Consider the following 110839-nt stretch of genomic DNA (forward strand, 5'->3'; position numbering starts at 1 on the left):
TTCTTCTGGCGCAAGCGTTCCAGCTCAGCGGCATCGGCTTTCAGCCGGCGTTTCGCTTCCGACCAGCCGAACACCTCGATCTCTGGCCGCCAGGTGTTCAGCTGAGTGCTGATGACCCCCAGCTCTTTCGCAACGCTGCCCTGCGTCGCCCCCGGTTCGTAAAGCCGCGTGGATCCCGTTCGATGCGGTGCCTCAACCAATGGCGCACCTTGCATCTCACCCTTGAATTCGTCCGCATATTCCCGTCGATGCCGTCCCATCTCTTGCTCCCATCTCTGGGCAGGGATGAAGTACACCGCAGCCCGGAGACAGAGACGAAGATCGCCTTCTTCCAACCCAACTTAAGAATCGCACCTTCAAACCGTGGGACCGAACACCTTATGTGTCTCGTTCCTGACATAGTTGCCCCGTCGCCGCTCCCGGCCAGGACCGGCGACGGGGTTGATACAGCGCTAAGCACCTTGTGGCATGACCACGTCATCCAGCAGGCTGATCCTGCCTCTCTTCACCGCCTCGAACAGTTGACGGCTGCCCGTTTTGCGGGACCGCGAAGCATAAGGAAGAGAGAGTGACATGATATCTGAGATCACCATCTCTGGGATAGATGTATCGCGCGACTGGCTGGACGGGTTCTGTCTTCCCGGCTGAAAAAGGCGGTTCCGGCACCTTAACACGGCGGACGCCCACAATGCGCTGGTCGCGATGATCCGGCAGCTACCTGGCCCCGTGAAAGTGGGATTTGAGGCTACGGGTGGCCATGAATGGCTGCTCTGGACGGAACTTACCGATGGAGGGATTAACGCGGTCCAGCTGCCTCCCGCACACATCAAGGCGTTCGCGCTTTCCCGGGGCACGCTGGCAAAGACTGACCGGATCGATGCCGAACTCATCGCGCGGTTCATGGCATTCAGACCGGAGGCCGGGCGAGAATTACCAGATGAGAATCTACGCATTCTCCGAACTTTGACAACGCGCAGAGGGCAGCTTGTCGATATGCGCAAGCGGCTCAAAGCTCAGATCAGCGTGCGCAGCAAGCAGGGTGTTTCTGCCGACTTTGAGATCCTGAACAATGAACTCCAAGCGGTCCTCGATGCTCAGATCGATGACATCGAACGGCGCATTGAAGACGTCATCGCACAAGTAGAAACTCTTGCCGACAAGGCGGAGCTACTGCGATCAATCCCAGGCATTGGCCCGATCTCGGCCGCGATGCTGATTGCCGAATTGCCCGAATTGGGCCGGATGACGTCAGGCGAGGCCGCCGCTATGACCAGCCTCGCAACGGTCCCCCATGACATTGGAGCGATGCGAGGCAGGAGATCGATTGCGGGTGGGCGACGGTCTCTTCGGCATGTTCTGTTCCAGGCATCACCCGTTGCCACCTGCCACAACCCAGTTCTCAAACCACTCGCCAGGCGTCTCAAGAAGCGCGGCAAGCCACACAAACTCGTCATTATCGCTACCGCACGAAGGCTGGTCAAAATCGCAAACACGATCATCAAAACCAGATCAGATTGGCAGCTTCAGCCAGGCGAATGAACACAGTTGCTAGTTTGACAGAAAAGAGATTAAAAAAAGCCGCTCCCTTTTCAGGGGGCGGCCAGTCCATCAGGGAGAAAACGGACACTTCACATCGAATGTGACCGTTAACTCAACTCTAGGGGGAAGCGCGTCTTTTGTCATCTTAATTACAGGGAGGACCTTCCGGGAAATTGGGGTTTGGTCTGACAATGTTGCTATTCGGCACCAGTGAACGCCGGGCAAGACCGGCAAACTCAGGCCGAAGCAGTGCATAGAGGCGGGCTGTGCGCGGAGCGTCGGGGGCGAGTGCCCGACAGCAAACAAATTCTTCGACCAGCGCAGCCTGCTGTTCGTAACCGAAATCGGAAAAACGTGCTGATGAGTGCAGAGCGAAGAGATATGGGTCGTCCGTCTGCGCATGTTCGCCGGACGCCTTCCAAGGTGCATATCCCGTCCGCGCCCGGTTCTGCCATTGCCAGACATGGGTCAGTTCATGGGCCAGTAACATAGCGTCGGCCAACGGCAGAACTTTCGGATACTGCCCGAGAAATTCGTCGAGATAGAAGCGGCGTGCGAAGAATATTCTGTTACCGATCGTCGTCGCGGCGACGCGGGTTTCCACTGCTGCGGTCTCGGGCGGATGGATCCGTTCACGGCAGGTTTTGGCGGGGCGGGGATCGCGGGTGCTCCTGAAGGCATAGAGCGGATTGCGGCTGTGTATCGTAATCCGGTCGACGTCCATCTGTGAGGCGTAGAGGGTATTTGCGTACTGAATTTCTGCCGTCGTCAGAGTGCGCCCGCAGCTGCTTGTTGCAAACATCAGCAGGAGGACGACAACGCTTCGAAAGCTGCCGATAGCGCGGATGGAAAAGAGGCGGGGATGCGAATCTGAAAAGCGGGTCGTCATAAAGCGATGTCCAGCGAATGTTTCTCACAACCGATATCCCGCCACAGTTACGATATCCAAGAAACAATTCGGCCCGCACCATTGATGCGGGCCGAAAGAACGCTTTGCGTTGGAGCGGGATCAGTAAGCAGCGAGCCGCCGTTGACCTTCTTGCACGCAGACTTGGTTGGCCTCGTCATCAGTCATGCTGTCGGGGCGCAGGATCGCTTCGTCCCAGACGACCTGATTGTGGCCATAGAGCTGGCATGTCACAGGACCCTTGGCGGTCTGAACCGCGACCGGCTCCGACTCGTACTGAGCCTGAGTACAACCCGCAGCCGCTACAGCAAGAACAAGAACAGCGAACACTTTCATTTCGAACACTCCAAAATTTGTAAACAGCTTACGCTGGATGCCTGTATAACAACGTTCAATCTTGTGAAATGCAATAGTTCAAACGGATGGTCGGGCTTTCGCATTTTAGATCGCGGTAAAGTGTTGTTTGAAGGCAATGTCGGCAAAATTTTGCCAGCGATGCGCCGTCTCAAACGGGCTTTACATTACCGTGATGGGCCTCGAATCTTGTCAGATGTCCAGCTCTTCGACAAACTTGGCGTTGGTTGAGATAAATTCGAACCGCATTTCGGGCTTTTTCCCCATCAGCCGCTCCACGAGATCCGCTGTCTCTCCACCGACTTCGTCATCAATTCTGACCCGGATCAGTTTGCGCGTGGCGGGGTCCATGGTGGTTTCTTTTAGATCCTTGGCGTCCATCTCGCCGAGACCCTTGAACCGGCTGACGTCGATTTTTCCCTTTCCGCCTAGTCCTTTGGCCATGAGGGCGTTCTTCTCCTCCTCATCCAGCGCATAGACCCGACGCGGGCCCTGAGACAAACGGAACAGGGGCGGACAAGCGAGATAGAGGTGGCCTGCGTCGATCATCGGCCGCATCTGAGTAAAGAAGAATGTCATCAGCAAAGAGGCGATGTGGGCGCCGTCCACATCAGCGTCAGTCATGATGATGACCTTGTCATAGCGGAGATCATCCAGGTTGAATTTTGTCCCCATACCGACGCCGAGCGCCTGACACAGATCGTTGATTTCCTGATTCTGACCGAGCTTCGACGAGGCCGCGCCAAGCACGTTCAGGATTTTCCCGCGCAGGGGCAGGAGGGCTTGGGTCTCGCGTTTCCGGGCCATTTTTGCCGATCCACCCGCCGAATCACCCTCGACGATGAAGAGTTCAGTGCCGTCGCGCTGCTTTTTCGAGCAATCGACCAGCTTTCCGGGCAAACGCAGCTTCTTCGTTGCGGATTTCCGCGCGGTTTCCTTTTCCTGACGGCGGCGCAGGCGCTCTTCCGAGCGCAGAACGAGGAAATCAAGGATCGCCCCGGCAGCTTTGGTGTCCGCGGCCAGCCACGAGTCGAATCGGTCGCGGATCGCGGTTTCAACCAGCTTTTGAGCCGCATTGGTCGCGAGGCGGTCCTTGGTCTGGCCGACGAATTCGGGGTCGGCGATAAAGCACGAGACCAGCGCGCAGCCGCCGGTGATCAGGTCGTCGCGAGTGATGTTACCAGCTTTGCGGTTGCCAATCCGGTCGCCGTAGTCGCGGATACCCTTGAGGATGGCGGTCCAGAACCCGGCTTCGTGGGTGCCGCCCTCGGGCGTGGGCACGGTGTTACAGTAGGACTGGATGAAGCCGTCGCGAGAGGGCGTCCAGTTGATCGCCCATTCGACCTTGCCCGGCGCATCGCGGAAATCGACTGTCCCGGCAAAGGGGGTCTCGGAATAGGTGGAGGCGCCGTTCAGCGTTTCCTTGAGGTAGTCGGACAGCCCGCCGGGGAAGTGGAACGTGGCTTCCTGCGGGGTTTCACCGTCATCAATGGCCGACTTCCAGCGGATCTCGACGCCGGAGAACAGATAGGCCTTCGATCGCACCATCTTGAGCAGGCGGGCGGGTTTGAGCTGGAGTTTGCCAAAGATCTCGGCGTCAGGATGAAAGGTTACGGCGGTGCCGCGCCGGTTCGGCGCTGCGCCCACGTCGATCAGGCCACCTTGCGGCACGCCGCGGGAGAATTCCTGCGCTACGAGTTTGCGGTCCCGGGCGACCTCGACCCGGACATGATCGGAAAGCGCATTGACCACCGAAATGCCAACCCCGTGCAGACCGCCCGACGTCTGGTAGGCCTTCCCCGAGAACTTTCCGCCCGCGTGGAGGGTGCAAAGAATCACCTCCAGCGCGCTTTTGTCGGGGAATTTCGGGTGTGGATCGGTGGGGATGCCGCGCCCGTTGTCGCGGACCGTGACCGAACGGTCCTCGTGCATCTCGACTTCGATCCGATTGGCGTGACCGGCCACGGCCTCGTCCATGGAATTGTCAAGTACCTCGGCGACCAGATGATGCAGTGCGCGCTCATCTGTTCCGCCGATATACATGCCGGGGCGTTTGCGAACGGGCTCCAGCCCTTCGAGAACCTCGATGGAGGATGCGTCGTAGGTTTGCGCTTCAGTACCGCGCATCAGGTCGTCTGCCATGGAGTTCTGCCCTGCCCTTGTTGCCGCGCATTATGACGACGTGCCGGGTCCGGGGCAAGCGACAGCTCAGGGGCGCGCGAGGCTGGGGGCGAGGAGGACAATCAGAAGCGACAGCACCGCGACGTAGATCATCGCCGTGGCAAGGGAAGTGGCGGCGGCGATCCAGCCAATCACCGGTGGTCCGAGCAGGATCGCGCCGTATCCGAGTGTCGCGACACTGGCGATGCCGGTTCCGGGGGGAATGTGAGGATCGGCAGCGGCGCGGGAAAAGGCCAGCGGGAACAGTGCCGCGCAACCGATCCCCATCAGCGCCATGGCGATGAGAGCGACTGCGAATCCCGGCGAGAGCGCCAGCAGGCCCGCGCCTGCGACAGCGATGATCCCGCTGATCCGCGCCGCCTGAATCGGGCCGATACGGGCGACGATCCGGTCCGCGGTCAGTCGGGTGCCGACCATGAAGGCCGAAAACACGGCGAGCCCGATGCCGGACCGGGCTTCTGTCGTGCCTGTCTCCTCGATCAGATAGAGCGCGCTCCAGTCGATCATCGAGCCTTCGCCCACCGCCGACGCCATGGCGATGAGACCGGCGGCGATCAGCGGCCCGCGCGGCAGGGCAAAAGCCGGGCCATCCTCGACAATTTGCGACTGCCACGGGACGCGTTCCAGCCAGAGGGTCAGGGCGGTGGCTGGCAGCGCTACGGCGGCGAAATGCGCCCAGACCGGTAGTTCCAGTGCGATCGCGACAGGTGCTGTCGCCGCACTGATCGCCGTGCCCAGAGAAAAGGCTGCGTGGAAGGACGACATGATGGGCCTGTCCATGGCGCGCTCGACTTCGGTGCCCCAGCCGTTCATCGCCACATCCATGCCTCCGAAACAGGCGCCGAAGAGCGCCAGCACAATTCCCAGCACCAAAACGGACGGCGCAAGTGCCAGCGCGATGGCGCAGAGGGGCAGGGCAATGCTCAGAATGCGCGTCACCGTGGCCGCGCCGCGCTGGTCTGTCATCCGTCCTGCCACCGGGAAGGCCAGAAACGCCCCGGCGGCCACGCACAGCAGCAAGAGGCCAAGCGTATCAGCCCCGAGCGAGAACCGCTCGACAAAGGCCGGAATGCGCGAAGCCCAAAGACCCAGCATCCCCCCGTTCAGGGCAAAGGCCGCGACAATTGCGATGCGGGCGTCGCGTGTTTGGCTCATAGGGATCTCGCTGAAAACATGCCGAATCGCAGCGAACTTGCACCGTCCCCCAGACAAAGAAAAGGCCCGCGCTCGGACGAGCGACGGGCCTTCGAGTTCAGGGAGGGAAACTGGTTACAGGAAAGTCTGTCAGTCGATTTTCGCGTCGATGTTGACGCCGTTGCCGTCGATGCTGACATCCACATCGCCACCGTCAACGTCCAGGTCGACGTCATCGCGGTCGCAATCGGCGCCATTGCCAATGCCACGGCATTTGTCCTGCCCGTGATCGCGAGCTTCGGCGGCAACATCGTTACCGTGATTGTTACCATTCCCGTGGCCTTTGCCGTTCCCATTGCCGGCGACAGCGGCGGTGGACAGGAGGGCGGTGGCGGCTGCGACGATGGCGGCTTTGAAGAAGGTGGTCATATCTTGTGTTCCGTCGATCTGCTGTGTGTCTGTGTTGTGGCGAGAACCCACAGGGGGTGAAAAGGTTCCTGAGCGTTTGGAGTTTTGCGAAGTTCCGCCACGTCATCTGTTGCTGGACCGCTTTGTTGGGCCACGCTATCCCGGAGAGATCAGAGGGAGGGCGACATGCGGATTTTCTTTACGGGTGGCAGTGGCAAGGCCGGGCGGCACGTGGTGCCGTGGCTGATTGAACAAGGCCACCGGGTGACGAATTTCGACCTTGTGCCCCTCGACGCGCCCGATGTGCACAATCTTACTGGCGATCTGACCGATGCGGGGCAGGTCTGGGGTGCCATGAGCCAGCACGCGGATTTCGATGAGCTGGAGGATGGCAAGGGCGTAAAACCCTATGACGCGGTCGTGCATTTCGCCGCCGTACCCCGGGTGATGATCCGCACCGATGCCGAGACCTACAGGGTGAACGTGCTGAGTACCTATAATGTGCTGGAGGCGGCGCTGCGGCTGGGCATCCGCAAGGTGATCTTTGCCTCCTCCGAGACGACCTATGGCATCTGTTTCGCCGATGGCGAGGTGAAGCCGCTTTATGTTCCGGTGGACGAAGACCACCCGACCGTCCCCCATGACAGCTACGCAATGTCCAAGGTGGTGAACGAGGCAACGGCAAAGAGCTTTCAGGCACGAACCGGGGCGGATGTCTACGGGCTCCGGATCAACAACGTGATCGAGCCGCACGAATACGCGGAGCTGTTTCGCGCCTTTGCCGAGGATCCGGCGCTGCGGCGGCGCAATATCTTTGGCTATATCGATGCGCGCGATCTGGGACACATGGTGGAGTGCTGCCTGCAGACCGACGGGCTCGGCTACGAAGTATTCAACGTGGCTAACCGCGATACCTCTGTTGCCCCGCCCAGCACCGAGATTGCCGACCGTTTTTACGATGGCGTGGAGCGGCGCAGCGGGCTGGACGGTCGCGAGACGTTTTACTCGATTGCGAAGGCACAGAAGATGATCGGGTTCTCTCCCAAATATGCGTGGCGCGATGAGCTGGGGCTCACCTGACGGGACTCTTGCCGGGTGGCGGGTCTCCGCGTAGAGCGAGCTGATGTCCTGGCTGCAACATTATCAACGGATCCTCGCGTTGGGGGTGCCCCTGATCGGCTCGCTGATGGCTCAGATCGCGATCCAGTTCACGGATAGTATCATGCTCGGGCGCTACGATCTCGAAGCGCTTGCCGGGCAGGTGCTCGGCGGCGCTTTGTTCACTGTGCTTTTGCTCTTTGGTGCCGGGTTCGGCTTCGCCGTCACGCCCATTGTTGCCGAAGCAGAAGCGCGGGGACAATTCGCCGAGATCCGCCGGTCGATCCGTATGTCGCTCTGGCTCTCCACGGGCTTTGGAGCGCTGGCATTGCCGGTGTTTCTGGGTTCCGAGACCCTGTTCCTCGTTGCCGGGCAAGCCCCGGAAATCGCGGCGCTCGCCGGGCAGTATCTGCGGATCGCGGGGTTGGCGATTTTTCCGGCGCTGGGGTTGATGGCGCTGAGGTCCTATCTTTCGGGTCTCGGGCATACGCGCATCCAGTTCTGGGCCATGGTCGGTGCAGTGGTGGTGAATGCGCTGACCAATTACGCACTGATATTTGGCAACTGGGGCGCGCCGGAGATGGGGATTCGCGGGGCGGCGATCGCGTCAGTGATCTCGACGTTGGTTGCCTGCGCAGCGGTGGCGCTTTACGCCGCGCTGGCCACCCGCGATCACCGGATCTTTCAGCACCTCTGGCGCGCCGATCCCGAAGCGCTGGCCCATGTCTTCCGTCTGGGCCTGCCCATTGGCCTCGCCATGCTGGCCGAGGCAGGCCTGTTCTCCATCGCCTCCGTTTTTATGGGATGGCTCGGGACCAATGCGCTTGCCGCCCATGGCATCGCCATGCAGATCATCACGTTGATTTTCATGGGCCATCTTGGTCTCAGCCAGGCCGCCACCATCCGCGCGGGTAATGCCAAGGGTCGCGATGATGCGCCTGGCCTGATCCGCGGCGGCCTTGCGGTCATGAGCCTGTCAGGCGCCCTGTCCCTCATCGCGGCGGCGGCCTTCCTGCTGATCCCGGTTCCGCTGATCGATCTGTTCCTACGGGACGGCGATCCGGCGCGGGGCGAGGTGGTGGCCATTGGCGTCTCACTGCTCGCAGCGGCGGCTCTGTTCCAGACTGTGGACGCAGCGCAGGTCATGGCCATGGGGCTCTTGCGGGGGTTGCAGGACACCCGCGTCCCGATGATCTACGCGGCGATCAGCTACTGGGTTGTGGGCGCGCCGATGGCGCTGGTCCTTGGCTTCGGCCTCGGCATGGAGGGCGTCGGGATCTGGCTCGGTATGGCCTTGGGGTTGGCGTTGGCGGCGGTGCTTCTACAAACGCGGTTCTGGCGTCACGGTCCCGGCTGGGTCGCAAACGGATCCTCGGGGTAAGTGACCCTCGTCAGGTAGAGCCCTTCCGGCGGCGCAACCGGGCCACAGGCCGCCCGGTCCCGCGCCGCTAACGCCTCGGCCACGCGCTCCGGCTGCCATGCGCCCGCACCCACCCGCTCGAGCGTGCCCGCAAAGCTGCGCACCTGATTGTGCAGGAATGACCGTGCGGCCACGTGCAGCCGGATCTCCTGTCCGCCATCCTCGCGGGGCAGGGCTTCGACATCGAGCCGGTCCAGCGTCTTCACCGGCGACGCCGCCTGACATTGGGTCGCGCGAAAGGAGGTGAAGTCATGCCGCCCAATCAGGTGCCGCGCGGCCTCCTGCATCGCCGCAGCGTCGAGGGGTTGCTTCACCTGCCAGACCTTGCCTGCCTCATGGACCAGCGGCGCGCGGCGGGTGATGATACGGAACAGGTACTGCCGCCCCGTAGCCGAAAACCGGGCGTGCCAGTCTTCGGGGACGGGGGCACAGGCGGTTATGGCGACGGGCGCGGGCTTCAGATGGTAGTTCAGAGCCTCCGACAGACGGAACGGATCCCAGTCCCGCGCCATGTCGCACTGTGCCACCTGACCCGTCGCATGGACGCCCGCATCCGTCCGACCGGCGGCTGCAATGGACGGCACATCGGGTTCCAGCCGCGCCAAAGCCGCCTCAATCGCGCCCTGCACCGACGGGTGATCGGCCTGCCTCTGCCAGCCGGAAAAAGGCTGGCCGTCATATTCCACTCTGAGCGCGTATCTGGGCATGGCGCGGGCCTAGCCCGTGTCGTCCGACCCTTCAAGAGCCACTGCCTTCTGCCGCGCCCGCAGGAAGGTGAACAGCCCCGCTGAGACGACTATTGCCGTGCCCAGCGCTGTCAGCGGGTGCAACGGCTCGCCCAGCAAGAGCACCCCGATGGCCACGCTGAACACGAGCTGGAAATAGGCGAATGGTTGGATCGCGCTGGCCTCGGCCACGTCATAGGCGCGTATCAGCAGGTAATGGGACAGGCTTGAGGCGACGCAGAGGCCGAGCATCCAGCCCCAATCCTCGCGCGCCATCGGTTGCCACAAGAAGAGACCCGCCGGGGTCAGCAGCACCGCGCCCACGACCCCGGTCCAGAAGAACGACGTCTCTGGCGGGTCGTATCGTGCCGCGTATCGGGTCAGCAGCGAGTACAGCGCAAAGAGCGTTGCCGACAGGAGTGGGATCAGCGCGGCGGGGGTGAATACCCCGGTTCCCGGACGCAGGATCACGAGAATGCCTGCGAATCCGACCATGACAGCCGCCCAGCGCCGCCAGCCCGCTTTCTCGCCGAGGATCGGACCAGACAGCACCGTGACGATCAGGGGAAACGCAGCAAAGACCGCGTGCGCCTGAACCAGCCCCAGCAGAACGAAGGCCAGCACCATGACGCAGACTTCGGAGACCAGCAAAACGGCCCGGAGGATCTGCAATCCGGGCCGGGCCGTCCGGACGACGCTGCGAAGCCCGCCCCCGGCCCGCGCGGCAATCGCTGTGACGAAGGCGGCGAAGAACCAGTAGCGGATCATCACGACCATGATCGTGTTGTATTCGCTGGCCAAATGCCGCGAAAGTGCGTCCTGCACCGCAAAGATAAAGCTCACCGCGATCATTAACAGGATGCCCGCGCGGAGGTTTTGCTCTCTCATGAAAGGACGCCACAGCTCATGTGACGTTTTCGCCCGTATCCCGGGCTGCGTGTCACGGTGAACCCCGCATCAGCCAGCGCCCGCCGCACGGCGCCCGCCGCGGTATAGGTCGCAAAGCTCCCGCCCGGGACCGTATGTCGCGCGACCTCGGCCATCAGGTCCGGCGCCCAGAGTTCCGGATTCTTTGCAGGTGCGAAGCCGTCGAGGAACCAGGCATCGGCGTGCCCGTCCCAGCGTGGCAGGGTCTCACGCGCGTCGCCATGGATCACCCGCAGCTTCAAGCTGGGCAGATCGGCGTTTACCCCGTCGAAGGCGGCGAGGAACGGTTCCGCGAGCTCTGCGAGCGCAGGAAAGGCGTCGAGCGCGCTGGCGCGTTCGTCCTTTGACATCGGATAGGCCTCAAAAGTGGTGAACCGCAGGGTGCCTGTCGCATGTGTCCGAAAGCTTGCCCACGCGCAGAGCGCATTCAGCCCCGTGCCAAAGCCAAGCTCCGCGATGTGAAACCCGTCCCGGAAACGGGCGGGCAGGTCGTTTCCCGCGAGAAAGGTGTGCTCCGTCTCAGCGGGACCGTCTTCGAGCGAGAAATACGGGTCGTCGAACCTGCGCGATACCGGGACGTTTCCGCGCCAATCCAGATCTGCCCTATGGTCGTCGTTCTGCATCGCGCCTATCCCTGTCGTGGAGTCCGGTAAGCACGGGGGCCTGACCTTGGCAAGTGATGTTACGATTCGCGGGGCGGGGATTTTTGGCCTGTCGGTGGCTTGGGAAATACTGCGCCGGGGCGCGCGGGTGACAATAGTCGATCCGAACGGTCCCGGCGCGGGGGCCTCGGGCGGTGTTGTGGGGGCTTTGGCGCCCCATGTGCCGGGGGCGTGGACTGACGTGAAGCAGGTGCAACTCGACACCCTCCTTGCGGCGTCGGACTATTGGGCCGAGGTCGCCTCGGTCGGCGGGGGCGATCCCGGCTATGGGCGCACCGGGCGCTTGCAGCCGCTGGCCGTTGATGCCGCAGTTGAGCGCGCCCGCACGCGGGAGGCTGAGGCGGTGCGGTTCTGGGGCGACAGCGTGTTCTGGCAGGTCGTCCCGGCGCCCGAGGATTGGTCTCCCGCCAGCCCAACGGGACTCGTGGTCCACGACACTCTGACCGCGCGGCTCTCCCCGGCCGGAGCGATCGATGCGCTGGCTCGCGCCGTCACGGCGCGGGGCGGGCGGATCGTGACCGATGGGCCGGAGGAGGGGCCGCAGGTCTGGTGCAACGGCGCGGCGGGGCTGGAGGCCTTGTCCGGCTGGGTCGGGCGCGAGGTCGGGCGCGGGATCAAGGGGCAGGCCGCGGTGCTCGATTGCGATGCTCGCAATCGGCCCCAGATCTACGGGGAGAGCCTCCATATCGTGCCGCACGCGAATGGCACCGTTGCCGTGGGATCGACCACCGAGCGCGATTTCGACAGCCCGACGGAGACGGATGCCCAGCTTGACGATGTGATCGAACGGGCGCGGGCGATGATGCCGCAGCTCCAGGAGGCGCGGGTGCTGTGCCGTTGGGCGGGTCTGCGCCCGCGTACCCGCAGCCGCGCGCCGATCATCGGCCCGTGGCCCGACCGTCCGGGGCATTGGGTCGCCAATGGCGGGTTCAAGATCGGCTTTGGCGTCCACATCACGGTTGCTGAGCTGACCGCCGATCTGGTGCTGGAGGGGCGGGACCGGGTGCCGGACCCGCTGCGTCTGGGGCTTTAGCGCAGCGACCGGCCCTTGATGATCGCATCCTTGCCCCAGCGGTCGCGGATCGCATCCGCAGCCCGCTCAGCCTCAGCCCGGCGGGGGGCGTCAGGGTCGAGCAAATCGCCGTCTTCGCGGGCCTCGGTTGCCGGGCACAGTTCGCTCACACCGACGCCCAGCAGCCGGAACGGCCCCTGATCCAGCGCCCCGTCCAGCAACCCCCGTGCCGTACGGTAGATGCGGTCCGCCATCTGCGTCGGCGCGTCGAGGGTCATGCGGCGTGTAAGGCCGGAATGGTTGGCGCGCTTCAGCTTCAGGGTGACGATACGCCCGGCGATTTCCTTGGCCTTCAGCCGCGCCGAGACCTTCTCCGACATGCGCCAGAGATAACCGTCGAGCACCTCCGCCGCTCCGGTATCCTCGCGAAAAGTCGTTTCGTTCGAGACTCCTTTAACCGGGGCGTGGGCGGTGACGCGGCGGTGATCCTCGCCGCGCGCCAGATGCCAGAGCCGCAGGCCCATGCCGCCGAAGCGCTCGACCAGATCCTTTTGTTCCCAACGTCGCAGGTCGTTGAAGGTGCGGATCCCCGCGCGCTCCAGCGCCGCGCCGGAGACCGAGCCGATGCCCCAGATGAGTTTCACCGGGCGAGGGCCGAGGAAGTCCAGTGTCTCGGCCTTGCCGATCACCGAAAACCCGTGTGGCTTCTCCAGATCCGAGGCGATCTTTGCCAGAAACTTGTTGTGGCTCAGCCCGATGGAGCCGGTGATCCCCAGCTCGTCCCGCATCCGGGCCACCAGTCGGGCGAGCATTACCGCAGGGCGCGCGCCGTGGAGCCGGGCGGTGCCCGTGAGGTCGAGAAAGGCTTCGTCCAGTGACAAAGGCTCGATGGCGGGGGTCAGGTCGCGCATCATCTCGCGGATCTGGCGCGAGACCTCCGTATAGACCTCAAACCGGGGAGGCACCACGACGGCTTCGGGGCAGAGGCGGCGCGCCTCGAACATGGGCATCGCCGAGCGGACGCCCTTGATTCGCGCGAGATAACAGGCTGTGGTCACCACGCCCCGCGTACCGCCACCCACGATCACTGGCTGGTCGCGCAATTCGGGCGCGTCACGCTTTTCTACGCTGGCGTAGAAGGCGTCGCAATCCATATGGGCAATGGAGAGTGTGTCGAGTTCTGGATGGGCGATGACACGAGGCGATCGGCAGGCCGGACAACGGCCGCCATGGTCGAATCGGGTTAGGCAATCTCGGCAGAGCGCGGGCATAGGGTAGATATAGGGAGCGCTGGGCGATGGGGACAGAGAGCTTTATCGGTGCGAAGGTCGCTCTGCTCTGGGCTGGGCAGATCGTGACGCTCCTGCGCGATGACCGTGCGGATATCCCGTTCCCGGGTCTTTGGGATCTGCCCGGCGGCGGGCGCGAAGGGAATGAGACCCCGCTGGAGACGGCACTGCGGGAAACGCGGGAGGAAACCGGTCTGCGCGTTTCGCCTAATCTCGTCCGCTATCGTCGGGAGTACCGGTCCGCCAGCGGCCCGGCGGTGTTTTTCGGCGCAGATCTGTACGCTCCGCCGATGTTACGCAAAGGCAGCGAGGGACAGGCGCTGCGACTGATGCCGCTGGGCGCCTTCGTCAGTCATCCTGACGGCATTCCCCATTTTCAGGCCCTTGTGCGCGACTGGCGCGGCTAGGCGCTACTCGGCGGCCAGCACGGCACCACGCTCGCTGTCGCAGATCTGCCCGATGATCCGGTCCAGGCGCTCTTTGACCTCATCAAACCCCCGATGAGGTTGCAAGGTTGCCTCGTCCATATAAAGTGACCGGTCGATCTCGACCTGCACCACATGGCGCCCCAAAGCGGGTTTCCCATATTGTTGCGCGATGTAGGCACCCGCAAAGGGCACGTTGCGCGACACAGTGAATCCCTGTTCTGTGAACAGCTGGTCCAGAAGGTCCATCAGGGGCAGGGAGGCCGACGCCCCGAACCGGTTGCCCAAAACCACGTCGGGACGCCGTCCCTTGCGGCGTACATGGTCGAGAGCTTCGTGCGGCATGGAATGGCAGTCAATGAGCGTGGCGCGGCCAAACCGGCTCTGTGTTTCGCGCAGCAGAGCGTCGAGTCGCGCGTGGTAGGGACGCCAACCCAGTTGCAGACGTCGCTCGGCCTCGTCCCGGGTGAGCTTGCCTGACCGGATTGGTTTGCCGCCCGCGACGACCCGGGGGATCACCCCAAGTCCCGACGCCACGCGCGGATTATGTGCCTGACGACGGACCCCCAAGACCATCGCGGGGTCAATTTCGTCTTCGGCGCGGTTGACATCCACCCAGGCGCGCGGCCAGTGCGCGGCAAGAAGCGGCGCCCCGCAAGATGGGGCCGCTTCGAAAAGCCGATCCACATGCGCATCCTCGGAAGACCGCAGCTCAGCAGGTGTCAGGATCGATTCGGCGATGAACTCGGCACAATACCCGCGACCGGAATGCGGCGAGGCGAAAACAACGGACGAGGTCTGCACCTCAGGCAGATGCAGATCATAGGCTTTCGTGGGCTCATTCTCGTTACGCAACATTTCTCTTATGTAGAGTGCGATTTTGCATGAGGAAAGCTCTTGAACAGGTTTTCTCATCCTTCTATAGACCGCCCACCGACGCCAAACGGGGTCGGGCAGTGGTGGACGGGCGATTAGCTCAGCGGTAGAGCACTTCGTTGACATCGAAGGGGTCACTGGTTCGATCCCAGTATCGCCCACCACCGCCACGGAATTCGCCGCCTCGCGTAATCGGGGCAAACAGCAACTGGCGCGGGCCCCGCGCCGCGACAGATGGGAGACATGCGATGAAGGTTCGTAATTCGCTTCGTTCGCTGAAGACCCGCCACCGGGACTGCCGCGTGGTGCGCCGCAAGGGCCGCGTCTACGTCATTAACAAGACGCAGCGCCGGTTCAAGGCTCGTCAGGGCTGATTTGCTTCAGACCTGCGAAAATGGCCGCCTTCGGGCGGCCTTTTCTTTTTTAAGCGTAGCCAATGTGAGTCGAGCGAGGTGGCCCGGCTGGCGGCAAAGTTCGGATGGGTACCGGTTCCACCGGTTTGGGGCCAAGAGATTTGGGTAATCAGAACCGGTCCAGCAATCTGCGCAGGTAATCGCGCTCGTCTTCGGGACGGTCCTGCTCTCCGGTCCGGCGGCGGATCTCATCAAGCAGCTCTTCGGCGCGACGGCGCACAGCCTCGTCGCCCATCATGTTCTGATCCGAGCCGAACTGACCGTTCTGCCCCGATTCCCGGCCCAGCGGATCGCGTCCTTCGCCAGCGTTCTCGCCCTGCGCCTGTGACTGGCCCTGACCGCCCTGCTGCTCCTGCGCAAGTGCTTCTCCGAGATTGCGCAGCCCGTCGCGCAGGGCCTCCATTGCGTCGGCTTGCCGGTCCAGCGCGCCCGATGTGTCGCCCTGTTCCAGAGCGCCCTCGGCGTCGCGCATGGCCTGTTCGGCCTCGTCCAGCGCGCGGCGCGCGGCCTCGCCCTCTTCGGTGCCCGCCCCGGGCAGATTGCCACGCTGGCGGTTCAGCTCATTGCGAAGGTCTCCCTGCCGGTCTGCGAGGCTCTGGTCGTCACCGTCCTGACCCTCTTGGCCTTCTTGGCCCTGTTGCCCGGGCTGCCGCTGGCCCTCCTCGAACGTCTCATCGGCCAGTCCCTGCTGATCTCGTAACGTGTCCTGCAGACCCTCCATGGCCTGATTCCCCTGACCTTCGCCCTGCTGGCCCTGGGTCACTTGCAGGTTCTCCAGCATCCGGTTCAGCTGTTCCATGAGGCGCTGGGCTTCGGCCATGCGACCTTCTTCCATCAAACGCTGGATCTCGTCCATCATCTCCTGAATCTGGTCGCCGCTGATCTCCTGCCGCTCGCCCTGCGCCTGCTGCTCGTCGTCCGGCTCCGCGTTCTCGGCAAGCTGGCGGATGTAGTCATTCGTCGCTTCGCGCAACTCCTGCATCAGCTCCGCGATCTCGGACGGATCCGCACCGTTCTCCATCGCCTCGGCCAGTCGTTCCTGCGCCCGGCGCAACCGGTCCAGCGCGTCGTCGAGATCGCCGAACTCGATCTCCGTGGCGATGTCCCAGAGAGCCGCCGCGATCTCGTCCTGCTGCTCGGTGCTCAGGCCGCCCGCTCGGGTAAAAGCTTCGAGCCGCCGGATCGCCATGCGCAGGCGCAGATAGACTGTCGCGCTGTCGAAGATACCGTCGGGCTGCCACGAAACCGCGCGCAGGATCTGCGCCACGCGCGGCGCGTTGGAGCGGGTCCAGAGCAGATCACGACGCTGCTCGATGATCGCCTGAGCCAGCGGGTCAAAGAACCGTTGCCCGGCGAGAACGGCCTCTTCGGGGGCAGAACTTGCCGTCTGACCCGCGCCGTCTGTCACCTGATAGCTGAGCCGGACGGGCAGGTTTGCCCAGGGATGCTCGGAAAAACTCTCGATGACCGTGGCCTCAATATCCGCGCGGTCGCCGGTCGCGGGCAGCGGCAGATCGACCGCCAGGGGCTCTCGGGGCTCGGGGTCGGCGGTCAGACCGTGGCGGCGGTCGATGCGCGGCAGATCGAGGGTGATGCGTAGCTGCCCCCCCTCGATGCCGTAATCATCGGTTGCGACAAAGCCTTGCTGAAAGGTTCCGTCCCTTCCGCGCTCTGGCGGGGCCACGGTGGCGACCACCGGCGCCGCATCGGGTATCACGGCAATGTCCCACTCCCGGCCGCCGGGTCCCTCAATTCCGAGAGTCCCGTCCTGTGACAGTGTCAGATCGTAGACGGGCGCGGCCTCGGGCGAGGCGTTCGCACCGGAGATGGTCTCGGTCACCGACAGCGCACCCGGCTCGCCATAGAGGCGCAGGGTGATGCGGCTGCCCTCCGGGGCCTCGATGCCGGAGTTCGGCAGATCTGCGAGATAAAGCGACGGGCGTCCCGTGTAGGCGGGGGGCTCGATCCAGCCTTCCCAGAGGGGGCCACCTGCTTCGGCTCTGCCGCCGCCAGCCAGTGTTTCAGTGACCGAGCCCACGCGCCAGATCGACCCGAAGAGGAGCGCCACGGCGAAGGCCAGAAGCGCGGCATAGCGCAGCGCGTAGGGGTCGCGATGGGAGAGCCGCAGGTCAGGAGACGGCGCGCGAGCGCCCCGCAGGCGGTCGGTCATCCGCGCCTGATGGGCGTGCCAGAGCCGCTCCGAGGCCGGGTCTCCGGTGCCGATGGCCTGTCGGTCCGAGATCGCGGCAATTGGGCGACCGGGCAGAGTCTGGTCGAGCCGGGCTTCGGCATCAGCCCGGGAGGGCCAGCGGAGCCGCTGCAATCCCCGGATCAGCAACAAAATCTGGCCAACCAGAAGAATCGCCCCGAGCGTGAGAACTATCCGGTGCGACAGATGGTCCTGAAGGCCCAACATCAGCGCAGCAAGGGCCGCGAGACTTAGTGTCCAGAGCGGCCAGAAAGCGCGCATGACCTGTTCTGCCAGAAGGCCGGCGCGCGTCAACGCCAGCGGGCGTTTCAGCCGGGTTGCGACTTCCTGAGGCAGATCCGTGTCACGCCGCATGGGGCTCCTTTCCGGCGGGGCCCAAAGGCGCGGAATGCGTCAGAGCCACTCCGGTAGCGTATCGCGTCCCAGCATCTCGTCAATCGTTGGGCGCGGGCGGATGACGGCGCTGTGATCGCCTTTCACGAGCACTTCGGGCACGAGAGGGCGCGAATTATACTCGCTCGACATTACCGCACCATAGGCTCCGGCAGAGCGAAACGCGATCAGATCGCCCTCTTTGAGCGGCGGCAGGGGACGGGAACGGGCAAAGGTGTCGCCGCTCTCGCAGACCGGTCCGACGATGTCGGCTTCTTCGAGGGCGACGCCGGCCTCGGGTTCGATCAGCGTGACCACATCGTGATGGGCGCCATACATGGCCGGGCGGATCATGTCGTTCATCGCAGCGTCAACGATGATCCAGCGGCGGTCGGATTCTTCCTTGACGTAGATAACCTTAGCCACAAGGACACCCGCATTGCCGGAGATCAGGCGGCCGGGTTCGATCTCGATTTCGCAGCCAAGATCGCCGACGGTGCGCTTGATCAGCGCGCCGTAGTCCGAAGGCAGGGGGGGCGCTTCGTTGCTGCGGGCATAGGGGATGCCGAGGCCACCGCCCAGGTCCAGACGGCGAATGTCGTGACCATCGGCGCGGAGCTGGCGGGTCAGTTCGGCGATCTTCAGATAGGCCTGCTCGAAAGGGTCGAGCGAAGTGAGCTGAGAGCCGATATGGACGTCCACACCCACCACCTCGATCCCGGGCAGGGAAGCAGCCAGCGCGTAAATGTCGCGGGCGCGGTCGATGGGGACGCCGAATTTGTCCTGCTTGCGGCCGGTGGCGATCTTCTCGTGGGTCTTGGCATCCACGTCGGGATTGACCCGGAGCGTGATAGGCGCCGTCTTGCCCAGACCGCTGGCGACCTCGGAGAGCGCGCGCAGCTCCGGCTCGCTCTCCACATTGAACTGGCGGATGCCGCCGGTCAAAGCGAGGGCCATCTCTTCACGTGTTTTCCCGACGCCGGAGAACACGATGCGGTCGCCCGTCACTCCCGCTGCCTTCGCACGGGCATATTCGCCGCCCGAGACCACATCCATGCCGGCACCGAGATCGCCCAAAAGCTTGAGCACGGCGAGATTCGACAAGGATTTCATGGCGAAGCAGACCAGATGATCGAGCCCGGAGAGCGCTTCGTCGAAGAGTTGATAATGGCGGACAAGCGTGGCGGCGGAATAGCAGTAGAAAGGGGTGCCGATCTCGGAGGCGATCGCCGCGAGGTCCACATCCTCGGCCATCAGCCGTCCGTCGCGATAGAGAAAGTGATCCATGGTCCGACCTGTCCAGCGGGGCGGCTGCGCCGCATATGATTAACGCCCGCCTGACGGCGGGGGTGCCTCCGGCGGGGGTATTTTGTGACACGAAGAAAAACAAGGGTACGGCAAACGAAAAGCCCCCCGGACCGGGTGGCACGGGGGGCGAAAGATCTGGCTTCAGCCTTTGGGTCTCAGAGAAGACCTTCGCGCTGGGCCTTCTTGCGAGCGAGTTTCCGCTGGCGACGGATCGCCTCGGCCTTCTCGCGAGCTTTCTTCTCAGACGGCTTCTCGAAATGCTGCTTGAGCTTCATCTCACGAAAAACGCCCTCACGCTGGAGCTTTTTCTTGAGCGCGCGAAGCGCCTGATCGACATTGTTGTCGCGAACGCTGACCTGCATGTGGTTTTCACCACCTTTCTAATCTGGAGTTTCGGTCATTTGCAGGAGTGGCTCACCTAGTCGGTCTGCGATGATTTGTCCAGATGGTGCTGCCAATGCCGCTGAAACGGGTTACATGAAGGTCGTTGCGAAAGGAGAGACCATGCAGGATCCGAGGGACAAGCTACTGGATGCGGCGCTGATGCATGTGGCGTTCGACGGCTGGAGCGACGCAACTCTGGGACAAGCGGCCCGGGATGTGGGGATAAGCATGCCGGAGGCGAAGGCTCTGTTCCCGCGCGGCGGCGTCGACATGGCCAAGGCCTATCATCTGCGCTGTGACCGTGAACTCAGTACGAAGGTGAAAGCAGCGGATCTGGCGGATCTGCGCTACAGCGAGAAGGTGGCCGAGGTGATCTGGCTGCGGCTTGACGGCCTCGATCGCGAGGCCGTGCGACGGGGCATGGCTGTGTTTTCTCTGCCGTTCTACGCGGGTGAAGGCGCGAAGCTAGTCTGGAGTACGGCGGATGCCATCTGGAATGCGCTGGGCGACAGTTCCACTGACGGCAATTGGTACACGAAGCGCATGACGCTGTCGGGAGTTTACAGTTCGGTGGTGCTCTATTGGCTTGGGGACAGTTCGCCGGGATATTCAGCAACGCGGGATTTTATCGACCGACGAATCGGTGATGTGATGCGGTTCCAGAAGGTGAAATCGGCGGTGAATGGAAATCCGCTGGGGCGGTTGATGATGTCGGGGCCCAATTTTCTCATGTCGCGGGTCCAGGCGCCGGTGCGACCACCGCAGGGGTTCCCCGGGGCGATCTTTGGCGAGGGCGAAAATGGCTGATCAGATGCGTGTGATCGAGATCTCAGGGCCGGGCGGGCCAGAGGTGCTCGTGCCCGCCACCCGTGCAAGGCCTGAGCCCGGAGCGGGCGAGGTTGTGATTCGGGTGGCTTATGCCGGGGTGAACCGGCCCGACGCGTTGCAGCGGGCGGGGGCGTATGATCCGCCACCGGGAGCATCGGATTTGCCGGGACTCGAATGCTCGGGCGAGGTCGTCGCGGCGGGCGCGGGGGCAGAGGCTCTCGTCGGACAACAGGTCTGCGCACTTTTGCCTGGAGGGGGCTATGCTGAATACGTCCGTTGCCCCGCCGCCCATTGCCTGCCGGTTCCGGAGGGCTTGTCCCTGCGAGAAGCGGCGGCTCTGCCCGAAACCTGTTTTACCGTCTGGACGAATGTGTTCCGTCGGGGATCTTTGCGAGGGGGCGAGACGCTGCTGATCCACGGAGGGTCTTCGGGAATTGGAACGACGGCGATCCAGCTGGCCCATGCACGCGGCGCGCGGGTTGTAACCACCGCGGGCTCTGCGGAAAAATGCGCGGCCTGCGAGCGGCTTGGGGCGGAGCGAGCGATCAACTATCGTGAGGAGGATTTCGTCAGCGTGCTTAAGGACATGGGCGGCGCGGACGTGATCCTCGACATGGTGGGCGGCGACTATATCCCGCGCAACGTCCGGGCGCTGAAGCCTGACGGGCGGCTGGTGATGATCGCCTTCCTGGGTGGTCCGAAAGCCGAGCTGAACTTTGCGCAGGTGATGACGAAGCGGCTGACGCTCACCGGGTCTACCCTCCGTCCCCAGAGCGACGAGGCCAAGGCGCAGATCGCACGGGAACTGAAGGCGGAGGTCTGGCCGCTGATCGCTGATGGCCGGATCGGGCCGGTAATGGATCAGTTGTTTCCGCTGGAAGAGGCCGCGGCGGCTCATGCCCGAATGGAGAGCTCCGGGCACATCGGCAAGATCGTGCTGGAGGTGGCGGGCGGCTGACCCGTCCCCCTTAGCGGATCGGGTCGAAGATCGCAGATTTCGCCTGGCAATCCCTGATTACATCGGCGCCGCAGCGCCGGGGCGTGAGATCGTCGCGGTCGAGGCAGATCCGCACCTCCTGAATACGGTTGTCGCGGCAGGTCACGGTCAGGGCATCCGGAAAGAGGCCGGGGTTTTCGTTGAGGAAAGCCTCTTCGATCAGGCGGGCGGGCAAGGTCACGGGCGCCGTGAGTTTGCGCAGGGTGGCCGGGCGCGTTACGCCGTCATAGGCTTCGCGCGCCTGCTCGAAATAGGCTTCGGGCGAGAGGCCAGAGCAGCGCCCATGTTTCTTCCACTGATACCACGCGGAGCCGGAGCTGCCCATAATATCGACCATGGCAGCGGTTTGGCGTTTCGATGGATCGCGGGCGCTGGTGCGGCAATATTCCGGGTAGCCGCGCTCATACTGGGGCCAGAGCCCGTGCAGCACCCAACCCAGCGGCTTATCGCATTGAGGGCTGTCGCGGCCATCCCCTTCGAGGGCGCACCAGTTCGGGGACCATGACAACGCCATGACGTAGTAGTCGAACTCGCCGGCTTTGTCCTCGGCCAGAGCGCCGCCCGCCCAGACAAGGACCGCGATAAGGGTGCTCAGAATGTGACGCATTTGCTTCTTCCCTTTGGCACTTGGGATCTTTATATCGTTCGCGAGTTCCCCGACAATGCGAACTTGGTCCAGAACGCGGGCCGCCCCTCACGGGGCATGTCGCATCATGTCCAGAGGTTAAGGAGACATTCCATGGCTGACAAACCGATCATGGCAAAAGCCACCGCCGTCTGGCTGGTGGACAACACGACGCTGACCTTTAAGCAGGTCGCCGATTTCTGTGGGCTGCATGAGCTGGAGGTGCAGGGCATTGCCGATGGCGATGTGGCCGCCGGTGTGAAGGGCTTTGATCCGATCACCAATAACCAGCTCACCGCCGAGGAAATCGAGGTCGCCGAAAAGGACCCGCTCCACAAGCTGAAGTTGAAGTTCAACCCTGCCGCCGTGGGCGAGGAAAAGCGTCGTGGCCCCCGGTACACGCCCCTGTCCAAGCGTCAGGACCGCCCCGCCTCGATCCTGTGGATGGTAAAATTCCACCCCGAACTGGCCGACAGCCAGATTGCGAAACTCGTAGGCACCACGAAGCCGACCATTCAGGCGATCCGCGAGCGCACCCACTGGAATATCCAGAACCTTCAGCCGGTGGATCCGGTGGCGCTGGGCCTGTGTAAGCAGTCCGAGCTCGACCGCGAAGTGCAGAAAGCCGCCGCTAAGAAGGCCAAGGAAGGCACGGTGATGAGCGACGAGGAGCGTCGCAAGCTGGTGTCCACCGAGCAGAGCCTTGCTGCCGATCCCGAGCCGAAAATGCCGTCATCAATTTCGGGTCTGGAGACATTTACTCTGACCGGCAACGATTCTGACGAGACTGAGAACGATCCGTTTGGGGGATCCGACAGCCGCGATGTGAGCGACGCCGACAGCTTCTTCAACCTGCCCCATGGTGAAGGGGATGAGGACGAAGACGAACAGCCCTGATCGGTTCGGGACTCCGCGATGATCCTCGGGATTGGAACCGACCTTGCCAATATCGACCGCATTGCGGGAGTGCTGGACCGCTTTGGCGACCGCTTCCGCAATCGGGTCTTTACCGAGGCCGAGCAGCGCAAGGCCGAAGCGCGGGCCGATTCGGTCGGTACCTACGCCAAACGCTGGGCGGCCAAGGAAGCGTGCTCCAAGGCGCTGGGCACTGGCCTCAGGATGGGCATCGCGTGGAAGGATATGGCGGTGACCAACCTGCCCACGGGCCAGCCCGTGATGCACGTCACCGGCTGGGCGGCTGAGCGTCTGGCCTCCATGACCCCGCCGGGACATGAGTCCATCATCCACGTCACGCTGACCGACGACCACCCCTGGGCACAGGCCTTCGTGGTGATAGAGGCGCGGCCTGTTGAGGCGGCACTGCCTGCGTGAGCCATACGGGCGCAGGCTTGATACCGGGAAACGCGATGGCCCCGCCACTTGGACGGGGCCAATCAGTGTTCAGTGGACCACCGCGTCCTGCGGCGGTTGACGGTTGGAGCGGGAGACCCGGTCGCCGACGATAAGACCGTCTGTTCCCGCATCCACCGGCACGGTGTCACCGTCGGCCACATCCCCGGCGAGGATCATCTCGGCGAGTTGATCCTGCAAAGCGCGCTGGATAACGCGCTTGAGCGGACGGGCGCCAAAGACCGGATCATAGCCCTCATCGGCCAGCCAGGTGCGCGCGGCATCGGTGAGCTCCAGATGGATCTTGCGGCCCGCCAGACGTCTTTCCAGACGTCCGAGCTGGATGGTCACGATCCCGTCCATATCGGCGCGGCTGAGGCGGTCGAAGATCACCGTCTCATCGAGCCGGTTCAGGAACTCGGGCCGGAAGTGAGCCCGGACCGCATCCATCACATCGCGTCGCGCCTGCGCGCTGTCGCCGCCCTCGGGGATCTGGCTCAGCGCCTGCGATCCGAGGTTGGACGTCAGGATGATCAGCGTCTGCTTGAAGTCCACTTTGCGGCCCTGACCATCGGTCAGCACGCCGTCATCGAGCACCTGCAACAGCACGTTGAACACGTCCGGATGCGCCTTTTCAACCTCGTCAAACAGGACCACCTGATACGGGCGGCGACGGACGGCTTCGGTCAGGACCCCGCCCTCGTCATAGCCCACATAGCCGGGGGGGGCGCCGATCAGGCGGGCGACGGCGTGTTTCTCCATGAACTCGGACATGTCGACGCGCACCATGGCCTGATCGTCGTCGAAAAGGTAATTCGCGACGGCCTTGGTCAGCTCGGTTTTGCCCACGCCGGTCGGGCCGAGGAACAGGAAGGAGCCCAGCGGACGGTTCTCGTCATTGAGACCGGCCCGCGCACGGCGCACGGCGTTGGCCACGGCGCGGACGGCGTCGTCCTGACCGATGACGCGCTTGCGCAGCTCGTCCTCCATGCGCAGGAGTTTCTCCCGCTCGCCCTCAAGCATTTTCGAGGTCGGGATGCCGGTCCAGCGCTCGACCACCTGTGCGATCTGCTCCGGGCGGACGGTCTCTTCAACCATCAGCTCCTCATCCTGCGTCTCCGCCTCACCGAGTTTCCGCTCCAACTCGGGGATGATGCCGTAGGAGAGTTCCCCTGCACGCGCGAGGTCCCCGTTGCGCTTGGCTATCTCCAGCTCGGCGCGGGCGCGATCAAGCTGCTCCTGCACTTCGCGGCCCCGATCGAGCTTATCGCGCTCGGCCTGCCAGTTCGCGGTCATCGCGGCGGCCCGGTCCTGCAACTCGGCCAGCTCTTTCTCCAATGCCTCAAGCCGGTCCTTCGACGCGCGGTCGTCCTCTTTGCGCAGGGCCTCGGCCTCGATCTGCTTTTGCAGGATGTCGCGGTCGAGCGCATCGAGTTCCTCGGGCTTGCTGTCCACCTCCATGCGCAGACGGCTGGCGGCCTCGTCCATGAGGTCGATGGCCTTATCCGGCAGGAAGCGGTCGGTGATGTAGCGATGCGAGAGCGTCGCCGCCGTCACCAGCGCCGAGTCGGAGATGCGGACCCCGTGATGCAGCTCGTACTTCTCCTTGATGCCGCGCAGTATGGAGATCGTGTCTGGCACCGTGGGCTCTTCAACCACGACAGGCTGGAAGCGACGGGCCAGCGCCGCGTCTTTCTCCACGTGCTTGCGATATTCGTCGAGCGTGGTGGCACCGACGCAGTGCAGCTCGCCGCGCGCCAGAGCGGGCTTCAACAGGTTTGAGGCGTCCATGGCGCCATCGGCTTTGCCCGCGCCCACCAAGGTGTGCATCTCGTCGATGAACAGGACGATTTCGCCAGCGGCGGCTTCGACCTCCTTGAGGATCGACTTTAGCCGTTCTTCAAACTCGCCGCGATATTTGGCACCGGCGATCAGCGCGCCCATGTCGAGGGCCAGCAGGCGCTTGTTGCGCAGCGACTCCGGCACATCGCCATCGACGATACGCAGGGCGAGGCCCTCGGCAATCGCGGTTTTTCCCACGCCGGGTTCACCAATCAGAACCGGGTTGTTCTTCGTACGGCGGCTGAGAACCTGCATTGTGCGGCGGATCTCATCGTCCCGACCGATGATCGGGTCGATCTTGCCTTCGCGGGCGCGATCGGTGAGGTCGATGGAGAATTTCTTCAGCGACTCGTAGCCATCCTCGGCGGAGGCACTATCGGCGGTCCGGCCTTTGCGCAGATCGTTGATCGCGCTGTTTAGGGCCTGAGCGTTTACCGCGCCCGCATCCAGCGCCTCCTTGGCCTTCGATTTCACCATGGCCAGCGCGGTGAGGATCCGCTCGACCGGCACAAAGCTGTCACCCGCCTTCTGGGCCAGCTTTTCCGCCTCGCTCAGGACCTTGACCGTGGCCTTGTCCAGATAGACCTGTCCGGCATCGCCGGAAACCTGCGGCAGTTTTGCCATCGCCATCTCGATGGCCTGCACAACACGTTCCGGCGCGCCGCCAGAGCGGGCGATCAGGTTGGCCGCCAGCCCCTGCTCGTCATCGAGCAGCGCCTTCAGCAAGTGCTCCGGCGTAAGTTGCTGGTGGTTTTCGCGGGTGGCGATGGTCTGTGCCGCCTGAATGAAGCCGCGCGACCGCTCGGTGAACTTTTCAAAGTTCATGTCTCTCTCCTCTATCAAGCACCCCTGTTTGGCGGCCTGCTCTGGCAGCGCCGTCCCCCGGGGCCTCGCTTAAAATGTGGAGATGATTTGCGCGGGATCAAGGGTGCAATGTTGCAAAATTGCACCGCCGATTTGGTCCCTCTTGCCGGCTCGTCCGCCTCAGTCGCCGGCGCCCTCTGCGGTGTCCGCCTCTATGGTCACCTCGCCACGGGGGGACTGTACGACCAGAGTCCCCGCAAGGATCGCCGCCGCTGCGGTCGCGAGGACCGCGAAAGCGAGCCATTTGCCGCGTTTGTTTCCTCGTTCAATGCTCATGTCAGCCCCTTGCGCTCCGCCCATCCTTGGCCCACTGACCTGACGCAGACAGCGAGCGGTGCCTCTCCCGAAGATGTCGCCAGCGCGCGCCGATTTCAAGGAGGAACGACAATGTCCGATGATCGCCTGATTGTGGCTCTGGATGTCCCTGACGCGCTTTCGGCGCTCGCTCTGGCCGATATGCTCGGCGAGCATGTGGGGTTCTACAAAATCGGTTTGGGGATGCTGACCGGCGGGGGGCTCGCCGCCGCGCAGGAGCTGAAAGACGAGCGCGGCAAGCGCATTTTCCTCGACATGAAACTCTTTGACATCGGTGCGACGGTCGAGGCGGCGGTGCGCGGGCTGGCGCGGTTCGACCTAGATTTCCTGACCGTCCACGGTGATCCTCATGTGGTGCGTGCGGCGATGGAGGGGGCTGCGGGCAGCAACACAAAGATCCTCGCTGTCACGGTGCTGACCTCGCTGGACCGGGGCGATCTGGATGCCTGCCTGATCCGCGAGGGCGATGTGGCCGATCTGGTGCTGGAGCGCGCGGCGCGGGCCTTTGAGGCGGGCGCGGACGGGGTGATCGCCTCGCCCCACGAGGCCGCCGGCATTCGCGCGCTATCCGAGGCCGAAGGCCGTCTGATCGTCACGCCGGGAGTGCGACCGAGGGGAGCGGCCACAGGCGACCAGAAGCGGATCGCCACGCCGCGCGCTGCGCTTGACGCCGGGGCGGATCACATCGTGGTGGGGCGCCCCGTCTGGCAGGCGCAGAACCCCGTCCAGGCGGCGCGGGCCATTCTCGATGAGATCAAGGGCTGACCTCCCATGGCGATCTATGCCGTTGGCGATATTCATGGCCATCTCGACAAGCTCGACCGGGCGCTGGCGCTGATCGAAGCGGATGGCGGGCCGGAGGCGCAGATTGTGTTTCTCGGCGACTACGTAGACCGCGGCCCGGACAGCCGGGGGGTGTTGCAGCGCCTCATTGACGGGCGGGATGGGGGCAAACCCTGGCGCTTTGTCCGGGGCAACCATGACCGGATGTTCCTGAACTTCCTCAATGTAGCCGAGATCCACGATCCCCAGATCAAGTCGGGGATAAGCTGGCTCAATCCGCGTTTGGGTGGCGACGGCACGATCGCCTCATATGGGCTGTCCGGGGCAGCCCAGTTTCTCAGCCCCGGCACGGGTGGTCGGGAAACGTTGGTGTCCTATCACCTGAAAGGTTCGTCACGGCTGGGATTGCACGAGTTAGTCGAGCACGCGGGCGAGGTCGTGCCGCAGGAACACCGGGCATTTATCGCTCAGAGTGAGCTGTTTGTTGAGCTGGGTGCGTTCTTGTTCGTTCATGCGGGCATTCGACCCGGTGTGGCGCTGTCTGAGCAGAACGAAGAGGATCTGATTTGGATCCGCGATGGCTGGCTGGACTACACCGGGACGCTGCCGTGGCTCGTTGTCCACGGACATACGGCGATGGAGGCGCCGGTGCACCACGGCAATCGCGTCAATCTCGATGGGGGGGCAGCCTATGGCCGGCCCCTTGTTCCGGCGGTGTTCGACGAGGGCCGTGTCTGGACCCTCGACGAAGCTGGTCGCCAACCGTTGATATCGGCCGGCTGAACCCGGAGCGGCTTACTTAGACTGCATGTAGTTGAAGACCGACAGGCCCAGCAGCGCCACGAGGATGATAAGAACGATAAAATACAGCATTTCTGTCTCCCGATTTCCAGTTTTCCGGTCCGGCACAGCCTGAACCCCTTTCACGCTACCTTAGAATAGAGTAAGGGACCGCGTCTTCAATGAAAGGGATCGAGATGGGCTACAAAATTGCCGTTGTGGGTGCCACGGGCAATGTGGGCCGCGAGATGCTGAACATCCTCGCCGAGCGGGAATTCCCCGCTGATGAGGTTGTGGCGCTGGCCTCGCGGAAGTCGCTGGGAACGGAAGTCGGCTATGGCGACAAGACCCTGATCACCAAAGATCTCGACACGTTTGATTTCACTGGCTGGGACATGGCGCTGTTTGCCATCGGCTCGGACGCGACGAAGACCTATGCGCCCAAGGCCGCCAAGGCCGGCTGCGTGGTGATCGATAACTCGTCGCTTTACCGTTATGATCCCGAGGTGCCGCTGATCGTGCCCGAGGTGAACCCTCAGGATGTGCACGGCTATTCGAAGAAAAACATCATCGCCAACCCCAACTGCTCGACCGCGCAGATGGTGGTGGCGCTGAAGCCGCTTCATGACCGGGCAAAGATCAAGCGCGTGGTGGTCTCGACCTACCAATCCGTGTCGGGCTCGGGCAAAGAGGCCATCGACGAGCTGTGGGACCAGACCAAAGCCGTCTACAACCCCACCGCCGACGTGCCGCCGAAGGTCTACACCAAGCAGATCGCCTTCAACGTCATTCCTCATATCGACGTCTTCATGGAAGACGGCTCGACCAAGGAAGAATGGAAGATGGTTGCCGAGACCAAGAAGATCGTCGATCCGTCGATCAAGGTTCATGCGACCTGCGTCCGCGTGCCGGTGTTTGTTGGGCATTCCGAGGCGGTGAATATCGAGACCGAGGATTTCCTCGACGAAGACGAGGCCCGTGACATCCTGCGCGAAGCTCCGGGCATCATGGTCGTCGATAAGCGCGAAGATGGCGGCTATGTGACGCCAGTCGAATGCGTGGGCGATTTCGCGACCTTCATCAGTCGGATCCGCCAGGACCCGACCATCGACAATGGCCTGTCCTTCTGGTGCGTCAGTGACAACCTTCGGAAAGGCGCCGCTCTGAACGCGGTGCAGATCGCTGAGCTGCTCGGCCGTGAGGTGCTGAAAAAGGGGTGAGCCCCGATCTATGGTCTGCGCGACAGCCGGACCTGCATCTTGTTAAAATGAAAAGAGCGCCTTTGGGCGCTCTTTGTTTTTATACGCGTGTACTCGGGTGGGGGGGTGGCTCACACCGGAAAGAACCTTCCTGACTCGCCGTCAAGGACGGTCAGGACTCCTTCCTTGATATCGTGATGCACGCCGTGGAGCGACAGGCTGTTATTCTCCACCGCTTCCGCCACATAGGGGAAGGTCATCAGGTTGTTGATCGACGTCCGCACCGCTTCAAGCTCCAGCTCTGCGACGCGAGCGGCCTCGTCGCCCTCTGGCAGCTTTTCATAGCCCGGTCGCAGTAGATCCATCCAGCGCCCGACAAAGCTGGAGGTTTCCTCCAGCTCTGGGGCGTGGCCTGAGCACATATCGTAGCAGCCCTTCACCCCGCCGCAGAGCGAATGGCCCATGACGATGATGTTCGACACTTTCAGCGCCGTGACCGCGTATTCCACCGCAGCCGAGGTGCCGTGCTGATTGCCATCCGGCTCGTAGGGGGGGACGAGGTTGGCGATGTTGCGATGGATAAAGAACTCTCCCTGCTCGGCGCCAAAAATCGCGGTCACATGCACGCGGCTGTCACAGCAGGAAATGACCATCGCCCGGGGGCGTTGGCCCTCGTCCGCGAGACGGCGATACCAGGCCTGATTCTCCGAATACGTTGTGGCGTGCCAGCCGTGGTAACGCTGTGAGAGGTAACTGGGGAGCGGCTTTGCGATGCCCATCGGGGTCTCCATTATGAACATTTCCCTAACGGTTTAACTCGCTTTGTCTCGAAATTCGAGGCTTCGCTCAACTCCCTGTTCATTATCCTTGCAACAGGCTGAGGCGGGGTTGGTCAGGCACGGAACTTCGTAACCGGGATATTCATATGGATCATACATCTACAGAGACGCCGCGTGCGAAAAGAGACATTCATCACGGCGTTGACCGATGCGCATCGTCTCCAGCCGAATGTCTGGTGGATCCGCTGGCAGATGCACTGGCGCGGATCGGATGGTCCTGGTCGCGCGACCGGGCGCAATTGCCGCAGGCCGCGCAACATCTGGCCAAAGTCGCAGATCAGGCCGGTTTGCCCGCTGTTGCAACAATCGCTCGCACGGTCAGTGGGATGGCGCGCGGGGACGACACCGCCGCTCTTGCCGCCAATGTTGCGCGTCTTGCATGGTTCGGCTCGCTGGGATTGGTGGAAATGGAGGAGGCTGAGGACGACCATGAGGTGGAAGTGGCAACCGGCTGCTGAGGGGGGTGGGCGGCTTTCTGCCGTTGCGGCTGCTGCTGGGACTTGTAGGCTCGACCCAAATGTCAGCCAGAGGCCAAGCCATGTCCCGAGATCAGATGACCTTTGCCGCACCGGATAGCGCGGCGCGCCCACTCTACGCACTCAGCCCCGATGAATATGCCGCTTGGCAAGAGGACGCGACGGAGATGTTCCGGGCCTGGGCCAGCGCGATGGGATTTTCAGGAGCGTCCGGGCAAGTGGTGCTCCTGCCCGGCCCTGACGGGCAGCCAGCGGCGGGGCTGGTCGGTCTTGGGTCGGATGAGGATCGAGCACGGGGTCGGTTTCAACTCGCGTCTGCGCGCGCCGCATTGAAGGGCGGGACCTGGCGTTTGGAGACTGCGCTGGCCGGAGAGGCTCGGGAAGAGATGGCGCTGGGGTGGCTTCTGGCGGGTTACAGCTTCGAGCGCTACGCGGCCGCGCCGGCGCCTGCGGCCATGCTGATTGCGCCCGAGGAGGTCAATGCGGCCCGACTGGAAGCGATTGCGGCTGGCGAAGCCCTGACCCGCGATCTGATCAACACTCCCGCTCGCGACATGGGTCCGGCAGCCCTGGAGGCGACAGCGCGGGACCTCGCGGAAGAGTTCGGCGCCAGTTGCGCCGTGACCACCGGAGCGGATCTGGCGGAGGGCTACCCGCTCATCCACACCGTCGGGCAGGCGGCGGGGGAGACGCGTGCGCCGCGGTTGATCGACCTGCGCTGGGGTGAGGCGGGACCTGCCGTGACCCTTGTGGGCAAGGGCGTGTGCTTTGACACGGGCGGGCTGAACCTCAAGCCCGGAGGCTCCATGGGCTTGATGAAAAAGGATATGGGGGGCGCGGCGACTGTGCTTGGGCTGGCGCGGATGATCATGGCCACCGGCCTCGATCTGCGTCTGCGGGTGCTGATCCCGGCGGTCGAAAATGCGGTAGCCGGGGACGCGTTCCGGCCCGGCGACATTCTGCCCTCGCGCAAGGGCCTGACGGTTGAAGTGAACAATACCGACGCGGAGGGGCGTTTGGTGCTTGCCGACGCGCTGGCGCTGGCGACGGAGGAGCCCACGGACCTGCTGGTCAGCATGGCGACCCTTACCGGGGCTGCGCGGGTAGCACTGGGTCCTGATGTCGTGCCGTTCTACACCGACGACGACAGGCTGGCCGACCGGCTGGGGGAGGCCTCGCGACGGGTGGCTGATCCGCTGTGGCGGATGCCGTTTTGGGCACCTTATGAAGAGATGATCGAGCCGGGAATTGCGGATCTCGACAATGCGCCTTCGGGCGGATTCGCGGGCTCGATCACGGCCGCGCTGTTCCTGCGCCGCTTCGCCGCTGACGCGCGGCGCTACCTGCATTTCGATATGTATGGCTGGACACCATCGCCCAAGCCGGGCCGCCCCAAGGGCGGGGCGGGTCAGGGCGCCCGGGCGCTGTTCGACCTTTTGTCTGAGGGTCTCTGACATGGCCGACCGCCGCCTGACCCCGGCCAATGGGCGCGTCGCGGACCTGTCGCTAGAGGGGCAGGTGGACGCGGAGAGATTCGTCACGCCTGAACCGGCCCGCGTCGCGGTCCCGGTGGCTGATCTATGGTCCTCGCCCGAGGCGACGGCGCGGGACCGGCAGTTGCTCTGGGGCGAGACGGTCGAGGTCTATGAGCGGCGGGACGGGATGGCCTTCGTCCGGGCGGCACGCGACGGATATGTGGGGTATGTGTCCGAGACCTGCTTGGGCCCGCCGCAAGAGGCGACGCACATTGTCGGCGTCCCTGCGACCCATCTCTATCCTGAACCCAACATGAAGAGCCTGGCGATGCACCGTCTGTCCTTTGGGGCGCGGCTGAAGATCGTCGCGGTGAGCGAGAAATTCTACGAGACGGAGGAGGGACTGCACGTGCCTCGCCCGCATCTGCGCGCAGCGATCCGGCCCGTGGAAGACCCGGTGTCCGTGGCACAACTCTTTTTCGGGGTGCCCTATCTCTGGGGGGGCAATTCATCAAACGGAATCGACTGTTCGGGGCTGGTGCAGGCGGCCTGCCTCGCCGCCCATATTCCCTGCCCCGGCGATAGCGACATGCAGGAACAAACCCTCGGCGTGCCAGCTGAGGGGCCTGCCCGGCGCGGGGATCTGTTTTTCTGGAAGGGTCATGTGGCCATCGCCGTGGACGGCGAGGTGCTGATACACGCCAACGCCCATCATATGGCCGTCCAGTATGAACGGATCGACGACGCCATTGCCCGCATTGCGGATCAGGGCGATGGGCCGTTTACGTCGCATAAACGGCTGTTCAGTCTTTAGCAGTCAGTCAACGGCGCGGATCAGCTTGCGGTCCAGCACGGCGAGCACGGTTTTCAGGTCGTGGCCCCGTTTCAGAACCTGTCCATCCATCCCGATTACTGCGTATTGTCCTTGCCGAAGACGCAGGCGGGGGCGCTTTTCAATACGATACAGCGGATGCTCGGCGCTGCGGCGAAAGATCGAAAAGATCGCCACGTCGCGCAGGAACGACATCCCGTAATCGCGCCATTCACCCGCGGCGACGGCGCGACCGTAGAGGCCAAGGATCACACCCAGCTCAGCCCGATCAAAGGCAACCTTGTCCTCGGGTTTTCCCGGGCCTGGAAAGGGGATGCTGGGAGGCTGGGTCATGGCAGCAGCGTGACCGGATGCGTCGGGCTTGGCAAGCGTTCAGCGCGCCGCCAAGGTCACGGTAAATGGTCCCGCCTTCAGGCGCATCAGCGCCATTCCGGTGACGCGGTCCCCGTCGATCGTGTAGCGGGTTTCCATGGTGAGGTTCTTCAGCCTGAATGGCGATACGTGACCTGGACCTGCGATCACGCGGTAATCCATTTGGCAGATCAGAAGGTTGCCCTCGCGACTACGGGATTTCGGGGTCACCTCAATGGCGCGGCGGCCGTCATACATCCGGAACGCGTCGGGGCAGTCTCCTGCGCGCATCACCTGCGCAAATCCCCGAACCGGGTCGAGGACACCTGCGGGCACGGCGGAGGGTTCTGACAGGTCGGTCGCTTCGCTGTTGGGCGTCACGGTGGTTGAGGTGACCCGGCCGCCTTCGATCACGGTTCGGATCTTGCGACCGCCGCTGTTTTCGGCGGCATAGGTAGTGCCGTCGCTGGTCGCCTTGAACCATCCATCTGCGGCGCCCATGGGGGTGTTGTTCAGCTGGCTCGTCAGCGCAGTGGGGGTTGCCGTCAGCGAACCGACCGTGCTCCCGGCCAGACGGATATCGTAGGTCTCGGCCACCGCCGGCATAGCTGAGGTGGCGAGGCCTGCGGCGAGGATCAGGGATTTCATCGACGGGACTCCGCGATTGATGTTACATCGGCCCCGAAAGGCGCCAGCGAGGACATACAAGAGAATGCACGAGATTCAAGCTGCGGCTGATTTGTCGATAACGCGTGCGAGCCGCGATGATGCCCCTGCCATCTGGGCGATGCTCGAGCCAGCCTTTCGGGCGGGCGACAGCTATGCGGTGGACCCGGAGATCTCGCGCCATGCGGCGCTGGACTACTGGTTCCGGGAGGGCAACGAAGTCTGGCTGGCGGGTGAGGGGCTTGGCACCTATTATCTGCGTCCCAATCAGCCAGGGCCGGGGGATCACGTGTGCAATGCGGGGTTCGTAACCGCTGCTACGGCAAGGGGACGAGGTGTGGCGCGGATGATGCTGGCTCACGCACTCGTGCGGGCGAAGGAGGCAGGCTACCACGCGATGCAGTTCAACTTTGTGCTGGCAACAAATACCCGCGCGCTGGCGATCTGGCAGAGCCATCAGTTTGACGTCATTGGCCGGGTGCCCCAAGCTTTCCGTCACCCTGCCGAGGGGCTCGTCGACGCCCTGATTCTGTATCGAAAGCTGTGAGGAATCCCATGCCTGACCGACGCCGCCCGCTCTATGCCGTGCTGATTGACGCGGACAACATCCCGGCAAAATATGCCGGTGCGATCCTCAAGGAAATCTCCGGCATTGGTGAACCTGCCTTGCGCCGGGTATATGGCGACTGGTCTTCGGGGCGCTTGTCGAACTGGTCGAAGGTCGTAAGGGATCTTGGCCTCGTAGCGCATCAGGAAACCGCGAACACCGTGGGCAAGAACGCCTCCGATATCGGGCTGGTGATCGACGCGATGGATATCCTGCATACGGGCCGATTCGACGGGTTCGTTCTGGTGTCGTCGGATTCGGATTTCACTGCGTTAGCGAACCGGATCCGGGAGAACGGGCTTGATGTAATTGGTATTGGCGAAGCCAAGGCGCCGGTGTCCCTGCGCACGGTCTGCAACCGCTTCATCCTGATCGAGAATATTGTCGATGAGCCGCCCGAAGTGAAAGCGCCGGATGGCCCGGCGGCACAGAGTGGCAAGCGCGCGCCGATCGAGGCGGTGCCGCTGTTTATTCAGGCCATGGACCGGATCGAGCAGGATGACGAGTGGTATGCACTAGGCCAGCTCGGCCAGTTCATCACGGCGGAGCATCCCGATTTCGACACCCGCACCTACGGGAAGCGCAAGCTCAGTGATCTGGTGCAGGAGTTGAAGCGATTCGAGACCCGCCGGGTGGGGAACCAGTTGCAGGTGCGTCGTCGCGATTAACCGCGGGGATGATGCGGGGAGCGATTTTTCTGTGAAAAATCGGCGCCGTTGCACCGTCAGGTGATCGCCGCGATTACCGCGCGCAGATCCTCCAGCCCATGACCTTTTTCCGACGAGGTCACGACGATCTCGGGGAAAGCGGCGGGGTGTTTGGCCAGTGTTGCACGGGTCTTTTCCAGAACTTTGGCGCGGTCGGAGGCTTTGACCTTGTCAGCCTTGGTCAGCACGGTTTGGAACGGCACGGCTGAGGTGTCGAGGAGCCCCATGATTTCCTCGTCCACAGCTTTGGGACCGTGGCGGTGGTCGATCAGCAAGAAGGCGCGGCGCAGGTTGGCGCGGCCTGAGAGATAGGCGCGCATGAGCCGTTGCCACTCTGCCACAACCGCGACGGGCGCGTTGGCGAAACCGTAGCCGGGCAGGTCCACCAGATAGCGGTCCTCCAGCGTGAAATAATTCACCTCTTGCGTCCGGCCGGGGGTGTTGGAGGCGCGGGCGAGGCCTTTGCGACCGGTGAGCGCATTGATCAGGCTTGACTTGCCGACGTTGGACCGTCCGGCAAAGCAGAACTCGACGCGGTCCGGATCGGGCAGGCCGGACATGGCGACGACGCCCTTTAGAAACTCCGCGGGTTTGCGGAACAGCGCCTGACCGGTGGCCAGCTCGGCCTCGCTGGGGGATGCTTCGGGGAAGGGCAGGGCAGTCATGGCAGATGTCTCTCGCAAGGGCCGCCCCCGGATAGCGGCGATGGCGCCGGGATGCCAGTACGATCAGGCGAGCGCGACTGCGTCGCCCACGGCGAGGCTGCCTCCGGAGACGACACGGGCGTACACGCCGAAATCTTGATGGCCGAACTGGTCGCGCAGGATGGCGAGCGTGTTCACATCGCGGGTACCGGTCTCGGGGCTGGCTTCGGTGGCGCGGCAGCGGGTGATCACTTCAGTGACCTCGACGGTGATTGAGCCGAGCGTCAGGCGTTTGCCGATCCAGTTGAACTCGGCCCAGGGCTCGGCTCCGTCAATCACGATATTGCCCCGAAAGCGGCGTTGATCCACCGGGACGCCGGCACAGGCCGAGAGCGCGTTGAGGGAGGATTGGTTCAGGATCGACAGGGTAGCCTGCCCGTTATCCGACATGCCGGTGCTGGCTGGACCGGGGACCACGGCGACAGGGGCCGGGCGGCTCTCGGGCCAGAGGGGGCGAACCCAGTCGATCAGCTGGGCACCGTCTTCAGGCAGCGCGAAGCGGCCCGCAGGCCGCTCCGGATGGATCAGGGTGAGGGTGTCGCCGTTGGAGCTGAGTTCGACCGCCGCCAGCAGAGGGCCAGAGGCGGTGCGCAGGAACTCGTTGCAGGGGCGCCACCCCTCGGCCTCGACGCCGTTTGCGTGGCGAACGGCCCAGGCCCGATCTCCGGGCAGGGCGCTGTCGGTGGTCAGGTAAACCTGCTCCAGACGTTCGCGTCCCAGACCCTTCAGCGGATAGCGCCAGAGATCGGTGACCTTCACTTGCTCTTGGCCTTGCCCTTCGGTGGCTTGGCGTCATTGGCCGCTTTGGGCTTGGCATCTGAGGTCTTGCGGATGTTGCCCCAGATGTCGGGCTTGTAGCCCTGCGAGCGCATGATGAAGTACTGCTGGGTGAAGGTGATCGTGTTGTTGGCGATCCAGTACAGCACCAGCCCGCTGGCAAAATTGCCGAGCATGAACATAAAGACCCACGGCATCCACGCAAAGATCGCGGCCTGCGTTGGGTCAGCGGGCGCCGGGTTCAGCTTCTGCTGCAGCCACATGGAGATTCCGAGCAGGATCGGTAGAACGCCCAGCGACAGGATGGCGAAGATCGAGTCGGCCTCGGGCACACCCCAGGGCAGCAGGCCGAAGAGGTTCAGGATCGAGGTCGGATCGGGGGCCGAGAGGTCCTTGATCCACGCGATCCACGGCGCATGGCGCAACTCAAGCGTTACGAAGATCACTTTATACAGCGAGAAAAAGATCGGGATCTGGATCAGGATCGGAAGACAGCCCGCCGCCGGGTTGACCTTGTTGGTCTTGTAGAGCTCCATCATACCCTGCTGGAGCTTCTGGCGGTCCTCCCCGGCTTTTTCCTTCAGTTTCTCCATCTCGGGCTGAAGTTCCTTCATCCGCGCCATGGAGACGTAGGATTTATAGGCCAGTGGCAGCACCAGAGCCTTGATGATCAGGGTCAGGGCGATGATAGACCAGCCCATGTTGCCAATCAGGCCATTCAGCCAGTGCAGCAGCATGAAGATCGGTTTGGTGAAGAAGAAGAACCAGCCCCAGTCGATAGAATCGACAAACCGGTCAACACCGGCGGCTTGATAGCCCTTGATCGCTTCCCAATCCTTGGCACCTGCAAAGAGCTGCGTGGTGGCTGTTGCGGTGGCACCGGGCGCAACGTCGAGCGTCGGCTGGCGGGCTTCTGTCTGGAAGATGCCCGCGCCGGGGACGTATTTGGCGACGCTGGTGAACGACTTGCCCGCATTGGGGATCAGCGTCGTCATCCAGTACTTGTCAGTAAAGCCGATCCAGCCGCCTTCGGCCACATCGATCACATCCGCCGGACCACCCTCACGGGCGATCTGGTCGAGATCTTCCATGTCCTTGTATTCGATCTCCTGCAACTCGCCATCCGACATGCGGACCACGCCCTCGTGCAGGATAAAGAACGAACGGCCTTCGGGCAGGCCGTGACGGGCGACGGTGCCATAAGGGGCGAGCCGCACAGCCTCACCCGTGCCATTCTCGACACTCTGCTCGACGTTGAACATGTATCTGTCATCGATCGAGATTGTGCGGCGGAAGGTCAGGCCCTTGCCGTTCTGCCAGACCAGCGTCACCGGCTGGGTCTCGGTCAGGGTGTCGTTGCCCTCGATGGACCATGGCGTCTCGGCGCCCGGCACGTCCTCGTAGCTGAGCGATCCGCCCGGTGCCCAGCCGAACAGGGCGTAATAGGAGTTGGCATCGCCCACCGGGTGCAGGAGTTCCACCTTGCCCGACGCGGGATCGAGGGTGACGTTGTATTTCTTCAGGAACAACTCATCGATGCGGCCACCGATGGTGGAGATCGAGCCCGACACCGACTCGGTGTCGATGCTGATCCGCGCCGCCTCGGCAGTCACTTCGGCCGGAGCGGCGGCGGTGCCAGTGCCGGTTGCCGTCGCCGCGGGAACCGCAGCGGGGCCAGTGACTTCGGCCACGGGTGTCTCCGGGGCGACCGGCTCTTCGGGCGGGAAAAGCACCATCCAGCCGATGATCACCAGAAACGACAGCACCGTCGCCAAGATGAGGTTTCTGTTCTGCTCGTCCATCGCCGAGATCCTGACCTGTCCGCTCAATTCAGCCGGTGTTCAACAGCCGTGCCCCCCGAAGGTCAAGGCAAATCCCGTCATGAAGGGGTCTTCTTGGCCTCTGCGGGCAGGGTCAGACCGGCGAAATCGAACAGTCCGGGGTCGAGCAGGTGGGAGGGTCGGGTGTTCATCAGTGCCCGGAACATCACCTGCCGCCGCCCCGGCGCGTTCTTCTCCCAACCGTCGAGGATCTGTTTTACCTGCTGACGTTGCAGCCCGTCCTGCGAGCCGCAGAGGTCGCAGGGGATAATCGGGTAGTTCATCGCGCGGGCGAACTTGTCGCAATCGTCCTCCGCCACATGGGCGAGGGGGCGCATGACAAAGAGGTCGCCTTCTTCGTTCACCAGCTTCGGAGGCATGGTCGCCAGCCGTCCGCCATGGAACAGGTTCATAAAGAACGTCTCGAGGATGTCGTCGCGGTGATGGCCCAGCACCACAGCGGAACAGCCTTCCTCGCGTGCGATGCGGTAGAGATTGCCGCGTCGGAGCCGTGAGCAAAGCGCGCAATAGGTGCGGCCCTGAGGGACCTTGTCCATCACGATGGAATAGGTGTCCTGATACTCGATCCGGTGGGGAACGCCCATTTTCTCAAGGAACTCCGGCAGCACCGTCGCCGGAAAGCCCGGCTGTCCCTGATCGAGATTGCAGGCAAGGATATCCACCGGCAGGAGGCCGCGCCATTGCAATTCGGTGAGAGCGGCCAGCAGCGTGTAACTATCCTTGCCGCCGGACAGGCAAACCAGCCAGCGGTCGCCTTCACGCACCATGCCATACTGCTCCACCGCCTCGCGGGTGGCGCGCACAATCCGCTTGCGCAGCTTCCGAAACTCGGTGGTTTTCGGAGCGCCGTGGAACAGCGGGTGAATCTCGTCTGAGTTTGTCTTGTCCAGCATGACCGCCCGCTTACGCCAATTTTGCGGTCACGCAAAGATGCTCCGGCCCGCGTGACGGACCGGAGCGTTCGGCTACCGCATGTATCTCCACGGATCAGGAGGGGCGTCGGCACGGGGCGGCAGCCCCACATCCCGCCGCAGATGCTCGCAATCCGGCTCAGGCGGCAGACGCCGCAGGTTCAGGGCGCTGGCGATGACCCGCTTCAGGACGTGCCAGGTGCCATGGGTGGCGATGATCTCGTCGATCAGGTCAGGGGTATTGCGCAAAGCTTTGATCATGGGAATCCGACCGCGAAGGGTCCTCCTCGTGTTGTGACGTGTCGATGTGGAAGGGGTGTAAAAACAGCGGCTCACGCGCCGGGGCGCTGTGTCAGAGCTCTGATTTTACGGGTGTGTCGCGGGGGAGCCGATCAGCGATGGGATCGCTGGGCGGTGCCGGTCCATTTGGCGAAGCAAAGGCGTACGATGCGATAAGACATAGTCATGTGCGCCCTCCCTGCGTTCAAACGATGCGACAGAATGTCAAATGACACGATTCGTGCGGCCTGTCAGCAACTTTTGCGGGAATGATGGTAATTTTCATTCCTGTGACCGAATCGCCGCAGGGGTCAGTCCTTGGGGGGGACGTTGTCGATGCCGGATCCGCCCCAGGGGTGGCAGCGACCGATTCGGCGCAAGGTCAACCAGCCGCCTTTGAGCGCCCCATGTGTGTCGATTGCTTCGAGTGCGTAGGCGGAGCAGGTGGGGTGATAGCGGCAGTTGAACCCAACCCAAGGGGAGAAGATCAGACGGTAACCGCGCACGGGCAGGGCGAGGATCCGGGCAGCAATGGTCATCCGTGGATCTCCATGAGCGCACTGGCAAGATCGCGGCGTAGCTTCACAAAGTCACGATCTGCGGTGATCTCGCGCTTGCCGATCAGCACGTAGTCCCAACCGGGGCGCCCGAGATCCGGCAGCTCCAGCCGGACCACTTCGCGCAGGCGACGCTTGGCCCGGTTTCGGGCAACCGCGTTGCCGACCTTTTTCGAGCAGGTATAGCCTACGCGCACTCCATCACCTTCGCCGCGCTCACGCGCTTGAAGGATGAGGCCGGGGCGCCGGACATAACGGGCACGGGCGGCGCGCAGAAAGTCGGCGCGCTTGGTGAGGACCTCAAACGAAACGGGCCCGCCAGCGGGGTCCGCTGCGGGCCGATCCGTTGCCATGGGCTGGGCCTCAGGCGCTGAGCGACTTCCGACCGCGGGCGCGGCGGGCGTTCAGGATCTTGCGGCCGGCTTTGGTGGCCATGCGGGCGCGGAACCCGTGGCGACGCTTGCGAACGAGGTTCGAGGGCTGGAAGGTGCGCTTCATGTCTAGTCTCCCGGACGGGCGGCGGGGACCGATGTCCCACAGGCCGGATTAAAACGGATGTCAGGTGGCGCGTTTAGGCAGCGGGAGCGCGCCTGTCAACAGCCCGCCCCGGAATAGGCGCTGCTTTGCGTCTGTATTTCAGCCGAAAGCCCGAATGTTACAGTTTGCCCCGGTTTCAGGCGCTCTCCATCAATCAGCCGTGAGGCGGATTTCCCTGTCTCCTCAATGTCTCCATGTTAGGCCTCAACGCAACACGAGGAGCACAGCCCATGTCCGCCGCGCCAGCACAGACCGCATCCCCCTGGATTCGCCGCCTGCCGCTCATCGCTATCGCCGCCGTCGCCGTCATCGGGGCCTTTACCCTCGGGGATCTCCTGTCTTTTGAGGCGCTCGCCGAGAATCGGGAAAAGCTCCTGGCCTTTCGGGATGCCAACTATCTGGTGGCCGCTCTGGGCTTTATTGCCATCTACGCGCTGATCGTCGCGTTCTCATTGCCCGGCGCGACCATCGCCACACTCACCGGCGGGTTCCTGTTTTCGACCTTTCCCGGCGTGATATTCAACATGACGGGTGCGACCCTCGGGGCTATCGCGATCTTTCTCGCGGCCAAATGGGGCTTCGGCGCTCAGCTCTCGGCTAAAATGGACAGTTCCGACGGTAAGATTCGCAAGATCAAGGAAGGCATCGACGAGAATCGCTGGTCTATGCTGTTCCTGATCCGGCTTGTGCCCGCAGTGCCGTTCTTCGTCGCAAACCTCGTGCCCGCTTTCGTGGGCGTGCCGCTCTGGATCTTCGCCGTGACGACGTTCGTGGGGATCATCCCCGGTGCGCTGGTCTACACATCCGTCGGCGCCGGTCTGGGCGAGGTCTTTGCCCGGGGCGAGACGCCGAATCTGTCGATCATCTTCGAGCCGCATATCCTGCTGCCGATCCTCGGGCTCTGTGCGCTGGCCGCACTTCCCCTCGTGTTGAAAGCCCTCCGTGGCAAAAAGGACGTCTGACCCATGCAAGATCTGACCTGTGACCTCTGCATCATCGGCGCTGGCTCCGGGGGGCTCTCCATGGCCGCCGGAGCGTCCCAGATGGGGGCGGATGTGATCCTCATCGAAGGGCATAAGATGGGCGGCGATTGCCTCAATTATGGATGCGTCCCGTCAAAGGCACTGCTGGCCGCCGGTCGGCAAGCGCATCGGGTCGCCCATCCGGGTCGTCTCGGCGTGGCTCCTGCGGCGCCGGAGGTGGATTATGCGGAGGCCAAAGATCACGTGGCTCGCGTCATCGACACCATCGCGCCGGTGGACAGTCAGGAGCGATTCGAAGGCTTTGGCGTCCGCGTCATCCGCGAATGGGGCAGGTTTTCCGATCCCGACACGGTCGTTGCGGGAGACTACAGGATCAAGGCCCGGCGCTTTGTCATCGCCACCGGGTCGTCCCCTTTCGTGCCGCCGATTCCCGGGCTGGACGGGGTGAGCTATCACACCAATGAAACGATCTTTGAACTGCGGGAAAAGCCCTCGCATCTCATGATCATCGGCGGAGGCCCAATCGGGCTGGAGATGGCACAGGCCCACCGGCGGCTTGGCTGCGAGGTGACGGTGATCGAGGGCGCCCGCGCCATGGCCAAGGACGACCCCGAGGCCGCAGCCATCGTGGTGCAGAGCCTGCGGGACGAGGGGGTGACCATTGTCGAGGGGGCACAGGCCACCGCGATCAGCGAGGGTCCGGACGGGATTACCGTGGAGACACCCGAGGGCAGTCATACCGGCTCGCATCTGCTAGTCGCCGTCGGGCGCAAGGTGAATATCGACCGGCTCGATCTCGACGCGGGCAATGTGGCCCATGACCGCGCGGTCAAGGTGGACGGCCGCTTGCGCTCGACCACCAACCGCAAAGTCTATGCGGCGGGCGATGCTGCGGGGGGCATGCAGTTCACCCATCTGGCGGGTTATCATGCGGGCGTTCTGATCCCGCAGATCCTGCTGAGCCTGCCGTCGAAGGCCAAGACCGCACATATCCCCTGGTGCACCTATACCTCGCCGGAACTGGCGCAGGTGGGGCTGACCGCCGATGAGGCGATCCGGGAGCACGGCCGGGACAAGGTCGAGGTGGTCCGGTTTGACTACCACGAGAATGACCGCGCGATTGCCAGTGGCGAGACGAAAGGCTTTGTCAAGGTTGCCGTGGTCAAGGGCAAACCCGTCGGCGCCACCATCGTCGGTGCGCAGGCCGGTGAGCTTATCTCTATGTGGGCCATGGCGCTGGCCAACGGTCTGAAGATGCGGGCGATTTCCAACACGGTGCTGCCTTATCCGACCCTGTCCGAAGTCAACAAGCGGGCCGCAGGCGCCTACTTCTCGCCACGGCTGTTTGAAAGCGATAAGGTTAAGAAGATCGTGCGGCTGGTGCAGAAATACCTGCCGTGAGGCGTGGGGGCGTGTGAGGGGCCGGCTGTGAATTCACTATCAGGTCGCTTTCTGGTCCTGACGATCATTTTCGTCATGCTGGCGGAGGTGCTGATCTTTGTCCCCTCCATTGCGCGGTTTCGGGAGACCTACCTGAATGCGCGGCTGGAGCGGGCGCAGATCGCCTCTCTGGCGCTTCTGGCCGAAGACATGCTCGACCCCGATCTCGAACGGGAACTGCTGGAGAACGCTGAGGTCTTCAACGTGGTGCTACGCCGCGATGAATTGCGTCAGCTGGTGCTGTCCTCGCCGATCCCGTCGCCCATCTGGCAGACCTATGACATGCGCGATCCGTCGGTCTTTGCCCTGATCGGCGATGCCATCGTCACGCTTCTGGAGGGGAAGGACCGTGTGATCCGGGTGGTGGGTCAGCCGGTCCGCATGGGCGGTGAGCAGATCGAGATCACCATCGCCGCGGGTCCGCTGCGCGCCGCGATGATCGACTACGGGGTCCGCATCCTGATCCTGTCGGCGGTGATCTCGGTCCTGACCGCGCTCCTGTTGTTCCTTGCGGTGCGCAGGCTCATGGTGCGGCCCATCCGCCGGGTGGTTTCGGCCATGCAGAGTTATGCCGAAGCCCCCGAGGATGCGCGCAACATCATCGACCCGTCGTCTCAGATTCGAGAGCTTCGGGATGCAGAGAATGCGCTCAGGGATCTGGAAACCCAACTCAGTCAGGCGCTCCGGCAGAAGCAGCGGCTGGCGCTTTTGGGCGGCGCGGTGGCCAAGATCAACCACGATCTGCGCAACGTCCTGACGACGGCGCAGCTCTTTGGCGACCGGATGGAGGAGTCACGCGACCCGCAAGTCGCCCGTCTGGCGCCGAAGCTCCTGAACTCCCTCCGGCGGGCGGAATCGATTTGTGAGGCGACCTTGGCCTTCGGGAAGGCCGATGAGCCGCCCCCGCAGCTCAGACGCTTCCCCCTTGCCGCGCTGGTCGAGGATGTGCTGGAGGCCGAGACGCTGGCCGCTGAGGGCAGTGGCGTCACGTTGGTCAGCCAGGTGAGACCCGACATCGAGATCCGGGCTGATCGGGAGCAGCTCCACCGCGCCCTTGATAACCTTGTGCGCAACGCCCGTCAGGCGATGACGGCGCGTCGCGTCGAAGGGACAATTACCGTGTCCGCCAGCGAGAGTGATGCGGGCTGGAGCATCCGGGTGGCCGATACCGGGCCGGGTATTCCGGCGCGGATGCAGGAAACGCTGTTTCAGCCGTTCCAATCGGCCTCGAAGAAAGGCACCGGGCTGGGGCTGACCATCGCCCAGGAACTGGTCCGTGGCCATGGCGGAACCCTGAAACTGGTTGAGAGCGGTCCTGCCGGGACATCATTTGAGATCGTCTTTCCCCGCTCTGTGCAGCCGCTGAATTGAGAAACCTATGACCGAGGCCCCTATGATTGATGACACTCTGAGTGAAGCGTTGGTCGGGGCTGTCCGGGACGTCGCCCGCGCCGAGATCCTGCCGCGCTTTCGGCGGCTCTCCGGGGAGGAGATCGACACAAAGTCCGGACCCGACGATCTGGTCACTGTCGCCGACCGCGCTGCCGAGGAGGCCCTCGGCGAGAGGGTCGCGCGGCTGCTGCCCGAAGCGCTGTTTCTGGGCGAAGAGGCAATTTCCACCGACCCGTCTTTGTTGGATGGCCTCGATGAAGCCGACCTGGCGGTCATCGTCGATCCGGTGGACGGGACGTGGAACTTCGCCCGGGGGTTGGCGCTGTTTGCGGTGATGCTGGCCGTCGTGGCGCGGGGCGAGACGGTGTTTGGGCTGATCTATGACCCTGTGCTCGACGACTGGATGTTGGCGCGACCGGGGCAGGGAGCCTGGGCTTGTCGCCCCGATGCCGCGCCCCGACGTTTGCGCAGCGCGCCGGAGAAACCCGAGGCTGAGGAGACCGGCTATCTGCCCACGGGGCTTTTCACGATGCCGGCCCGCGAGCGGCTCCTGCCTCTCTACCTGACCCATCGCCGGGTCCAGAACCTGCGATGCTCCGCCCATGAATACCGGCTGATGATCGACGGCCATGCGGATTGGATGGTCACCCACAGTTCGAACCCGTGGGATCATCTGGCCGGGCGGCTCTGTCTGACCGAGGCGGGGGGCGCTATCGCTCAGGTGGGTGCTGTGCCGTGGCGCGTCGGAGATACCAGCCGGGTTTTGCTGGCCGCCCGCTCAGAGGCGCGGCTGGGACTTCTGGAGGAGCAGTTGAGCGAGGTGTTTGACCAATGACCGACCGCCCCGCCCCGGGGATCCGCACCGATTATCGTGTGTTCCGAACCCTTGGCACGCGCTGGAACGACAATGACATCTACGGCCATATCAACAACGTGGTGTTTTACGAGATGTTCGACACGGCGGTGAACGGGCTGCTGCTGGAGGCGGGATTGCTCGATCCCCATGCGGGCGCGGATGTGTTCCTCGTGGTCGATTCGGGGTGTCGCTACCACGCACCGATCAGCCATCCCGCGGTGATCACGGCAGGGCTAAGAGTTGGGCATCTGGGCCGGTCGGCGGTGCGATATGAGATTGCGCTTTTCGACGGAGATGCGGATCTGGCGGCGGCCGAGGGTCACTTCGTCCATGTGAATGTGGATCGCGAGACCCATCGCCCCCGGCCCATGGCAGATCCGCTCCGGCAGTTGTTCCAGAGCATGACAGCGCCTCAGCGGTAGAACCGCATCTCCGCCAGTGCCAGATCAGCCTCGAACGCCCGCCCGACACCCACCAGCCCGACCCGGCTCAGGGCTTCGGGGCGGAAGGCCACATCGGTCCGATGGGGTGTGAGATCGGCAAAGGCGATCCGCAGCTCCTGCCAGTCGTCGGTCGCGGTGAACTCAGTGCGAAAGGACTGCCACGGGCGGCTCAGATCGCGGGTGCGCAGGCGGATGTCATAGCACTCGCCTGTGCCACGTACGGTGAGGGCGATTCCGTTCCAGCCGGTACCCGGGGGCAGATCGCGCGCCATTTGCAGAAACCCGCCATCGTTCTCCAGTGATACGGTGCCGGTCAGGTGCAGAGCGGCTCGCCCGGCGATGGTATCGAGCTTGAGCCGTCCGTTGCTGATCCCGCCCATGACCCGATCCGACACCAGCTCCCAATGGCGCGCGGTGGCGTCGGTGCCATCGAAGAGGAGTTCGGTCATGTCAGGAGGTCCTGCATTCGGGCGCGGGTCCGGTCGAGGAGCGCGGCAGCGGCTTCGGGTGTATCGGCGACGGTGTAGATGCGCAGCTCCGGCGCGTTGCCCGAGGGGCGCAGTTGCAGCACGGCGCCGTCCGAAAGCGTCCAGCGTGGCCCGTCGGTGTGGTCGCAGGAGGCGACTGTTTCGCCCGGTGCCAGCAGTGGCGTCGGGTCACGGTCGAGCTGTTTGAGGAGTGGGTCGGCACCCTCCCGGTCGATGTCCGTCAGCCGGTCGGCGGCGGTGAAGACCGGCGGTTCCCGGCGGACGCGCGCGGCGACATCGCCTTCGGAGGCGGTGAGCACGGCAAGGATTGGCAGCACCGCGTCGCGAGTCGGCAATGCGGGCAGGGGACCGGCCGGACCTTGGGCGTCGAAGCCCAGAAGGGTGCCGCCATTTGCCTCGTAACCCAGCGCGGGACCTTGAGCGGTTTCCATCCCTGCGATGACGAAGGGCGAGCCGATGCGGGTCAGCAAAAGCTCGGCGAAGCCCTTTTGCGCCACGCCGGGATTGGACGAGATCGGCGTGACCACGCTGTGAGCGCCGAGCAGTTCCGCCGTGATCTGGCCCAGGAGGTCGCCCGGAATGACCGTGCCTGCGACGTCGGTTATCAGGGGGCGATCGCTGTCGCCATCTGTCGAAACGATAGCATTGAATCGGCCCCCAGCGGCCCAATCCCGGAGCTGGCACCGCAACTCCCCAGAGATTGCCTCGGTGTCGATCGGGATGAAGTGATCGGCCCGGCCCAGTTCGACCACCTCGGCGCCTGCATCCAGCAGAATCTCCGCCAGCAGATCGCGCCCGACGGCGGAATGGGCATAAAGACCGATGCGTTGGCCGTTCAGCGCTTCACCAAATGCTGTGGCGTAGCGGGCGCGGTAGCGGGCGGCGACGCGCGTGTCGCGCGTCGTCGTACCACCTCCGGAACCCGGGGCCGTGTCGAGCGCGGCGGTGATGGCCGCTTCATCATCCTTGGTGATCTCGCCAGCGCGGGAGTAGAATTTCAGCCCGTTGCGGTCGGCGGGGATGTGGGAGCCGGTGACCATGATCGCGCTCGCCTTTGCCTCGCGCGCAACCAACGCCAGCGCCGGAGTGGGCACCGTCCCGCAGAGCACAGCTCGGGCGCCCATCCCTGTCACCGTCCTGGACACAGTCTCCATCAGAGCGGCAGTGGAGGGGCGCAGGTCGCCGCCGATATAGACCGCTCCGCCAGTGTCACAGGCCGTCAGAAACGCGCGCACATGCGCGGCGACGAGCGGCTCTGTCAGCTCGGTGACAAGGCCCCGGAGGCCGGATGTGCCGAATTTCGGGGCCATGGATCAAACTCCCTCAGAGTATCAGGCGTCGAGGAACACCCGCATGGTGGCCTCGAAATCGCGGGGCTTTTCGGCATGCAGCCAGTGACCCGCATCAGGCAGGCTGGTGAAGCGTGCTTTGGCAAAATGTGCGCGGATCGCGGGGCGCATCTCGCGGGTCACATAATCGCTGGCGCCGCCGGTCAGGAACAGGGCGGGGCGCTCGAATTGGCCGGTGACCTCGGGCCAGCCGATGACCAGATCGTGATGACGCTCCAGCGCGTCGAGGTTCAGCTTCCAGCGCTGGTTCTCGGGGTCGAGGCTCTGGAGGAGAAAAGAGCGCAGCGACGGATCGTCCACATGATCGGCCAGTTGCGCCTCGGCATCGCGGCGCTTGCGCACGTGGCTGAGATCCACGCGGCGCATGGCGTCGATCAGGTGGGTCTGGCTGTGGCTGTAGCTGACGGGCGCGATATCAGCGACAATGATCCGGCGCGGCAGATCGGGTTGGGCTAGGGCCAGCATCATTGCCGCTTTGCCGCCCATCGAATGGCCCAGCACGTCCCAGCCGGGATCCATCACCGCCGCCAGATCGTCGGCCATCGAAGGGTAGTCGTGGTTATCGAGATGGGGCGAGTCACCGTGGTTGCGCATATCCACGACCCGCACCGGACCGCGATCCGAGAGCCGTTTGGCGATCACGTTCCAGTTCCGCGCCGAGCCAAACAGCCCATGCGCGATGAGAAGCGGCGGCGCGTCACCGCCGCTCTCGTAATCCACATAGGCGAGCTGAGACACTCAGAGCTCCGGGTAGATCGGGAAGCGCTGGCACAGGGCCTCGACCTCGGTGCGCACCTTGGTCTCGACAGCTTCATTGCCGTCGGGGCCGTTAGCGGCGAGACCGTCCACCACCTCGACGATCCAGTCGGCGATCTGGCGGAACTCGTCCTCGCCGAAGCCCCGCGTAGTTCCGGCGGGCGAACCCAGACGAATGCCGCTGGTGATGGTCGGCTTTTCGTCGTCAAACGGGATGCCGTTCTTGTTGCAGGTGATGTGAGCGCGACCGAGGGCTTTCTCGGTGTCGTTGCCCTTCACGCCTTTGGGGCGGAGATCCACGAGCATCAGGTGCGTGTCGGTGCCGTCGGTGACGATGTCCAGCCCGCCTTTCATCAGCTGATCGGCCAGCGCCTGCGCATTGGCGATGACCTGCTTTTGATAGGCCTTAAAGCCGGGCTGTAGCGCCTCGCCAAACGCCACGGCCTTGGCTGCGATCACATGCATCAGCGGGCCGCCCTGAATGCCGGGGAAGATCGCGGAATTCACCTTTTTCGCGATGGCTTCGTCGTCGGTGAGGATCATGCCGCCGCGCGGGCCGCGCAGAGTCTTATGCGTCGTCGTGGTCGCCACATGGGCGTGGGGGAAGGGCGAGGGGTAGTCGCCCGAGGCGACGAGACCGGCGAAATGGGCCATGTCCACCAGCAGAAACGCGCCGACCATATCGGCGATCTCACGCATCCGGGCAAAGTCGAGGATGCGCGGAATGGCGGAGCCGCCGGCGATGATCATCTTCGGCTGGTGCTCTTTGGCCAGCGCTTCGATCTGGTCGTAATCGGGCAGCAGCGTGTCGCGGGTGACGCCGTATTGAATGGCGTTGAACCACTTGCCCGACTGGTTTGGACGGGCGCCATGGGTCAGGTGGCCGCCCGCATCGAGGCTCATCCCAAGGATTGTGTCGCCGGGTTGCAGCAGCGCGGTGAACACGCCCTGATTGGCCTGAGAGCCGGAGTTCGGCTGAACATTCGCGAAACCGCAGCCAAAGAGCTCCTTGGCCCTGTCGATGGCGAGGTTTTCGGCCACGTCCACATACTGGCAGCCGCCATAATACCGGCGACCCGGATAGCCTTCGGCATATTTGTTGGTCAGGACCGAGCCCTGCGCCTCCATCACCGCCTTGGAGACGATGTTCTCGCTCGCGATCAGCTCGATTTCGTCGCGCTGACGGCCCAGCTCGGAGGTCACGGCCTGCATCAGGTCGGGATCGGTGTCGGCCAGGCTTCGGGTGAAGAAGCCGTTGTCACGATGGGGCGCATTCATGGGCTCTGGTCCTTTCGGCAGCAGAAATGGTTGACCGCTGTTACCGCATGGTTGCATCCGGTGAAAGAGCACAGAGCGACACGGTGGTTGCCATTCGCGTCCTGACGCGCGACGCTCCGCCGCAGGAGGACCCCCATGCGCGAAAAAATCGCCTTTTTGGCCAGTTCGAGTGACATCGCTCAGGAAGCCCTGACCGCGCTCAGCACCAAATACGGGCAGGTCCCGGTGGATGAGGCCGATGTGATCGTGGCGCTGGGGGGGGACGGGCACATGTTGCACACGCTGCACCGCACCCAGCACCTGCCTGCGCCAGTCTACGGGATGAATTGCGGCACCATCGGATTCCTGATGAACGAATATTCCGAGGCCGGGCTGGTCGAGCGACTGGAAGAGGCCGAGATCGAAGAAATCCACCCCCTGCGTATGGTTGCCCGTCGGGCCGACGGTTCCAGCGAGACCCACCTGGCGATCAACGAGGTCTCCCTTTTGCGACAAGGGCCCCAAGCGGCGAAGCTGAAGATCCATATTGACGGGCGCGTGCGGATGGAGGAGCTCGTCTGCGACGGCGCGCTCGTCGCCACGCCTGCGGGCTCAACGGCCTATAACTACTCGGCGCACGGGCCGATCCTGCCCATCGGCTCTGATGTGCTGGCGCTGACGGCCATGGCTGCCTTCCGCCCCCGGCGCTGGCGCGGGGCGCTGCTGCCGACCACCGCAGTCGTCCGTTTCGATGTGCGTGAGGCCAGCAAGCGTCCGGTCATGGCCGATGCGGACGGGTTTTCAGTGCGCGATGTGATCTCCGTCGAGGTTCAAAGCGCCCCCGAAATTACCCATTCGATTCTGTTCGATCCGGGGCATGGGCTGCAGGAACGCCTGCTGCGCGAGCAGTTTGTCTGACCCTAGCGCGCGGCATTCATCATCACGCGCAGGCTTTCGGCATCGAGGGGAACAGGGTTGGCCTTCATCGAGGACGAACTCGCGGCCATTTCGGCGGCCTCGTTTCGGTTGGCCTCGGTGATGCTGAGCCCGTCGAGGCCCGGCAGACCGGAGTTCCGCGACCAGTCCCGGAGCGCGTCGAAGGCATCGTCGTCCGGGACCGACAGAGCCCCTGCGATCATCTGACGGACCTCTCCGATTTTCGCCGCCGCAGCGCCTTCGGTTCGTGCCGCGTTGGTGATCAGACCGGCAGGCAGAAGGGTGCCGCAGATCGCTCCGTGGGCCGCGCCTGAGAGGCCGCCCAGAGGTCCGGCGAGCCCGTGCACGACCCCCAGCCCTGCATTGGCCAGCGCCAGCCCGCCGCACAGGCTGGTCCATGCGAGCGCATCGCGCGCGTCCGGGTCTTCGCCCTCCATCAGCCGGATCAGCGCGGCGAGCCCCTTGGGGATCGCGTCGCGGCAAAGCGCGTCGGTCAGCGGGTTTGCGCGGGAGGATATGTAGGGCTCGATCACCTGCGTCACCGCGTCAAGGCCGGATGCCAGAGTGATGGCGCGAGGGCAATGATCGGTCAGGGACGGGTCCACGATGGCGAGGCGCGGCAGCATCGTGCGGTCACGAAGGCTGACCTTGCGACGGGCCTCCGGGACCGAGATCACCGCGTTGCGGGTCACTTCGGCGCCGGTGCCTGACGTGGTCGGTAAGGCGGCGAAAGGCAGGGGGGTGGCCTCCAGCGGCAGGCCGAGGCCCACGACTTCGAGATGGTCCAGCATCGGGCGCGGAGCGGGAACGAGGGCGGCGATGGCCTTGCCCGCGTCGATCACCGCGCCGCCGCCCAGCGCGATCACGGCGCCTGCGCTGTGGTCGCGTGCGGTCGCCACCCCAGCCTCGATCGTGGACACATCCGGTTCACCCGGCACGGCAAAGCGCGCGACCTCGGCGCCCGCATCTATCAGCGCCTCCCGCAGCCAGTCAGAGCGGGAGGGAGTGCCGCCGGTCACCAGCAACACGCGCGGATGCAGCGCGGCCAGATCGCTGACCGCCTCCCGCGCCACACCCCGGCCAAAGCGGATCTCTGTCGCGGTGGCAAAGCTGAAAACCGTCTGCATCCCGTTTCCTCCTCAGATCCAGAAATGTTCCTCGACCCGGGCCGGGCGGGGACCGTCGGGTGTCACCACGGTCAGTTCGGTGCCTGCGTCCCAATGGGTCATCCGGACCATGCCGATGGCCACAGTCGTGTTGAAATCCGGCGACCGCGCCGCCGAAGATACCCGACCCACCATCCGCTCCCCGGCGACCAAAGGCCAGAATTCCTCCACCGGCGGCACTTTCTCACCACCGATGGAGATTGGGCGAATCTGTTTCACCGGGCCTTCCTTGGCGACCCGCAGGAGGGCGTCGCGCCCTATGCAGCCAATGGCCGATTCGGTGTTGCAGAATTTGCCCAGGCCACATTCATGGGGCGTGTTGTCGTCGGTCATATCGTTGCCGTAGGACAGCAGCCCGCCCTCGATCCGCTCGATGAGATTGGGGCAACCGGCGCGGACATCCATCCCGCGCCCCGCCTCCATCAGCGCGTCCCAGAGCGGCATCCCCAGATCACCGCCCTCGACATAGATCTCGAAACCACCCTGCTTTGAGTAGCCCGAACGCGCGACGACCATGGCCCGACCCTGAAACTCCAGCTCCTTGAAGCGGAAGAACCGGATCGAACGCACGGCATCCCCAAACACGGCGGCCATGAGGTCTTCGGCCAGCGGGCCCTGCACGGCCAGCGGCGAGACGTCCGGCTCATCGACGAGCACATCGAGGTGGAAGCTGTGGGCCAGACCCTTGACCCAGTAGAGCAGATCGCTGTCCGCGATGGAGATCCACCAGCGATCTTCGGCGAGCTTCACCGCCACCGGATCGTTCAGCATGCCCCCGGTCTCGTCCACGATCGGAACATAGGCGCACTGCCCGACCTGAATGCCCCGCAGATCGCGGGGTGTCAGCCACTGGGCCAGCCGCGCCGCGTGGGGGCCGCGCAGTTCGACCTGCCGCTCGCAGGCCACATCCCAGACCTGAACGGCATTTTTCAGGTGGTGGTAATCCTCCTGGACCGAGCGAAAGACCGTCGGCAGGAGCATGTGGTTATAAACCGTGTAGGCCTTGACCCCGGCGGCCTCGACCCCGGGCGAGAACGGCGTCCGGCGGAGCCGGCGCGAGGTGGAAAGCATGACCATCTGTACTACCCCATGTCCTTGATGCGCTGGCGCAATTCGAATTTCTGGATCTTGCCGGTGGAGGTTTTCGGGATCTCCGCGAAAATCACCGATTTCGGTGTCTTGAACCCCGCGAGCCGGTCCCGGCAGAACGCCATGATCCCGGCCTCGTCCGCCTCGTGTCCGGGGCGCAGTTCGACAAAAGCACAGGGCACCTCGCCCCATTTTGGATCGGGCCGCGCGACCACAGCAGCGGTCTGCACGGCGGGGTGGGCGTAGAGCACCGCCTCCACCTCCACCGAGGAGACGTTTTCACCGCCCGAGATGATCACGTCCTTCAACCGGTCGCGGATCTGCATGTAGCCGTCTGGGTAAAGCACCGCCCCGTCGCCGGACCAGAAATACCCGTTCTGCATGGCCTCGGCCGTGGCGTCGGGGTCCTTGTAATAGCCCTTCATCACCGTGTTTCCGCGAATGGCGATCTCGCCCTGGGTCTCCGCATCGGCAGGCACGCTCTGGCCGGTTTCGCGGTCGATCACGGCGACCTCTTCGACCATGGGAAACGGCACGCCCTGCCGCGCCCGCCTTGCGGCTTCTTCCGCCGGATCAAGCGACCGCCAGTCCTCCTGCGGAAGACACTGGGAAATGTGGCCATAGGTCTCGGTCAGCCCATAGACATGCATCACCTCCATGCCGAGGCTCGCCATACGCTGCAGAACGGCAGGCGGCGGCGGCGCTCCGGCGGTCATCACCTGTAGGGCGGGGTCGATGCGTCGGGATGGGGCCGCCTCGCTCTCGGCCAGCATTTGCAGCACCACCGGAGCGGCGCCGAAATGGGTGACACCCTCGGCCCGGATCGCCTCGAACAGCGCTTCCGGCGCCGTGGAGGCCGGAAAGACGACGGTCCCTCCGAGGATCGCCATCATCCACGGATGTCCCCAGCCATTGCAGTGGAACATGGGCACCACGGACAGGTAGACGGGCTTGCGTGGGACTTGCCAGGCGGCGACGGTCCCTAGCGCCATGAGGTAGGCGCCGCGATGGTGGTAGACAACGCCCTTGGGCCTCCCCGAGGTGCCGGACGTGTAGTTCAGGGCCAGAGCCTGCCACTCGTCCTCGGGCAACCCATCGACGTCGAGCGGGGGACCTGCCAGCAGATCGTCATAACCCGGATGATCCATGGGAGCTGCGTTGGCAGAGAGGGGGATTTCCACGATCTCAGGCGCCCGCTCAGACTGTTCCAGCGCAGCCTGCGCCAACCCCACCAAGTCCGAGCTGACCATCAGGAGCTGGCTGTCCGAGTGGTCGAGGATGTAAGCTATGGTCGCAGGCTCCAGCCGGGTGTTCAGTGCTGACAGCACCGCACCGGCCATCGGCACGGCGAAATGCAGCTCGAACAGCTCAGGCAGGTTGCCCGAGAGGACCGTCACCGTATCGCCGACACCGATCCCGCGCGCCCTCAGCCCCCCGGCCACGCGACACACCCGATCATGGACCTCGGCCCAGCTGCGCCGGGTCTCTCCCTGCACGGTGGCGATGTCGTCCCGGTGAACCCGCGCGGCGCGGCGCAGAAACGACACCGGCGACAAGGGCACATGGTTGGCCGGATTGCGTTCCAGCGCCTCGAAATTCTCCCGCATCCTCTCCTCCCCTGGACGCACGCTCGACCGCACTCTTTGTGGTGCATGACGGACATTTACTCGAATGCCCGACAAATATATGTCTGACAAATGAAAAAGCGGGTTCCGCTTTTGCGACGCATTACCCAACGCGCCCGGCGCCAGACTGCGAAAGGACACCCGACCCATGGAGAGCCTCGACCGATTTGATGTGACCCATCTGGCGCTGAGCGTGGATGAAGATGACATCGTCACCGTTACGCTGAACCGGGCCGACAAGCGCAATGCGCTGAACGCGGCCACGATCGAAGAGCTCATCGACGTGTTCTCCAACCTGCCCCGGATGGGCGCGCGGGCTGTGATCCTGCGCGGGGAGGGCACCCATTTCTGTGCCGGTCTCGATCTGGTGGAGCACCACCGCGAAGACCGTCGCCCCGATGAATTCATGCACCTGTGCCTGCGGTGGCATGAGGCTTTCAACAAAATGGAATATGGCGGCGTCCCAATCATCGCCGCGCTCAAAGGTGCTGTTGTGGGCGGGGGGCTGGAGCTTGCCTCCAGCGCCCATATCCGTGTGGCCGACCAGACGACTTACTTCGCGCTGCCAGAGGGCCAGCGGGGCCTGTTCACAGGCGGCGGGGCGACTATCCGGGTGGCCGATCTGGTCGGCAAGGCGCGGATGATCGACATGATGCTCACGGGCCGCGTCTACAAAGGCGAAGAGGCCGTGAATGTCGGCCTAGCGCAGTATCTGGTCGAAAATTCCGAGGCCAAGGCGCTGGAACTCGCCCGCGAAGCCGCCAAGCACCCGCCCCTGACCAACTTCGCCATCTGCTCGGCCATCAGTCACATGCAAAACATGTCCGCCCTCGACGCCGCCTATGCCGAAGCGGTTGTGGCCGGCGTGGTCAACACCCAACCGGCTGCGCGGGGACGGCTTGAGGCGTTCGCGAACAAGACTGCGGCGCGGGTCCGGCCGGAGTAAATCGCTGGCACGGAACCGGCCTTATCTCGGGATTATCCGCAGAAAATGCGGATGACCTTGGAGTTGGGGTTGGTGACGGCCGCGATATCAGGTCCACTGTGAACGAAGTTGAGGCGGCTCGGGTTATCTGTCGCGACCGGTTCGTCGCTGCCGTAGTGTCGGCTGTCACCCGGAACAGCCAGGTCGAATGTCGCCGTTGAAAGCCCGCCGACGAGGTGTTGGTACTGCGCGGCCCCGCATGTGTCAGTCGTTCGCTGACCACATCCCGCCATCGTAAGGATTAAGAGGCAGGCGGCAGTTGCTGTGCGAAGGCCCATCATCGACCGTCCAGGTGCTATTTGGCGCATGTTGATATTGAAATACAGGCAGAGGGCAGGGTAGGGCGGGCAAGGGCGTCAGAGCGGCTCGCTCTGGTCCCGCTGCCCGCCCCCGGAGGTCAGCGCGTGAATTTCTTGTGCTTCACGCGGGTGGGCTTGATGGCGTCTTCGCCGAGCCGGCGGACCTTGTCTTCCTCATAAGCCTCGAAGTTGCCCTCAAACCACTCCACATGTGCGTCGCCCTCGAAGGCGAGGATGTGTGTGCAGAGGCGGTCGAGGAAGAAGCGGTCGTGGGAGATCACCACGGCGCAGCCGGCAAAACTCTCCAGAGCGTCTTCGAGCGCGCGCAGGGTCTCCACGTCGAGGTCGTTGGTCGGTTCGTCGAGGAGCAGCACATTGCCGCCGGATTTCAGCAGCTTGGCCATGTGGACGCGGTTGCGCTCACCGCCCGACAGCAGCCCGACCTTTTTCTGCTGGTCGCCGCCCTTGAAGTTGAAGGCACCGCAATAGGCGCGGCTGTTCATCTGCGCGTCGCCGAGGTCGATCACCTCTCCGCCGCCGGAGATTTCCTCCCAGACGGTGGCATTGGCATCGAGCGCGTCTCGGGACTGGTCCACGTAGGAGAGCTGCACCGTGTCGCCCCACGAGACCGAGCCTTCGTTGGGTTCGTCCTGCCCGGTCAGGCAGCGGAAGAGCGAAGTCTTACCCGCGCCGTTCGGACCGATCACGCCGACAATTCCGCCCGGTGGCAAGGCAAAGCTGAGACCGTCGATCAGCAGCTTGTCGCCCTTGGCCAGCTTCAGATCCTCGACTTCGAGCACCTTGCCGCCCAGACGTTCGCCATTGGGGATGACGATCTGGGCCTTACCGACGCGCTCACGCTCGGACTGGCTGGCCATTTCCTCATAGGCCTGAATCCGCGCCTTGGATTTCGCCTGTCGGGCCTTCGCGCCCTGCCGCATCCATTCAAGCTCGCGCGACAGCGTGCGCTGTTTCGCCTTGTCCTCGCGGGCCTCCTGTTCGAGCCGCTTGGCCTTCTGCTCCAGCCAGCTGGAATAATTGCCCTCGTAGGGGATGCCGCGGCCGCGATCGAGTTCGAGGATCCAGCCGGTGATATCGTCGAGGAAGTAACGGTCGTGGGTGACGATCAGGATCGTGCCCTTGTAGTCGATCAGGTGCTGTTGCAGCCAGGCGATGGTCTCGGCGTCAAGATGGTTCGTCGGTTCGTCCAGCAGCAGCATGTCAGGCTGTTCCAGCAGAAGCTGGCAGAGCGCCACCCGGCGCTTTTCCCCGCCCGAAAGCGAGTCGACCGAGGCATCGTCCGGCGGGCAGCGCAGGGCTTCCATAGCGACGTCGATCTGGCTGTCGAGATCCCAGAGGTTCTCGCTGTCGATCTCGTCCTGAAGCCGCGCCATCTCGTCGGCGGTCTCGTCTGAGTAGTTCATCGCCAGCTCGTTAAACCGGTCGAGCTTTGCCTGCTTGGCCGCCACGCCCAGCATCACATTGCCGCGCACATCGAGGGAGGGGTCGAGCTCGGGCTCCTGCGGCAGGTAGCCGACCTTGGCGCCCTCGGCAGACCACGCTTCGCCGGTAAAGTCCTTGTCCATCCCGGCCATGATCTTGAGCAGCGTCGATTTACCGGCGCCGTTTACGCCGACCACGCCGATCTTGACCCCGGGGAGGAAGTTCAGACGGATGTTTTCGAACAGTTTCTTGCCACCCGGGATCGTCTTGGAGACGCCATCCATGTGGTAGACGAACTGATAGCTGGCCATGCCTTTGATCCTTTGTCGCAACTGCGGTTCGCCCCCATGTAGGGGATTTGGCAGGCTACCGGAAGACGTGAGCGACCGTCAGCGATGCCGGGCAAAGAAATCGGTCAGGGCGGCGAGGGTTTCGGCGGGGGATTCCTCCGGTAGAAAGTGGCCGCAGGGCAGCGCGTGACCCTCTACAATGTCCGCATGAGCGCGCCATATCCCGGGCACATCGTAAAGCTTACCCACCAGACCCTTCGCCCCCCAGAGCGCGAGGACAGGCATGGGGAGTTTGCGGTCCAGATCGGCCTCGTCATGCTCCAGATCGATGGTCGCGGCGGCGCGGTAATCCTCGCAGGAGGCGTGGATGGCGGCGGGGTCAGAGAAGCAGCGCAGATATTCGGCGCGGACCTCGTCAGGGAAGGCCGGGTCATTGCCCTGCGACCATGCCCGCAGCTTCGAGGCAAGGTAGAGCGCTGGCTCCGCGGCGATCAGGCGTTCTGGCATTGGCGCGGGCTGGATCAGGAAGAACCAGTGATAATACGCGCGGGCGAAAGCCTCACCGGTGGTCCGGTACATATGCAGCGTCGGCGCGATGTCGAGCACCGCCAGCGCCGTGACCGCCTCCGGGTAATCCCGCGCCAGCCGGTGCGCCACCCGTCCGCCCCGGTCATGGCCCGCCACGGCGAACCGCTCATGCCCCAGCACCCGCATCAGAGCAATCTGGTCGGCGGCCATGGCGCGTTTCGAATAGGGGGCGTGGTCGGGGGTCGTCTCGGGCTTGTCGCTGTCGCCATAGCCACGCAGGTCCGGCAGGATCACCCGATAACCGGCGTTGACCAGCCCCGGTGCAACCTTGTGCCAGCAAAGGTGAGTCTGAGGATAGCCATGCAGGAGAAGCAGCGGCGGCCCGTCGCCTGCCTGCCTCACCCGCACGGTGATCCCGGTGTCGAGCGCGATGCGGTTATCAGTGAATGCGTCGAGCATGGCGGAGACTCCGGGAGGTCAGGATCTTGGACGCTGCAGCGCTGACACGGCGCCCCTGATCGCGACGGCCAGCACCATGCCGCCGAACAGGCACAGTGTCCATGCCCCGGCGTCGCGGGTCTCCAGCCAGATTGCAAAGACGGCGCCGGCGATGAGCCCGAGCGCGATGGGCACGGACAGAGACTTCATCACTATCCTTTCTTCAGTAATCCGATGAGATCGCCGAGATTGCCGAGCGCAGCAGTGACTGGTTCGGCCAGCCCCTCGATTGCGATCCGCAACCGCTCCTTGAGTTCTGGCTCGTTCCAGTCGTCGATCCAGAGTGCGGGCGCCTGAACAACCTTGGCATGCCAGATCCAGAAATAGATCTCGGCATGCCCAACGGTTTCGACCGGAGAGAGATCCATCCGGAAGAGGGGCCGGTCAGTCTGGCCTTTGTCCGCCGACGGGTTCCACGCAAAGAGAAACGGACCCCTGCCGATTTCCCGGTTCATTTGCGGCACTGCTGCGGCTGCGTCCCAGCGCGCGTTGAGCCCGGCATCCACATCATAAGCGTCAACGGCCTTTTCGCATTCAGACCGGTTGATGGCCGCCGCGGTGTTCAGATCGGTTGCAACCATTGTCGTATTGACGGGCCAGACGGTCACAAGCTGTTTTAGCGGCACCGGCGCAAAACCGGACTGAGCGTTCATCAGAATATTGGCAAAGGCGATGCAGATGTTCACGTAACGCTCCCTCTGCCTGCCCCGGATGTCGCCCCAGCCCGAGAGGATCGCATAGGCTCCGTAATCCTCCGGCGCGAAATCGGATGGGCCGGCAAAGATGCGCGTTGCTTCGGGGGCGTCAAATGCCGGATCGGTCACGATGACAGGCGCGATGTCGGGGACAGAGGCCGGTCCCCGCCCTGCTCCAACTGAGCCCGACGGGAAGCTCCAGCCGCCGCCGCTGGCATCCGGCCCCGCGTCTGAGGTCCAGTCGCCCCACGCTTCTTCACCGGGGGCCGGTAACATAACCGGATCAGATATTTCAGACCAGGGGTCGAGGACGCTGTCTTCTTCCCATCCGCCGGGCCAGGACATGTCCGCATCCGGGCAGATCAGGTCACCAATCTTGGAAATCACGCATCCGGTGTGATCGCGTTGAAATGGGACGGTGACGTTGGGGAAGATGTCGACCGCCTCCTGAGGGCCTTCGGCGAGGGCTGGCTTCAGGGACAACAAAGCAAACAAAATGGCGAATGACCTGCGCATGTGAGCCTCAAAAGAGCATGAAATACGATGATTATAGCACACTCACCTCAAAAAGTCGGCATTTCTGACCGGACCGCCAGGCGATAGCTCACCGGAAAAACACTGCACTCGAAAATCAGAGGATCTCGTCCTCGTCGAACATCGGGTCAGCTTCGAGATCGGCGGTCAGTTGCGACAGGCGATGACCACTGTCTGTGACGGGGACATCGGCAATATGGTAAATGGCGTCGCCTTCATTCACCACAGGCATGGTCGCGCGGCCGAGGATCAGCCCGTCCGAGGGGGCGGGGATCTCGAATTCGGTCTCGCCGAACGGATCGGCCACGATGCCGAGGGTCTGGCCCGCGCGTACTTCTTCGCCGGTCTCGCGGAACAGGCGCAAAAGGCCGCTGGCGGGCGCGCGGACCCAGCTCGTCTCGCGGGCGGTGACTGGCTCGGCGGCGCGGCGGCCCAGCCCGCGCGCGCCAATCATCCCCAGCCGGTGCATGACCCGCAGGCAGCCCGACGCACCGATCCGTGCCGACATCTCGTCGAAGCGCAGCGCCTCGCCCGCCTCATATAGCAGCGCATCGACACCGCGCGCCCGTGCCTCCGAGCGCAACGTGCCGTCGCGCAGCTTCGCTCGCAAGATCAGCGGCGCGCCGAACGCTTCGGCCAGCTCCAGCGTCGCGGGGCTGGAGGCAGACACGCGGATTTGCGGCAGGTTGGTGCGGTGGATTGCGGCGGAATGCAGGTCGATGCCGAGATCTGCGCGGGACACGATCTCTGCCATGAAGATATGCGCCATCCGCGCGGCCAGAGACCCGTTCTCGTGGCCCGGAAAGGAGCGGTTCAGATCGCGCCGGTCGGGCAGGTAGCGGGAGCGGTTCAGAAACCCGAAGGTGTTGACGATCGGCACCACCAGCAGCGTCCCGCGCAGGGTGCCCAGTTGCGGCGCGCTCAGGAGCCGCCGGGCGATCTCGACGCCGATGATCTCATCCCCGTGGATCGCGGCGGAGACAAAGAGTACCGGGCCGGGGCGTTTGCCATGGACCACATGGACCGACATATGCACCGGCGTGTGATCGGCCAGCGCCGACACCGGCAAATCGACAGTCTGCCGGGTGCCGGGAGCGATGCGGATGTCGCCAATCTCGAAAGGGTCCCTCACCATAGGGCCGTATCTAACCGGTCACTTTCGGCGCGCAAGGCTTCAATCGCCGCCCCCGTCGCCTCCACCGCCGTCATGATCGCCGCCGAACCAACTGGACCCACCATCGTCACCGCCGCCCCATCCCCCTCTTTCAGATCTTTTCCCGGACCGGGACCGAAAGTAGATACGGGCGAGCATGAGGCCAATTAACAGGCAGAGGAGCCAGCCGAACGGGTTGCCATCCGCGAATATCAACCCGAGGAAAAGCCCGACGACGAGCCCGGCTAAGAGCCCGTAGACGATTTCCCAGATGAGAGAGTTGTTCATCGTCATTCCTGCTCATTCCGGGTTCGCGCCCGACGAGGTTTTCAGCTGCGCCCCATGGTGCTGGACGGGAGCTCTGGGCTCAACCCCCGACGGCTACCCCCTCGCGTCTCGGGTCGGCGCCGCCCTCCAGCGTCTCGCCAATGCGGATGGCGTGGAGGCCTGAGGTCAGGTCGCGGACGCTTACATCATAGCCCATCTGGATCAGTGGCTCTTGCAGCGCGGTGGCATCGGTGCCGTCCTCGAGATCATAAGTGCCAAAGCGGTTCACCATATGCGGGGCGGCGATGGCTTGCTGCACATCCATCCCGAAATCGAGGTGGTTGACGATGGCCTGCGCCACATAGCCGATGATCCGCGAGCCGCCGGGGGAGCCGATGGCCAGCACGGGCTTGCCGTCCTTCATCACGATGGTCGGCGACATGGAGGAGCGAGGGCGCTTGCCCGGCTCCAGCCTGTTGGCGATGGGCCGTCCATCCTGCTGCGTTGCAAAGGAGAAATCCGTCAGCTCGTTGTTCAGCAGAAACCCGCCCGGTGCCATCAGCCGCGAGCCAAAGCCGTTCTCGATGGTGGTCGTCATGGACAGCACATTGCCGTCCCCGTCGACAATGGTGATGTGGCTGGTGGAGGGGAATTCGATGGACTGATCGGGGGCAAGCCGCATGGCGTGTGACCACTCAGGATTGCCAGGCTCGGTGGCCTCCAGCCGAGCGCCGCCCTTCAGCACCTCCGCGCGGCTGGCCAGATAGGCCGGGTCCACGAGGCCCTTGGTCGGCATGGGGACGTAGTCGCTATCGGCCATGTAGAGTCCCCGGTCGGCGAAGGCGAGGCGTGAGGCGTCGCCCAGCAGGCGAGCGAAATCGGGATCGGTGGGGCCTATCCCCGACAGATCGAACCCATCGAGCAGCCCGAGGATCTGCCCCACGGTCAGCGCGCCGGAGGAGGGCGGCCCCATGCCGCAGACATCATGTGCGCGATAGGTGGCACAGATGGCGGGGCGCTCGCGCACCTGATAGATCGCCAGATCGGTCAGATCGAGTACGCCCGGATTGCCCTCGGCGCTCTGCACTGTGTCGACGATGCCTTGGGCGATCTCGCCAGTATAGAAAGCGTCGGCCCCGCCTGAGGCGATGGTCTCCAGCGTCTGGGCATAGGCGTCATTGGTCAGAGTCGCGCCCTCGGTCAGCGCTTCGCCGTCCGGGTAGAAATAGGCAGCGGTTGCGGGGAATTTTGTCAGTCGCTCCTGATCGCCCGCCACGAGACCGGCAAGCCGGGGGGAGATGGCGAATCCGTCGCGGGCCAGAGCGGTGGCGTCGGCAAAGAGCGGCGCCCAGTCGAGCTTGCCCCATTTGTCATGGGCCATCTGCATCAGCGCGGGGGTTCCCGGCGTGCCCACGGAGCGGCCCCCCACCACCGCGTCGTAGAAGCCCATGGTCTCGCCGTTCTCGTCCTGAAACATCTCGGGACGGGCGGCCAGCGGCGCGGTTTCGCGCCCGTCCAGCGTGGTCAATTCGCCCGAGGCCGCATCGTACCAGACGAGGAATGCGCCGCCCCCGAGCCCGGAGGATTGCGGCTCCACAAGGCCCAGCACCGTCTGCACGGCGACCATGGCGTCCGCTGCCGAGCCACCCTGTTCGAGGATCTTCGCCCCGGCCTCCACTGCCAGCGGGTTGGCGGCGGCAACCATCCAGTTTTCTGCGGTCACCGGCCGGCCCGCGTCCTTGGCCGCCAGCGCGTCCTGCACCCTTTGGGGCAGGGTCGCAAAGGCCGAGACGGCGGTTTCGGATGTGCCCTCGGTGGTGATCGCATCGGCGGCCTGCTGGGCGTGGGCTGGCAGCGCCAGCAGCAGGGCAAGTGGGTAAAGTCGTCGCATCTCAGGCCTCCCCTCAGAGTGTCAGGCCGTTAGCGTTAGACGGAAAAGCCGTTCGCACAAGATGCTTTATGCGTGTGTGGCCCCGGAGCGGAGGACGCCCCCGGGGCCGGTTTGGCTCAGGCCGGGTAGGGGTAGGCGGCGTTCACGAGGCGGTAACCGTCCTGATGCTTGATCACATGACCCATGCCGGGGAAGTCGATATGGCTGCCCGCAATCATCATCTTGTCGGCCACGACCCGGTCGAGGATCCGGGCGCGGGTGGCGGCGGCTTGCTCCGGGTCCACGTCAAAGCCGATGGTCACGTCGGGGCGGGCGAACTGCACCGGCGCCACATGGACGATGTCAGCCCAGATCAGCACCGACTGGTCGCCGGACGAGATCGTGTAGCCCGTATGGCCCGGCGTGTGACCGGGCAGGGGCATGGCGGCGATGCCGGAGGCCACATCGTCCTCGCCGTTGATCACTTTCAGGCGGTCACCATAGGCGCCGAGAACTCCCTGGGCGAGTTGGAAGAAATTCTCCGACCCCTCGGGCGCATCCCCGGACCAGAAGGCCCGGTCGGCCTCATGCACGACCAGTTCGGCATTGGGGAACACCGCCGCGCCATCAGCCACGGCGCCGCCCACATGGTCGGGGTGCAGGTGGGTGACGAGGAGCATGGAGATGTCTTCGGGCTTTGTCCCGGTGGCGGTAAGGTTGCCCTGCAGGCGCCCCAGCGCATCGCCCATGGCACCGCCGCCGCCCGCATCGACGAGCATCTTTGCGTCACCCGATTCGATGAGGAAGCCGTTGACGGCGGCGCGGAACGTTGCCGGGTCGCGGAAGTTCTCCTGCATCAGTTCGTCATAGCCCGCCTGATCCACACCCTGGAGAGCATTTGCTCCAATCGGGATTGCACCATCGGAGAGCACGGTGATCGCCATGTCGCCCACCGGAAAACGCAGGGCCTGCGGCAGGGCGGCGGGTTTCGCCATCTCATGGGAGCCCGCTCGGCCAGTGGCGGGGATCAGGGGCAGGGTGGCGGTGGCCGCAGTTGCGGCGAGAAACTGTCGTCTTGTGGACATTCCGGTTCTCCTTGGACGTGGAATAGAGCAAAGTTAACCTTTCCTGGCGGCGGTTCAACGACGCTGCGTCATCACCGCACGCGATTGTCAGGCAGGGGGCTTGATGGACTGGACGAGACAGATCGACGCCTATTGCGAGCGGCTGGGGCCGGGGCTTTGGGCGGAGCCGGTGAATGCGGTGACGAACCTCGCATTTGTCGCTGTGGCGCTGGCACTCTGGCCGAGGACGGTCGGCATCGAGCGGGTCCTCTGTGCGCTTCTCCTGACCATCGGTATCGGGTCGGGGCTGTTCCATACCTTCGCCACCCCTTGGGCAGGGGTTGCGGACACGCTGCCTATCGCGTTCTTCGCGCTGAGCTATATCTATGCTGCGAACCGGCGCTATCTCGGCTGGTCGGTGCCACTGTCACTGGCTGGAACGTTGGCCTACCTGCCCTATGGCTGGGCCATGTCTGCGGTCTTCGCGCAGCTGCCGGGCTTCGCAATCTCGGCGATCTACTGGCCGCTGCCGCTGCTGATCGCGCTTTACGGTCTGTTTCTGCTCAGGCGCTTACCCTCTGTCGGGCGTGGATTGATCCCAGGGGCCGCGCTCCTGTCTCTGTCGCTGACCTTCCGCTCTCTCGACATGCCGCTTTGCACCGGCTGGCCCATCGGCACACATTTCCTCTGGCATATCCTGAATGCGCTGATGCTGGGCTGGATGATCCGCGTGCTGATCCGTCACCGTCTTGAATACGGGACGACCGGGGGATAGAGGGGCAGACGACACCGAGAGGGACACCCATGTCGATTGATCTGGAGACCGCACGCAAAGTGGCGAAGCTGGCGCGTATTCGCGTCGAAGACGAGCACCTGCCGGAGCTGGCGCAGGAATTTAACGCGATTCTGGGCCTCATTGACCATCTTAACGAGGTCGATGTGGAGGGGGTTGAGCCAATGACCTCAGTCACCCCACAACGCCTGAAGCGCCGTGTGGATGTGGTCACCGATGGCGACCAGCCCGCGAAGGTGCTGGCCAATGCGCCCGACGCACGTGAAGGCTTCTTCGCCGTGCCGAAGGTTGTTGAATAATCCCGCAAAGCCCTACCGGAAGAGATCCAGATGACAGAGCTGAACCGACTGACGATCGCCGAGGCGCGGGACAAGATGGCCGGGGGAGAAATCACCTCGGTCGAGTTGACCGAAGCCTGCCTCTCCGCCATCGAGGGCGCCGGGGTGCTGGGCGCCTTTGCGCATACCACGCCGGAGCGCGCGCTGGACGATGCCCGCGCCGCCGATGCCGCCACCGAGAAAACCGGGCTGACCGGTATCCCGCTGGGGATCAAGGACCTGTTCTGCGTTGAGGGTGTGCCCACCCAAGCCGCGAGCCGCATCCTCGAAGGATTCAAGCCACAATACGAATCGACCATCACGCGCCAGCTCTGGGGCTCGGGTGCGGTGATGCTGGGCAAGCTGAACATGGACGAATTCGCCATGGGCTCGTCCAACGAGACCAGCGTCTACGGCAATGCCGTGAACCCCTGGAAGGTCGATGACCGGCAGTTGACGCCGGGTGGCTCTTCGGGCGGGTCTGCCGCCGCCGTGGCCGCCGATCTTTGTCTCGGCGCGACCGGCACGGATACGGGCGGCTCGATCCGCCAGCCCGCCGCCTTTACCGGCACCGTGGGGCTAAAGCCCACCTACGGCCGCTGCTCGCGCTGGGGCGTGGTGGCCTTTGCTTCTTCGCTGGATCAGGCAGGGCCGATGACGAAAACCGTGCGCGATGCGGCAATCCTCTTGGGTGGCATGGCAGGGCATGACCCGATGGACAGCACCTCCGCCGATCTGCCCTTGCCCGATTTCGAGGCCGCGTTGACCGGCGACATCCGGGGCAAGACCATCGGCATCCCACGTGAATACCGCGTGGACAATATGCCCGCCGAGATCGACGAGCTTTGGGCCAAGGGCCGCGCCATGCTCGAAGAGGCTGGCGCGAAGATCGTCGATATCTCCCTGCCGCACACGAAATACGCGCTGCCCGCCTATTACGTGATCGCGCCCGCCGAGGCCTCGTCCAATCTGGCGCGCTATGACGGCGTGCGTTTTGGCCGCCGGGCTGAGCTGGCGCCGGGCGATGGCATCACCGATATGTATGAGAAGACCCGCGCCGAGGGCTTTGGCCCCGAAGTGCAGCGCCGGGTCATGGTGGGCACCTATGTGCTGTCGGCGGGCTATTACGACGCCTATTACAATCGCGCCCGCAAGGTCCGCACCCTGATCAAGCGCGACTTCGACGAGGCGTTTGCAGCCGGGGTCGATGCTATTCTTGCGCCAACCACGCCCACAGCGGCCTTTGGGCTGGGTGAGATGGCCGATGCCGATCCGGTGCAGATGTATCTCAACGACGTGTTCACCGTGACTGTGAACATGGCCGGACTGCCGGGGATTTCGGTGCCGGTGGGGCTGGATGCGTCTGGACTGCCTCTGGGCCTGCAACTGGTGGGTCGTCCGTTCGAAGAGGGCGATTTGCTGAACCTCGCCTACGCTCTGGAACGTGAAGCCGCCTTTGTAGCCAAGCCAGCGCGCTGGTGGTAAGACCAGCCCCGAACTCGCTGTCCAAAAGGCTTTGTCGATGATCCGTTTCGCTGTGATAACCCTCTGCGGGGCTGCGCTCCTGTCAGCGTGTAATTCCACGCCGCAGACCTACCCCACCACCGGGGGCGCGGCCAATGGGACCTACCAGAGCTATGAGCAGGCCCGGCTCGAGCGCGAACGGCAATTGAGCGGCGGCGCGACGGTTGCCCCGACCGCGCCGGTTTCCGCGCCGCCACTGACCCCGACAGCAGCCTCTTCGCCGCCTCCGGCGATCTCGTCCCAGGAACTGGCAAGCGCGGGGCTACCTTCGGGCCAGAGCGCTGGCGGCGGCCTTCCCGCGGCTGAGCCTGTGCAAGAGCAAACTCTGGCCTCAGCAGCACCCATCCCAGCGGCTCCGGCGCGACCTGCGGGGCGGGTAGGCATTTCGGACGAGCAGAGCTTTGAGGCTGTGGCCTCCCGCGAAACCATCGAATCGGATGCGGAGCGGCTTGAGCGCCAGCGTGCCGCTTATCAGGTGGCCGCCCCCGAGGCGCTGCCGCAGCGGACCGGGACGAACCGTCCAAACATCGTGCAATACGCCCTGACCAGCACCAACCGACGCGGCGAGTCGATCTATCCGCGCGGTCCGTTCTCCGGCGAGGGCAAGGCACGTCGGGCCTGCAACAAGTACCCATCCTCCGATCTTGCGCAGGAGGATTTCCTCGCTCAGGGTGGACCCTTTAAGGACAGGCTGGGCGTGGACCCCGACGGGGATGGCTTTGCCTGCGCCTGGGACCCGGCGCCGTTCCGTGCGGCAAAAGGCTGAACCGCCCTGCGACCGACCGTCTCCCAATCACGGAGAGCGGCGGGAGGGCGCGCAGCCCGACCTGATCGTGCTGCACTACACCGCGATGGAGAGCGCCGAGGAGGCAATTTCGCGTCTGTGCGATCCCGAGGTCGAGGTCTCCGCCCATTACCTGATCGACCGCATTGGCGCCGTGGTGCACATGGTGCCCGAGGCGCTGCGCGCTTGGCATGCCGGGGCCGGGGCGTGGGGTGATGTCAGGGACGTGAACTCTCGCTCTATCGGGATCGAGCTCTGCAATCGCGGCTGCCTGCCCTTCCCCGAGGCCCAGATGCGGGCGCTCGAAGAGCTGTTGGCGGACATCATGGCGCGATGGCAGATCCCACCGCACCGGGTCATCGGCCATTCTGACTGCGCGCCGGGGCGTAAAAGCGATCCCGGCCCTCGATTCGACTGGACCCGTCTGGCCCGTCAGGGCCTCGCCGCGCCGACGCCTGCGGTGGTCCCGGCCGCTGATCAGCGAGATTTCACAGTCCTGATGCATCGGGCGGGATATACCGGCGCGGACGACCCGGAGGTGCTCCTCATGGCCCTGCGCCTGCGTCATCGCCCCGGCCATGACGGCCCGCTTGATGGCACCGATTTGGCACTGGCCCGCGCGCTGGCGATTGACGCCGCCCCTGCCAGCGCCTAACGACAGCGCCGCGCGGATGGCTGGATGACCGCGTGTGGGTCCTGCCCGCGCGAGGAAAGTCCGGACTCCAGGAGGCGACGGTGCCGGGTAACGCCCGGGCGGGGCAACCCGACGGAAAGCGCCACAGAAAACAGACCGCCCCGGCCTGTCCGGGGTAAGGGTGAAACGGTGGAGTAAGAGCCCACCGGGGCTCTGGCAACAGGGCCCGCATGGCAAGCCCCACCGGGAGCAATGCCGAATAGGGGATCCACCGGCAGCTTCCGCCAGGATCCCGGGTAGGCAGCTAGATCCGTCCGGCAACGGGCGGGGCAGATGAATGGTCATCCAGTGTCTTTCGGGACATGGACAGAATCCGGCTTACAGGCCGTCCGCGCGCTCTTTGAAGGTTGACACCCTGCACATCCTGCGTATGTAGCGGCTTCAGCTTTTTTGAAGTATCGATCACTTGGGTGGCCCGACCGCCCGGCCGAGGAGACAGAGCATGGCGAAGCCCACCACGATCAAGATCCGCCTGAACTCGACGGCGGACACCGGTCACTTCTACGTGACCAAGAAGAACGCCCGTACCATGACCGAGAAAATGACCGTCCGTAAGTACGATCCGGTCGCTCGCAAGCATGTCGAGTACAAGGAAGGCAAGATCAAGTAAGATCGCGCCGATCCGACGGAACAACGCCGCCCCGAATTGGGCGGCGTTTTTCGTTTCTGGAGACTACTCCCACCAGCGGTCGATGCGCCCGATGTCATCGTCCGACCAGCCGAAATGATGCGCAAGCTCATGCACCAGCACATGAGCCACCAGATCGTTCAACGCGATATCGCCACGCGCGACCCATTCATCGAGAATCGCGCGGCGGAACAGCCAGATCGTGTCCGGGCTCTGAGGCTGATCGAGGACGCTTTTCTGCGTCAGGGGGATGCCGTCGTAGAGGCCGGTCAGTTCGAACGGGTCTTCGATCCCGAGATCCCGCAACCACTCTTCCGGGGCCAGATCCTCGACCCGGATTGCCACCTGGCCTGCGGCGGCACGGAACGGCTCGGGGAGCGCGGCCAGCGCCTCGATGGCGCGGGTCTCCAGATCGGCGAGGGAAGGCGGCAGGGTCATGGGCCGGTTATGGCGCCGCGTCTGTCTCTCGACAAGCGGGGCGCAAAGTGCGATCTCCTGCCGCAACTCCCGCTCCCAAAGGGCCATCTCATGACCGTTACCCGCTTTGCCCCGTCCCCGACCGGCTACATCCATATTGGCAACCTCCGCACCGCCCTGTTCAACTGGCTGATCGCGCGCAAGGCGGGGGGGACCTTCATCCTCCGTCTCGACGATACGGACCCGGAACGGTCCAAGCAGGAATATGCGGACGCCATTCAGGAAGATCTGGAATGGCTGGGCCTGACCTGGGACCGGATCGAGCGCCAGTCAGCCCGGCTCGACCGTTACGAGGCCGCCGCCGACGAATTGCGGGCGAAGGGGCGGTTCTATGAGGCGTTTGAGACGCCCACGGAGCTGGATCTGAAGCGGAAGAAGCAGCTGAACATGGGCAAGCCCCCGGTCTATGACCGCGCGGCGCTGGCGCTCTCTGACGCGGACAAGGACAAACTCCGGGCCGAGCGGGGCAACGGGGCGTGGCGGTTCAAGCTGGATCAGGAGCGGATCGAGTGGACCGATGGCATCCTCGGCGACCTCTCTATCGATGCGGCCAGCGTTTCTGACCCGGTGCTGATCCGGGGGGACGGGCAGTTTCTCTACACGCTGGCCTCCGTCGTGGACGATACCGAGATGGGCGTGACCCATGTGGTGCGCGGCTCCGACCACGTTACCAACACCGCGACCCAGATACAGATCATGGCCGCCCTCGGCCACGGGCACCCCGAATTTGCCCACCATTCATTGCTGACCGGCCCGCAGGGCGAGGCTTTGTCCAAGCGCCTCGGCACACTGTCCCTGCGCGACCTGCGCGCGGCGGGTGTCGAGCCCATGGCGCTCCTGTCGCTGATGGCACGGCTCGGCTCATCCCAACCGGTGGAATTGCATGGGTCTCTGGATGAGCTGATCGAGGGATTCGATATTTCGCATTTTGGCTCGGCGCCGACGAAATTCGATGCCGAAGACCTCAAGCCTCTCTCCGCCCGTGTTCTGGCCGCCCGCCCCTACGAGGCGGTGGCCGAGCATATCCGCGATCTGGGTGTGCCTGACGCTATCGCTCCTGAGTTCTGGGATGTGACGCGCGAGAATATCATGACTCTCGATGATCTGGCGGGCTGGTGGCAGCTCTTCCGCGACGGGCCGGAGCCGGTGGTGGCCGAGGAAGACCGGGAGTTCATCGATACCGCCATGGGCCTCCTGCCGTCGCACCCCTACGCGTCCGAGACCTGGGGGCAGTGGACCTCGGCGGTGAAGGACGCGACGGGCCGCAAGGGCAAGGGCCTCTTCATGCCGCTGCGTCTGGCGATCACGGGGCAGGCGCGGGGACCGGAGCTTGGCCGCGCCTTGCCGCTGTTCCAGAAGCCGCTGAACGGCTGACCGGATCTCTTGGTTATGGCAGCAGGGCAGCCCGCACGGGTTGCCCTCTGTCGTTCAGGGCGCCGCGTCGTAGCCGAGGCCGGTCTCTTCGACGGGGATCCGGGTGACATTCAGCGCGGCCAGCCAGTGATCGGTCAGACTGACTTCCTGCAGGGTCATCTCCTGCGCGCGGGGATAGAGCGGCATGTGCCGGTCATCGGCAATGGGCAGGGTCCAGTTATCGGTGCTCTCGAAGAAACGGGTGACACCGTCTTCGCCGAAAACCTCAAGAAAGCCCTGTACGACCACGTCGAGGTAGCTCAGCAGAATCGGGTTGTCGGTCCCGTCATCCTCGCGCGGCGGGATCGAGTAGACGGCAATCTCGGGCTCATGATCCATGTCATGGCGCACGGCGGTGGTGGGCAAGCGGTTATAGCCTTCCTCACGCAAATCCAGCGCCGCCCAGTCCGCCCCCGGCACAGGAGCGATCAGCCCGTCGATCTGCGCATCTCCCTCCACTGGCCTCGCGGTGAGAAACGCGGCAGGCCGCAGCGCCGTCGCCCGCCACTCCCGTCGCCACCCGAACAGGGTCGCGGGACGAACGGGGTTGTAGATGTGGGTGCGCCGGTTGACGAGGCTGCCATAGCCGAAGAAATGCGGATCATACATGAGCGCACATTTCGGAGTTTCCAGCTGGTTTGACAAGAGATTTGCAAATCGGCGCGTTGGATGTTGGTTTGCGTCTGGATGCCACGCCGCCATGCCTGTTTCGATCTACCCTGCGCAGGTCATCGGCTGATGTTGATACCGGACAGATCGAGGACGGATATGATGCGCGCCGATCACGGGCCAATGGATCTTTGATGCAACCCGTGTACCTTCGGGCAAACAGGTTTGGGTCGTTCCGGCTCGCAACGATATTTGTAGCTCAGCGCCGCGACTCTGGCCTTTGACCGCCGCCGGGGCTATGACCGCGGCAACTCACTGCAAAGGTGCTCCATGGCGCGTATTCTGATCACCTCGGCCATTCCCTACATCAATGGCATCAAGCATCTCGGTAATCTCGTGGGCTCACAGCTGCCCGCCGATCTCTATGCCCGCTACAATCGCGGGCGGGGTCATGAGGTCATGTTCCTTTGCGCCACAGATGAGCACGGCACCCCCGCCGAAATCGCCGCGCAAAAGGCCGGCAAGCCGGTCGAGGAGTACTGTGCGGAGATGTGGCAGGTGCAAAAGGATCTCAGCGACGGCTTCCGCCTGTCCTTTGACCAGTTTGGACGGTCTTCGAGCCCGCAGAATCGCGCCCTGACCCAGCACTTTGCGGCCAAACTCGACGAGGCCGGGCTGATCGAGGAACGATCGGAAACGCAGGTTTATTCCAACGCCGACGGGCGCTTTTTGCCGGATCGCTATATCGAGGGCACATGCCCCAATTGTGGCTATGACCGTGCGCGGGGCGACCAATGCGAGAACTGCACCAAGCAGCTCGACCCCACCGATCTGATCGACGCCCGGTCGGCCATTTCCGGCTCCACCGATCTGGAGAACCGGGAGACCAAGCATCTCTACCTGCGGCAGTCGCAGATGCGGGATCAGCTCCGCGACTGGATTTCGTCCAAGGCCGACTGGCCGGTTTTGACCACCTCGATTGCGAAGAAGTGGCTCGACGATGGTGACGGGCTTCAGGACCGGGGCATCACCCGCGATCTCCATTGGGGCGTGCCGGTGAAGAAGGGCGATCAGGATTGGCCGGGCATGGAGGGCAAGGTCTTTTATGTGTGGTTCGATGCGCCCATCGAATACATCGCCAGCGCGAAGGAATGGGCCGATGCGCGCGGGCTGGACGACGCCGACTGGCAGCGCTGGTGGCGCACGGAGCATGGCGCGGAAGATGTCCGCTACGTTCAGTTCATGGGCAAGGACAATGTGCCGTTTCACACGCTCTCCTTCCCCGTCACCATCATGGGCGCGAATTCGACTGGCGAAGACTGGAAGCTGGTCGATTACATCAAGTCGTTCAATTACCTTAACTATGATGGCGGCCAGTTCTCCACCTCGCAGGGGCGCGGCGTGTTCATGGATCAGGCTCTGTCAATCCTGCCCGCCGATTACTGGCGGTGGTATCTGCTGCGCAACGCGCCCGAGAATGGCGACAGCGAGTTTACCTGGGAGACGTTCCAGGCGGCGGCGAACCGGGATCTGGCCGATGTGCTGGGCAATTTTGTTAGCCGCGTGACGAAGTTCTGCCGCTCGAAATTCGGCCTCGAAGTGCCTGCGGGCGGAGAATACGGCCCGGTGGAGGAGGCCCTGATTGCCGATCTGGGCACCCGCATCCGCTCCTATGAAGGCCATATGGATGCCATCGAAATCCGCAAAGCGGCTGCCGAGCTGCGGGCAATCTGGGCGGCGGGCAACGAATATCTGCAATCCGCCGCGCCTTGGGCCGCCTATAAGGAAGCCCCCGACCGCGCTGCCGCGATTATCCGGTTCTCCCTGAACCTGATCCGGCTCTATGGAGTTCTCTCTGCCCCCTTCATTCCCGATGCCGCCGCGGCGATGCTTTCGGCGATGAAGACCGACGACACGTGGCCCGCCTCACCCGCCGAAGCGCTGTCGTTGCTTGGGGAGGGTCACGGGTTCGAGGTGCCGGAGAACCTCTTTGCAAAGATTACTGACGAGCAGCGCGACGACTGGGCGGCACGCTTCTCGGGAACCCGAGACTGACATATTGGGGTAACGCTTGCGGCAGTCTCATCTCAGAAACTGCCGCAAGCGGTTGGAATGGCGCGCAGGTCAGCGCGGCAGCGTGACCCAACTACGGGTTTGGGACGCCTCTTGCATCGCTTCTACAGTCTTCTGAACTTCGAGCGCCTCGCGGAAGTCGGGATCGCAGCTGCCACCCGTAGCATGGGCTTCGAGCAGTTGCGCGACCTCGATCACCTTCAGGTCGTTGAAGCCCAGATGGTGGCCCGGCGCCGGGCAGAATTGACCATAAGGCGGGTGGGAGGGCCCCGCCTCGATGGTCGTAAATCCTGCCCGCGCGCCAGACCCGGTGCAGAGCCGCAGCTCGTTCATGTGTTCCTGTGTGAAGGTCACCGCGCCTTTGGAACCGGTCACCTCGAAGGACAGGTCCATCGTGCGTCCGGTCGCGGCCCAGTTCGCTTCCAGACTGCCTGACACACCGCTCTCGAATTGCACCAGCGCATGGGTCATATCATCGACCACAACGGGTTTGTGCTCGTCAGAACCCGGTGCGATGGGGCGGGTGGGGTAGATGGTCTTGCAATCGGCGCTGACCTCGGTGATCGGTCCCAGCAGGTGGCGCGCCATGGAGATGATGTGGCTGCCGATATCCGCGAGTGCCCCGCCGCCCTGTGGATCCGTGCGGAAGGAGTGGGGCGCGTTGGGGTCGCACATATAGTTCTCCGCGTGACGGCCCCGAAATCCCGTCACTTCGCCGATTTCACCCGATTCGATGATCTCCCGCGCCAGTCGCACCATCGGGTTGCGCAGGAAGTTGAAGCCCACCGAGGTGACGACACCGGCCGCCTCGGCCGCCTCAGTCATCCTGAGGGCCGAAGCTGCCGTGGTCGAGAGCGGCTTTTCGCAATAGACGGTCTTGCCCGCCGCGATCGCCGCCAGCGCCATGCGTTCATGCAGCACGTTCGGAGCAGTGATGGCGACAATGCCAACCGCATCGTCCTCCACCAGCGCCTGCCAGTCCGCCGTGCCCCGGTCGAAGCCCAGTGCTGCGGCCTGTTGGGTCGCCAACTCTTCGGTCGCATCGGCCAGAACCGCGCGCACAGGGCGTACGGGCAGATCGAAGAGTCCTCCGACGGAGGCAAAGGCGTTGGCATGGCACCGGCCCATGAAGCCCGAGCCGATCAGGCCGATCCCAACACTGGATTTCGTATTCTCAGACATGATGTTACTCCGCAGCAACAGACGCGGGCTGGTGCGATACCGCGTCGATCAGGTTTTCCTCGGTCAGGCCGTCGCCCTCGAAGGCCGCTACCACGGCTCCCTCGGACATGGTCAGGACCCGGTGGCTGACGCCCAGAACTTCGGGCATTTCCGACGAGATCACGATCACCGCGAGCCCTTTCTCGGCGAGTTCCGCTATCAGTTCGTGGATCGCCGATTTTGAGCCCACGTCGATGCCGCGGGTAGGTTCGTCGAGGATGATCAGTTTCGGATTCGCGCAAAGCCATTTGGCCAGTACGAATTTCTGCTGATTGCCACCCGAGAGCTGAGAGACCGCCTGATCGGGACCGGTGGTCTTGATCGCCAGCGCTTCCTGATACTTGCGGTAGGTCTCCAGCTCCTTCTTCTTGTCCATGATCGAGCCGGACGAGAACAGTTGCAGGTGGGGCAGGGACGTGTTTTCCCGCCCGCCCATCATCAGCACCAGCCCCTGCTCCTTACGGCTCTCGGGAACCAGCGCCATCCCCATGTCGATGGACTGGCGTGGCGTCGGCAGCGGGATTTCCGCGCCATTCCACCAGAGCTTGCCACCATCGGCCTTGCGCACGCCGAAGATCGTCTCGACGACCTCCGACCGGCCTGCGCCCACGAGCCCGTAAAGCCCGAGCACCTCGCCCTGACGCACGGAGAAGGACACGTCGCGGAACAGACCCTTGTTCGACAGCCCCTCGACCCGCAGCACTTCTTCGCCAAACTCTGCCTTCGCCTTGACGAAGTAATTGTCCAGCGTCCGGCCGATCATCATCCGGGTGATCTGGTTCAGATCCGTGCCCGCCGTATCGACCGTGCCCTGCACCTGACCATCCCGCAGAACGGTGATTCGGTCGGTGATGTCGAAGATTTCGTCCATCTTATGGGAGATGTAGACGATGCCGACGCCTTTGCTTTTTAGATTGCGGATGGTCTGAAAGAGCTGGTCTTTCTCATTATCTGTCAGCGAGGCCGTGGGCTCGTCAAAGATTACAACATTGGCGCGGAATGCCTCGGCGCGGGCGATCTCGACCATCTGCTGCATGGCCACCGAAAGCGTGCCGACCCGGACATCGGGACCGAACCCGCAGCCCAGAGCCTTCAGCGCTTTTGCGGAGTTCTGTCGCAATTCGCGCTTTTTCAGGACGCCAAACCGGTTGGTGGGCCAGGCGCCAAGATAAATGTTCTCGGCCACCGACAGCTCCGGTGAGAGGGACAGCTCCTGGTGGATCAACAGAATCCCCTCCTGCCGGGCCTCCAAGGGACCCGCCACGGTGATGGGTTTGCCCATATAGAGGATCTCGCCGCCATCGGGCTGGTGCAGACCCGCGAGGGTCTTCATCAGCGTGGATTTCCCCGCCCCGTTTTCGCCCACCAGCGCGTGGACCTCACCGGGCCGGATGTCGAAGCTCACCGCGTCCAGCGCCTTGACGCCCGGAAAGGTTTTGGTGATGTCGCGGACTTCCAGAATGACGTCGGTCATCAATGATCTCCCCGGTGGTTCAAGGCTTTGTCCAGAACAAGGGCCAGAATGAGCACCGCGCCCATCACCATCAGTTCCACGTAATTCGGCGTATTCAGGAGCCGCAGCCCGTTGCGCAGCACCGCCAGCGTGAAGACGCCGCCGATGGTCATCCACATGCTGCCATAGCCGCCCTGCAACCGGGTGCCGCCCAGAACCACCGCGATGATGGTCCAGAGCTCCCAGACCTTGCCCGCATTGGGTTCAGCCGTGCCGAGACGCATGGACAGCAGGATCCCGCAGACCGCCGCGAGCGTGCCGCAGAGGGTGAAGTTGATGATCTTGTGCCGCTTGACGTTGATGCCCGCATCATGTGCCGCTTCGATATTGTCACCGACCGCATAGGTCTCGCGCCCATGGCGGGTGCTCGACAGGATCCACTGGAAGAACAGCGCCAGCGCGATGAACAGCATCGCCGTCAGTGAGAGCGGCCCGAGATAGACTTCGGCGATCTCGGTGTAGGCAAAATCCTCGACCATCAGGGCGTTTTCGCCTGTATAGACAAAGACCAGCCCCCGGATGCCGATCAGCGCGCCCAGCGTCACGATGAAGGAGTGCATCCCCGACAACGCCACCAGCGTTCCGTTGACGAAACCCAACGCCGCGCCGGACAGGAGCCCGACAAACACTGCTGGCCAGGAGCCGATCACCGGTTGCAGGCCGATGGAGAGCGCACAGGCCAGCGCGAGGATGGCGCCCACCGAGAGGTCAATTTCCCCGTCGATCATTACCATGGTCATGCCAATGGCAAGGATCCCGATGAACGCGCCTTGGGTCAGGATGTTGCTCATGTTCTTGACGGTCAGGAAGTACGGGCTGGCCAGCGAGAACACGACGATGGTGAGGGCGAGAAACACCCAGATGTGGTTACGAAGCAGCCATTGGATCACCGAACCGAAGGGTGACGTGGACTGCGAGGACGTGGTCGTTGCGTCGGTCATGCGAAGATCCTCCCGCGCTTGGCGCCCAGATCAATCCAGACAGCGATAATAATGACGGCCCAAGTGACGAGCCACTGCACGTAATAGGGGAAGCCGAGCAGCAACAATCCATTCTGGATAAAGCCGAGCATGGCGATTCCGAGCACTGTCCGACCGATACTGCCAGAGCCACCAAGCAGGGAGGTGCCCCCGAGGATGATCCCAGCAAGCACGGTCAACTCGTAGCCTTGGCCGATCGTGTTCTGTGCCCCCATGACCCGGCTGCCCATGATGATGGCTGCCAGCCCTGTCGTGAGGCCGGAGATGACATAGGTCCAGAACACTGCGCGCCGCGAGTCGATGCCGGAAAAAACACTGGCGGTCTCATTGCCGCCAACACCGTAAATTTGCCGACCGAAGGTTGTGAATTTCAGCACGAAAGCGGCGACCGCTGCGGCGGCGAGGAACATGACCACCGGGACCGGTATGCCGAACAGGCTGGCCCGGCCAAATACCGCAAACCAAGTGTCCTGTGCATTGGTGATGTTGACGTTTGATCCGCCGGAATAGAACAGGACTAGCCCTTGGAGGAAGGACAGCATCGCCAGAGTCACAATCAGTGAGTTCAGTCCGATGTAACCGACCAGTACCCCGTTGATCGCGCCAAGAGCGCAGCCGGCGGCGAGGGTAATGATCATCGCCATGAGCGGGCCGGATTGATTGTGCTGATCGACGACAATCACTGTCAGGAGGGTCAGCATCGAGCCGACCGACAGATCGAGACGACCAGTCAGGACCACGAATGTCACGCCCACGGCCATCATACCGGTGATCGAGACTTGTCGCAGCACGTCGAGAATGTTGCCTGCACTCAGGAACGCGTCAGTATTCAGCGCGACTCCGGCCAGAAAAACCATGAACGCGACGATCAGGCCATGTCGTCGCAATAATCCCTTCAAAGCGTCTTGCATTGGATAAACTCCTCCCTGCTGCCGAGGATAGGGACAGTGACAGCACTGCAAACGGCAGAAAAATCCAGATCGGATTATTCCCGGTTGCCGAGGGCCTGACAGGGCTAAGCGCTGCCCGCTCGCTGGAGTGGTCTGCGGCAAGAATGTCAGATCTGGATATTTCTGCGATTGAGCGATGCCACCAACTGCCGATGATTGGGGACACAGCGCCCGTCGAGCTGCAGACGGGCGCCCCTGAATATCCAAGGCAGCGCGCAGAGGAGGAACTCATGACGAAACTGACCCAAATGCTGGCCACGACCACGGCCGTCGCCCTGATTGCCGGAGCGGCCATCGCCGAGGACGCGCCCGACTGGTTGGGTGGTGAGCTGAAAAAGCCCCTGTCCGAGACCCGGATCGGCATCACCGTGCTTTATCCCGGCTCGAACGCCTATCAGGCAAAATATGCTGAAACGGCAGAGGCTTATAGTGCCGAGCTGGGCATTCAGGCAACCGTGATGGACCCCCAGGGCGACCCGTCCACCCAGTTTGACCAGATCCAGGACATGGCGTCCCAGAACCCCGATGCTCTGGTGGTCTGGCCGACCTCTCAGAACGCGCTGATCCCCGCGATTCGCGAAGCATCGCGGAACGACATTCCCGTGATCACCTCGAACTCGCCCATTGGCGAGGCGGGTCGCCGCTACATCGCCGGGCACACCGGCCCCGATGATTGCGCTCAGGCCGAGCAGTCCGCTGAAATGCTGGGCGACGCTCTGGGCGGTGCTGGCAATATCGTCGTGGTCGAGGGCACGCCCGGTTACACCGTGTCGATCCTGCGGAAGAACTGCTTCCTCGACAAAATGGCTGACGCCTATCCTGACATCGAGATCCTCGCCAGCCAGACCGCCGAATGGAACCGTGAGAAGGCTCAGACCCTCATGGAGACCTATCTCACCCAGTTTGGTGACGAGATCGACGGCGTCTATGCCTTCGATGACGGCATGGGCCTCGGCGTGGTGAGCGCATTGCAGGGTGCGGGCAAAGAGCCCGGCGACATCAAGGTCGTCACTTGTAACCAGTTCGGCGAAGGCTGGGACAAGATGAAAGAAGGCTGGATGACCGGCACCAACAAGCAGTCGCCGATCGACGATGCGATTCTCGCGATCCAGACCGCAATCAAGGTGGCTAATGGCATCGAGGTTCCCGCGCTTCAAGGCATCGAGACGCCGAAAGTGACCCCGGAGAACGTGGACGAATTCGAACGTCCTACCTGGTAAATCCAGACTCTATCTCTCCCGAACTGGGCCGCGCCATTGGCGCGGCCCTTTTCTGTTGAGGTGGTTGCAGTGGAATCAATAGTGTCCCCGCGACCTCATCAGCGTATCGAGGCGATTCTGCGCGGAGGCCAGTGCGTCCTTGACCGACACTGCGCCCTGAAGCATGGCGTGGATATCGTCGCCCAGAACATTCAGCATGTCGCGAAATTCGGGCACGGGCGGGCGCGGCCAGGTCTTGAGCGCACCGCGTCGCTCCATGGCGTCCACCTCCGCGATCAGTGCGCTGCTGGCCTGTACCTCCGGATCCGCGCTCGTGGAAAATCGGGGGCTCGTGAGGTTGCCGTGCTGGACATACCATTTCAGCATTTCGGGGCGAGTGAGATACTCCATCACCTTCCACGATGCCGCCTTGCGCGCGGGATCAAGCCCTTCGGGAATCGCCAGTGAAAACCCCCCGATAGGCGAGACGCTGCGCGCGCCCTCGGCATGGGGGTGCGGCATGTAGCGAACCTTGCCATGAGCAGGGGAGGTCTCGTCCCGCTCAAACGTGGCCGCACGGATTGTCCAACCGTAGGTCATCGCCGCCTCACCCCGGGCAAAGATCCCGATCCGCCGGTCCCAATTGCAGATCATGCTGTCTTTATGAGAGAATTCCAGCAGCTCCATCAGGAACTCCGCAGCCTCTCGCGCGGCCTCTGTGTGTAGCTGGGGTCGGTAGGTTTCCCCTTCGATCGAGGTGAGGTCGAATTCTTCGCCAATCGCAGTCAGGTTGATCAGAGGTTGCCCGAAATCTGCGAGCGTCTGAATAAAGCTGTGGGCGACAGGGGTGCCGCGCCCGTAATTCATCACGATCCCGGCTTGGTTAAAGCCGTTGCGATGCAGCACACGCGCGGCCAGAATCACATCATCGGTGGTTTCTGGCAATGACAGGCCAGCCTCGGCAAACAGATCTTCGCGGCAGAACAGAAGTTCGGCGGTGGGCTGGATCGGCAGGCCGTATTGCTGGCCCGACCAACAGGAGCCGCGATAGGCGGCAGTGTGAAAATCGGACGGATTGTAGCGCGCGGCTTCCATGATGTCGTCAAGCGGCGCGATGACACCTTCGGTGGCGAGCTGGCCGATCCATGGGAGATCCACCGCCACCAAGTCGTATTTTGACACTCGGTTGGCCGCGTTTTTCATGATCTCGTCATGAAGCGGATCGATGGGCATGTTCACAATCTCGATCCGCGCGCCGCAGAGTTCGTCCAGATTGGACGAAAATTCGCTAAGCGTCTTAAAGGTTGGATCAATGGGGCACAGGATGCGGAAAACACGATCAGTGCCCACCCCGGCTCGCATAGCGTGGGGATAGGAGAGGATCCGCGACGCCATGTAATAGCCGCCGAAATAGAAGTCGCTGATGTCCCCGTCGCCGTCGGTAAAGCCGAATGTCTTGCCCACCATCGCCTTGAGCTGCATGGCAAAGCTCTCAAACTCCGAGATAAGTTTGCGCGTCGGATGAAGGGAAAAGGATTTGCCCGAGCGGGATTTCGGGCGTTTGTACAACAGCCCTTCGTCGATCAGCTCAGTGATCCGCCGCATGGCTGTGCCATAGGGCGCATCCGAGGCCATCGCCGCGGAGGTGACGGTCAATAACTTGCCGTCGAAATGCCGCCGCATGGCATAAGAGATTATGTTCCAGCGCGGATCGATCCGCGCCAGAGAGGTCCGCTGTTCAGAAATTTCACGACTGGAATCAACGAAATCCAGGATCCTCAGCAGTTCTTCGCGGGTCATCTCGGGTCTCCTGACTGCGGGCGCAGCGCACCAATAGCTACAGGAAACCGCGATTTTCGGCGATCAAACCACAATGGATATATCCAGATCGGATATTCAGTTCAGCTACGTGCCGTAGTCGGGACAGACAAATTGCCGGGTCTTTGCGGAGGTCTGACAGGCCAGCGCGATGGCCAGTGCGTCGCGCCCATGCTGCGCTGTGGCTGAGGGCTGGCGATCCTCGATAATTGCCCGGTGGAACTCGTCCAGCGCGTTGTAAAAGGACTGATCATAGCGCTCGAGGAAGAAGTGCTTAAGCGGTTCCCGAGCCTCCGTCCGCCTGCCGTCCCAACGGATCAGGGGATCATCGCGGTGGTTGATGGTCTGGAGCATTCCGTCATCGCCAAAGGCTTCAAGCCGTTGATCAAACCCATATGCACAGGCGCGGGAGTTATTGATATGAACCAACGCACCGGAGGGCATCCGGAAGGTGGTCATCGTGAGGTCGAAATCGCCTTCGGCCCCGATCTCGGGGTTGAACACGCAGGAGCCGGAGGCGTGGACCTCGACCGGGCGCTCCCCGGCGATCCAGCACAGCAGGTCGATATCGTGGATCGTTGCATCAACGAAGTAGCCCCCGGACGCGCGGACATATTCGATAGGCGGCGGCGCAGGCTCGCGCGACCAGCTCATGAGCATGGTCAGGCGCCCGATATCTCCATTTTGGACAGCCGTCCGCAGCGCCCCGTTATCCGGGTCGAACCGACGGTTAAAGCCCAGCATGAACGGCACCGGATGTGCCTCCAGCGCGGTCAGCGCCCGGTCGACCCGGTCCAGCGTCTGGTCGAGCGGCTTTTCGCAGTAGATTGGTTTGCCCGCGCGGGCCACAGTTTCGATGTAATCCACATGGGTGTCGGTAGGCGTTGCGATTACCACCGCGTCCACCGCCGGATCCTTGAGCGCGTCCTCAAGATCTTCGGTCGCCCGGCCTCCGTACAGATCGACCGCCCTCTGCGCCGATGCGATGCGGTGGTTATACACCACTTCGAGTCGCAGCCCGGGATGGGCGTTGATCTTCGGCCCATACACATGGGCCATCCGACCTGCGCCGAGCAGGGCGATACCGAGCTGTGTCGTCATGCGGTCACCTTTGCGTCTTCGAGGATCAGGGACGCAGCCTTCTCGCCGATCATGATCGAGGCGGCGTTGGTGTTGCCTGTCACGATGCGCGGCATGATGGATGCGTCCGCGACCCGTAATCCGTCGATGCCGTGGACCCGGAGACGCGGATCGACCACCGCATCGGGACCGGTTCCCATCTTGCAGGTTCCCACTGGGTGCAGGAGCGACAAGCCATTGGCACGGCAATAGTCCAGCAGCGCATCGTGGGACTGGACGTCCTTGCCCGGCGCGATCTCGTAATCGACGCAATCGGCCATGGGTTGGGTCTCGGCAATCTTGCGCCCGAATTGCAGTCCCGCGATGGCCGCGCGCTGATCGGCTTCGTCGGCAAAGAAATTGAACTGGATCTCAGGCTGCTGATCGGGTTTCGGCCCCTTGATCCGGACGTGGCCCCGCGAGTTCGGACGCATATGCTCCGCGAGGATCGTAAAGCCAGAGAACGGATGCGGCTTGAGCTGCTCATCGGTGCACCACGCCATAAAGGTCACCATCATATCGGGGCGGTCAATCTCCGGACCGGATCGAATGAACGTATTGGAATAATTGCCATTATCAGCGAAAGGACCGGTGCGGAACAACAGATGCCGCAGGAGTTGCAGTCCACCCTTCAGTTTATTGTTGTAGAGATCATTCACTGTCGAGGACACGGTCGAGCGATACTCCGCTCCGATGCCGAAATGGTCCTGAAGGTTCTCACCCACGCCCGGCAAATCATGGGCCACGTCGATGCCATAGTTCTGCAGCAGCGCCCCGGGTCCGATACCGGAGATCTGCAGGATCTGGGGCGAATTGAACGTGCCGCCGCTGAGAATGATCTCGCGCCGTGCGGTCGCTTGATGGGCACCGCTCTTGTCGGTCCAGCGCACGCCGGTTGCACGCCGGCCCTCCAGCACGATCCGGTCTACCATGGCGTTTAGGCGCAGATCGACGTGCTGCTTGGCCTTGCCCTTCAGATAACCCGCCGCCGTGCTCCAGCGGCGACCGTTCTTGGTGGTCGTTTGGACATAGCCCGTGCCCTCCTGCTGAGCGCCGTTGAAGTCATCATTGCGCGGCACACCGAGCGCTTCCGAGGCCGCGTGGAACGCCTCGCCCAGCTCGTGCTCAGTCCGGATATCGGACACCGCCACCGGGCCGCCAGTGCCGTGATAGTCATTAGCGCCGCGCTCCTGATCTTCGCAGGATTTGAAGAATGGCAGAACGCCATCCCAGCCCCACCCGGTGCAGCCTGCCTCTTCCCATCCGTCGAAATCCTCGGGCTGGCCGCGCATGTAGATCATGCCGTTGATCGCGCCAGTCCCGCCCAAAACCTTGCCCCGCGGCTGGAACAGGCGACGGTTGTTCAAATGCGGTTCGGGAGCGCTCTCGTAACACCAGTTCACCTTGGGATTGGCGTAGAGCATGGAATAGCCGAGCGGGATATGGATGAACGGGTTCGTATCCTTGCCGCCCGCCTCGAGCAGCAGCACTGAATGCCCCGCCTCGCCAAGCCGACCGGCCACGGCGCAACCCGCTGATCCTGCCCCAATCACGATATAGTCAAACGTTTCCCCGGCCATCTGGACCACCTCCCAAGGTGTGTTTCGATTGAGCGTTGCATGGGGTCCGCGTGTTGCAGAAGATAGGAAATATCAGTTTTGGATGGATTGATGCGCGCTGCATGAGGCGGGCGCTCAGCGACTACCGCAGATCGGGCACGAGGGCTGTCGTGGGATTGGCGCTGCCTGCCATTCGGCGGAGAGGCTGTCGTAGAGCAACACGCGCCCCACCAGCGCACTGCTGCCAAAATTGAGGATGTTCAGCGCCTCGGTGGCCTGCATGGAGCCGATCGTTCCCGTCAGGGACGCCAATACCCCGGTGGCCGCGCAGCGGTCTTCTTCGACTGCGGCGTCTTCGGGCAGGAAGCAGGCATAGCAGGGCGAGGCCGCGTCTCGCGTATCAAACACGGTGATCTGTCCGGCAAAGCGGATCGCCATCCCGACCACGTTTGGCTTGCAAGCGGCGGCACAGGCGCGGTTCACAGCGTGTCGGGTGGTGAAGTTATCGCTGGCATCGACCACCACATCGGCTTCCGCAATCAGCCTGCCCAGTTCCTCCGGGCCCACCCGCTGCGTGACCGACCGTACCTCGCAGCCGGGGTTAATCCCAGCCAGTTCGGTTTGGGCGGAGAGCGCTTTGTTCTGGCCGATCCGGGTTTCGCGGTGCAGAATCTGGCGCTGGAGGTTCGTCAGGTCCACCAAGTCGCCATCGCAGATCGTCAGCCGTCCAACCCCGGCGCTGGCCAGATAGAGCGCCACTGGTGAGCCGAGTCCTCCCGCGCCGATGATCAGCACATGGCTCGCCATGATCCGCTCCTGCCCGGCAATGTCTATCTCGCCAAGGAGGATGTGGCGGCTGTAACGCAGGAGGTCCTTGTCCTCCACCGCTACCCACCGCCTCTCTGAAAGGTCGTCTCGAACCGTCGCAGGAATGCGATGCGGGCCGCATCGTCGAGCCCGGTCATATCGAGCACAACGCGGGCGCGCGGCAAGCGCATCAATGGGCTGAGCTGCGCATCGGGCTGGGGTTCAAAGGTGCAGCGCACCGGCGCGCCAGCGGCCTGCGAAAGATCATAGCCGTCGCCATTGCTCAGCAAGCGACCCCCCGTGAGCCGTCGCAGTCCGTTCTCGAATTCAGGGCGGGTGAAGGACATGATCTTTTCCACCCGCTCGCCGGGGATGCCCGTTGTGAACGCCATTCTAGCCCCCCGCTACCGGAGGCCAGACGGCGAGCACATCAGAGTCCTTCAGCGCCACGGTCTCGCGCTCTTCGGGGGCGTGGAACACGCCGTTGACCAGGACCAGATGGCATTTTTCCCGGGGCACTTTATGGTGATCCAGCAGGCTCTGGATAGTCGTGCCCTCGGCCACGTCCAGATCCACCTTGTTGCGCTGCGCTTCTCGCGGGAGAAAGCTGCTGAGCGAGGCAAAAAGCTTCAGCGTGACCTTCACGTTTCGTCCTCCGTCACGCGGGCAAGGCCACTTTGGGCCCGGTATAGCCCGAAACAGGCCCCTGCTGCATCACTGCCACATAGGCTTCGGCGATGCGGGTTGGGCTGTCGATGAGCTTGTTCTTCCACGCGCCCAGAGGCAAGCCCGTCTGGATCAAGCCACGCAGCATTCCCACATGGTCGGTTAGCCCCACCGTCTGGGCACCGATCAGGCGGTCGCCCTCGAATTCCAGCCTGATGTAGCGGCCAGCGGCCTCATCGGTCAGCACCGCGCGGTCGCCACCCTCGACTCCTTCCCAAGTGCCAAAGGACGAGGAGATCAGGCCGAGCGTATCGAGCACGTTCATGTTCAGGCTGCCCCGGTGCTCGGTGGCGATTCCGCACATATTGAGCGCCGCGATATAGGCGTGTTCCACCGCCACCGGCTGGATCGCCAGCATGTCATTATGGCCGGTGGACAGGTTGATGCCTTCGGCTACGTCCCCCGCCGCATAGATGCCCGGCACATTGGTCTCGTGATAGGGATCCACCTTCACGCCCGCGCCGGTTTCGATCCCGCTGCCGTCGAGGAAGCCGATATTCGAGCGCACCCCGGTCGCGATCACCACCAGCGCAGCGGGCAGGGTCTGACCGTCTTTGAGATGGACGGCCAAGGCAGCGCGATCCCCGGACCGGATCGCGTCCACCTCCGCCTCGGTGATCACGCGCACGTCCTGACCTTCGCACCAGTGGCGCAGCATGTTGCCCGCAGTCTCGTCCAGCATCCGGGGCACCATCCGGTCACCGCGCTCGACCACCGTCAGATCGACCCCCATTTTTGCCAGCGACTCGAGTATGATGCAGCCGATGAATCCGGCACCGACCAGCACCACCGGCTCGCCTTTCTGCGCGTGTTCGGTGATCCGGCGGGCATCCTCCAGCGTCCAGCAGGTGTGGACACCGGGACTGTCCAGCCCCTCGATCGGTGGGCGAATGGGGGTGGCGCCCGTGGCGATCAGCAGCGTGTCAAAGCCGAGCGTGCTGCCATCGGCGCAGGTCACCGACCGGGCACCCGTGTCGACGGAGATCACCGGACCGTGACGATAGGCTATCCCCAGCGTCTCGTAATGACCATCCTCTTGACGCAGATGGGTGCCGTCCTCGCCGATCTTGCCCTCCAGCAGATAGGGGATCGCCATGCGCGAATAGGGTGGCTCGCCCTCGCCGCCGATCAGCGTGATCTCTGCGTCGGGGGCGTGTTTGCGAATGGTCTCGGCGGCGGTGACACCGGCCGGACCGGCGCCCAGAATGACGTGATACATGGAACTCTCCCGGTTTCCGGCAAGGCTGCGAGGTCGAAAGTGCCGGGCCGGAGGATCAGTCCCCGGCCCGGGCAAGCGTCAGAGCGCCAGACGCGCCACAGTTTCGCTGGTGGGCACACCGTCCGGGGTCCAGCCGCGCAGCTCGTAATATTCGGGCAGCATCTTATCGAGTCCCGCCACGAGGCCCTTGGCCGGGCCGGTTTTCGCGGCGTCCTTCAGGAGCCGCTTAGGCAGATTGTCATCCTCCGCCGTAAAGCCCGCATTATTGTTGAACATCCGCTCCATGTTCCAGATGCGCTCGCCAGCCTCCAGCATCTTGTCCACGGTCCAGTTGCCCTCGCAGGCCGCGTCCACCTGCGGCGCGATATCCTCCAGCGTCCAGGCAAAGGTCGTGAAGACGCACAGGCCCGAGCTGTCCACGGCGGCGGTGGCGTCCTGGAACGCCTTGACCAGACCGGCCTTGCCATCGGTGGTCAGCGGATCGGTTTTCTCCGGGATGCCAAGGATTTCCGACGATACCGTGTAGGACCGCAAATGGCAGGCGCCGCGGTTTGAGGTGGCGTAGGTCAGGCCCATGCCCTGAATTCCGCGCGGGTCATAGGCAGGGAATTCCTGACCCTTCACCGTCATCGACAGCTCCGGCTTGCCGTATTTCTCGGTCAGCCGTTTCGAGCCAAGCCCCAGCTCCTTGCCAAAGCCCTCGGCCTTGCCGGTCGCCTCGACACAGGCCACCAGCGCCTCGGCAGAGCCAAAGTTCAGCTTGATGCCGCCAGTCACCGCGTCGTCGATCACCCCGGTCTCGTAGAGCTCCATTGCCGCGCCCACGGTCGCGCCGAAGGAAATCGGGTCGATGGCCTGCTCATTGCAGATGAAATTGACGTAAGTGAGTGCTTCGAGATCGTTGATCCCCGTCGCCGAGCCCAGCGCCCAGGCGGCTTCATATTCCAGGCCGCCCGAGGCATGCCAGTATTCGGGCTTGTTCTGGATGGTGAAATGGGTCTCATCGATTTTCGAGATCCGCCCGCAAGCGATGGTACACCCAAAGCACGCCTGATTGGTCAGCAGGTTTGGCTTGCCATCACTGCGGCGCGGCGTGGCCATGGCCTCGGCGGAGATGTCGTTCGCGCTCTCGAACTGGACATCCTGGCCGTTGCGGGTGGGCAGCGCGCCGGTCTCGTTGATGACATTCATCAGCACCTGGGTGCCATAGGCGGGCAGGCCCTCGCCGGTGACGGCGTTTTCCTTCAGAACCTTCTTGCCCGCATTGGTCGCGTCCATAAAGGTCTTGAAATCCCGGACCTTCACCCCGCCAGTGCCGCGCACCGCCACGGCCTTGAGGTTCTTGCTGCCCATCACGGCGCCCACGCCCGAGCGGCCCGCCGCCCGGTGCAGGTCGTTGACCACGCAGGCATAAAGGATCTCGTTCTCGCCCGCGACGCCGATGGCGGCGACGCGGATCTGCGGGTCCTGATGGGCTGCCTTGATCCCCTTATCCGTGTCCCAGACCGTTTTGCCCCAGTAGCCGCTGGCATCCCGGATCTGCACATCGCCGTCAAAGATCGTCACGTAGACCGGCTTGGGCGACTGGCCCTCGAAAATGACCATGTCCCAGCCCGCGAATTTCAGTTCGGCGCCGAAATAGCCGCCTGAGTTCGAGCAGGCGATGGCGCCGGTCAGCGGGCCCTTGGTGATGATCGAATAGCGCCCGCCGGTGGAGGCACAGGTACCAGTGAGCGGCCCGGTGGCCATGATCATCTTGTTATCGGGACCCAGCGGATCGGCCCTCGGGTCCACTTCCTCGACCAGATATTTTGAGGCAAGCCCCCGCTGGCCGAGATATTTATCGGCCCAGTCCATGTTCAGCGCTTCGGTGGCGATAGTGCCGGTGCTCAGGTTGATCCTGAGTATCTTTCCTGTCCATCCCATCGGAAAATCTCCTGTAAGACGTCTGTTCTCTCAGCCCTTCAGAGGGCGAACGGTGCAAAATCAGGCGGGGGCGTTTGGCCCCGAGGGCTCGGTCCCGGCGGTCGTCCGGGCGGCCCATTGCCTCATCTTGTCAAAGCCCCCCTGTTCCACGTCCTGGAACGTGATCGCGTCCGTCGGACAGGCGGCGGCACAGGCCGGATCGCCACCGCAGAGGTCACATTTGATCACCTTGCCGGTGGATGCATTGTAATTCACCGTGCCGAACGGGCAGGCGATGGTGCAGACCTTGCAGCCCACGCAGAGATTGTCATGGACGACCTTTACGCCCATCTCGTTGGTGGTGATCGCGTTCACCGGACAAGCCTGCTGGCACCATGCCTCGTCGCATTGGGTGCAGGTATAGGGCACAAACCGTGCCTCTTCGTGGAAATCAAAAACGCGGATCCGGGATTTCGAGACGTTGAACTCGCCCTCGTTCACGTAGCTGCACGCCATCTCACATTGCTTGCAGCCCGTGCATTTCCCTGGATCAATCGTAAGTGCTTTCTGCATGACAGTCCTCCCGGTGGTCTGGTCGGGCCACACAGGGTGACCACCCGACAACCGCCACGTTAGGACGACAATGCGAAACCTCCAAAAGAATAATTTTCGACAAGAGTCTGATGGAGAAATTGAAAACGCCCGCCGAAGGGGCGGGCGCTTTCTGAAATCATGGGGTTCACCCCCGGCGCCGGCCTTAGCGGCGGATGCCGAGACGCTGGATGAGGTCCTTGTAGCGGGCTTCGTCCTTGGCGCGGGTGTAGTCGAGCAGTTTCCGGCGCTGGGCTACGAGCTTCAGGAGGCCACGGCGGGAGTGGTTGTCCTTTTTGTGGGTCTTGAAGTGCTCGGTCAGCGCGCTGATGCGGTGGGTCAGGATGGCCACCTGCACTTCGGGCGAGCCGGTGTCGCCGTCCTTGAGGCCGTAATCCTTGATCAGCTTTTGCTTGTCTTCGGGCGTGATCGACATCGGGCGTCTCCTTTTGGGTCTGGTGTGTCGGCACCGGCCGGGATGTCGTCCAGCACGGGCCCTCTATGGCGCGGTTGCCCGCGCGCGATGGTCCGCTAGCAGATGCCCGGCGAGAAGAAAAGCGCTTTGGTCTGTAAAAGCCACAAAATCGATTGATCGTGGTCAAGCCTTACGAGAAACGATCTGGATCAGCTTCTGGATTTCACGGCTACATATTGATTGAAATACGCACATTGCTCCAGGAAGGTGTCCGTAAATTTGCGGATCCGCGCTGCTGAGAACCCGCTTTCGACCCGCAGATCAGCCTCAATAACGGGGTCTCCTTCGTCGTCGATATAGGCTCGGGTCAGAACGGACTCTTTGTTCCAGTCGTTGAGGTCGCTCGCCGAAAGATCCTTTGTTACCACGCCGTGGATCGCGAGAATGTTGCCATTGGGAAAGACCAGCAGGCCGAAAGGCACATCGTTCTTGCGTAAAGAAAGTGCCTTGTCGGTCTGGCCCGTGATCTCATAACCGCTTTGGCCCAAGAGAGACGCGAGTTCCTCGGTGGAGTAGCGCTGCCGCGTCTCCGTCGCCGTCACGCAAGCGCTGACCAACGCACACAGGAGTGCGATCCAAACTCCACGAAACACAGATGATCCTACGGTTGCCTGCATACCTGCCTCAAGTTCCGGTTTCCCGGAGATGTGATTATTTTCAATGCACGGTAGGCATACGGGGGCAGGCTGTAAACCGGCGCGGTCAGGATGCAGACCAGGGGCGCGGTTGCTCGGTGTAGCTGATGTAGAGCGGATGTTTCGGGTGGCCGTCTTTGGTCAGGCCCAGATGATAGAGGTGGTGGCCGGTGGCGCGGACCAGTCGTTCAACCTCAGGGCCGCGCTCCAGATGGGCGCCATGGGTGCCCCACGCGCAGACGATGCGGTCGGCCCAGTGGCAGCCTTCGGTGATCGCGGCATTATTCTCCGGGCCGACGGGATCAGCGGCGGCGCGCATGAGGCGGGGATCTGTGTCCCGCCAGGCAAAGATGTTGCACACCCGGAAACCGCCAAACCCCAGCGCCCGCGCCCGCCGCTCGCAGCGCTCGACCGTAGGGTCGTTCTGGACCTCCGTCGCTGTGGAGGGGTTCAGCATGATAAACAGCACCACGTCCCCTATCGGGTCCCAGATCCGGGTGAGGCTGTAGCGGTAGCGTTCGCAGTCAGAGTAGATGGCGACGCTCTCGGCGTCGCCTTTCAGGTGGTGGCGGGTGATCATCCGAGGTTCAGGACACGGCTCGGCACAAAGCGCCCGGCCTCGTAGGTCCCAAGCGCCAGCGGACGGCCGTCGCGCATGGCCCAGCTCAGGTCGCCGAACTCGGCCTCGGTGCTCAGCACTTCGGCTGGGTTGCCGTTGCGGATCCGAGTAGCGGCCTGCTCGCTGACGAGACAATGGGGCAGGTCGCTGAGACCGGCCTCGACCGGCAGCAGGAGGTCGTCAATTTCGGGCGTGCGGGCCAGCTCTTTGATGCGGGCATAGGGCACTGATTGCTCGAGATCGAACGGTCCGCTCCAGATGCGGCGCAGCGCAGTAACGTGGCCGTGGCAGCCCAGATCGCGGCCCAGATCGCGGGCGATGGCGCGGACATAGCCGCCCTTTCCGCAGACCATGTGGAAATTGGCATCATCCGCACTGCGCAGTCCGGTCAGTTCCAGCTCGTCCACATAGAGAGGGCGGGCCTTCAGTTCCGGCGTCGCGCCCTCGCGGGCCAGATCATAGGCGCGCTGACCATCGACTTTGACGGCGGAGACGGAGGGCGGAACCTGCATGATGTCGCCGCGATAGGCGTCGAGGGCAGCGCGGATCGCAGTCTCATCCGGGCGGCTCTCCGATGTGGCGATGACCTCGCCCGAGGCGTCATCGGTGGAGGTCTCAGCCCCCCAGCGAACCTGAAAATCATAGGCTTTGAGCGCGTCGGTGATCGAGGAGACGATCTTTGTCGCCTCACCCAGCGCAACCGCCAGCAACCCCGTTGCATCCGGGTCGAGCGTGCCTGCGTGGCCCGCCTTCTTCGCTTCGAAGGCCCAGCGGACCTTGTTCACCACGTCGGTCGATCCGACCCCCGCTGGCTTGTCCACGATGACCCAGCCGGAAATGTCGCGTCCCTTGCGTCGCCGCCCCATTACTCTGCCTTTTCCACTGTTCCGATGATCGGCCCCATGGGCCAGCCCGCGTCATGCCGTCCGCTGCCCGCGTCGTAAAGACGGGAAATGTTGCCATCGAGGTAGAGGGCGTTCGGAGTCTTCAGGACGTCCCGGAACAGGCGACCAAAGTGGTGAAAATTCACCTTATCGTTGGAGATGGCGAAGAACAGCGTCCCATCGGCAGCCACCGCGGCCCCGTTCCGCTCGTAAACCGAATCGGATTTTGGCAGAAAGCGCGGATGAAGCGCGCCGTCGATGACCAGCATTGGGCCGGACTGTGTAGCGTAGGTGCAACCGGGCTGGCGGCGCTCATAAGTGAGGCTTTCGATTACCTCGGCGCGGCCCGATGACAGGCAAAGCACGCCGTTCGGAAGCAGGCCGAAATTTCCCGGCCCCGCATTGGTCACCAGACGCATTTCCTGCGTGCCGTCTTCCAGATAGAGACCCACGGGCGCGCGGTTCGGATGGTACATCCCGGCATTCATCGCCACGCCGAGCTGCTTCCCCTCGCCCCGCAATGCGCCGTTCACCGAGCGAAAGCTCGCGTGGGGCTGGCCTTCGTCGTCATATAGGAACAGCCGGACCTCTTCCTGCGCCGGGTCGATGCGGCAGACGGTAAAGGAGGCCCCGTCGAAATTCATATCGTCGCAGCTCGACGCCTGTGCTGTAGCGGGGGCGAGGGCCGCGAGCGCGGCGAACAGCCAACGTCTCACGGCTGGTCCTCGTCGCTGTCGCCCCGCAGATCCTGTTGCACCTCGTCACGGGCGAACAACGCCCGCGTTTCGTCCATCCGGTCGAAGGTTTCGTCGATGAGGAACCGCAGATCGGGGGTAAATTTCAGATTAGTCTGACGCGACAGGGCGCGGCGCAGCTCGTGCTTGTTCCGCTTCAGGGCTGCGATGGCCTCTTCGCGCTGTTCGCCGCCCAGCGGGATCAGGTAGATCGTCGCGATCTTCAGATCCGGCGAGGGGCGGACCTCGGTCACGGTGATCGACAGCCGGTTCAGATCCGGGTCGTGGATATCGCCTTGGTTCAGCACGTCCGACAGAGTGCGGCGGATCAGCTCGCCGACGCGCAACTGACGCTGGGACGGGCCGGAATGATTGGAGAAGCGGTTCTTTGCCATGGGCCGCATCTATGGCTTTGGGGCCGTGCGCGCAACATCACGTTGCGGTGAGAGTGGCATCGGGCTAGCCCCATCATGCAGAGACAGGAGGTTTGCCAGATGAAGATCGCGATCACAGGTGTGTCGGGCCGGATGGGCCGGATGCTGGTCAAGGTGGTGTCTGAGACACAGGGCGCCACGCTCTCTGCCGCGATGGAGCGCCCGGGTCACGACTGGGTCGGTAAGGCGCTGGAGACAATGCTCCCCGATGCGCCCGCGGCAGTTGTCGTCACGGATGATGCAGATGCGGCGCTGACGGCCTCAGACGTGGTGATCGACTTCACTGCTCCGGCCGCAACTGTCGCCCTTGCCCAACGGGCGGCTGAGATCGGCTGCGCCATGGTGATCGGCACCACTGGCTTTATCGACGAGGATATCGTCGCCATCGAGCGCGCCTCCACCCATGTGCCTATCATGCGGGCCGGTAATATGAGCCTCGGCGTGAATCTGCTCACGCAACTGGTGCGTCAGGTCGCAGCGTCGCTCGGCGCGGAGTATGACATTGAGGTCGTCGAGGCCCATCATCGGATGAAAGTCGATGCGCCTTCGGGTACAGCGCTGATGCTTGGCGAAGCCGCCGCCGAAGGACGGGGGGTGGCCCTGCGCGAGGTCGAAGACCGGGGCCGCGACGGCATAACGGGTCAACGAAAAGAAGGCGCTATCGGCTTTGCGGCGATCCGGGGTGGCAATATCATCGGCGAGCACGACGTGATTTTTGCGGGGCCCGACGAGGTGATCACCTTGCGGCATTCGGCAACGGATCGGGGGCTGTTCGCCCGGGGCGCCGTCCGCGCAGCACTGTGGTGCAAAGGCCGGTCGCCGGGTCATTACGACATGGTAGACGTGCTGGGTCTCTCCTGACCTCGCCGAATTGGGGCTTGATTTGGCAGGGCCGGAGATGCGATTTATCCCTCAGGTTGAAAGGATGGCCGCATGACTCGTCTTCTTCTGTTGATCTGGATTGCGCTCTTTCCCGCCTATGGGGCAGGGCAAGCGAACCAAATGGTTCGTATTAACGACGCCAAGGAGTTCCGGGAGCAGGTCGCTGGTCGAGACCTGACACGGACGGGGATCACCATGCGGGTCGAGCCGGGCGGTGTGCTGACTGGGCGGGCCTTTGGTGGGCGGGTTACCGGTCGCTGGACGTGGGAAAGCGGTTACTTCTGTCGCGAGATGCGTTGGGGCGGCAGATCCTGGGACTGGAATTGTCAGGCGGTCTTTCTGGGAGCTGACACGGTTCGGTTCATCGCTGACCGCGGCAAAGGGGACAGCGCGGATCTGTCCCTGAAATAGCCCCCAGTCAGAAATCGGACGCGATGCCCTTTTTCTCCCAGTCGCCATAGCGCACAGGTTCGGGTCCGTCGCGGCCCCCCAGTTCGGGCGGCAGGTCCAGAGGTTTCTGCTGTTTGCGCCGTTCTTCGGCCTCGGCCAGCGCGCGCTGTGCAGCGGGTGGCAGATCGGGGTTGGTGTCACTCATCAGGGCTGCCTTCTGGTCAAACAGGTCTCCTTGGGCATATACGCAGCGGCAATGGCCGCTCAAGGCCCCCGTGTGACAGGACCCGACAGGACAGCCATGGACCGGACCCGCGCTCTCGCACTGCGCCTTCTGTGCGATATCACCGAGGAAGGGCGGCTCCTGCCCGAGATGGCGGGGCGCAGGTTGGCGCCGTTGAAGCCAGCCGAGAAAGCCCGTGCCCAGCGGCTGGTGCTGCAAACTCTGCGCTGGCGGGATCGGTCGGACAGGATGCTAGGGCCGTATCTGCGGATGAAGCCGCGTGCCGAGGCGATGAACGCGCTGCGGATGGCGCTGGCCGAGATCTTCGTCGATGGGGCCGCGCCGCACGGGGTCGTGGATGAGACAGTGGGTATCGTGCGCGCCGGTCAGGAGGCGGGTGCGCAGGCAGGGCTGGTCAACGCGGTGCTGCGCCGGGCGGTGAAACAGCCGCAGTCCGGCTGGGATAAACTGCCGGTTCCGCGTCTGCCGAAATGGCTGCGCAAGCCACTCCTCGCCGATTACGGCAAAGCTGCCGTCGCAGAGATGGAGGCGTGTTTCGCCAACGTACCGCCGCTTGATCTGACCGTAAGGGACGATGCTGCCGGATGGGCTGACCGTCTCGATGGCGAGGTCCTGCCCACCGGGAGCGTGCGGCTGAGAAAGCCCGGTCAGGTTTCCGCTCTTCCGGGCTTTGCCGAAGGTGCATGGTGGGTGCAGGACGCCGCTGCGGCCCTGCCGGTACGCGCTCTAGCTCCACAAGCGGGCGAAAAAGTCCTCGATCTCTGCGCTGCACCGGGGGGCAAGACCCTGCAATTGGCCGCTGCCGGGGCCGCGGTGACGGCGCTTGATATCTCCGAGACGCGAATGGCGCGGGTGCAGGAGAACCTCGCCCGCTGCGGCTTGTCCGCCGAGGTTGTCGTGGGCGACGCACTGTCGGCAGAGCTACCCGGCGACGGTCAGTTCGATGCGATCCTGCTCGACGCGCCATGCTCCGCCACGGGTACAATCCGCCGCCATCCCGATCTGCCCATGGCCAAGACAGGCGAGGAGTTCCCCGAGCTGTTTCGCCTGCAGGAGCGGATGATCGACCGCGCCCTGACCCGTCTTGCCCCCGGCGGACGGCTGGTCTTTTGCACCTGCTCGCTGCTGATCGACGAGGGCGAAGAGCAGGTCCGCGACGCGCTGGGCCGTCACGAAGGCCTCCGCGTGGACACGGAGGCGCTGTCGCTGCCGGGGATCGCGCCGGAATGGATCGGTCCCGAAGGCCTGCGCCTGAGGCCCGATTACTGGCCTGAGCTTGGCGGGATGGACGGGTTTTTCATTACTGTCCTGCGACGCTGACAGCGTGCGGTGACAGATTGGCCCTGACCGCCTAGTGTCGCAGAGAGGAACTCAGCGAAGGGCGTACCGGGTGGCGGGGCGGACGTTATCATTTCTGACGCGATGGCGGTTGAAGCGGATGCTGCGGCGCGCGGGTCCGCTGCGACTTGTCGGAGCGGCTGAGCGGCGGATTCAGGGCGATCCCAAAGCGGGTCAGCGCCTCCTGCAAGGTCGTCTCCTCTGGCGTGGTTATAGCGTTGAAGCGCCGGGTGTCGCGCCGTGGGACATGGAGGTGCCTGAGCCGTGTTTTGCCGCCGAGATGCACAGCTTTGGATGGCTGCCCGATCTTGTCAGTACTGGCACGTCGGAGGCTCAGGCCCTTGCCCGTGATTGGACCGAGGACTGGTTGACCCGGTTTGGCCAAGGGGAGGGTCCGGGCTGGGCGGCCGCCACCATCGGACGGCGAGTATTGGTTCTGCTGTACCATCGGGATGTGCTGTTCCCTTGGGGTGGGCAGGGTGATCTGGGCCGGTCACTTTACGGACAGATCCTGTGGCTGGAGCGGGTCTGGACAGAGGCTGAAGGGACTGAGTCCCGGCTCACCTGCCTTCTGGCGCGACTGCTTGCGGCTCTGCATGTGGACGGGCGCCAGACGGCGTTGCCTCAGATCCTGCGCGATCTTGCGGCGGATATGCCATTGCAAGAGGCAAATGTCCGCAACCCCGAGGCTTGGGCGCGGACCTTCTTCCTGCTCGCCTGGATGCGCGCCGATCTGGCGGAGGCTGGGCATCCGGTGCCCGACGCCCTGGCGACTGCTCTCGCGCAGATGGTGCCTGTGCTGCGGACGCTGCGGGGCACCGATGGGGGGCTGCCGCGCTTTCACGGCGGCGGCGCGGGCCCTGTTGGCGCGCTTGACCGGGCGTTGGCGCTCTCGTGGTTGCGCGGGGGCGCGGCAGGCGATCAGGCGCTGGGCTATCACCGGCTGACACACGGCCGGAGCACGGTTTTCGTTGACGGAGGTACACAGGGTACGCACCTCTCGGCGCTGGGGTTCGAGCTGACCTCCGGGCGTCGACCCATCGTCACCAGCTGCGGTCCCGGGGAGCGGTTCGGTCCCGACTGGGAGGCAACCACCCGGCGTACGGCCAGCCACTCGGCACTCGAGCTCGGCGGAATCTCCCACGCGTCAGAGGCAGTGATTCGCACCGAGCGCCGCCGCACCGCCGGAGCCACCGGGCTGAATCTGTCCCACGACGGCTATGTTACGGCCTTCGGTCTGGTTCATCACCGGCGGCTGCTTTTGTCTTTCGATGGGCGTGAGTTGGCGGGCGAAGATCTTCTGGCGACGGTGGACCGCGCGCAGGAGCAGCGGTTCGATGCGATCTCGGCAGAGCTTGGGGGCGGTGTGCCGTTCCGGGTTCATTTTCACCTGTATCCCCAGATCTCTGTGACCGAACACGCCAACAGCATCACTCTGCGCACCAGAGGTGGTGAGATCTGGGAATTCCGAGCTGAAGGGCCCGTCCGCATGGCGCTGGAATCCACGTATTTTCTCGACGACCCTGCGCCCGAGCCTGTGCTCTCGACCCAGATTGTGCTGAGCGGGCGGGCGAGCGATTATGCCACACGGCTCCGCTGGACCCTTGCAAAAGCGCGCCAAACACCCGATGCGGTGCGCGACGTGGAGCACACACAGGATCCCGTGCTGCTCTGACCTGACCAAAGGAGCCCGCCGATGCCCGATCTCGCCCCCCTGAAACGCGCCCTGATTTCCGTCTCTGACAAGACCGGCCTCATCGAGCTCGGTCAGGCGCTGGAGGCGCGCGGTGTCGAGATCCTCTCCACCGGCGGCTCTGCGAAGGCTTTGCGGGATGCGGGCGTGGCGGTGCGGGATGTCTCCGAGGTCACCGAGTTTCCTGAGATGATGGATGGCCGGGTCAAGACGCTGCACCCGAAAGTTCATGGCGGCCTCCTGGCCCTGCGCGACAATGCCGACCACGTTGCGGCCATGGACGCGCACGGCATCGGCGGCATCGACCTGCTGGTGGTGAACCTCTACCCGTTCGAGGCCACAGTGGCGCGGGGCGCGGGCTATGACGAGGCGATTGAGTATATCGACATCGGCGGCCCGGCGATGATCCGCGCGGCGGCCAAGAATCACGGCTTCGTCTCCGTTGTGGTGGATGTCGAGGATTACGATGCGCTGCTGGCGGAGTTGGACGCCAATGACGGCGCGACGACCTATGCGTTCCGCCAGACGCTGGCCCAGCGCGCCTATGCGCGGACGGCGGCCTATGACGCGGCGGTGTCGTCCTGGATGGCGGGCTCCATCGGGCAGACTGAGCCGCGTCGTCGCGCGGTCGCGGGCAGCCTCCGCCAGACCATGCGCTACGGCGAGAACCCGCACCAGCAGGCGTCCTTTTATGTGGATGGTTCCGACCGGCCCGGCGTGGCGACGGCCGTTCAGCATCAGGGCAAGGAGCTGTCCTACAACAATATCAACGACACCGACGCAGCGTTTGAGCTGGTCAGCGAGTTCCGCGACGCAGGTCCGACCTGTGTCATCGTAAAGCACGCCAATCCCTGCGGTGTCGCTTCGGGTGCCACGCTGGCCGAAGCCTATGGGCGTGCGTTCGACTGCGACCGGACCTCGGCTTTTGGCGGGATCATCGCCTTGAACCGGCCTCTCGATGCGGAGACGGCGCAGGCGATCACCGGGATCTTTACCGAGGTGGTCATCGCCCCCGGTGCCGATGAAGCGGCGCGCGAAATCTTTGCCGCGAAGAAGAACCTGCGCCTCCTGACCACCGAGGCGCTCGCCGATCCGGTCGCGGCGGGGCAGGTGTGGAAGCAGGTTTCGGGCGGCTATCTGGTGCAGGACCGCGACGCGGGGCGGATCACCGAAAGCGACCTGAAGGTCGTCACGAAGCGCGCGCCGTCAGATGCCGAGCTCGCCGATATGTTGTTCGCATGGCGGGTGGCCAAGCACGTGAAATCCAACGCCATCGTTTACGCGAAGGGTGGCGCGACCGTTGGTGTCGGCGCGGGTCAGATGAGCCGGGTCGATTCCACCCGCATCGCCGCGCGCAAGGCTCAGGATATGGCCGAGGTTCTGGGCTTGTCCGAGGCGCCGACCAAAGGGTCGGTCGTGGCCTCGGACGCGTTCTTCCCCTTTGCTGACGGTCTCTTGACCGCCGCCGAAGCGGGGGCCACCGCGCTGATCCAGCCCGGCGGCTCCATGCGGGACGATGAGGTCATCGCCGCCGCCGATGAAGCCGGGCTGGCGATGGTCTTTACCGGCCAGCGTCACTTCCGCCATTAAGCTCCGGAGATCCCCATGCGCGCCCTCGGTCTCACGGCTCTGATCACCTTCGTCCTCGACCAACTCACCAAGTGGCTGGTCGTGCAATGGGCCGGGCTTGCGGTGCGTGGCGAGATCGACCTGCTGCCCCCCTGGCTGAACCTGCGTATGGCGTGGAACCGGGGGGTGAATTTTGGCCTCATGGCCAATGACGCGGACCTCATGCGCTGGATCCTGATTGGCGTCGCGCTGGCGATCTCGCTCTGGGTGCTGATCTGGATGCTGCGCGAGCGGCCCGGAAGATGGGCGATGATCTCCGGTGGTCTGCTGATTGGCGGGGCGCTCGGCAATGTGCTCGACCGGGTGATTTACGGCGCAGTTGCGGATTTCCTGAACATGACCTGCTGCGGGATCGAGAACCCCTACAGCTTTAACGTGGCGGATATCGCGATCTTTGCCGGAGCCATTGGGCTGATTCTGTTCACCGGCGGAAAAAAGAACAAGGCGTGACGGCGCCGCTGCAATCCGGTACATCGGCGGTTGAGGCAGAAGGAGAGCGAGAGATGGGACGAACGCGCGTGAGCTTGGCGGTGCTGGGCCTTGCGGTGCTGGCCGCATGCAGCGGCGAGCCCGATCTGATCCGTCTGCAACAGCAGGGCGACGGTCCCGACGAGTTCGGCATCCTGCCCAACCGTCCTCTCGAAGCGCCCGAGAATTTCGCGGCTCTGCCCGCGCCGACCCCGGGTGCTGGAAACCGGGCTGATCTGCGGCCTCTGGATGACGCGGTCATCGCGCTGGGGGGCAGGCCGGGCGGTTCTGGCGGCGGCGTGCAAGGGGGGGCGCTTGTCAATCACACGACCCGGTACGGCGTGGATGGGGCGATCCGCGAGCAGCTAGCCGCAGAGGACCGCGCCTATCGTCAGCGGCGTCGCGGTCGGGTGCTGGAGCGGGTCTTCGGGACGACGACCTATTTTGATGCCTATGAGGACCAGTCCCTCGATCAGGATGCGGTCTTGCAACGGGGCCGGGCGCTCGGCCACCGCACCCCCGCTGCGCCGCCGCCGGAGTCCGGGGACTAAAACGCGTTCACATCCCTGTATGGGTGATTGCGTTGACGCGCGGCGCCCCTATGTCTGTGCGATAACAGATCACCCAGACAGGAGTTCGGATGTTCAGGTTTGCCACCGCTCTGACCCTCGCTGCCGCCGTGCCCGCCACGGCTGCTGAGGTCACGGATTTCACGCTCGAAAATGGCATGGAGGTCGTGGTGATCGAGGATCACCGCGCGCCCGTTGTGGTTCACATGGTTTGGTACAAGGTTGGGGCCGCAGACGAGACCGCCGGCGTGTCCGGCGTGGCCCATTACCTTGAACACCTGATGTTCAAAGGCACCGACACGCTGGAGCCCGGCGAGTTCTCGCAGGTGGTCGAAGCGCAGGGGGGCTCGGACAACGCGTTCACCTCTTTCGACTACACGGCCTATCACCAGCGCGTCGCTGCCGACCGGCTGGGGCTGATGATGGAGATGGAGGCCGACCGGATGCGCAACCTCCGGCTCGACGACCGCGACATCGCCACCGAGCTGCGTGTGGTGCAGGAAGAGCGCAACCAGCGGATCGAGAACGACCCCGGCGCGCTGTTCGCCGAGCAGCGGGATGCGGCGCAATACCTCAACCACCCCTATGGCCGCCCGGTGATCGGCTGGATGGATGAGGTGGAGAGTCTGCAACTTGAAGACGCGCTGAGCTTTTACGAGACCTATTACGCGCCCAACAATGCCATCCTGATCGTGGCCGGAGACGTGACCCCTGACGAGGTCCGCGCGCTGGCCGAAGAGCATTACGGTCCGGTACCGCCGACCCCCGATCTGCCCGAGCGCACCCGTCCGCAGGAACCCCCGCAACTCGTGGAACGTCGGCTGGTCTATGAAGATCCGAAGGTCGCGCAGCCCTATGTGATCCGCAGCTATCTCGCGCCCGAGCGCAATCCCGGCGATCAGAAAACCGCCGCGGCCCTGACCATCCTGGCCGAGGTGCTGGGCAACGGGCAGAGCTCGGAACTGGCCCAGCGGTTGCAATTCGGCACGGGCGAGGCGCTTTATGCCTCCGCGTTCTACAGTGGGACGACGCTCGACCGCACGACCTTTGGGCTGGTGATGGTGCCTGCGCCGGGGGTGTCCCTGCCCGATGCCGAGGCTGCGCTGGACCGCGCGGTGACTGAATTCCTGGACGAAGGCGTCGATCCCGACCAGCTGGAGCGGATCAAGACCCGCATCCGTGCCGCAGAGATCTATGAGGCAGATAGCGCCCGGGAGCTTGCCAACCGCTATGGTCGTGCGCTTTCCATTGGCCTCACACTCGACGATGTCGAGAGCTGGCCCGACGAACTCCGCGCGGTGACCGGCGAAGATGTGATCGCCGCCGCCAGAGACGTGTTCGACCGCCGCAATGCTGTGACCGGGTACCTGAAGGCGCCCGAAGCGCAGGAGATGACCCAATGATCCGCCTTGTTCTGGCTGTTTTTCTCACCCTCCTGACCCTGCCCGCCCGCGCGGCGGTGGACATTCAGGAAGTTACCTCCCCCGGTGGGATCAATGCCTGGCTGGTCGAAGAACCTGCCATTCCCTTTGTCGCGCTGGAGCTGCGCTTTCTGCCCGGCGCGGCGCTGGACCGAACCGGTAAGCGCGGCGCAGTGAACCTGATGATGGGCCTGCTCGAAGAAGGCACGGGTGATCTCGACGCTCAAGGATTCGCGGCGGCCAGGGATGAACTCGCGGCATCCTACTCCTACCAGGCCTATGACGACGCGGTGGCCATCTCCGCGAAATTCCTGAGCGAAAACCGGGACGAGGCCGTCGATCTGCTGCGTCGCTCGATAATCGAGCCCGCCTTTGCGCAAGACGCCATCGACCGGGTGCGCGATCAGGTCCTGTCGGTGATCGCCCGGAACGCGGTGGAACCCAATGAGATCGGCCGCGCCCGGTTCAACGAACTGGCCTATGGCGACCACCCTTATGGCTCGGCGGTGGAGGGCACGGTCGAGAGCGTCGCCGCCCTGACTCGCGACGACATCATGCAGGCCCATCGTGACGTGCTGGTGCGTGACAACCTCTATGTGTCCGCCGTCGGGGACATTACGGCAGAGGAACTTGGTGCGCTGCTCGACACTCTCCTCGGGGCGCTGCCGCAATCAACCGATGTGGCGGATCCGGGACCTGCGGGCTGGAACATTGCCCCGGGTATCGAGCTGGTGGAGTATGACGTGCCGCAATCGGTCGTTATCTTTGGCCAGCCGGGCTTCGAGCGTGACGATCCTGATTTCTTTGCGGCCTATGTGCTGAACGACATTCTTGGCGGGCGGGGCTTTTCGTCACGACTGATGGAGGAGGCGCGGGTTAAGCGCGGTCTCACCTATGGGATCGGCACGTTCCTCGCGCCCATGGAATACGCCGCCAGTACCGGGGGCCAGGCCAGCTCGGCCAATGAGAGCGCGGCGGAACTTGTGTCGGTGATCAGCGACGAATGGGTCCGGATCGCGGAGGGTGTGACGGAGGAAGAGCTGGCCGCGGCCAAGACCTACCTCACCGGCGCCTACCCCCTGCGATTCGATGGCAATGAGCGGATCGCGAGCATCCTCGTCGGGATGCAGATGGACGACCTGCCGGTCTCCTACATTGCCACGCGTAACGCTGATATCGAGGCGCTGAAGGTCGAGGATCTGGCCCGCGTGGCTAAGCGCCTCTATCAGCCGGAAAACCTGTCCTTCGTGATCGTCGGGCAGCCCGAAGGTTTGCCCGGAGACGGCTGACATTCCGGGTGGCGAAGCAGGATTTTACCGTTTCGCCACCCGGCCCCATCATGCTAGATATGGCGTCATGACCCGTCATGACCGCAATATCAGCCGCCCTTTGATCCGTCAGCTCGACGACGTGGCGATCAACCAGATCGCCGCAGGCGAGGTGGTCGAGCGCCCTGCCTCGGCGGTCAAGGAACTGGTGGAAAACGCCCTCGACGCGGGCGCCACGCGGGTCACCATCGACTACGCCCATGGGGGCAAGACCCTGATCCGTGTCACCGATGATGGCTGCGGGATGACGGCGGAGGACCTGCCGCTGGCGCTGAGCCGCCATGCCACGTCGAAGCTGAACGGCGACAATCTGCTCGATATCCGGTCCTTTGGCTTTCGTGGCGAGGCGCTGCCGTCGCTCGCCTCCGTCGGTCGGCTGTCCCTGACCTCGCGGGCCGGGGGTGGCGAGGGCGCCTGTCTGGAAGTCAGCGGCGGCGCGGCCCAGCCGGTGCGCCCGGCGGCGCTGAGTGCGGGGACCGTGGTCGAGTTGCGCGATCTCTTTTTCGCGACCCCCGCCCGGCTGAAATTCCTCCGCTCCGACCGCGCCGAGGCGCAAGCGATCGGCGATGTCATCAAACGGCTCGCCATGGCCGAGCCCATGGTCGGCTTTGCCCTGCGCGATGTATCCGGCGGTGGCGAGGGGCGGTTTGTGTTCCGGGTCGATCCGGGGTCAGGCGAGTTGTTCGAGGCCATGCAGACCCGGCTTATGCGGATCCTCGGTGGCGACTTTGCCGAGAATGCGGTGCGGATCGAGGCCGAGCGCGAGGGCATCCGTCTCACCGGATATGCGGGTTTGCCGACCTATTCGCGCGGGGCTGCGACGCATCAGTTTCTCTTCGTGAACGGTCGCCCGGTGCGGGACAAGCTGCTGTTTGGCGTGCTGCGCGGGGCCTATCAGGATTATCTGTCGCGGGACCGCCATCCGGTCGCGGCGCTGTTCCTCGACCTCGATCCTCAGCGGGTCGACCAGAATGTGCATCCCGCGAAAACAGAGGTGCGGTTCCGGGAAACGGAGTTGGTGCGCGGCCTGATCATTTCGGCGCTGCGACACGCGCTGGCCGAAGCCGGACACCGGGCCTCGACCCATGTGGCGCAAGCGGCGCTGGGTGCATTCCGCCCTTCCGAGCTGCCGCCCCGCAGCTATCAGATGGAGCGCAGCACCAGCGCGGCCCCGCAACGCCCCCCCATGCCGGCCCCGCCCCGGCAGGACAGTTTCGCGGAAACGGCGGCGGTTTTTGCCCGTGCCGATCTGCCGGCTGAGGAGCCGGAAGCAGAGCCCGCGACCCATCATCCCCTCGGGGCTGCCCGGGCCCAGCTTCACGAAAATTATATCGTCGCCCAGACCGAGACCGGCATGATCCTCGTCGATCAGCATGCGGCCCATGAACGGCTGGTCTATGAACGGCTGAAGCGCCAACTCTCCGCGCAGGGCGTCGCTGCGCAGGCTCTGCTGATCCCCGAGATCGTGGAGCTCTCCGACAGTGATCTGGCGATGCTCCTGTCCGCGCAGGCGGATCTGGCCCGGGCCGGTCTGGTGATCGAACCCTTTGGCGGCGGGGCAGTCGCGGTGCGCGAGGTTCCGGCGGTCCTTGGTGACGTCAATGCGGCAAATCTCCTGCAAGACGTGCTTGATGAGCTGACAGATCTCGGTCAGTCCGGCACGGTGATGGTGCAGATTGAGGCGGTGCTGTCGCGCATGGCGTGCCATGGATCGGTCCGCTCGGGGCGGCGGATGCGGGTGGAGGAGATGAACGCGCTCCTGCGCGAGATGGAGGCTACGCCCCATTCCGGCCAGTGCAATCATGGCCGACCCACCTATGTGGAGTTGCGCCTCAGCGACATCGAAAAGTTGTTCGAGCGGAGCTGATGACAGAAATCCTCGACCCTCTCCTTGCCGATCCCGGCGTACTGCTGGCCGTGGCGCTGGGGGTCGCGGTTCTCCTCGTCGTGATGCTGGTGCTGTCGCTCCGCCGCGCCGGGCGGTCGGCGCGCGTGACCGAGGCGCTGGCCCGCGAGTTGCGGCGGATGGGCGGTGAGATGGGCGCGCTGGGGCAGGGGCAGACGCAACTGGCCGGATCGCTGCAAACCGTGTCCGAGACCACCGCCACGGCGCAGCTTCGGATGCTGCAAACCATGGAAGCGCGTCTCGCCGAGGTGCAGCACCAGATGAGCGAGCGTCTCGCCGACACGACCCTGCGCCAGCAGCGGGGAATGGCGGAGATGCAGGAAAAGATGCGCGAAACGCTGCACGGCCAGACCCAGCGTACGACCACGTCGCTCACACAGTTGCAGGAGCGGCTGGCGACCATCGACAAGGCGCAGGACAATATTCAGAAGCTCTCCGGCGACGTGCTGTCCTTGCAGGACATCCTGTCGAACAAGCAGCGTCGCGGCATGTTCGGGGAAATCCAGCTCACCGATATCGTGTCCAAGGCGCTGCCCTCCGACAGCTATTCCCTGCAAACGACTCTCTCAAACGGCAAGAGGGCGGATTGCATGGTTCATCTGCCGCTGCCCCCCGGTCCCATCGTCATTGATGCCAAATTCCCTCTGGAGGCCTATGAAGCGCTCGCCGCTGCCGAAGGTCCTGCCGATCAGGAGCGCGCGCTGAAGGCGCTGGGGCAGGCGGTGCGCGTCCATATCAAGGCGATCTCGGAGAAATACATCATCGAGGGCGAGACGGCAGATTCGGCGCTGATGTTCCTGCCGTCGGAGGCGGTTTACGCCGAGCTGCACGCGCGCCTGCCTCATATCGTCCGCGAAGGGTTTGCGGCGCGGGTCTGGATCGTCTCGCCCACCACCTGCATGGCGACGCTGAACACCATGCGCGCGGTGCTCAAGGACGCGAGGATGCGCGAACAGGCGGGCGAAATCCGCAAGGCGCTGAAGCTGCTGCACCGGGATGTGGAGCTGATTGGCACCCGCGCGGCCAAGCTCGATACCCATCTGCGGCAGGCGGGTGAGGATGTGAGTGGCATTCTCACCGCATCGACCCGCGCGGGCAAACGCGCGGACCGGCTCGACAATTTTGATTTCGAGGAACTGGCGCCCACGGATCTCCCCAGCGAGCAGCCGGGCCTGCCCGGTACCTGAGACGACCGGTCGCGCGTCACTTTGTTGCTATCCTAAATCTTTTGTGAATATGTGGATGAAAACAATAGGTCGGCACTGTCCCGGCCTGACGGGTACGCAACTGCGGAGACCAACTTGTCCAGCATAAAAATGGGTCTGCCCCCCCGGGTCGCGGTCATCGGCGGGGGGATTTCAGGGCTTGCGGCCGCATGGCGACTTCGAGAGACGCATCGCGTTGTCCTTTACGAGTCCGAGAACCGGCTCGGGGGCCATGCCCGCACTGTGATGGCGGGTAAACGCGGGGATCAGCCGGTGGATACCGGGTTCATCGTGTTCAACCGCATGAACTACCCCCACCTCTCGGCGCTGTTTGACGAGCTTTACGTGCCCGTGGCCAACAGTGACATGAGCTTTGGCGCGTCCTTCGATGGGGGGCGGTTCGAATACGGTCTGCGCAACCTCTCGGCGGTCTTTGCCCAGCCCCGAAACGCCGTCGACCCGCGGTATTGGAGGATGATCCGGGACATCCTGCGTTTCAACGCACGCGCTCTGGATGTGGCGGACCGACCCGATATGAGCCTTGGCGAGTTGCTGGACCGGGTGGGCACAGGGGCGTGGTTTCGCGACCGCTATCTGCTGCCGCTTTCCGGGGCCATCTGGTCCACCCCCGCAAAGGGGATCCTTGATTTTCCGGCGCAGGCGCTGATCCGGTTTTTCGACAATCACGCGCTCCTGCATCACACTGGCCAGCATCAATGGCTGACCGTGCGGGGCGGCTCAAAGGAATATCTATCGCGCATGTCGTACGGCCTTCGTGCCGCCGGGGTAAAGCTGCGTCTCGGAACGCCCGTTGCGCGCGTGACGCGCCCTGGGGGACAGATCGTGGTCACCGCCGACGGGCAGGACGAGGTCTACGACGACGTGATCTTTGCAACCCATTCCGATGTGGCGCTGACTCTCCTTGGCGACCCCACTGACAATGAGCACAACGCGCTGTCAAAGCTGCGGTACAAGAGTAATAAGGCGATCCTCCATGCCGATGCTTCGGTGATGCCGGTGCGTAAGAAGGTGTGGTCGTCCTGGAACTATCGCGCCCCCACGGGTGAGATGCCCGACCATATCGAGCTGACTTACTGGATGAACTCGCTGCAACCCATTCCAGACGACGATCCGCTCTTTGTGACCCTTAACCCTGTGCAGAATATTGATCCGGCTCTGGTCATGGACGAGGTCTGGTTCCGCCACCCCTACTATGACAGCGCCGCCGAAGAAGGTCGCGCGGAGATCCGTCGGATGAATGGGGCACAAGGTACGTGGTTTTGTGGTGCGTGGATGCGCAACGGGTTTCATGAGGATGGGTTTGCTTCCGCCGTGACAGTGACCGAAGCCATTGCGGCGCGTTTTGGGACAGAGAATACGGTGGCCGCCGAGTGAGCAGGGTTGATCATATCGAAGGGCGCACCTTTCACGGGCGCCGCGGCGATATAGAGAACCGGTTCGTCTATTCGGTCGATTATGTGCTCCTCGATGCGGATGATCCCGTACCTCAGGCCCCCTGGCCTTTTCGGCGCAATCGCGCGGGACTGATCTCGCTCCGGGATAGGGACCATGGCGGAGCTCCGGGCAATGGCAGAGGAGCGGATTGGGTTCGCGATATCCTGACAGAGGAAGGTCTGGATCATCTGGCGCACCGCATCGAACTGCTCGCGCAGCCTCGCATTCTCGGCCATGTGTTTAACCCGGTGAGCTTCTGGCTCATCCGTGACCGTGACGTAGCGTTGCGAGCGGTCATCGCAGAGGTCACGAACACCTTTGGCGATCGTCACAACTACCTGTGCCATCGCCCGGATCTGGCGCCGCTCCAGCCATCGGATGAGATCGTGGCGAAGAAGGTTTTCCACGTGTCGCCGTTTCAGGATATCGGTGGTGTCTATCGATTTCGGTTCGATATTCGTGAGGAAAAGATCTCGATTAGAATTGATTTTGACCACGAAAATAAGGGCTTGCTCGCGACGCTGGTGGGTGACCGCCGGCCCGCGACGCGCGGTGGGCTGCTGCGGGCCCTGCTGCGTCGCCCCTTTGGATCGCGCAGGGTTCTGGCCCTGATCCATTGGCAGGCCCTCGTGTTGTGGCGCAAGCGAGCGGGCTATCGCACCCGCCCTGAACCCCCGGAGCACAGCTTGACCCGTATCGGGAAATAGGTCGGGGCCATAAATTTTTTTTTCCGCGCTTATGGAGCAATCTGGTGCGGACTGCGTTGGAGCAGCGTAGGAACAATCGGGTCGTGCTATGTCTGATATATTAGTGCTGACATTGGGAATAGCGCTTCTGGCGCTGGCCATGGTGTATCTCAGGCGCCGGATGATGTCCTTTTGGGGCCAAAACCCCTCTGATTACATGGGCTTCTCCATGGATTTCGATCCGAGGATCCATCTGGATGGGCAACTTCTGGCCGAGGGAGTGATCTATGGGCCCACCGGCCGTGTCACATCACGGTTTCACGCTGATATGGTCGGTGAATGGAACGACGATGGTGGCAGTTTTGCCGTCACGCTTCACTATGATGGCGGATTGAAGCAGGAGCGCACATGGGTCCTCGAGTTCACCGGGCCTGACACCTTCGTCGCTCGCGCAGAGGATGTTGACGGTGCCGGCTGCGGATCGTTTGCCGGCCCGGCCATGCGCACGGCCTACAAACTGCAGCTGCCTGCCGATGTCGGTGGGCACAAGCTGAAAGTTGTCGACTGGATGTATCTCACCGAGACGGGAACTATCATCAATCGAACGCAGTTTCGAAAGTACGGCTTGCTCGTGGCAGAGCTTGTTGCATCCATTAGAAAGCGTCCGGAGACAGAATGAGAGAATGGCAGGGTAAACGGTATTGGATTGTTGGTGCATCCGAAGGGTTGGGACGTGCGGTCGCCGAAAAGGTGAACCGGGCTGGCGCTGAGGTGGTCCTCTCGGCGCGGAGCGCTGAGCGTTTGCAGGAGTTGGCGGACAGCCTGCCTGGCGCCGCAAAGGTCTTGCCTTGCGATGTGAGCGACGCTGACAGTGTGACAGAGGCTGCGGAAGCGGCCGGAGAGATCGACGGACTGATCTACCTTGCGGGAGCCTATTGGCCCCAATCCGCGCGGGAGTGGAACGCCGAGCAGGTCACGGCGATGCTCGACGTGAACCTCACCGGTGCCGCACGCGTGTTGGGACAGGTCGTCCCGAAGATGGTGGCGCGGGATCAGGGGCATATCGTTCTGACCGGCTCGCTTTCGGGATTTCGCGGTTTGCCAAATTCTATCGGCTATGCAGCATCCAAGGCTGGCCTGATGGCCCTTGCTGAGGGAATGCATGCCGATTTGCGAGACACGGGCGTCGAGGTGCAGTTGGTGAACCCCGGTTTCATCCGGACCCGCCTCACTGACAAGAACGACTTCAAGATGCCGCAGATCATGGAGCCGGAAGACGCCGCGCAGCAAATGTTCGAGCATATGTCCGGCGACGGCTTTGCGCGGAACTTCCCGACAGCTTTCGGTTCGGCGATCCGCGCGATGAACTTCCTGCCCGACGCGCTCTATTACCGGCTGGTCAGCTGACGGCGCTCAGTAATGGGTGAGCGCCTCCGCGCGCTCATCCCCCATCAGGTGCGGCACGGCGTTGAATTGGGTCAGCAACATCCCGCGGGGCCGCACCCTGAAGCGATGAACCGACGTGTTCAGGATCGGCAACATGGCGTCGGCCAGAGCTTCGGTCCCGAGCCCCAGGACGTGCCGCATCGCCATCCCGATCACGCCGCCGGAAGTAATGCAGAGTACCCGTTTGCCAATTTCGGAGGCCTCATTCAGAACTGACGTGATACGGGTATCAAAGCTCTCAAAGCTCTCGTTTCCCTTGATTTCGGCGGCATGCCAAGCCTGCATGACGAGGTGCACATGGGTGTCGAACCCGTCCGCCTCGGGCATGGGAATGCCATGCACGTCCTGTAATGCCTGACCGAGATTGAAGTAGTCCATCTCGTTCAGCCGGGCGTCCGGCGTGGCCACAACGCCAATGCCTTCGGCGGTCTCCCGGTGACGACGGAGCGTCCCACACAGCACGAGATCGAAAGACGGCTCACTCTTGCGCATCCAGTCCCCGAGCCAGCGCGCCTGCCGATGACCGAGGTCGCTGAGCCGGTCATAGTCTTCTTCGTTTGTGGCGGCGCTGTTGGCTTGCCCGTGCCGGACCAGAACGATTTCACCCATGACGCGTCTCCCGTTGTTCCGGCTTCCCTAGTCCAGCGTTGGGCGGAGCGCAAATCATCGCAACTGCGTCGTTGGGGTTGACGCGAATCATTCTGTTGTCCCTCATGGAGAAAACCGCACAAGCGGTACGCCCCAGAACAAGGCGGGGCAAGGGAGGGTTCGGATTGACCGAGACGGGAGTCTCCATTCCTGCGTTATTGGCGCAGAACGCATCGCGACTGGCGACACGGCACGCCTACCGCGAAAAGGAATTCGGCATCTGGCAGAGCTGGACCTGGGCGGAGGTGGCCCGGGAGGTCGAGGATCTGGCGCTCGGCCTGATCGATATGGGGCTCGTGCCCGGAGAACATGTTGTCATATCGGGGCGCAATCGGCCCCGGCTCTACATGGCTATGGTCGCGGCGCAGATGGCGGGCGCGATCCCGGTGCCCCTCTATCAGGACGCCGCTGTCGAAGAGATCGCTTATCAGCTGGAACATAGCGGCGCGGTCTTTGCGGTGGTCGGTGATCAGGAGCAGGTGGATAAGCTGATCGAAGCTTCTGGCGAGGGTGCGGCCCTGCGCCGCATCATCTATCTCGACCCGCGCGGATTGCGAAAATACGACCACACGCAGCTTTTGTCCTATGCCGAAGCTCAGGAAGCGGGCCGCATGGCAGCGGACCGGCTAACCATCGAGCT

At 63.7% G+C, this 110839-nt stretch carries 115 protein-coding genes, 1 tRNA gene, 1 other RNA gene and 1 pseudogene (1 of these 118 cut by a window edge); 54 read left to right on the top strand and 64 right to left on the bottom strand.

Annotated features, from left to right (window positions below; translation table 11 throughout):
* Window positions 1-260, bottom strand: a 260-nt coding sequence (locus FEV53_RS05375; RefSeq protein ID WP_142833795.1) for a transposase, incomplete at its 3' end; no start/stop codon positions are given.
* 409 nt (window positions 261-669) lie between these two features.
* Between FEV53_RS05375 and FEV53_RS05380 the strand changes: the two are divergent.
* Window positions 670-1539: pseudogene (locus FEV53_RS05380) on the top strand (IS110 family RNA-guided transposase); the annotation flags it as partial.
* A gap of 145 nt (window positions 1540-1684) precedes the next feature.
* On the opposite strand, the gene FEV53_RS05385 reads toward FEV53_RS05380, so the two are convergent.
* Entirely contained in the window at window positions 1685-2428 is a 744-nt protein-coding gene (locus FEV53_RS05385) for an eCIS core domain-containing protein (protein ID WP_142833796.1), read from the bottom strand.
* 141 nt (window positions 2429-2569) lie between these two features.
* Between FEV53_RS05385 and FEV53_RS21195 the strand changes: the two genes are divergently transcribed.
* Window positions 2570-3031, top strand: a complete 462-nt coding sequence (locus FEV53_RS21195) for a hypothetical protein (protein WP_221931583.1) — start codon at window positions 2570-2572, stop codon at window positions 3029-3031.
* On the opposite strand, the gene parE is transcribed toward FEV53_RS21195, so the two are convergent.
* Both parE and FEV53_RS05400 read right to left on the bottom strand, forming a co-directional pair.
* A complete protein-coding gene (gene parE / locus FEV53_RS05395; RefSeq protein WP_142833798.1) occupies window positions 2993-4942 on the bottom strand; it encodes a DNA topoisomerase IV subunit B in 1950 nt (649 codons plus the stop codon). The genes FEV53_RS21195 and parE overlap by 39 nt on opposite strands.
* A gap of 66 nt (window positions 4943-5008) precedes the next feature.
* Entirely contained in the window at window positions 5009-6136 is a 1128-nt protein-coding gene (locus FEV53_RS05400; protein WP_142833799.1) for an MFS transporter, read from the bottom strand.
* Between the two features lie 18 nt (window positions 6137-6154).
* Here FEV53_RS05400 and FEV53_RS05405 point away from each other — a divergent pair, with 18 nt between their 5' ends.
* The 3 genes from FEV53_RS05405 to FEV53_RS05415 all read left to right on the top strand — a co-directional run bounded on the left by FEV53_RS05405 (window position 6155) and on the right by FEV53_RS05415 (window position 9002).
* Window positions 6155-6604, top strand: coding sequence for a hypothetical protein (locus tag FEV53_RS05405; RefSeq protein WP_142833800.1), 450 nt, complete (start codon window positions 6155-6157; stop codon window positions 6602-6604).
* 105 nt (window positions 6605-6709) lie between these two features.
* The gene (locus FEV53_RS05410) at window positions 6710-7603 is read left to right on the top strand and encodes an NAD-dependent epimerase/dehydratase family protein (RefSeq protein WP_142833801.1); all 894 of its coding nucleotides are present in this window, start codon (window positions 6710-6712) and stop codon (window positions 7601-7603) included.
* A gap of 43 nt (window positions 7604-7646) precedes the next feature.
* The gene (locus FEV53_RS05415; protein WP_142833802.1) at window positions 7647-9002 is read left to right on the top strand and encodes an MATE family efflux transporter; all 1356 of its coding nucleotides are present in this window, start codon (window positions 7647-7649) and stop codon (window positions 9000-9002) included.
* On the opposite strand, the gene truA is transcribed toward FEV53_RS05415, so the two are convergent.
* The 3 genes from truA to mnmC2 are packed head-to-tail and all read right to left on the bottom strand — an operon-like array spanning window position 8963 to window position 11316.
* A complete protein-coding gene (truA, locus tag FEV53_RS05420) occupies window positions 8963-9748 on the bottom strand; it encodes a tRNA pseudouridine(38-40) synthase TruA (protein ID WP_142833803.1) in 786 nt (261 codons plus the stop codon). The genes FEV53_RS05415 and truA overlap by 40 nt on opposite strands.
* A 9-nt stretch (window positions 9749-9757) precedes the next feature.
* A complete protein-coding gene (locus FEV53_RS05425; RefSeq protein ID WP_142833804.1) occupies window positions 9758-10654 on the bottom strand; it encodes a DMT family transporter in 897 nt (298 codons plus the stop codon).
* Window positions 10651-11316 carry a tRNA (5-methylaminomethyl-2-thiouridine)(34)-methyltransferase MnmC2 gene (mnmC2, locus tag FEV53_RS05430; protein WP_142833805.1) on the bottom strand — a complete coding sequence of 222 codons (666 nt, stop codon included), beginning with the start codon at window positions 11314-11316 and terminating at the stop codon, window positions 10651-10653. Before mnmC2 ends, FEV53_RS05425 begins: the two co-directional genes overlap by 4 nt.
* 46 nt (window positions 11317-11362) lie before the next feature.
* Between mnmC2 and FEV53_RS05435 the strand changes: the two genes are divergently transcribed.
* Window positions 11363-12388, top strand: a complete 1026-nt coding sequence (locus FEV53_RS05435; RefSeq protein ID WP_142833806.1) for an NAD(P)/FAD-dependent oxidoreductase — start codon at window positions 11363-11365, stop codon at window positions 12386-12388.
* On the opposite strand, the gene FEV53_RS05440 is transcribed toward FEV53_RS05435, so the two are convergent.
* Complete coding sequence (locus tag FEV53_RS05440; protein WP_142833807.1) at window positions 12385-13638, bottom strand: DNA polymerase IV; 1254 nt, start codon at window positions 13636-13638, stop codon at window positions 12385-12387. The two genes, FEV53_RS05435 and FEV53_RS05440, sit on opposite strands and share 4 nt — an antisense overlap.
* Before the next feature lie 26 nt (window positions 13639-13664).
* Between FEV53_RS05440 and FEV53_RS05445 the strand changes: the two genes are divergently transcribed.
* Window positions 13665-14063 carry an NUDIX domain-containing protein gene (locus FEV53_RS05445; RefSeq protein WP_142833808.1) on the top strand — a complete coding sequence of 133 codons (399 nt, stop codon included), beginning with the start codon at window positions 13665-13667 and terminating at the stop codon, window positions 14061-14063.
* Between the two features lie 3 nt (window positions 14064-14066).
* On the opposite strand, the gene FEV53_RS05450 is transcribed toward FEV53_RS05445, so the two are convergent.
* A complete protein-coding gene (locus FEV53_RS05450; RefSeq protein WP_142833809.1) occupies window positions 14067-14939 on the bottom strand; it encodes an N-formylglutamate amidohydrolase in 873 nt (290 codons plus the stop codon).
* A gap of 107 nt (window positions 14940-15046) precedes the next feature.
* Here FEV53_RS05450 and FEV53_RS05455 point away from each other — a divergent pair.
* Both FEV53_RS05455 and ykgO read left to right on the top strand, forming a co-directional pair.
* Window positions 15047-15121, top strand: a tRNA-Val gene (locus FEV53_RS05455).
* Between the two features lie 84 nt (window positions 15122-15205).
* Window positions 15206-15331, top strand: coding sequence for a type B 50S ribosomal protein L36 (gene ykgO / locus FEV53_RS05460; protein ID WP_085854111.1), 126 nt, complete (start codon window positions 15206-15208; stop codon window positions 15329-15331).
* Between the two features lie 148 nt (window positions 15332-15479).
* On the opposite strand, the gene FEV53_RS05465 is transcribed toward ykgO, so the two are convergent.
* The 3 genes from FEV53_RS05465 to rpsU form a co-directional block, all read right to left on the bottom strand.
* A complete protein-coding gene (locus FEV53_RS05465; RefSeq protein ID WP_142833810.1) occupies window positions 15480-17933 on the bottom strand; it encodes a DUF4175 domain-containing protein in 2454 nt (817 codons plus the stop codon).
* Between the two features lie 39 nt (window positions 17934-17972).
* Window positions 17973-19238 carry a diaminopimelate decarboxylase gene (gene lysA, locus FEV53_RS05470; protein ID WP_142833811.1) on the bottom strand — a complete coding sequence of 422 codons (1266 nt, stop codon included), beginning with the start codon at window positions 19236-19238 and terminating at the stop codon, window positions 17973-17975.
* Between the two features lie 176 nt (window positions 19239-19414).
* Window positions 19415-19621, bottom strand: a complete 207-nt coding sequence (rpsU, locus tag FEV53_RS05475) for a 30S ribosomal protein S21 (RefSeq protein ID WP_007255353.1) — start codon at window positions 19619-19621, stop codon at window positions 19415-19417.
* A gap of 142 nt (window positions 19622-19763) precedes the next feature.
* On the opposite strand from rpsU, the gene FEV53_RS05480 reads away from it, so the two are divergent.
* Together FEV53_RS05480 and FEV53_RS05485 are read left to right on the top strand one after the other, a co-directional pair.
* On the top strand, window positions 19764-20450 hold the full coding sequence (locus FEV53_RS05480) for a COQ9 family protein (RefSeq protein WP_246100737.1): 687 nt from the start codon (window positions 19764-19766) through the stop codon (window positions 20448-20450).
* A complete protein-coding gene (locus FEV53_RS05485; protein WP_142833813.1) occupies window positions 20443-21429 on the top strand; it encodes an NAD(P)H-quinone oxidoreductase in 987 nt (328 codons plus the stop codon). Before FEV53_RS05480 ends, FEV53_RS05485 begins: the two co-directional genes overlap by 8 nt.
* Before the next feature lie 10 nt (window positions 21430-21439).
* Here the strand turns inward: FEV53_RS05485 and FEV53_RS05490 are convergent, their stop codons facing one another.
* Window positions 21440-22075, bottom strand: coding sequence for a ribonuclease T2 family protein (locus FEV53_RS05490; RefSeq protein ID WP_142833814.1), 636 nt, complete (start codon window positions 22073-22075; stop codon window positions 21440-21442).
* Between the two features lie 132 nt (window positions 22076-22207).
* Between FEV53_RS05490 and FEV53_RS05495 the strand changes: the two genes are divergently transcribed.
* Both FEV53_RS05495 and acpS read left to right on the top strand, forming a co-directional pair.
* On the top strand, window positions 22208-22990 hold the full coding sequence (locus FEV53_RS05495; RefSeq protein WP_142833815.1) for a DUF1013 domain-containing protein: 783 nt from the start codon (window positions 22208-22210) through the stop codon (window positions 22988-22990).
* An 18-nt stretch (window positions 22991-23008) separates the two neighbouring features.
* On the top strand, window positions 23009-23425 hold the full coding sequence (gene acpS, locus FEV53_RS05500; protein ID WP_142833816.1) for a holo-ACP synthase: 417 nt from the start codon (window positions 23009-23011) through the stop codon (window positions 23423-23425).
* A gap of 69 nt (window positions 23426-23494) precedes the next feature.
* On the opposite strand, the gene clpB is transcribed toward acpS, so the two are convergent.
* Together clpB and FEV53_RS20795 are read right to left on the bottom strand one after the other, a co-directional pair.
* Window positions 23495-26110, bottom strand: coding sequence for an ATP-dependent chaperone ClpB (gene clpB, locus FEV53_RS05505; RefSeq protein WP_142833817.1), 2616 nt, complete (start codon window positions 26108-26110; stop codon window positions 23495-23497).
* 159 nt (window positions 26111-26269) lie between these two features.
* Complete coding sequence (locus tag FEV53_RS20795) at window positions 26270-26425, bottom strand: hypothetical protein (protein WP_185962114.1); 156 nt, start codon at window positions 26423-26425, stop codon at window positions 26270-26272.
* 111 nt (window positions 26426-26536) lie between these two features.
* Here FEV53_RS20795 and pyrF point away from each other — a divergent pair, with 111 nt between their 5' ends.
* The 3 genes from pyrF to FEV53_RS05520 all read left to right on the top strand — a co-directional run bounded on the left by pyrF (window position 26537) and on the right by FEV53_RS05520 (window position 29247).
* Window positions 26537-27229, top strand: a complete 693-nt coding sequence (gene pyrF, locus FEV53_RS05510; RefSeq protein WP_142833818.1) for an orotidine-5'-phosphate decarboxylase — start codon at window positions 26537-26539, stop codon at window positions 27227-27229.
* A gap of 6 nt (window positions 27230-27235) precedes the next feature.
* A complete protein-coding gene (locus tag FEV53_RS05515) occupies window positions 27236-28030 on the top strand; it encodes a metallophosphoesterase (RefSeq protein ID WP_142833819.1) in 795 nt (264 codons plus the stop codon).
* Between the two features lie 194 nt (window positions 28031-28224).
* Entirely contained in the window at window positions 28225-29247 is a 1023-nt protein-coding gene (locus tag FEV53_RS05520) for an aspartate-semialdehyde dehydrogenase (RefSeq protein WP_142833820.1), read from the top strand.
* 110 nt (window positions 29248-29357) lie between these two features.
* Here FEV53_RS05520 and FEV53_RS05525 read toward each other — a convergent pair whose 3' ends face one another.
* Window positions 29358-30005, bottom strand: a complete 648-nt coding sequence (locus FEV53_RS05525; protein WP_142833821.1) for a carbonic anhydrase — start codon at window positions 30003-30005, stop codon at window positions 29358-29360.
* 146 nt (window positions 30006-30151) lie between these two features.
* On the opposite strand from FEV53_RS05525, the gene FEV53_RS05530 reads away from it, so the two are divergent.
* From FEV53_RS05530 to FEV53_RS05540, 3 genes are all read left to right on the top strand, one after another.
* A complete protein-coding gene (locus FEV53_RS05530) occupies window positions 30152-30523 on the top strand; it encodes a hypothetical protein (RefSeq protein ID WP_142833822.1) in 372 nt (123 codons plus the stop codon).
* Between the two features lie 80 nt (window positions 30524-30603).
* On the top strand, window positions 30604-31995 hold the full coding sequence (locus FEV53_RS05535) for a leucyl aminopeptidase family protein (protein WP_246100738.1): 1392 nt from the start codon (window positions 30604-30606) through the stop codon (window positions 31993-31995).
* A gap of 1 nt (window position 31996) precedes the next feature.
* On the top strand, window positions 31997-32830 hold the full coding sequence (locus FEV53_RS05540; protein WP_142833823.1) for a C40 family peptidase: 834 nt from the start codon (window positions 31997-31999) through the stop codon (window positions 32828-32830).
* A gap of 3 nt (window positions 32831-32833) precedes the next feature.
* Here FEV53_RS05540 and FEV53_RS05545 read toward each other — a convergent pair whose 3' ends face one another.
* Together FEV53_RS05545 and FEV53_RS05550 are read right to left on the bottom strand one after the other, a co-directional pair.
* Window positions 32834-33181, bottom strand: coding sequence for a DUF2794 domain-containing protein (locus FEV53_RS05545; RefSeq protein WP_142833824.1), 348 nt, complete (start codon window positions 33179-33181; stop codon window positions 32834-32836).
* Between the two features lie 39 nt (window positions 33182-33220).
* A complete protein-coding gene (locus FEV53_RS05550; protein ID WP_142833825.1) occupies window positions 33221-33847 on the bottom strand; it encodes a DUF3108 domain-containing protein in 627 nt (208 codons plus the stop codon).
* Window positions 33848-33911: 64 nt separating this feature from the next.
* Here FEV53_RS05550 and FEV53_RS05555 point away from each other — a divergent pair, with 64 nt between their 5' ends.
* Window positions 33912-34412: a GNAT family N-acetyltransferase gene (locus FEV53_RS05555; protein WP_142833826.1), complete on the top strand. Its 501-nt coding sequence runs from the start codon at window positions 33912-33914 to the stop codon at window positions 34410-34412.
* An 8-nt stretch (window positions 34413-34420) separates the two neighbouring features.
* The gene (locus FEV53_RS05560) at window positions 34421-35140 is read left to right on the top strand and encodes an NYN domain-containing protein (protein WP_142833827.1); all 720 of its coding nucleotides are present in this window, start codon (window positions 34421-34423) and stop codon (window positions 35138-35140) included.
* A 56-nt stretch (window positions 35141-35196) separates the two neighbouring features.
* Here FEV53_RS05560 and yihA read toward each other — a convergent pair whose 3' ends face one another.
* The 8 genes from yihA to rpmH form a co-directional block, all read right to left on the bottom strand.
* The gene (yihA, locus tag FEV53_RS05565) at window positions 35197-35844 is read right to left on the bottom strand and encodes a ribosome biogenesis GTP-binding protein YihA/YsxC (RefSeq protein WP_142833828.1); all 648 of its coding nucleotides are present in this window, start codon (window positions 35842-35844) and stop codon (window positions 35197-35199) included.
* A 63-nt stretch (window positions 35845-35907) separates the two neighbouring features.
* On the bottom strand, window positions 35908-36642 hold the full coding sequence (locus FEV53_RS05570; protein ID WP_142833829.1) for an MOSC domain-containing protein: 735 nt from the start codon (window positions 36640-36642) through the stop codon (window positions 35908-35910).
* Window positions 36639-38462, bottom strand: a complete 1824-nt coding sequence (gene yidC, locus FEV53_RS05575; protein WP_142833830.1) for a membrane protein insertase YidC — start codon at window positions 38460-38462, stop codon at window positions 36639-36641. Before yidC ends, FEV53_RS05570 begins: the two co-directional genes overlap by 4 nt.
* A 77-nt stretch (window positions 38463-38539) precedes the next feature.
* On the bottom strand, window positions 38540-39394 hold the full coding sequence (ttcA, locus tag FEV53_RS05580) for a tRNA 2-thiocytidine(32) synthetase TtcA (protein WP_142833831.1): 855 nt from the start codon (window positions 39392-39394) through the stop codon (window positions 38540-38542).
* Between the two features lie 72 nt (window positions 39395-39466).
* The gene (locus tag FEV53_RS05585; protein ID WP_142833832.1) at window positions 39467-39673 is read right to left on the bottom strand and encodes a hypothetical protein; all 207 of its coding nucleotides are present in this window, start codon (window positions 39671-39673) and stop codon (window positions 39467-39469) included.
* 329 nt (window positions 39674-40002) lie between these two features.
* On the bottom strand, window positions 40003-40230 hold the full coding sequence (gene yidD, locus FEV53_RS05590) for a membrane protein insertion efficiency factor YidD (RefSeq protein ID WP_142833833.1): 228 nt from the start codon (window positions 40228-40230) through the stop codon (window positions 40003-40005).
* Window positions 40227-40601, bottom strand: a complete 375-nt coding sequence (gene rnpA / locus FEV53_RS05595) for a ribonuclease P protein component (RefSeq protein ID WP_142833834.1) — start codon at window positions 40599-40601, stop codon at window positions 40227-40229. Before rnpA ends, yidD begins: the two co-directional genes overlap by 4 nt.
* A gap of 10 nt (window positions 40602-40611) precedes the next feature.
* Window positions 40612-40746 (bottom strand): 50S ribosomal protein L34, encoded by a 135-nt coding sequence (rpmH, locus tag FEV53_RS05600; protein WP_012177012.1) that lies wholly within the window; start codon window positions 40744-40746, stop codon window positions 40612-40614.
* Window positions 40747-41015: 269 nt separating this feature from the next.
* Here rpmH and FEV53_RS05605 point away from each other — a divergent pair, with 269 nt between their 5' ends.
* From FEV53_RS05605 to FEV53_RS05625, 5 genes are all read left to right on the top strand, one after another.
* Window positions 41016-41747 (top strand): TVP38/TMEM64 family protein, encoded by a 732-nt coding sequence (locus tag FEV53_RS05605; protein WP_142833835.1) that lies wholly within the window; start codon window positions 41016-41018, stop codon window positions 41745-41747.
* Between the two features lie 3 nt (window positions 41748-41750).
* Window positions 41751-43169 carry a dihydrolipoyl dehydrogenase family protein gene (locus tag FEV53_RS05610; RefSeq protein ID WP_142833836.1) on the top strand — a complete coding sequence of 473 codons (1419 nt, stop codon included), beginning with the start codon at window positions 41751-41753 and terminating at the stop codon, window positions 43167-43169.
* 75 nt (window positions 43170-43244) lie between these two features.
* Window positions 43245-44579, top strand: coding sequence for a sensor histidine kinase (locus tag FEV53_RS05615; RefSeq protein WP_142833946.1), 1335 nt, complete (start codon window positions 43245-43247; stop codon window positions 44577-44579).
* A gap of 7 nt (window positions 44580-44586) precedes the next feature.
* Complete coding sequence (locus FEV53_RS05620) at window positions 44587-45435, top strand: inositol monophosphatase family protein (RefSeq protein WP_142833837.1); 849 nt, start codon at window positions 44587-44589, stop codon at window positions 45433-45435.
* Entirely contained in the window at window positions 45432-45878 is a 447-nt protein-coding gene (locus FEV53_RS05625) for an acyl-CoA thioesterase (RefSeq protein ID WP_142833838.1), read from the top strand. Before FEV53_RS05620 ends, FEV53_RS05625 begins: the two co-directional genes overlap by 4 nt.
* On the opposite strand, the gene FEV53_RS05630 is transcribed toward FEV53_RS05625, so the two are convergent.
* From FEV53_RS05630 to glyA, 4 genes are read right to left on the bottom strand one after another with little or no spacing between them, the layout of a single operon-like run.
* Window positions 45869-46348, bottom strand: a complete 480-nt coding sequence (locus tag FEV53_RS05630; protein ID WP_142833839.1) for a CIA30 family protein — start codon at window positions 46346-46348, stop codon at window positions 45869-45871. The two genes, FEV53_RS05625 and FEV53_RS05630, sit on opposite strands and share 10 nt — an antisense overlap.
* Window positions 46345-47697: a phosphohexomutase domain-containing protein gene (locus tag FEV53_RS05635; protein ID WP_142833840.1), complete on the bottom strand. Its 1353-nt coding sequence runs from the start codon at window positions 47695-47697 to the stop codon at window positions 46345-46347. Before FEV53_RS05635 ends, FEV53_RS05630 begins: the two co-directional genes overlap by 4 nt.
* A 21-nt stretch (window positions 47698-47718) precedes the next feature.
* Window positions 47719-48474: an alpha/beta fold hydrolase gene (locus FEV53_RS05640; protein WP_142833841.1), complete on the bottom strand. Its 756-nt coding sequence runs from the start codon at window positions 48472-48474 to the stop codon at window positions 47719-47721.
* Window positions 48475-49770, bottom strand: a complete 1296-nt coding sequence (glyA, locus tag FEV53_RS05645; RefSeq protein WP_142833842.1) for a serine hydroxymethyltransferase — start codon at window positions 49768-49770, stop codon at window positions 48475-48477.
* Window positions 49771-49905: 135 nt separating this feature from the next.
* Here glyA and FEV53_RS05650 point away from each other — a divergent pair, with 135 nt between their 5' ends.
* A complete protein-coding gene (locus FEV53_RS05650; RefSeq protein WP_142833843.1) occupies window positions 49906-50667 on the top strand; it encodes an NAD kinase in 762 nt (253 codons plus the stop codon).
* A 2-nt stretch (window positions 50668-50669) separates the two neighbouring features.
* On the opposite strand, the gene FEV53_RS05655 is transcribed toward FEV53_RS05650, so the two are convergent.
* From FEV53_RS05655 to FEV53_RS05665, 3 genes are read right to left on the bottom strand one after another with little or no spacing between them, the layout of a single operon-like run.
* On the bottom strand, window positions 50670-51812 hold the full coding sequence (locus tag FEV53_RS05655) for an iron-containing alcohol dehydrogenase (protein WP_142833844.1): 1143 nt from the start codon (window positions 51810-51812) through the stop codon (window positions 50670-50672).
* Window positions 51813-51824: 12 nt separating this feature from the next.
* Window positions 51825-52928 carry a dimethylsulfoniopropionate demethylase gene (locus FEV53_RS05660; RefSeq protein WP_142833845.1) on the bottom strand — a complete coding sequence of 368 codons (1104 nt, stop codon included), beginning with the start codon at window positions 52926-52928 and terminating at the stop codon, window positions 51825-51827.
* Between the two features lie 5 nt (window positions 52929-52933).
* Window positions 52934-54547: an AMP-binding protein gene (locus FEV53_RS05665; RefSeq protein WP_142833846.1), complete on the bottom strand. Its 1614-nt coding sequence runs from the start codon at window positions 54545-54547 to the stop codon at window positions 52934-52936.
* Between the two features lie 166 nt (window positions 54548-54713).
* Between FEV53_RS05665 and FEV53_RS05670 the strand changes: the two genes are divergently transcribed.
* Window positions 54714-55511 carry a crotonase/enoyl-CoA hydratase family protein gene (locus tag FEV53_RS05670; RefSeq protein ID WP_142833847.1) on the top strand — a complete coding sequence of 266 codons (798 nt, stop codon included), beginning with the start codon at window positions 54714-54716 and terminating at the stop codon, window positions 55509-55511.
* Between the two features lie 436 nt (window positions 55512-55947).
* Here the strand turns inward: FEV53_RS05670 and ettA are convergent, their stop codons facing one another.
* From ettA to FEV53_RS05705, 8 genes are all read right to left on the bottom strand, one after another.
* On the bottom strand, window positions 55948-57603 hold the full coding sequence (gene ettA / locus FEV53_RS05675; protein ID WP_142833848.1) for an energy-dependent translational throttle protein EttA: 1656 nt from the start codon (window positions 57601-57603) through the stop codon (window positions 55948-55950).
* A 78-nt stretch (window positions 57604-57681) separates the two neighbouring features.
* Window positions 57682-58569 (bottom strand): alpha/beta fold hydrolase, encoded by an 888-nt coding sequence (locus tag FEV53_RS05680; RefSeq protein WP_142833849.1) that lies wholly within the window; start codon window positions 58567-58569, stop codon window positions 57682-57684.
* 18 nt (window positions 58570-58587) lie between these two features.
* Window positions 58588-58758, bottom strand: a complete 171-nt coding sequence (locus tag FEV53_RS20800; RefSeq protein WP_185962116.1) for a hypothetical protein — start codon at window positions 58756-58758, stop codon at window positions 58588-58590.
* Between the two features lie 2 nt (window positions 58759-58760).
* Window positions 58761-59819, bottom strand: coding sequence for a hypothetical protein (locus tag FEV53_RS05685; protein WP_142833850.1), 1059 nt, complete (start codon window positions 59817-59819; stop codon window positions 58761-58763).
* Window positions 59820-59934: 115 nt separating this feature from the next.
* A complete protein-coding gene (locus FEV53_RS05690) occupies window positions 59935-60972 on the bottom strand; it encodes a succinylglutamate desuccinylase/aspartoacylase family protein (protein WP_142833851.1) in 1038 nt (345 codons plus the stop codon).
* A 39-nt stretch (window positions 60973-61011) separates the two neighbouring features.
* Entirely contained in the window at window positions 61012-61278 is a 267-nt protein-coding gene (locus tag FEV53_RS20805) for a hypothetical protein (RefSeq protein WP_185962117.1), read from the bottom strand.
* Between the two features lie 79 nt (window positions 61279-61357).
* A complete protein-coding gene (ggt, locus tag FEV53_RS05700; protein ID WP_142833852.1) occupies window positions 61358-63148 on the bottom strand; it encodes a gamma-glutamyltransferase in 1791 nt (596 codons plus the stop codon).
* 116 nt (window positions 63149-63264) lie between these two features.
* Window positions 63265-64212 (bottom strand): MBL fold metallo-hydrolase, encoded by a 948-nt coding sequence (locus FEV53_RS05705; RefSeq protein ID WP_142833853.1) that lies wholly within the window; start codon window positions 64210-64212, stop codon window positions 63265-63267.
* A gap of 103 nt (window positions 64213-64315) precedes the next feature.
* Here FEV53_RS05705 and FEV53_RS05710 point away from each other — a divergent pair, with 103 nt between their 5' ends.
* The 7 genes from FEV53_RS05710 (at window position 64316) to rpmG (ending at window position 68913) form a co-directional block, all read left to right on the top strand.
* Window positions 64316-64966 carry a hypothetical protein gene (locus FEV53_RS05710; protein WP_142833854.1) on the top strand — a complete coding sequence of 217 codons (651 nt, stop codon included), beginning with the start codon at window positions 64316-64318 and terminating at the stop codon, window positions 64964-64966.
* Between the two features lie 29 nt (window positions 64967-64995).
* Window positions 64996-65283: an Asp-tRNA(Asn)/Glu-tRNA(Gln) amidotransferase subunit GatC gene (gatC, locus tag FEV53_RS05715; protein ID WP_142833855.1), complete on the top strand. Its 288-nt coding sequence runs from the start codon at window positions 64996-64998 to the stop codon at window positions 65281-65283.
* Window positions 65284-65313: 30 nt separating this feature from the next.
* Complete coding sequence (gene gatA, locus FEV53_RS05720) at window positions 65314-66786, top strand: Asp-tRNA(Asn)/Glu-tRNA(Gln) amidotransferase subunit GatA (protein WP_142833856.1); 1473 nt, start codon at window positions 65314-65316, stop codon at window positions 66784-66786.
* A 37-nt stretch (window positions 66787-66823) separates the two neighbouring features.
* Window positions 66824-67591 carry a hypothetical protein gene (locus FEV53_RS05725; RefSeq protein ID WP_142833857.1) on the top strand — a complete coding sequence of 256 codons (768 nt, stop codon included), beginning with the start codon at window positions 66824-66826 and terminating at the stop codon, window positions 67589-67591.
* Window positions 67575-68264 carry an N-acetylmuramoyl-L-alanine amidase gene (locus tag FEV53_RS05730; protein WP_246100739.1) on the top strand — a complete coding sequence of 230 codons (690 nt, stop codon included), beginning with the start codon at window positions 67575-67577 and terminating at the stop codon, window positions 68262-68264. Before FEV53_RS05725 ends, FEV53_RS05730 begins: the two co-directional genes overlap by 17 nt.
* A gap of 12 nt (window positions 68265-68276) precedes the next feature.
* An RNA gene (gene rnpB, locus FEV53_RS05735) (RNase P RNA component class A) lies at window positions 68277-68640 on the top strand.
* A gap of 105 nt (window positions 68641-68745) precedes the next feature.
* Complete coding sequence (rpmG, locus tag FEV53_RS05740; RefSeq protein WP_008330537.1) at window positions 68746-68913, top strand: 50S ribosomal protein L33; 168 nt, start codon at window positions 68746-68748, stop codon at window positions 68911-68913.
* 63 nt (window positions 68914-68976) lie between these two features.
* On the opposite strand, the gene FEV53_RS05745 is transcribed toward rpmG, so the two are convergent.
* Window positions 68977-69369: a metallopeptidase family protein gene (locus FEV53_RS05745; RefSeq protein ID WP_142833947.1), complete on the bottom strand. Its 393-nt coding sequence runs from the start codon at window positions 69367-69369 to the stop codon at window positions 68977-68979.
* Window positions 69370-69459: 90 nt separating this feature from the next.
* Here FEV53_RS05745 and gltX point away from each other — a divergent pair, with 90 nt between their 5' ends.
* On the top strand, window positions 69460-70782 hold the full coding sequence (gene gltX, locus FEV53_RS05750) for a glutamate--tRNA ligase (RefSeq protein WP_142833859.1): 1323 nt from the start codon (window positions 69460-69462) through the stop codon (window positions 70780-70782).
* 54 nt (window positions 70783-70836) lie between these two features.
* Here gltX and FEV53_RS05755 read toward each other — a convergent pair whose 3' ends face one another.
* Window positions 70837-71430: a gamma-glutamylcyclotransferase family protein gene (locus tag FEV53_RS05755; protein ID WP_142833860.1), complete on the bottom strand. Its 594-nt coding sequence runs from the start codon at window positions 71428-71430 to the stop codon at window positions 70837-70839.
* 330 nt (window positions 71431-71760) lie between these two features.
* Between FEV53_RS05755 and metG the strand changes: the two genes are divergently transcribed.
* The gene (gene metG / locus FEV53_RS05760; protein WP_142833861.1) at window positions 71761-73485 is read left to right on the top strand and encodes a methionine--tRNA ligase; all 1725 of its coding nucleotides are present in this window, start codon (window positions 71761-71763) and stop codon (window positions 73483-73485) included.
* Window positions 73486-73554: 69 nt separating this feature from the next.
* Here the strand turns inward: metG and FEV53_RS05765 are convergent, their stop codons facing one another.
* From FEV53_RS05765 to FEV53_RS05780, 4 genes are read right to left on the bottom strand one after another with little or no spacing between them, the layout of a single operon-like run.
* Window positions 73555-74685, bottom strand: a complete 1131-nt coding sequence (locus FEV53_RS05765) for a Gfo/Idh/MocA family protein (RefSeq protein ID WP_142833862.1) — start codon at window positions 74683-74685, stop codon at window positions 73555-73557.
* A gap of 4 nt (window positions 74686-74689) precedes the next feature.
* The gene (locus FEV53_RS05770; protein WP_142833863.1) at window positions 74690-76198 is read right to left on the bottom strand and encodes a sugar ABC transporter ATP-binding protein; all 1509 of its coding nucleotides are present in this window, start codon (window positions 76196-76198) and stop codon (window positions 74690-74692) included.
* Window positions 76198-77178 carry an ABC transporter permease gene (locus tag FEV53_RS05775; protein WP_142833864.1) on the bottom strand — a complete coding sequence of 327 codons (981 nt, stop codon included), beginning with the start codon at window positions 77176-77178 and terminating at the stop codon, window positions 76198-76200. The genes FEV53_RS05770 and FEV53_RS05775 overlap by 1 nt, the downstream gene beginning before the upstream one ends.
* Complete coding sequence (locus FEV53_RS05780) at window positions 77175-78128, bottom strand: ABC transporter permease (RefSeq protein ID WP_142833865.1); 954 nt, start codon at window positions 78126-78128, stop codon at window positions 77175-77177. Before FEV53_RS05780 ends, FEV53_RS05775 begins: the two co-directional genes overlap by 4 nt.
* Before the next feature lie 269 nt (window positions 78129-78397).
* On the opposite strand from FEV53_RS05780, the gene FEV53_RS05785 reads away from it, so the two are divergent.
* On the top strand, window positions 78398-79387 hold the full coding sequence (locus FEV53_RS05785) for a sugar ABC transporter substrate-binding protein (RefSeq protein ID WP_142833866.1): 990 nt from the start codon (window positions 78398-78400) through the stop codon (window positions 79385-79387).
* A 75-nt stretch (window positions 79388-79462) separates the two neighbouring features.
* On the opposite strand, the gene FEV53_RS05790 is transcribed toward FEV53_RS05785, so the two are convergent.
* The 15 genes from FEV53_RS05790 to rbfA all read right to left on the bottom strand — a co-directional run bounded on the left by FEV53_RS05790 (window position 79463) and on the right by rbfA (window position 92852).
* Window positions 79463-81166, bottom strand: coding sequence for an ABC transporter substrate-binding protein (locus FEV53_RS05790; protein ID WP_142833867.1), 1704 nt, complete (start codon window positions 81164-81166; stop codon window positions 79463-79465).
* Window positions 81167-81271: 105 nt separating this feature from the next.
* Window positions 81272-82285 carry a Gfo/Idh/MocA family protein gene (locus FEV53_RS05795; protein WP_142833868.1) on the bottom strand — a complete coding sequence of 338 codons (1014 nt, stop codon included), beginning with the start codon at window positions 82283-82285 and terminating at the stop codon, window positions 81272-81274.
* A complete protein-coding gene (locus FEV53_RS05800; RefSeq protein WP_142833869.1) occupies window positions 82282-83883 on the bottom strand; it encodes a GMC family oxidoreductase in 1602 nt (533 codons plus the stop codon). Before FEV53_RS05800 ends, FEV53_RS05795 begins: the two co-directional genes overlap by 4 nt.
* Before the next feature lie 114 nt (window positions 83884-83997).
* Window positions 83998-84747, bottom strand: coding sequence for a HesA/MoeB/ThiF family protein (locus FEV53_RS05805; RefSeq protein ID WP_142833870.1), 750 nt, complete (start codon window positions 84745-84747; stop codon window positions 83998-84000).
* Between the two features lie 2 nt (window positions 84748-84749).
* Window positions 84750-85061, bottom strand: coding sequence for a hypothetical protein (locus FEV53_RS05810; protein ID WP_142833871.1), 312 nt, complete (start codon window positions 85059-85061; stop codon window positions 84750-84752).
* A gap of 1 nt (window position 85062) precedes the next feature.
* Window positions 85063-85314 (bottom strand): MoaD/ThiS family protein, encoded by a 252-nt coding sequence (locus FEV53_RS05815; RefSeq protein ID WP_142833872.1) that lies wholly within the window; start codon window positions 85312-85314, stop codon window positions 85063-85065.
* Between the two features lie 13 nt (window positions 85315-85327).
* On the bottom strand, window positions 85328-86614 hold the full coding sequence (locus FEV53_RS05820; RefSeq protein ID WP_142833873.1) for an NAD(P)/FAD-dependent oxidoreductase: 1287 nt from the start codon (window positions 86612-86614) through the stop codon (window positions 85328-85330).
* 78 nt (window positions 86615-86692) lie between these two features.
* Window positions 86693-88540 (bottom strand): aldehyde ferredoxin oxidoreductase family protein, encoded by a 1848-nt coding sequence (locus FEV53_RS05825; protein WP_142833874.1) that lies wholly within the window; start codon window positions 88538-88540, stop codon window positions 86693-86695.
* Window positions 88541-88600: 60 nt separating this feature from the next.
* Window positions 88601-89092, bottom strand: a complete 492-nt coding sequence (locus tag FEV53_RS05830; RefSeq protein ID WP_142833875.1) for a 4Fe-4S dicluster domain-containing protein — start codon at window positions 89090-89092, stop codon at window positions 88601-88603.
* A 184-nt stretch (window positions 89093-89276) separates the two neighbouring features.
* Complete coding sequence (gene rpsO, locus FEV53_RS05835) at window positions 89277-89546, bottom strand: 30S ribosomal protein S15 (protein ID WP_142833876.1); 270 nt, start codon at window positions 89544-89546, stop codon at window positions 89277-89279.
* 188 nt (window positions 89547-89734) lie between these two features.
* Window positions 89735-90178, bottom strand: coding sequence for a YbjN domain-containing protein (locus FEV53_RS05840; protein ID WP_185962118.1), 444 nt, complete (start codon window positions 90176-90178; stop codon window positions 89735-89737).
* A 109-nt stretch (window positions 90179-90287) separates the two neighbouring features.
* On the bottom strand, window positions 90288-90800 hold the full coding sequence (locus FEV53_RS05845; protein WP_142833878.1) for a DUF1643 domain-containing protein: 513 nt from the start codon (window positions 90798-90800) through the stop codon (window positions 90288-90290).
* Window positions 90797-91705: a tRNA pseudouridine(55) synthase TruB gene (truB, locus tag FEV53_RS05850; protein ID WP_142833879.1), complete on the bottom strand. Its 909-nt coding sequence runs from the start codon at window positions 91703-91705 to the stop codon at window positions 90797-90799. The genes FEV53_RS05845 and truB overlap by 4 nt, the downstream gene beginning before the upstream one ends.
* Window positions 91705-92439, bottom strand: a complete 735-nt coding sequence (locus FEV53_RS05855; RefSeq protein ID WP_342778279.1) for a phosphodiester glycosidase family protein — start codon at window positions 92437-92439, stop codon at window positions 91705-91707. Before FEV53_RS05855 ends, truB begins: the two co-directional genes overlap by 1 nt.
* Window positions 92436-92852 carry a 30S ribosome-binding factor RbfA gene (rbfA, locus tag FEV53_RS05860; RefSeq protein WP_142833880.1) on the bottom strand — a complete coding sequence of 139 codons (417 nt, stop codon included), beginning with the start codon at window positions 92850-92852 and terminating at the stop codon, window positions 92436-92438. Before rbfA ends, FEV53_RS05855 begins: the two co-directional genes overlap by 4 nt.
* A gap of 99 nt (window positions 92853-92951) precedes the next feature.
* Here rbfA and dapB point away from each other — a divergent pair, with 99 nt between their 5' ends.
* Complete coding sequence (gene dapB / locus FEV53_RS05865; RefSeq protein WP_142833881.1) at window positions 92952-93752, top strand: 4-hydroxy-tetrahydrodipicolinate reductase; 801 nt, start codon at window positions 92952-92954, stop codon at window positions 93750-93752.
* Between the two features lie 72 nt (window positions 93753-93824).
* Window positions 93825-94184: a dihydrodipicolinate reductase gene (locus tag FEV53_RS05870; protein WP_142833882.1), complete on the top strand. Its 360-nt coding sequence runs from the start codon at window positions 93825-93827 to the stop codon at window positions 94182-94184.
* A 7-nt stretch (window positions 94185-94191) separates the two neighbouring features.
* Here FEV53_RS05870 and FEV53_RS05875 read toward each other — a convergent pair whose 3' ends face one another.
* Window positions 94192-94368, bottom strand: coding sequence for a DUF1674 domain-containing protein (locus FEV53_RS05875; protein ID WP_142833883.1), 177 nt, complete (start codon window positions 94366-94368; stop codon window positions 94192-94194).
* 96 nt (window positions 94369-94464) lie between these two features.
* Between FEV53_RS05875 and FEV53_RS05880 the strand changes: the two genes are divergently transcribed.
* The 13 genes from FEV53_RS05880 (at window position 94465) to FEV53_RS05940 (ending at window position 109512) form a co-directional block, all read left to right on the top strand.
* A complete protein-coding gene (locus tag FEV53_RS05880) occupies window positions 94465-95727 on the top strand; it encodes an RsmB/NOP family class I SAM-dependent RNA methyltransferase (RefSeq protein ID WP_142833884.1) in 1263 nt (420 codons plus the stop codon).
* Between the two features lie 118 nt (window positions 95728-95845).
* Window positions 95846-97420 (top strand): heparinase II/III family protein, encoded by a 1575-nt coding sequence (locus tag FEV53_RS05885; RefSeq protein ID WP_142833885.1) that lies wholly within the window; start codon window positions 95846-95848, stop codon window positions 97418-97420.
* 21 nt (window positions 97421-97441) lie between these two features.
* Complete coding sequence (gene purH, locus FEV53_RS05890; RefSeq protein WP_142833886.1) at window positions 97442-99028, top strand: bifunctional phosphoribosylaminoimidazolecarboxamide formyltransferase/IMP cyclohydrolase; 1587 nt, start codon at window positions 97442-97444, stop codon at window positions 99026-99028.
* Between the two features lie 15 nt (window positions 99029-99043).
* Window positions 99044-99517 (top strand): signal peptidase II, encoded by a 474-nt coding sequence (lspA, locus tag FEV53_RS05895; RefSeq protein ID WP_142833887.1) that lies wholly within the window; start codon window positions 99044-99046, stop codon window positions 99515-99517.
* Window positions 99518-99570: 53 nt separating this feature from the next.
* Window positions 99571-100086 carry a DUF3035 domain-containing protein gene (locus FEV53_RS05900; RefSeq protein ID WP_142833888.1) on the top strand — a complete coding sequence of 172 codons (516 nt, stop codon included), beginning with the start codon at window positions 99571-99573 and terminating at the stop codon, window positions 100084-100086.
* An 89-nt stretch (window positions 100087-100175) separates the two neighbouring features.
* The gene (locus FEV53_RS05905) at window positions 100176-101507 is read left to right on the top strand and encodes a M16 family metallopeptidase (protein ID WP_142833889.1); all 1332 of its coding nucleotides are present in this window, start codon (window positions 100176-100178) and stop codon (window positions 101505-101507) included.
* The gene (locus FEV53_RS05910; protein WP_142833890.1) at window positions 101504-102814 is read left to right on the top strand and encodes a M16 family metallopeptidase; all 1311 of its coding nucleotides are present in this window, start codon (window positions 101504-101506) and stop codon (window positions 102812-102814) included. The genes FEV53_RS05905 and FEV53_RS05910 overlap by 4 nt, the downstream gene beginning before the upstream one ends.
* Window positions 102815-102881: 67 nt before the next feature.
* On the top strand, window positions 102882-104720 hold the full coding sequence (gene mutL / locus FEV53_RS05915) for a DNA mismatch repair endonuclease MutL (protein WP_142833891.1): 1839 nt from the start codon (window positions 102882-102884) through the stop codon (window positions 104718-104720).
* Complete coding sequence (locus FEV53_RS05920) at window positions 104720-105946, top strand: DNA recombination protein RmuC (protein WP_142833892.1); 1227 nt, start codon at window positions 104720-104722, stop codon at window positions 105944-105946. The genes mutL and FEV53_RS05920 overlap by 1 nt, the downstream gene beginning before the upstream one ends.
* 129 nt (window positions 105947-106075) lie before the next feature.
* On the top strand, window positions 106076-107359 hold the full coding sequence (locus FEV53_RS05925) for an NAD(P)/FAD-dependent oxidoreductase (protein WP_142833949.1): 1284 nt from the start codon (window positions 106076-106078) through the stop codon (window positions 107357-107359).
* Window positions 107356-108126 (top strand): DUF1365 domain-containing protein, encoded by a 771-nt coding sequence (locus FEV53_RS05930; RefSeq protein WP_142833893.1) that lies wholly within the window; start codon window positions 107356-107358, stop codon window positions 108124-108126. Before FEV53_RS05925 ends, FEV53_RS05930 begins: the two co-directional genes overlap by 4 nt.
* An 88-nt stretch (window positions 108127-108214) precedes the next feature.
* Entirely contained in the window at window positions 108215-108784 is a 570-nt protein-coding gene (locus FEV53_RS05935; protein WP_142833894.1) for a DUF3833 family protein, read from the top strand.
* Entirely contained in the window at window positions 108781-109512 is a 732-nt protein-coding gene (locus tag FEV53_RS05940; RefSeq protein WP_142833895.1) for an SDR family NAD(P)-dependent oxidoreductase, read from the top strand. The genes FEV53_RS05935 and FEV53_RS05940 overlap by 4 nt, the downstream gene beginning before the upstream one ends.
* Before the next feature lie 6 nt (window positions 109513-109518).
* On the opposite strand, the gene FEV53_RS05945 is transcribed toward FEV53_RS05940, so the two are convergent.
* Complete coding sequence (locus tag FEV53_RS05945) at window positions 109519-110160, bottom strand: histidine phosphatase family protein (protein WP_142833896.1); 642 nt, start codon at window positions 110158-110160, stop codon at window positions 109519-109521.
* Between the two features lie 164 nt (window positions 110161-110324).
* Between FEV53_RS05945 and FEV53_RS05950 the strand changes: the two genes are divergently transcribed.
* A protein-coding gene (locus tag FEV53_RS05950) for an AMP-binding protein (protein WP_246100740.1) crosses the window boundary here: on the top strand, window positions 110325-110839 show its 5' portion. The gene runs 1444 nt beyond the window's last position; the window shows 515 of its 1959 coding nt (coding positions 1-515); it begins with the start codon at window positions 110325-110327; its stop codon lies beyond the right edge, outside the window.

This window comes from Palleronia caenipelagi (assembly GCF_007004065.1).
Lineage (GTDB): Bacteria > Pseudomonadota > Alphaproteobacteria > Rhodobacterales > Rhodobacteraceae > Palleronia > Palleronia caenipelagi.

Bases quoted from the DNA above. Each gene is read 5' to 3' on its own strand.
- FEV53_RS05385 (WP_142833796.1), bottom strand. From the start codon at position 2,428: ATGACGACCCGCTTTTCAGATTCGCATCCCCGCCTCTTTTCCATCCGC.
- parE (WP_142833798.1), bottom strand. From the start codon at position 4,942: ATGGCAGACGACCTGATGCGCGGTACTGAAGCGCAAACCTACGACGCA.
- FEV53_RS05400 (WP_142833799.1), bottom strand. From the start codon at position 6,136: ATGAGCCAAACACGCGACGCCCGCATCGCAATTGTCGCGGCCTTTGCC.
- FEV53_RS05405 (WP_142833800.1), top strand. From the start codon at position 6,155: ATGCCGAATCGCAGCGAACTTGCACCGTCCCCCAGACAAAGAAAAGGC.
- FEV53_RS05410 (WP_142833801.1), top strand. From the start codon at position 6,710: ATGCGGATTTTCTTTACGGGTGGCAGTGGCAAGGCCGGGCGGCACGTG.
- FEV53_RS05415 (WP_142833802.1), top strand. From the start codon at position 7,647: ATGTCCTGGCTGCAACATTATCAACGGATCCTCGCGTTGGGGGTGCCC.
- truA (WP_142833803.1), bottom strand. From the start codon at position 9,748: ATGCCCAGATACGCGCTCAGAGTGGAATATGACGGCCAGCCTTTTTCC.
- FEV53_RS05425 (WP_142833804.1), bottom strand. From the start codon at position 10,654: ATGAGAGAGCAAAACCTCCGCGCGGGCATCCTGTTAATGATCGCGGTG.
- mnmC2 (WP_142833805.1), bottom strand. From the start codon at position 11,316: ATGCAGAACGACGACCATAGGGCAGATCTGGATTGGCGCGGAAACGTC.
- FEV53_RS05440 (WP_142833807.1), bottom strand. From the start codon at position 13,638: ATGCCCGCGCTCTGCCGAGATTGCCTAACCCGATTCGACCATGGCGGC.
- FEV53_RS05445 (WP_142833808.1), top strand. From the start codon at position 13,665: ATGGGGACAGAGAGCTTTATCGGTGCGAAGGTCGCTCTGCTCTGGGCT.
- FEV53_RS05450 (WP_142833809.1), bottom strand. From the start codon at position 14,939: ATGTTGCGTAACGAGAATGAGCCCACGAAAGCCTATGATCTGCATCTG.
- ykgO (WP_085854111.1), top strand. From the start codon at position 15,206: ATGAAGGTTCGTAATTCGCTTCGTTCGCTGAAGACCCGCCACCGGGAC.
- FEV53_RS05465 (WP_142833810.1), bottom strand. From the start codon at position 17,933: ATGCGGCGTGACACGGATCTGCCTCAGGAAGTCGCAACCCGGCTGAAA.
- lysA (WP_142833811.1), bottom strand. From the start codon at position 19,238: ATGGATCACTTTCTCTATCGCGACGGACGGCTGATGGCCGAGGATGTG.
- rpsU (WP_007255353.1), bottom strand. From the start codon at position 19,621: ATGCAGGTCAGCGTTCGCGACAACAATGTCGATCAGGCGCTTCGCGCG.
- FEV53_RS05480 (WP_246100737.1), top strand. From the start codon at position 19,764: ATGCAGGATCCGAGGGACAAGCTACTGGATGCGGCGCTGATGCATGTG.
- FEV53_RS05485 (WP_142833813.1), top strand. From the start codon at position 20,443: ATGGCTGATCAGATGCGTGTGATCGAGATCTCAGGGCCGGGCGGGCCA.
- FEV53_RS05490 (WP_142833814.1), bottom strand. From the start codon at position 22,075: ATGCGTCACATTCTGAGCACCCTTATCGCGGTCCTTGTCTGGGCGGGC.
- FEV53_RS05495 (WP_142833815.1), top strand. From the start codon at position 22,208: ATGGCTGACAAACCGATCATGGCAAAAGCCACCGCCGTCTGGCTGGTG.
- acpS (WP_142833816.1), top strand. From the start codon at position 23,009: ATGATCCTCGGGATTGGAACCGACCTTGCCAATATCGACCGCATTGCG.
- clpB (WP_142833817.1), bottom strand. From the start codon at position 26,110: ATGAACTTTGAAAAGTTCACCGAGCGGTCGCGCGGCTTCATTCAGGCG.
- FEV53_RS20795 (WP_185962114.1), bottom strand. From the start codon at position 26,425: ATGAGCATTGAACGAGGAAACAAACGCGGCAAATGGCTCGCTTTCGCG.
- pyrF (WP_142833818.1), top strand. From the start codon at position 26,537: ATGTCCGATGATCGCCTGATTGTGGCTCTGGATGTCCCTGACGCGCTT.
- FEV53_RS05515 (WP_142833819.1), top strand. From the start codon at position 27,236: ATGGCGATCTATGCCGTTGGCGATATTCATGGCCATCTCGACAAGCTC.
- FEV53_RS05520 (WP_142833820.1), top strand. From the start codon at position 28,225: ATGGGCTACAAAATTGCCGTTGTGGGTGCCACGGGCAATGTGGGCCGC.
- FEV53_RS05525 (WP_142833821.1), bottom strand. From the start codon at position 30,005: ATGGGCATCGCAAAGCCGCTCCCCAGTTACCTCTCACAGCGTTACCAC.
- FEV53_RS05530 (WP_142833822.1), top strand. From the start codon at position 30,152: ATGGATCATACATCTACAGAGACGCCGCGTGCGAAAAGAGACATTCAT.
- FEV53_RS05535 (WP_246100738.1), top strand. From the start codon at position 30,604: ATGTCCCGAGATCAGATGACCTTTGCCGCACCGGATAGCGCGGCGCGC.
- FEV53_RS05540 (WP_142833823.1), top strand. From the start codon at position 31,997: ATGGCCGACCGCCGCCTGACCCCGGCCAATGGGCGCGTCGCGGACCTG.
- FEV53_RS05545 (WP_142833824.1), bottom strand. From the start codon at position 33,181: ATGACCCAGCCTCCCAGCATCCCCTTTCCAGGCCCGGGAAAACCCGAG.
- FEV53_RS05550 (WP_142833825.1), bottom strand. From the start codon at position 33,847: ATGAAATCCCTGATCCTCGCCGCAGGCCTCGCCACCTCAGCTATGCCG.
- FEV53_RS05555 (WP_142833826.1), top strand. From the start codon at position 33,912: ATGCACGAGATTCAAGCTGCGGCTGATTTGTCGATAACGCGTGCGAGC.
- FEV53_RS05560 (WP_142833827.1), top strand. From the start codon at position 34,421: ATGCCTGACCGACGCCGCCCGCTCTATGCCGTGCTGATTGACGCGGAC.
- yihA (WP_142833828.1), bottom strand. From the start codon at position 35,844: ATGACTGCCCTGCCCTTCCCCGAAGCATCCCCCAGCGAGGCCGAGCTG.
- yidC (WP_142833830.1), bottom strand. From the start codon at position 38,462: ATGGACGAGCAGAACAGAAACCTCATCTTGGCGACGGTGCTGTCGTTT.
- ttcA (WP_142833831.1), bottom strand. From the start codon at position 39,394: ATGCTGGACAAGACAAACTCAGACGAGATTCACCCGCTGTTCCACGGC.
- FEV53_RS05585 (WP_142833832.1), bottom strand. From the start codon at position 39,673: ATGATCAAAGCTTTGCGCAATACCCCTGACCTGATCGACGAGATCATC.
- yidD (WP_142833833.1), bottom strand. From the start codon at position 40,230: ATGACCATTGCTGCCCGGATCCTCGCCCTGCCCGTGCGCGGTTACCGT.
- rnpA (WP_142833834.1), bottom strand. From the start codon at position 40,601: ATGGCAACGGATCGGCCCGCAGCGGACCCCGCTGGCGGGCCCGTTTCG.
- rpmH (WP_012177012.1), bottom strand. From the start codon at position 40,746: ATGAAGCGCACCTTCCAGCCCTCGAACCTCGTTCGCAAGCGTCGCCAC.
- FEV53_RS05605 (WP_142833835.1), top strand. From the start codon at position 41,016: ATGTCCGCCGCGCCAGCACAGACCGCATCCCCCTGGATTCGCCGCCTG.
- FEV53_RS05610 (WP_142833836.1), top strand. From the start codon at position 41,751: ATGCAAGATCTGACCTGTGACCTCTGCATCATCGGCGCTGGCTCCGGG.
- FEV53_RS05615 (WP_142833946.1), top strand. From the start codon at position 43,245: ATGCTGGCGGAGGTGCTGATCTTTGTCCCCTCCATTGCGCGGTTTCGG.
- FEV53_RS05620 (WP_142833837.1), top strand. From the start codon at position 44,587: ATGACCGAGGCCCCTATGATTGATGACACTCTGAGTGAAGCGTTGGTC.
- FEV53_RS05625 (WP_142833838.1), top strand. From the start codon at position 45,432: ATGACCGACCGCCCCGCCCCGGGGATCCGCACCGATTATCGTGTGTTC.
- FEV53_RS05630 (WP_142833839.1), bottom strand. From the start codon at position 46,348: ATGACCGAACTCCTCTTCGATGGCACCGACGCCACCGCGCGCCATTGG.
- FEV53_RS05635 (WP_142833840.1), bottom strand. From the start codon at position 47,697: ATGGCCCCGAAATTCGGCACATCCGGCCTCCGGGGCCTTGTCACCGAG.
- glyA (WP_142833842.1), bottom strand. From the start codon at position 49,770: ATGAATGCGCCCCATCGTGACAACGGCTTCTTCACCCGAAGCCTGGCC.
- FEV53_RS05650 (WP_142833843.1), top strand. From the start codon at position 49,906: ATGCGCGAAAAAATCGCCTTTTTGGCCAGTTCGAGTGACATCGCTCAG.
- FEV53_RS05655 (WP_142833844.1), bottom strand. From the start codon at position 51,812: ATGCAGACGGTTTTCAGCTTTGCCACCGCGACAGAGATCCGCTTTGGC.
- FEV53_RS05660 (WP_142833845.1), bottom strand. From the start codon at position 52,928: ATGGTCATGCTTTCCACCTCGCGCCGGCTCCGCCGGACGCCGTTCTCG.
- FEV53_RS05665 (WP_142833846.1), bottom strand. From the start codon at position 54,547: ATGCGGGAGAATTTCGAGGCGCTGGAACGCAATCCGGCCAACCATGTG.
- FEV53_RS05670 (WP_142833847.1), top strand. From the start codon at position 54,714: ATGGAGAGCCTCGACCGATTTGATGTGACCCATCTGGCGCTGAGCGTG.
- ettA (WP_142833848.1), bottom strand. From the start codon at position 57,603: ATGGCCAGCTATCAGTTCGTCTACCACATGGATGGCGTCTCCAAGACG.
- FEV53_RS05680 (WP_142833849.1), bottom strand. From the start codon at position 58,569: ATGCTCGACGCATTCACTGATAACCGCATCGCGCTCGACACCGGGATC.
- FEV53_RS20800 (WP_185962116.1), bottom strand. From the start codon at position 58,758: ATGAAGTCTCTGTCCGTGCCCATCGCGCTCGGGCTCATCGCCGGCGCC.
- FEV53_RS05685 (WP_142833850.1), bottom strand. From the start codon at position 59,819: ATGCGCAGGTCATTCGCCATTTTGTTTGCTTTGTTGTCCCTGAAGCCA.
- FEV53_RS05690 (WP_142833851.1), bottom strand. From the start codon at position 60,972: ATGGTGAGGGACCCTTTCGAGATTGGCGACATCCGCATCGCTCCCGGC.
- FEV53_RS20805 (WP_185962117.1), bottom strand. From the start codon at position 61,278: ATGAACAACTCTCTCATCTGGGAAATCGTCTACGGGCTCTTAGCCGGG.
- ggt (WP_142833852.1), bottom strand. From the start codon at position 63,148: ATGCGACGACTTTACCCACTTGCCCTGCTGCTGGCGCTGCCAGCCCAC.
- FEV53_RS05705 (WP_142833853.1), bottom strand. From the start codon at position 64,212: ATGTCCACAAGACGACAGTTTCTCGCCGCAACTGCGGCCACCGCCACC.
- FEV53_RS05710 (WP_142833854.1), top strand. From the start codon at position 64,316: ATGGACTGGACGAGACAGATCGACGCCTATTGCGAGCGGCTGGGGCCG.
- gatC (WP_142833855.1), top strand. From the start codon at position 64,996: ATGTCGATTGATCTGGAGACCGCACGCAAAGTGGCGAAGCTGGCGCGT.
- gatA (WP_142833856.1), top strand. From the start codon at position 65,314: ATGACAGAGCTGAACCGACTGACGATCGCCGAGGCGCGGGACAAGATG.
- FEV53_RS05725 (WP_142833857.1), top strand. From the start codon at position 66,824: ATGATCCGTTTCGCTGTGATAACCCTCTGCGGGGCTGCGCTCCTGTCA.
- rpmG (WP_008330537.1), top strand. From the start codon at position 68,746: ATGGCGAAGCCCACCACGATCAAGATCCGCCTGAACTCGACGGCGGAC.
- FEV53_RS05745 (WP_142833947.1), bottom strand. From the start codon at position 69,369: ATGACCCTGCCGCCTTCCCTCGCCGATCTGGAGACCCGCGCCATCGAG.
- gltX (WP_142833859.1), top strand. From the start codon at position 69,460: ATGACCGTTACCCGCTTTGCCCCGTCCCCGACCGGCTACATCCATATT.
- FEV53_RS05755 (WP_142833860.1), bottom strand. From the start codon at position 71,430: ATGTATGATCCGCATTTCTTCGGCTATGGCAGCCTCGTCAACCGGCGC.
- metG (WP_142833861.1), top strand. From the start codon at position 71,761: ATGGCGCGTATTCTGATCACCTCGGCCATTCCCTACATCAATGGCATC.
- FEV53_RS05765 (WP_142833862.1), bottom strand. From the start codon at position 74,685: ATGTCTGAGAATACGAAATCCAGTGTTGGGATCGGCCTGATCGGCTCG.
- FEV53_RS05770 (WP_142833863.1), bottom strand. From the start codon at position 76,198: ATGACCGACGTCATTCTGGAAGTCCGCGACATCACCAAAACCTTTCCG.
- FEV53_RS05775 (WP_142833864.1), bottom strand. From the start codon at position 77,178: ATGACCGACGCAACGACCACGTCCTCGCAGTCCACGTCACCCTTCGGT.
- FEV53_RS05780 (WP_142833865.1), bottom strand. From the start codon at position 78,128: ATGCAAGACGCTTTGAAGGGATTATTGCGACGACATGGCCTGATCGTC.
- FEV53_RS05785 (WP_142833866.1), top strand. From the start codon at position 78,398: ATGACGAAACTGACCCAAATGCTGGCCACGACCACGGCCGTCGCCCTG.
- FEV53_RS05790 (WP_142833867.1), bottom strand. From the start codon at position 81,166: ATGACCCGCGAAGAACTGCTGAGGATCCTGGATTTCGTTGATTCCAGT.
- FEV53_RS05795 (WP_142833868.1), bottom strand. From the start codon at position 82,285: ATGACGACACAGCTCGGTATCGCCCTGCTCGGCGCAGGTCGGATGGCC.
- FEV53_RS05800 (WP_142833869.1), bottom strand. From the start codon at position 83,883: ATGGCCGGGGAAACGTTTGACTATATCGTGATTGGGGCAGGATCAGCG.
- FEV53_RS05810 (WP_142833871.1), bottom strand. From the start codon at position 85,061: ATGGCGTTCACAACGGGCATCCCCGGCGAGCGGGTGGAAAAGATCATG.
- FEV53_RS05820 (WP_142833873.1), bottom strand. From the start codon at position 86,614: ATGTATCACGTCATTCTGGGCGCCGGTCCGGCCGGTGTCACCGCCGCC.
- FEV53_RS05825 (WP_142833874.1), bottom strand. From the start codon at position 88,540: ATGGGATGGACAGGAAAGATACTCAGGATCAACCTGAGCACCGGCACT.
- FEV53_RS05830 (WP_142833875.1), bottom strand. From the start codon at position 89,092: ATGCAGAAAGCACTTACGATTGATCCAGGGAAATGCACGGGCTGCAAG.
- rpsO (WP_142833876.1), bottom strand. From the start codon at position 89,546: ATGTCGATCACGCCCGAAGACAAGCAAAAGCTGATCAAGGATTACGGC.
- FEV53_RS05845 (WP_142833878.1), bottom strand. From the start codon at position 90,800: ATGATCACCCGCCACCACCTGAAAGGCGACGCCGAGAGCGTCGCCATC.
- truB (WP_142833879.1), bottom strand. From the start codon at position 91,705: ATGGGGCGGCGACGCAAGGGACGCGACATTTCCGGCTGGGTCATCGTG.
- rbfA (WP_142833880.1), bottom strand. From the start codon at position 92,852: ATGGCAAAGAACCGCTTCTCCAATCATTCCGGCCCGTCCCAGCGTCAG.
- dapB (WP_142833881.1), top strand. From the start codon at position 92,952: ATGAAGATCGCGATCACAGGTGTGTCGGGCCGGATGGGCCGGATGCTG.
- FEV53_RS05870 (WP_142833882.1), top strand. From the start codon at position 93,825: ATGACTCGTCTTCTTCTGTTGATCTGGATTGCGCTCTTTCCCGCCTAT.
- FEV53_RS05875 (WP_142833883.1), bottom strand. From the start codon at position 94,368: ATGAGTGACACCAACCCCGATCTGCCACCCGCTGCACAGCGCGCGCTG.
- FEV53_RS05880 (WP_142833884.1), top strand. From the start codon at position 94,465: ATGGACCGGACCCGCGCTCTCGCACTGCGCCTTCTGTGCGATATCACC.
- FEV53_RS05885 (WP_142833885.1), top strand. From the start codon at position 95,846: ATGCTGCGGCGCGCGGGTCCGCTGCGACTTGTCGGAGCGGCTGAGCGG.
- purH (WP_142833886.1), top strand. From the start codon at position 97,442: ATGCCCGATCTCGCCCCCCTGAAACGCGCCCTGATTTCCGTCTCTGAC.
- lspA (WP_142833887.1), top strand. From the start codon at position 99,044: ATGCGCGCCCTCGGTCTCACGGCTCTGATCACCTTCGTCCTCGACCAA.
- FEV53_RS05900 (WP_142833888.1), top strand. From the start codon at position 99,571: ATGGGACGAACGCGCGTGAGCTTGGCGGTGCTGGGCCTTGCGGTGCTG.
- FEV53_RS05905 (WP_142833889.1), top strand. From the start codon at position 100,176: ATGTTCAGGTTTGCCACCGCTCTGACCCTCGCTGCCGCCGTGCCCGCC.
- FEV53_RS05910 (WP_142833890.1), top strand. From the start codon at position 101,504: ATGATCCGCCTTGTTCTGGCTGTTTTTCTCACCCTCCTGACCCTGCCC.
- mutL (WP_142833891.1), top strand. From the start codon at position 102,882: ATGACCCGTCATGACCGCAATATCAGCCGCCCTTTGATCCGTCAGCTC.
- FEV53_RS05920 (WP_142833892.1), top strand. From the start codon at position 104,720: ATGACAGAAATCCTCGACCCTCTCCTTGCCGATCCCGGCGTACTGCTG.
- FEV53_RS05925 (WP_142833949.1), top strand. From the start codon at position 106,076: ATGGGTCTGCCCCCCCGGGTCGCGGTCATCGGCGGGGGGATTTCAGGG.
- FEV53_RS05935 (WP_142833894.1), top strand. From the start codon at position 108,215: ATGTCTGATATATTAGTGCTGACATTGGGAATAGCGCTTCTGGCGCTG.
- FEV53_RS05940 (WP_142833895.1), top strand. From the start codon at position 108,781: ATGAGAGAATGGCAGGGTAAACGGTATTGGATTGTTGGTGCATCCGAA.
- FEV53_RS05945 (WP_142833896.1), bottom strand. From the start codon at position 110,160: ATGGGTGAAATCGTTCTGGTCCGGCACGGGCAAGCCAACAGCGCCGCC.